Source organism: Crateriforma spongiae, from assembly GCF_012290005.1.
In the GTDB taxonomy this organism is placed as follows: domain Bacteria; phylum Planctomycetota; class Planctomycetia; order Pirellulales; family Pirellulaceae; genus Crateriforma; species Crateriforma spongiae.
In genome coordinates this window covers 692059-807401 of record NZ_JAAXMS010000003.1, presented here as the reverse complement: position 1 = coordinate 807401, position 115343 = coordinate 692059, and the positions used below count along the sequence as shown (strand labels likewise).

Below are 115343 nucleotides of genomic sequence, written 5' to 3'. Positions count from 1 at the left end.
GGCAGTGGGTTTGAAAAGTTTCAAAGGCTCCCGAGCAGCCGCTTTCGTCTTAACCGACACCAGGCAAAACTGAAATGATGGGTGAACTCGATCAATAAGCTGGTCGGAATTATTGAGCGTCACAATCCTCGTCGGCAGATGCTTTTCAAAAAACGCTTCGCGAAATCTTCGACCCGATTCGCTGGTAACCATTCCGGCGGGAACGCAAAGCGTCAGTCTGCCATTGGCGGGCATGACCGCTGCCACCTCTTGAGCGACGATTTTGGCGAAGTCGAATTGAGGGTGTTGCTGGCGGAGTTCCTCGGACAACTCCCGACGAGACTGCCACGGAGGAAACACGATACATGTTGATGGTCCGCAGTTTTGGATTGCCGATAGCAACGCTTCGAGGAACATCTCTCCAGGCGGAAGCATCACGCAGTCGACAATTTGGGAAAGCTCATTGGCAAGTTCAACCCAAATCGAGTCATCATCCGAAGTAGCAGGCAGAAACGCCTTTGCTGCATCATCGCTTGCCAATGCCGTCTTGATAAAATGCTGAAAAGCAATCTTGGCGTGGTTTGTATTCATAGCGTATCAGCAGACCTTGTCCATTTACGGGCTATCGCTTGCGTCTCTTCGTTGTCTTGGGTTCACCCGTTAGTTGGAATGGCTCGTCGGGTTCTGGTTGGTGACTGGGCGATGGTGATGATTGGTATGCGGCTGGTTCTTCACCAACCACCAACCCTGAATCACCAGACACCAATCTTTCGTAGGCGGCTTCACCTAGGAGGTTGCGGGCGTGGAGGTGGCATTCGGCCCAGGATTCTTCGGGAGTTTGGGTGAGCTGCCAATCGTAGAAGCGGGGACCGAAGCACTCGCGAACCGGTTGATGCTCCTTCGCTCGGTCGTCATGCCCCAGGCCGTAATCGGCTAAACGTAGGGTTTCGGGGAGTTGCCAGCCTTCGCCATCGTTTTGATTGATGAACTCGTTTATGCCGAGTATTTCATCATTGGCATCGACGATGCACTGCATCAAATCACGGAAAGCGATTTGAGAAAGTATCGAGAAACGCAATTCGGGTGTTTTTGTTTTGTCGATACGCCAAAAACCCTTTGGGTCAAGCAATCGTGAATTGCGACTCAAATATGCAATGGGATGGTCACAATCCCTCATAAGCCAGCCAAAAGCGTTTTCATCGACTCCATATGACCAAGCAACAAGCGCCTCAATGATGCACCGCACGCGAGTCCGCTCGTGAGCTGTAAACGCAAATCGAACTGTTCGCCCATTCCGAAACTGCCATCCGCACACGTGTCTCGACGCCAATGGTTGCGCCCCCACCAAAGACATCGCGAGATCGGCGATTGCTTTAGGAGGCTTTGATGGTTTGACAAACGCCGTTTCTGCAAGTGCGGCCCAAACCAACGATTGTCCACCTAACCGATTACGGATTAGGTGATCGAAGGAAAAGGAGCTGCACATTGCGGACAAAACCAATACATCAAACGTCTTGTCTCCGGTTGCATTGGGTGCGAGCGTTGGAACTTTGTGTATGGTCGGAACTCGGCCAAGCACCGTGTTGATCATGGTCCTTGAGTTTGTAGCGGAAGTGACGTCCATCATTCCGACTTTAAATAGATGGTCAGCAGTTTGCCGCTTGGCGAGTTCATACACGCGGCCGCCTAGTAAAAATTGTGGTTCGATCACACGCTCGACTGGCTCAATGTCACGCCAAACGGCCCCGCGTCCTTTGCCCGAAATCCAGCCCTTCTTACTGAACTCGTAGTGCCCTATCATTCTGCCTTCATAAATCGGTAACGCGATTGCTGGGCCGATTGGCTGAACGTCCTCTTTCTCACCTTCATCATCTTCAAACTTGAAGATAATCGGTTTGCCGTTGGCTTGGACGAACTCTTCGATATCGATGTCGTCCTCGTGGAGGAATTGTTCTCCGTCGCGGGAGAGGATGATGCCCGGGGGGATGTCGGTGCGTTTGCAATCCGGTGGGGCCGGGCAGGATGCGGTGCGCGGTTGCCAGTTGCCTTTGACCCAGCGACTGTATTCGTCCGGAATGTAACCACGCTCCTCCCACCACGTCCGCGGCGGAAACAACTTGCTGTCGCTGGTCATGTTGAAATCACCCTGGGCATACTTGATGCCCCAACCATCGGGGCCATCGTCACCCAGCAGCACGCTGCCCGAATAAATTTTTTCGAGTACCTGTAAGTCGCGTTGCGACTGAATCTCCAAGATTGCTTTGCTGCGTGGCGAAAACTGCAGCACACGGTCTCGCGGGTAGTTTGTTACATAGGAATCTGCATTTTCCCAGTCCTCGATCTTGCGACGCATGAAAGCGGTCTGAATCGAAGTTGTGCGACCGCCCTTCTGAATCACGATAGGATTGAACTTGAACGATCGGTGAATATCAAAAATCCCTTCTCTGTTTTCAAATCCGAACAGCCATTCCCAATCACAATGCTCGATGAAGAGTTCCCGCAACTCTCTGGTGCCGTGGTCAGAATAGAGTCCGGAAGGTACGACAAGCCCGAGTCTTCCGCCTTCGCGCAAGAGCGCATGCGATGTCTCCAAGAACATCTTGTGCGTGTACGGTTTGCCACCGCCCTGATACTGAAAGGCATGTTCAGTATCTGCGTATCCGGATGTTTCTTCGCGTTTCTGAGCCCACTTAATGTGGCGGGCTTCGGAGCTTTCGTAGCTCCCACGGCCGCGATCGCCGATGGGGAATTGATGTTCTTGCTTATCGCCCGAGCCGGTTTTCAGTTTGTTTCCGAATGGGCTTCCTGAGTACTTCATCCAATTTGCGATCTCTTTGTAGAAACCGCAGAACTGCAACCAATCTCGCTCTACATCTTTATCTTGAAAATACTCTTTGTGGTGCGACTTCGCCTCTTGGTTGCCGTAGCTGCGATAGAGTGGGTCAATCGCAGAGAAGTGTTCTTTGCTATTAGGTTGAAGTGTCTCCCAGGGAGGATTGCCGAGGACTGCGTCGAAACCAAGGTTTGCCTGATTAAAGACGTCCGGGAACTCGACTTCCCAATGAAAGAATCGATGTCGTTCGGCTAGCTTAGCGACGGTATCGCGAACAGTCGCGTCAAAATCACCCGCGTAAAAATCCAATGGAAGCGGGCAGGTGTCGATTTGATCCGGCGGCCAGAACCAAAGCGAACAATAAAGATCGAACGCAAATTGCATTTCCTTGAAAGATTCACTTTCTCGGAGTTCGACGTATTTCTGTGCTCGTTGTTCTGTTTCGTGGATCCCTAACAAGTGAATGTCTTCTAAGGCCTTTTCCGCTTCTGCGTGAATCGTCTCAATCGTGCTGAGATCCACCTTGTAAATCAACTTGGCTCCGTCGATGTAATCGATTAAGTCCTTCTTGACATCCTTGACTTTCTTGCTGATAGCTTTGGTCCAAGCCTCTTTCTTGAAGTGAACTCCGGTGGTGTGGTTCTTATCACCTCCCTCGCGCAGCCACGCCATCGCGGGATAGTGCATGAATTGATCGAACCAAGTGCCGACCAACGAGTTGCCGCACTTGATTTTGTGATCCAAAAACGTGAACGGCAGCCGACGGTCGAGTGTTTCGATCCACAGGCTCAATCGACAAAGCTCGACGGCCAGCGGGTCAAGGTCGACGCCGTAGATGCAGCGTTCGACAATGTATCGTCGCAGAACAGCCTTGGTCCGCGGTTCGAATTCGGCGTCGTCGGGACGACAGGGTAACGTTTCGTCGGCTAGCGTGGTTTCGTTGTCGGTGTCACGAATCAGGTCGATGACGGTGCGATCGTCGTAGCCCTTGAAACGGTCGTGATGGACCAATGAGTGATACAGCGCATCGGTGAGGAATCGCAATGCGGCCAATGGGAACGATCCGCTGCCACAGGCGGGGTCGCAGACCTTGAGGGCTAGGATTTCTTCGGGGCGCCGAGGTGTATCCGGCGTTTGCGTGGATGTGTCTTGATCGAGGGAGTCGTTTGCATTGCTCTCGCCTTGCTCCGTCGGCTCATACGCCAGCGGACGCAACGTTCGGTGAACGGTCGGGATCGCAAGTTGCGGCCGCGTGTAGAACGTTCCGCTTCCCTTCCGCGTGCCGCCCCAACGGACCAGATAACGTTCACCGGGCAGGACGACTTTCGTAATGATCTGCCGGGCTTTTCGATCCACGGCCGCGTCAAAGGCAAGCTGCTTTTCGGGCGTCATCTTTCCGCGGGGCTTCGGGACGAGTTTGCCAACCGCAATCGCACGCCGAGCCCAGGTCTCCGCTGCAGTTCTCGCGGTATGGCGAATGTCGTCGTCGGTTTCGTCGTCGGTCTCGCCGCTGAAACCTTCGTCATCGTCGTCTTCGTCTTCGTCTTCGTCTTGGCTTTCGCCTTCTGTGTTGTCCGCTTCCTCATCCAATGGTTCTTCGTCGCTTTCTGCCTCGTCATCTTCACCGGATGACGTGTCTTTCATTTTCTCCAGCAGGTTCTTGAACGCCTTGTCATCCATCGCTTCGAGAGTCGACAACGGCAACGCCGGTTGGTTGCCGACGGCAAGGAAGATGACGGGACCATCGTCGCCGGCAACGTGCAATTCAAAGTCCAGCAAACCTTCGTAGAGGATCCCGATGTATTCGCTGTCGAGCGACGAGAAATCGACGGGCGACAGCGGACGTATAAAGCCACGTCCCTGGCGGATCTTCACTTTGGTCCGCGAGAGCAGATTTAAAACCTCAAATATCTTTTCGTCGCTGATGAGATCACGTTCGTAGCCCCCCTGCTCAAACACGTGCAAAGCCCGGCTGACGCCATCGGAGCTTTCCGCGTCGCCGGGGGCGAACAGGCTGCCGCCGTAACTGGGCACTGAGAGGGCTTCGTGAGAGCTGCCGTCATGAATCAGTCGGAACAGAGAAACCACTCGCGGATAAGCGGAGTAGCTGCTCGCCCGGCGAGCCGGCGAAATTCGCTCTAGCTGATCCCTTAGCCCGGAGAGGGAATAGCACTGGTGGAAGATCGGGTTGTCTTTGGGCAGCAGACCTTCACGTGATTCGGCAAACAGGCCGACGACGAGTCGCATCACCAGACGCACGCCAGCCCGATAGATCTCGGCGTTGGTCGGCGGAGTGTTGGATTCTTGTTGAAGAGTATCGAGCAGCGGCCCGTGGGCTTGGATCAATACTTCGACCGCTTGCCGGACGCGCTCGCCCAAAACCGCCGAAAGATCGGCTTGCCCTTTGCGGCTGTCGGCGATCGCTTCGACTAGCGGGCTCTTCTCGTCGTCCGATGGTGGCGTCCAGATCGATGGATGCAATAGCGCCCGCAGGCCAAACAGTTCATCGGAAGGCTGACCACTTTCGAGCCAACGGTCGATGTCCCATTCACAGAAGGCTTCGTAGTCCAGGCCGGCCATGACCAGACGCCACTGGCGACCATTGGTGACGATGGCGAGTTTTTCATCGCCACCGCGTAGCCACTGAATGGCGGCGGTGACGGCCCGTTTGCCGCGTCCCACACCAACCCGCTTTTCAGTGTCGATGAATACGGGAAGGATGCCGCCAAAGGGGCCACGCCACAGATGGTTGGGCTTGACGTCGTCACCGGCGATGGTTTGACGGATCCAGCGGGCGGGATCGACTGAGGTGCCACGATCCCAGGTGCCCGCTTTTGCAAATCCGCAAAGGGCATCCAACACATAGCTGACAAATTGGCCGCGGCCCGCGTTCTCATCCTGCTCGAAAGAAACAATGCGCCGTCGCAGTCGGTCGGTTTCAAATGAACTGAGCGGTGGCGGCGGATCGGCGATCAGCTTGGTGAGCCGCGTCGGGTCGACAAGCATGCCGCCGTGGCGAAGTGCGTTCCACCAGTCAAGCGGGTTGGAATATTGGGAGCCTGGGTTCATGGGATGCTTGGTTTCGATATCAATTTTTCTGGGCGGGCTGGACGTTTGGTGAGGGCCGTTTGCTTATCCAGGCAAACGGATCTCGACGGCCAACGGGAACACCGATGCCTCGCCGTCAATGCTGTAGCGTTTGGGTAACAAGCGGTTGATGACACGTTCTCGCTCGCGGGCTAACTGGTTGCGAACCTCTTTGTAGTGGCGTGTGCGACGTTCGATCTCCTCTTTTTTCTTGGCAATGTCGCGGTCGATTTCGTCGAGGGTGTCTTCGTTATCGAACAGGCGTCCTTCCTGCCGCTGACGCTTCAACGCGTTGATCTCTTTCTCAATTTTCTCAAGTGTATTGTCGGCAATCAGCGTCGACACTTCGCCCTGTCGACTTGCAAAGTTTTTGTTCTCTTGTTCGATCGCGTTTTTGCCATCGATGGCGAGTTGCTCGGTCAACTCGTTGGTCAAATTGGCACGCATTGCGGAGATCGTGTCAGATAAATCGAGTTCAATGTCGGCAAAGATATCGGCAGCACGATCCTTCATAGCTTCATCGGTGGTTGGTGAGGCATTGCGGAGTTGACGCGCGGGAACATGAGGCAATGCCGGCGAGAGTTCGCCGTCATTGACCGTAAATGTCACGGTTCGGATCCAGTGATGAAACGTCTCACGCAGGCCGTTGACGGCAAGTTCTTCTAAATGAAGCAAAACGAATGCGTCGGCCCCGGAGGGGACTTCGCCGACGCGAACCGTCCAACGGCTGACGGCGGACGGACCGGGGTAGCGGCGTCGGCTAAGTGCCCCGATCGCCTTGGAAACTAGCGGATGGCCTAGGTGCATCATCTGCAGGTTCCCTGGAGGCCGGAAGACAAGTCGGTTGCCAACTTTTTGCAAACACGGCTCGGCAGTGAACGCAAGGTACGGCAGTGCACCAACAACGTTTCCGGTACTGCCACGCCGAATCGATTGGTCGATCGTGTCGCTCCACAACGGTAGCGATGGGTTCAAAATACGGCAGCGTCCTTTGACATCGGGGGTGCCAAGTTGCGGGCGAGATGCCCCCATGCCCATTGCGACATCGAGGAGTTCGTACTGAGCATCGCCATCGAAATCCAGTTCCGCGGCAAGTGCCTCAAGACGCTCAACGCTGGAGTTGTGCTCCGCGAGTTCCTTGGTTGAAGCACTCGCATCACCTTCGAACTCAGCCTGTCCCTTCGCGTTCTCTAATCGTAGATCGAGCTGCTTTTGGTCAACGGTTTCGCCTTTTATCATCTGGCGGTGCATGGCTTCATCCAAGATCTCGCCAACCGCACCGAGGTCTTCTCGCATCTGATCGACTTTGTGGATCAACCTGGACATGAACCGCAAGTCAGCATTCTCTTGCGAGATAAAGTGGTAAGTGAATACATCGCGAGCTTGTCCGTGACGGTCCAACCGGCCATTACGTTGTTCAATTCGAGCGGGATTCCAAGGGCAATCGAAGTGCAGCAAATGACGTGCGGTGTCTTGGAGGTTTAACCCCTCCGACGCCGCGTCGGTGGCGATTAATACACGAACACCTGAATCGGGATCATTGAATTTCTCTTTGATCTGTTCGCGTTGCTGATCGTCCATTCCTCCATACAGCGCGAGAAAGCCCTCCTTTTGATTCGAAAACTTTTCACGGACACGACGTAAGAGATAGTCGAGCGTGGTCTTGTATTCGGTGAAGACAACCAAACGCTCATCGTCTAGCCAGCCGTTTTCGTCATGCAGTTGTGTTTCAATTAGTTCGATCAGTACATCGAATCGGGCGTCGGCTTTCGGATCGACGGCCGATCGTGTTGACGTCAAGTCGAGGTCATCCGCCTTGGCGGGCAAGGGAAACCCGAGTTCCTGAACTGCGTCGTCAATCGCTTCGATCTCGCTGGCAAGTTCGTCTGCAAAATGGTTCAGCCAAGCACCGATGACTGTTGTGGCAGATGCTTCACGCTGTTGCGACTCGTTGTCATCAGCAGTGTCCTCTGCAACGCTTCGACTCGCCGCAGCCATTTCCCGATCGTCCGCCTCTTCCTCTTCTAGCAGGCCGAGCTTGCACCGGTACCAACTCTCTGCGAAGGTTGCCGGTCCGCTGAGCAGTCGTTTGCCGAGAATCTCGATCGCAAAGATGCCGGAGATTCTGCGGCGACCGCGGGCCTCACCAACGATTCGTCGCACTTCATCGCGAAAGGTATCCACTGCTGCGATGAGCCGACGTTCTTTCGCGTCGAACCTTAACGGTATGGCTTGCGGCTCTTTCCGCTCGGAGAATTTGGGAGGATCCGTTCGTGCGTTGATGTCCCGTTTCAATCGACGTACGACAACCTGCTCGATCCGCCTGCGTTCGGCCGGCTTCAGCTGGTCGGTTTGACTGAATCGCACTGGATCCAGCATTTCCAGCAATCCCGAAAACGAACGTGTTCGCCCATTGTGGGGTGTGGCGGTAAGGAACAGCCGATGTTCAAAGTAGGGCGCGACCAGCCGCAACATTCTGCAAAGGTCGCTGTCTTCCCCCATCGCTGACGGCATCAGGTTGTGGACTTCATCGACGATCAAAAGGTCCCACGGCAAATGCGGCGAGTCTTCGCTGACTTGGCATGCGCTGAGGAATTGCTCCAGTACATCGGGTTGCTTGAGGTAGTGATACGAGGTGATCGCCCGGGCGCTCGATCGCCATGGGTTGGCATCGATGCCAATCGTTCGTTTTAGTTTTTGTGTTGCATCGCGATCGATAACGTCCATCGGCAGCGAGAACTTGTCCCACATTTCATCTCGCCATTGGACTCGCAGTGAGGCAGGCGTCAGAACCAGCACCCGCCGAATTCGCCGACGGATCAGTAGTTCCCGGAGGACCAGCCCGGCTTCGATTGTTTTCCCCAAGCCGACGTCGTCGGCGATCATCATATTGATGCGTGGCATCCGCAATGCTTTGAGCAGCGGAACCATTTGGTAGTCTTCGACCTGAACGGCTCCATGAAACGGCGAGCACACCGGCATCCGATCTAACGGACCATCGCCATCGGGATCCAGGTACGGCGACAAAGCGGACCATCGACTGGCTCTGACAACAGCATCGAAGTCGTCTGGTGGCATCGGCGGATCGGAGGGCAACGGTACAGCCGCGGGGCTCAGCAACTCCCGGTACGGTTCACACTCCCAAATCAATTGCTCAGTCTCGGGCGACTCATTGTCCTTGTATTCGAGCCGGACCAAATGAACGATGCCATCATCCCCATCAAAAGGTCGCACCTCACTGATGACGGCGCGACGCTTCCGTACGATCGCCATCATGCCAACGCGAGGATTCTTAGGCTTGTTTTGAGTGAGTATCGCCATCAGAGACCCAAGTGTTAAAAAATGTACAATGTTTGTGAGACAACATGGGGAATTGCCTCAGTTCTTGATAATTTATCGCTTGCACTTCGAGCTAACGAGGTGGCGTGAACTTTTGCCTTCCAACAAGTCATCTCGAATCTGCTCCGTGAACACAAGCTGGGAAAAAACAATACAGCACACCGGCTTCGATCATTTTTCCAAGTCCAACCTCGTCAGCGAGCAAGTACCGCTGAAACGGGGCCATCAGCACGCGTCGGACAACCGATGCCAGATGAGCGACAATTTCGATGGAAGAGGACAGCAACGCGGATAGACAGCCGCTCTTGCAATGCTGTTCCAATAGATGCTTCATAAAGCCGGATCGAGCTTCGTACCAAAACGCAGTCTCGTTGACCTGACTGGCCAAGTGATCGGTCGGTTCTGAGATGGGCAATCGGCAACGAACTTCAAATTCATCGCTCGACAGCATTCGCGGTTGGTCGTTCGGAAACCGCACGAGGTATAGTTCGTCACCCTCCTGATAGTGCAGGACGCGACCGACCTCAGTGCTGCCAGTCTCCGGGGTTCGATAGTACGCTCGCGTCTCTTGGTGCTGGCGTTTGCGAGATAGGCTGTGCGTTGCCACCTGCCTTCGCACTGGTTCTTTATCAACCGGCGAGCGATAGTATTCGTCGATTGCCGTCTCGCCGTCGATCGATATGACTTTCCCGATGCCGTATCCGTTTTCGGATGACTCAACAAAGGGATGATTCGTTCGCCCCTTCTGCAACACTCCCGCCCCTCGATTATTAAGCCGGCTCGCAGTCTTGAGTGAATCCAGAACAGCAGCATGCGGAAAATTCACTCCCTCTGCGGAAGTGTACCAAAGACATTAGGGGTCTTGCTAGCACCCATCAACGAGGTTCCGACGAACGAGCATGTGGTGAATTTCCAAATTGACTAGCACGGCGTCGACGAGCCAGACTCCGTTGGCGGAGAGATAGAACTGGTGGCCGTCACGATGCATGGTATTGGCTGCGACTCTCAAGATGATGGGCTTGCCTCAACGCGAGCCGACTTTGGTTGCGGTTTCTTGATCCGGTGAGAGATGGACGTGGTGACGTGATTGCTTTTGCAGACCGGTAGCTCGAATGCTGTCAAGGAAAGCCGCGACCGTTCCGTGATAGAGAATCTCGGGAGGCGTCTTCTGTTCGAGGTTGAGTTCGACGCCTGAGACCGAATGGCCCTGGCTAGCGCGGATTCGCATGCCGTCTTCACTCAAGGCGAAACGCTTCTTGTCATCTGTAGCGACCACTTCGTGCAATAGCCCCAGCGAGAGAACCTTTCCATGAGCGTTTGCTTGGGCAATCAATTCGTCGATGCAAAGCCAACCTTCAGGGTCTAGCTTCGCACCAATCACTTCGGGCCGGTGGCGAAGGACCAAGCCGAGGAACTTGCTGGTGGAGACGAGTTTATCTTTAGATTTCATGACTGAGATTGTACCGCAAACGACAAAACGCCCGCGACTGAAGTTTCCGTCGCGGGCGTTTCGATATTTAGCCCTTCGTCCTACAGCTCAACGGCTTCGACCTCGCGGACAAAACGGTTGGTGTCGGACTCTAGGAAGTTACTAACGACGTTGAAGACTGCGTCGCTGAAGCCTCCGATGTTCAGGATGTCCTGTCGATCGGGTGCTTGCGTGTTGCCGTATGGGGCGATGTCGATGCAGACCAACTTCGGATCGGCGATGCCGTGTCCGCGCTGAGTCTTCTTGAACTTCTCCCATTCGGTCATGACGCCAGTCGAACCGCCTCGGCCGTATCCGTAGACACGTCCCGAGTTGATCCAGCTTTCGTTGTCGCTGACCAGGACGATTCCAGCAAACGTACGCTTTGCGTATCGCTTGTTGGCCCCGCCTTCGCCATTTGCAACACGCAACGGCAACGACACATCCGTTCCGCCACCACCGTACTTCGACAGTCGTGCCGACAGGCTAAGAATCGAATCGCTTGGATCGATCTTCGCCGTGTAGGCTTGCGTATCGAACGGAACGACGACGCTGTCCGGGTTGCGACGCAGGATCGCTGCGGCGAACAACGCGGCGACGTCAACGCAACGCATCTTCGACGCGCGGCCTCGGCCTTGCCATCCCGTCACCGAGCATCCCATCGATCCGGACGTGTCCAGACCGATGATGACCGGCGCCGGTAGCTGCGGGATGTTGCCACATGCGATCTCCGCCGCGTCATGCAACGCCGACTTGATCTTGTGTGGAACCTCATCCGCAGCGTTCAGGTACGCCGCCAAGAACTGGTACGGGAACTGACGTGAACGACGAATCGCCTCCGGATCCGCGATGCGGCCGGCAACGTAATCGATCATTGCATCGTCAGGCTTGCCAGCACCACTAGCAGGCTCAGTGTTCTTGAAAACGTCGTGACGCAACAGCGTGTTCAGGTTCATTCGCAGAGCCTGCGGTCCCATCTGGCGGGCGATTGCCTTCCAGACGATCGGACCCTTGGCCGCGTCGGCCAGCAAGTCCCATCGAACTTGCAGGTCGCCCGCGATCAACGCCTGAGCCTCTTCGGTCTCCGCAGAACGGAACGCCTTCAGTGACTGAACCTCGGCCGGCAAGTCCGCTTCCGTCGCCGGAGCCCACTTGTCGACTTCCTTGTCAGTCAGCCAACCGAACAACGCTCGGCGAGCGTCATCCTTCGGCGTCGGGCGTGCCATTCGCAGGACGTCGCGCAGGCTCGGATCGTTACCAATCGAGCTTGACAGCAACTTACCCGTCGAAGCGTCGTTCAGCCAACGCTGGAACGCACGCTGAAGCGAAGACGACAGTCCCTTACGACCAAACTGGCCTGAACGAACCATCTGGAACACCGTGCGCAGAACGCGGCCATTATCAGCGACTCGGTCAAAGACCTTGTGCATTAGCGCCGTGTCGCGAGTCGACAGCGTGACCAGCAGCGCCGCCGGCATGTCCTTCATGTAAGCACGCTCACGTGAGTAGACCGCCAGCTTTGCCAGGTACTCGTTGTCGTCGACTTCATCGATCAGGTTTCGCAGTTGGTCAAGCTGGTTTTGCGCCGACGTGTAGAACACGTTACCGAAGGTGCCGGTAGCCGCCAGCTGCGCGAGCGCATGCTTCGCTGGGAACTTGTACGCTGGACCACCAGCTTCATTGACTGTGGTCGCTCGTGGTAGAACGCTAGTGATACTTGAGAACAAAGACTTGTTTGCCATTACAGCCTCCTACATGTCGCAGGTTACGCACCTGCTTGAACAGTCGTGAACAGAACTTCCGTGCACGACGAAGTAAAAATCTCGACGAAGTTTGGTTCAGAGGTGGCTCCCAAAGAGCCGCGGCGCCTTGTTGTCTTCAGCCTTTTGAGGCTACTGAAAGAGGCACCGGAGGGAATCGAACTCTCATGTACTCCGTTCCGACAGTCGAGATGACCGTTGTGGGATAAGGGGCAGCTGTCCACTGTGGAAAACGGAACGCCTGTCCCACGATTTGATTCAAACACTCGACGAAGTGTTGGGGCAGAGTTCTTCCCTGCGACAGACGCACGCGAATGTCACAGGGTCCAGCCCCGTATCAAGTTCATTGAGAAGGGGGCCGGCCGGGAGTCGAACCTGGGTAGCCATGTACTCCACTCCGGCAGTCGAATGTGTTCGTTTGTTGGTTGTGATGCAGTTTGGGAATAGAACGCGATCGACGAAGTGGTGACCAGAGGATTTACGGTGCTCTACCACTGAGCTACGGCCCTGCTTGGAAAACAGTTGGGCCGGTGGGACTCGAACCCACGACACCCGGCTCCTGAAGCATGTACTCCGAATCGGCAGTCGATCGTGTGCGATTGCTATTTCCGTTTCTTCTTCAAAGTCTTACGCAACCGTTTCCACACCGCGTGACCACTGTCGGGATCAAGCCGGACGAGTTGATTCTGGCGAGTGTCAAAGGTTTGGGTGCCGCCCTTCGGTCGCTTGGTGTAAACGAACGGCAGGCAAACGGCGACGACTTTGAAAGGTTGACCAGCGTCGCTGGGCATGTAACGGATCCGAACCGGCTCGTCCGCTGGAAGTGTGCTGCCAGAGCAGCTCCACAGGAACGATGGCAATTCGACGATCTCGTTCAAGACCGTGACGTAGTCTCCTTGTTTGATGTCTTCCCCAGCGACGCGTGCTGCCACGGTCGTCTGGTAGTTGGTTTCAGTTGTGGTTTCCATGGTTTCATATCGCTTGGTGAAAGTAGTTTTGAATGTGCAGATCGTCTTCGCTCGACGCCCGATTACTCGGCGCCGGACTTCGTAATGGCGAAGAACTGAAATTGCACACGCATGGTTACTCTCACGAGCGATGTGAAAAACGGCTGACGAAGTGGTGTGTCAGAGATAAGCTCTCCCAATTGAGCTACGGCTCGGCTAGGCCAAACCGACGGGACTCGAACCCGCATCCTTCGATTAACAGTCGATGTACTCCAACTCGGCAGTCAGTCGTGTATTGTTGGCGACGAGGTTGTCGTTCAGAAGCATCAGATAGACGACCAGCGATGCTGGACGGGACTCGAACCCGTTTCTCGTGCAGGCACGTGTCTTAATCCATGTATTCCAAACTGGCAGTCGCCATGTTCGTGTTTTGAAGCAACCGACGAGGTGTTGATCAGAGTTTTTTTTCCGCGTGTCTTCCAATTGCACCACTGCGATCGTGGATCGCAGACGGGATTCGAACCCGCAAGGTCTTTCGACCACAGAACCCTATGTACTCCGAATCGGCAGTCAGTTGTCTATGGGTGGCGACGAGGCGATCGGAAGTTTGAAGAGTGAAGCTCGAAGTTTGAAACGAGCATTCAGTCCCGTGTTTCACACTTCACTCTTCTCAATTCAAACTTCCAAACATGGATTCCGAACCGGCAGTCGCCGTGTTTTACGCCTGAACGAAGTGGTTGTTGAGTCGTTTAGGAGCGTCCGTTTTCGGCTTTCGCCGATCGTTGACTGGCACCTTTGTCTGCGAGAGACTCCGGTGACGTTCACTAGCCGGTCGCCCGACATCGCTACCTTAGGCTCCTCATATGTAGACCCAAACGGCAGTTCAAGCATTGTTGGCTTGCGACGGATCGACGAGGTAACAGCTCAGATGGTTCACATTAGCAATATGTAATCCAAGCCTGCAGTCGATTCGTCAGAAACGCTGGTGGGAGTCGAACCCACTTCGACCGGGTTGCAGCCGGTTGCCTGTCCATCTGGCTCCAGCGTTTTGTTGTCCGCCGATGCGACGGACATGTTTCAGTCCTTGTCCCTAAAAGTAGTCGTCTCGATTGGAGCCATCAAAAGTGGCCCGACTTGAGGCAACATCGTTTGAATCGCAGGCCGCTGCCGCATGGGCAGGGATCATTGCGTCCAAGCTTTTCTTCGAGTTGATTATCGCCATGGACGATTCGCAGTCCACACTTGACGTGAGTCTCCGAGGGGAAGCCGCGTCGGCGTTTACTCATGGGCTCGAAAGCAATGGTCTTCGTTGTGCTCGTTTTCGTATCGCATCGGTCCACTCCAAAATCTGCGGTTGGCTTCGGATGTAAACAAGTTGACGATTAAGACTCATGAGGAGCGATTGGGTTCGCTAATTTCCACTACGGCTCAACTGATCGACTCGCTTCAATATTGTTGGAATTCGATGTGGGCCATGCATGGCACCTATATTCAACACTGCTTGAGCGATTGGGATGCCCACGGCCGTAACGTAGAGCGGCCGATCGCTTGTGCCTCTGCGGAGCTCGGTGGCGTGGTCCGTTTCTTTGAACGGATTCTTCGCCACGCCGATGATTGGAATCTTGCGATCAAGCGTCTCGTAGAGGTGAGCACCCAATCCCGGACGGTCATTTCCATCCCGCCAAACGTAGCCGTCGACTACGATGCAAGTCGGTGGTTGGTCCAGTTTCGCCAGCACCGCTTGAATGCACGGCAACTCTCGACGATAGAATTCGCCGGGTTGATATTCCTTTACCTCATGGATCATCGCCACATGCTCGGCGACTGCGCTCGAAGCGTGCCAGTCGTCAATGACAACGCACGCAGCTCGCGCGGCACTATCCGTGTAGCCTACATCGATACATGCAATCGTTTGGGTTTGCGTCGTGTTCTCCATTTGCATTGGCGTCAATTATAAGTGTTAAGCGCCCTCGCCAGGAATCGAACCTGAGCTACGACCTTCGCGTCATCGCGGAGCGATCCTCAGGATCGACGTCGCGTGCTGTCCGGCACACTCCAAGGACGAAAAAACGCGGGACCGATGATCGTGTCACCGATCCCACTTGAATTGAATCGGGATGCCGATTCGCCTCCGTCACGAATCGTGCTTTCCTGAATCAGTTCCATTTAGACTGACTCGGTCGAGACCGAGATACAGTCGGGCGTTACCGTTATGCGCGAGTTCACGTAGCGTTTCGAGTTCGGCCAGTCGCAGCAGCGCCGGGTGGCTTTCCAGTGCCTCGGCTGCCTTGACGCGTTCCGCGTAAGCTTGCGTCTCGGCTTCCGCCTTCGATCGCGTCGCTTCTGCTTCGGCGTGTTCACGCAGTCGTCGTGCTTCAGCATCAGCCTCGGCGTCGCGGCGCGTGATTTCAGCTCGAGACTCCGCCTCGATCTGCTCGACTTCCGCTCGCGTTCGCGCCTCGACCAGTTGAGCCTCGCTGTGCCGCTCGGCTGCCAGAACGCGGTTCATGATCTCCTGCAGGTTACCCGGGAAGATCAAGTCCTTCACGTCGGCTCGTCGAATCGTCACACCGTAGCTGCTGGCCGATTCCGTCACGTCCGAAAGGATATCCTCACTCAGCCGGTTTCGGTTGGTGAGAATTTCCTCGAGGTTCATCGACGCCAGTGAACGTCGCGCTGCCAACTGAACATCGCTGTAAAGTCGGTCCTCGAAGTTGTCGACCGTGTGGATCGCTGCCTTCGGATCCGTCACACGGAACTGTACGAGAATGCTGACTCGGATCGCGACCTTGTCGGCCGTCAAGATTTCCTGCCCCTTGATCGTCAGCTCTCGCTCACGAACATCGACCAGCATGCACTCGACGGTCGGCAGCTTCTTGAACCATCGCTTTCGCGGCGGAATCTTGTAGCGACCTGCCTCCAGGATCTTCGACAGTTTACCGTCTTCGTAGTACAAACCGCGGTGGGTGTCCTTGATGATGAACTCTCGCTGAGCACCTGTAATCATCATGATGCACCTCCTGTCGGTTTGCGTGGTTGATGATTGAAAACTAAAAATGGATGGAGCCTCGGAGCGGAGCCGATATGAAGTACGAGTTCATCAGATGTGGAAAATCTGAGCGGTCATTTCGAATGGTGAACGCAGGATCCATTTGCTTACTCGCTCCTAACACCGCCGAGGCAAGTAACTCGCCCAGGAATCGAACCTGGTCCGACAGTTTCGAAGACTGTCATGCTATCCAGCACACCCGCGAGTCATATTTAAAAAGCGTCCTCGCCAGGAATCGAACCTGGTCTACGACCTCCGCAAAGTCGCGTGCGAATCCGGCACACTCCAAGGACGAAAAAGGAATCAGAGCCGACGACTGGATTTGCACCAGCATTAACCGCTTTACAAGAGCGGTGCCTTTCTCAGTCGAGCCACGTCGGCGGGAAGAGTCGCGAGACTTGAGTCTTGAGCTATGAGTGAATACTCAGGACTCATCGCTCACGACTCGCGACTTTAAAAACGGCTCGCCACCGTGGTGGAGAGCCGCGGGTCAATCGATGAATGCGACGTGTCGCATTGCAAGCGATTCGTTTTCTGTGTTCATCAAGACTTGGTGCCATCCGTCCAAGATGATCGTCTTGTGATCCGGATGACGCACTCGTCCGCGAACGAACACACTTGGGTTTCGTCGTTGAGCCACCCAATGCAGATGACGAAGTTCAGGTCGACGGCTAATCATTTGTCGACGCTGCATTTCTGTCACACCATTCGGGTGCTGGTTGCTGACGTAAACCAGTTGTCCTCCCTGCCGAACGACCTCTTCGCACATATGCGGCTTTCCACCGCCACGGGCAATTGGTTCGTTTCGGAGCACCAGTCGCTCATCGACAAAGCTCGGGTTGTCGACGGGAACGAAGAACCATTCACCTTGACGGATGAACGCTTCGTTTCGTCGTCGGTTGCGCTTCCGCGGCTTCACACCGAGACGGTTTTCGAGTGCTCGCACCGCGTTTGGCTTGAGCGCGTCGAACGCTGTCTTCACCGATGAAACCGAAGCTCGCTCCGGAACGGCCGCAACGAACCAGTGACGTTCATCGTGTCCGCAAAGGAACTTGTGCTTTCCGTTGTCTTGACGCGACATCAATAGCAGGTGACGCATTGAAGGCTGCACGTCGATCACTTGCGTTTCAGCAACCAACTTGGGCTGAATGGCTAGATCGAAGAACTCGCCCGCGGCGTCGTTGCCGATGTCGATCGATACTTCGGGAGGCATTCCCCAGCGTCGAACGATCGGAGGGTGGACCTTTGCTCGAGCTCCAATCCGCCTGAATTGACGCTCGATACTCTGCATGCTCATGACAATGCCTTTCAAAAGTGTCAAACAAGCGAATGGATGCCGGCAGCCAACGTGACCGCGATATTAGGCAGTAGCCCGACCAGGAATCGAACCCGGAACTTCTGGTTAGAAGCCAGAGATGATGTCCGTTTCACCATCGAGCCGTTACAAACAAGCGGAAGGAGAGGGAGTCGAACCCTCAAGGCACCATCAAGATGCTCGCCCGGCTAGCAACCGGATACCGTCGCCGATCGGATTGCCCTTCCGTTAATGAGTGGACCGGAAGGGAATCGAACCCTCCCACCGATCTTGCAAGGATCAGTCGCCCGCTGAGTTTCTTTCTCGGCGAACATGCCAGCCCATATCAGAGGTCCGTCCGGGAATTGAACCCGGTCTTCGTCCATACCACAGACGCGTGCTGCCGCAACACTTACAGACCTTGAGAATCAGTGATCGCGGATGGAATCGAACCATCGATCTTCTGCATGTCACGCAGACGTCTTCGCCGCTGGACCACGCGATCGTGGAGGAAGCGACTAGCTGTTAGCCGCTAGCTCTAAGCCTTCCTTCCTGAGCTAACAGCTAATCGCTAGTCGCTGAAAGCTTTTTAAGTAGCGGATCCGGGGGTCGCACCCGGCGGTCCTGGCTTATGAGGCCTGGCTGAGCACTGGCCCATCCGCGTCGTTGTTCACACTGAAGTTGCAGGTCTCGGTATCGAGCCGAGCACACCGACCTTATGACGGTCAGTTGGACACCTGTCGCACCTGCATTGTTGTTACTGAAAAGTAGCCAAGGCGAGAGTCGAACTCGCACGCCGCCGTGGGCACGATCGTCTGAGAATCGCGTGTCTACCGGTTCCACCACTTGGCTGTTTTGAAAGTAGCGCGGGAGGGAATCGAACCCACAGACATTTCACGGAGGTTTGAGCTCCGCCGCCTTACCGGTTTGCGTACCGCGCCGTTTGGATTGAAAAAGCGTCCCCGATCGGATTTGAACCGACGACCTCTTGCGTGACAGGCAAGCGAGCACTCCGCTGCTCCACGAGGACGATTGAATTGGAAAGTACGGGCACTCGGATTCGAACCGAGACTAATTGGTTGGAAGCCAATCGTGCTGGCCGTTGGACACTACACCCGTATGATGTTTGCAGTAGCTCGAGTGGGATTCGAACCCACAGCATCTCTGGTTCTAAGCCAAAGTGGTCTTCCGGTTGCCTACCGAGCCGTTTGAATCAACCAAGTGGAGCACCGGGGAATCGAACCCCGATTTTCTGCTTGCAAAACAGACGTCTTCCCGTTGGACGAGCGCCCCATGTGTTTCGTGTTTGAAGAGAACGATGCTTGATTAGTGGTTCGCCTCTTTCATAAGTTTTCAGTACCCAGAGCAGGGATCGAACCTGCAAACACTCGGGTTTAAGCCGAGTCGCTCTGCCGATTGGCGTACCTGGGCGTGCAAGTAGTCCTGGATGGAATCGAACCATCGTTTCCTGTGTGTAAAACAGGCGTCGTAGCCGTTGGACCACAGGACTTTCTTAAACTGTCGATCCAGAGAGCACGTCCCCAAGGATTTGAACCCTGACTTACTGGTTTGGAATCAGCAGTGCTACCGTTACACCAAGGACGTGAATCAAGTGGGAACGCAAGGAATCGCACCTCTCGCCGACTACCACACAATTAAAGGCAGAAGGGTTACAACCTCCCGTGTGGAAACGCTCCCAAGTTGTCAGTCGAAACTGACGTTGAGGCGGAAGCCGTGGGACTCGAACCCACAACGGTTTGACCCGCAGCTGTTTTCAAGACAGTGTCCTCATCCGGCCGGGTGACTTCCGAGTGTTGCGATTGCTCGCAGCGACGTGAGCGGGAATCGAACCCGCGAACTCCTGGCTGAGAACCAAGCGATTCTGCCATCAGAATCTACCACGCCATGAATTTGCTTCGTTGGAAGCGAGTACCGCATGGGAGTTTCGATCTCCCTCCTGCTGTTGGAAAGACAGCCGACCTAGCCAGTAGTCGAATGCGGCATTTGACAAATGCATGGGCGATGATCATCAGCTCGTTCATCCCGAGTCACATGCCAAAGAACGGAGGTCGCTGGGATGCTTAATGAAAAACGCTGCGAAAATTCACAATCGCTCCAGCGTTGGTTTCAGTTGCGGTCCTGCCGAACCGATTTCCAACTGGTTTCACTATCGGCCTGGCATGGCACGGCGTTTTTGGAGACCGATCAAGTAACGCAGCGAAAACGCCATTTCCTTGGTATCATCGAGCCAGTCGAATCTCGTTCGATCCGTAAGCGCAAGATTGAGAAATCTCGTCTTGCCTTGGGCAGGGAATTGCCACAATCACCATCTTTTACCGAACAATGAAGAGGAAGCATGCGAAACGCCATCTCTACGGTTCTGTTTCTGACCGTCATGTGCCTACCGGGTGAGTCCAGTGCTCAACCTGTGAACGACAAGCCACCGACGACGAACAAACATTTCGCAAAGGCAGTTTTCGAGGCTGAAGACGGGACGAAGATCAGTTATTGGTTGATGTCTCCTGCCACAATTCTGAAGGACAAGAAGTATCCTCTCGTGTTGACGCTACACGGTCGTGGCGGACACACGGCGGCCGCGACTAAATTGAGCTCCGATGCAGCAAGAGAACGCTTTCCATGTTTTGTCATGGCGCCCGCTTCCACCGACCAAGGACACTGGGCTTTTCCTGAGGGCCTGGAAAGCGAAGCAGGGAAACTAAAAGAGACCAAGGCGATGCTTCCCGCCACAATTGCTGCAATGGATGCCCTAGTCAAACATCATCCCATCGACCTTTCACGCATATACGTGACTGGGCAGTCGATGGGAGGTGTTGGGACCTTCGGTGCCGTTTCAGCTCGGCCTGATACTTTCGCGGCAGCAATTCCCGTAGCTGGTGGATGGTTTCCCAAAGACGCAGACAAAATGATTGGGACTCCGTTCTGGGTGTTCCACGGAGACGAAGACAAAACAGTACCACCAGACTACAGCCGCTCGATGGTGGAAGCGATAAAGGCGGCCGGCGGATCGTTGAAGTACACTGAATACAAAGGCGTGGGACATAATAGTTGGGTTCCAGCCTACCGATCCGATGAGACGTGGGTCTGGATGTTTAATCAACGAAGAACTGATTAACTAAACGGAACGCCGGCACCATCAATAAAATTCCAACCCAATAAAAACATGCTGCGTTCAACCGCAGTGAATCGTTCCCGCAGCATCAGCAAGTAGTCGAATGCTGCATTTACAAAAGGTGACCAACCGGAATTGAACCGGCGACAAACTCATTCACAGTGAGTCTCTGGAAACCAGCACCAGATCTGGCCACAGCGCCGCGGACAGGAATCGAACCTGTGTTTGCCTGGTTCAGAGCCAGGTGCAACGACCAACAGTTGCCGCCTCGGTGTAAAACGATCTTCAGCACTCCGTCCGGGAATCGCACCCGACCTGCGGGCTTCAAAGGCCCGCGTCGCGTCTACGCGCCGGAGAGAATTTGCAATCACTGCAAGCTCCGGTGGATGGGCTCGAACCATCACTCGTCTCCTTAACAGGGAGCCGCCCTACCGATTGGGCCACACCGGATTCTTATCTCAACAGTCAGGATGGCTGGATTTGAACCAGCGGTCTCGTGCACCCGAAGCACGCGGATTGCCAAACTTTCCCACACCCTGATAACAAGAGCGCCCAGCGAGAATTGAACTCGCGTCTTCTGCATGGCAAGCAGATGGGTTACCACTACACCATGGGCGCAAAATGCATCACAACCAAATTGTCAAAGATCACGGATGCACGAAGCATCCAAGAGCACCGAGTCGGAATCGAACCGACGTCCCCTCGTTACGACGGAGGTATCTTCCCGCTAGACGATCAGTGCTGAGTGAGCGGTTAGCAGTTAGCGTCTAGCGATTAGCAAATCCGTTTCTTGCTAAAAGCTAATCGCTAAAGGCTGTTTGCTACTTAAGTGGGACCGGTGAGAATCGAACTCACATGAGTCGGTTTAAGAGACCGATGCATTACCTTGTCTGCCACAATCCCAAATTGTTCGTTGTCGATCGGCGCGGAAGGAATCGAACCTTCAACCCTCGTCTTATAAGGACGCCGCTCTTACCACTGAGCCACGCGCCGTAAGTGGGGCCGGAGAGATTCGAACTCTCGCCTACACGACGACCAACGCGTCCTGCGTCGGTGCCCGAAGTCCGTCATGCTGCCAGTTACACCACAACCCCAAGATCGATCTGGGGTATGCGTTTCAATCGCTGAAGCATGTTTCGTTCTCCTTCGTGTTGTTGACGTAAGTGGTAGCCCTGGGAATTGAACTCAGCGCGACTCGGTTATCAGCCGAGTTTGGGCAACCAGCCCTCGACTACCATGTGGTTCCCATTCAAGTCGGACACCTCGGAGTCGAACCGAGACCCTCCTGCTCCCAAAGCAGGCGTGCTTCCATCTGCACCTGTATCCGATGTGTGTTGCCGATTCCGTTGGCGCATATCTTCCTTGTCAGTGGGCCGGGAGGCGCTCGAATCCTCGTCTGCGGTTCTTCAGACCGCCGCTAGACCGTCTCAGCTACCAGCCCATGTTGGCTTGTTGGGTTTGTCCCGATTTGGACACGAAAAAAGGCTCGATGCCTGCGTGACACCGAGCCTTCATGTAGAAAGCAATTCGCTTGAAGCGAGTGTCACGTGAGCAATCGATACGGGCAATTTCCGGGCAGAAACGTACTGGCTAAGTGTTCGTTCACACCGCGCCAATCGCTACCGCCGAAGGCAATCCCTTCGTTTATCCGTTCGAGTTGATTTGATTGCTGTTTGGTAAACATCAGAAAGCTCTTACTCGCTTGTCTGGGTGTGACGCTGATGGACCGACGTTGGCCAGTTCAGGGGTAATAGACGCGGTTGATAACCGATGGTTCGCGAAAAATTTTGCTTTTGCAAAACGAGATGCGTTTGCCGGCGAGATCATTTCGTTCGCCTAGAGAAAACTCTGCCACGTTTCGCACAGAAGTCAAACGAACCTGTCGCCGCATTTGTACTCGCACGATTTCAGAAAGTCCAAGATCGTACAATGCGATGTCGAAGACCCAAGCGAAGATGAAATCCATAGACCAAACCGATGAACATGAATCCAAATGAAATGGCCTTTCGTTTGGCCACGCCGGAAGACCGCGACCAGATTCTCTCTGTCCACCGTGATGCTTTCGGTGAAGAAGGCGAGATCATTTCTTCGCTCGTAGCCGAGATGCTCGACGATCCAACGGCAGAACCAATCCATTCATTCGTTGCCATGCAAGGCGATGCGATTGTTGCACACGTGCTCTTCACAGCAGTTTGGATCGAAACACGTGACGTGTCTGCACAGATACTCGCTCCACTTGCGGTCGCGTCCGGACATCAAAAGACCGGACTTGGCACGAAGCTAGTCAACGAAGCAATCACCCAACTCGAATCCCAGGGCGTCGCCTTAGTCTTTGTCCTTGGCTACCCCGACTACTACTCGCGATTCGGCTTTGCACCGGCTGGCGCACAGGGCTTCGACGCTCCATATCCCATCTTGCCCAAGAATGCCGATGCATGGATGGTCAAGGAACTGCAACCGGGAGCGATCGAAAGCAACGAAGGAACTGTTCGCTGCTGCACCGCTCTCGATCAGCCTCAATATTGGCAAGAGTGACAGCAATCAGGGCTGGCTCTCGTCGCCAATTGACCCCGTGCCTTCCTCGACTGGTTAGATGACCGGATCGGGCGGCATGCCTGGATAGTACTCGCCGGGGTGGCCTGGCGGCAGATTGTCTGGCGCGGAGTGACCCGGCGGAACGTGGTAGGGGTGATCGGGCGGCAGTCGCGGCCAGACGTGGATCGGTGGCGGCGCTAGGATCTCTACAGGCTCGTCGGGTTCAGGCGGCCACGGCCAATCGTCGGGCCACCAGTCGGGGCGAGATCCGAGGTCGTCACTGGAACCGTCGTCGTCAGTTGAGCTGCCTTCGGGGATGTACGGTGGTTCGGATCCCGGCGGATCGAACGGGGGAACGAATGGAGGCGGTGGCATCTCGGGTTCAAATGGCGATGTCATTGCAGGGCACTCCGTTGCATTGGATTGGGGTGGACGAACTTGGTTCGGCGCGATGGACAAAGACTGCACTGTGGGATCGCTTTGGTTTGTAAGAACTCGCGAACTTCGTCGTCGTTAGCTTCTGGCGAACAGGCTTGGTAATCGCGAAAGAGTTGCCACTGCGGAAGGTCGTGTAGCTTCAGTTTGGATTCCAGTTGACTGAAGTAGGCGAGGGCGGGGCACTTGAACAACATCGATCGGAAGAGTTGCGTGCACGTCCTTTGCATGCAGACGCGGTAGGCTGCGGCTGGTTTCGATCGGAAAGGAATGGGCTTGCCGTTCTCGATGTTGTATTGCCGCATCCAACCGCGATGCGATTTTCGGATCTTGATATTGATGCCGGGGTACTCTTCGCGCCATCGCCAAACGAGCCGTTTCACTTCGCGAAAGCGTTTGACGTATTCGTCGTGCGTTCCGTGCTGGCTGACCTCGAGTCGGCAATCAGATTCAAGTAGGACTATCGGTAGTTCGGGAAACCGATGTAGGAAGAAGCCATTGGTGACGAGCATCAAGCTACTTTCACCCCAGTGCTGCCTCGCAAGCTGGATGTGTTGCACCACGTTTGGATTCAACAGCGGCTCACCACCGAGCAGCGCGAACCGCCGTGGCTTCAAGCGATGCGACCACCTTGCATAGTCGGCTTCCGCGTCTTCGATCGCGGGCAGTTTGCCGGCGACATGAAAGTTCGAGTAGTGACTGCACTGCTGGCACGATACGTTACAACCATGCGCAACGTGGTACTCCAACGCGGGCAGTTCGATCATCGCCAAATCACTCGCTCCAATCCGTGTTTGCGCAGTGCAGTTCGTTGAAACTCGGGGCGACGACGCTGATAGCCCTGCGGATCGACGTGTTCGTGCTTGAACGAATGGGCGATGTCGCAGGCCACATTAACGCCGGCGAGCTTGCATCGCCAAAAGAAGTCCCAGTGTTCTTCGACCTTGAGCGACTCGTCCCAGCGGATCGCTTGAACAATGTCGCGGTAAGCGATAAAGCAGTTGCCGACGTAGTGACACCAGCGAATCGAACCGCGTTTCTTGTAATGGCCTTGCGGAATACGCATCGTCTTGCGTTGGACACGCATCATCTTGGGGCGTTCCTGATGATTTGAAAGCCCGGCAAGCAAGTCGAGATCGTGATGCTGATCGAGTTTGCGGACCAAATCAGGAAGGCGTGTTTGCTGCGTGACCAAGTGATCGTCGTCGGCGAACACGACGACGGGAGAATCGCCAGAATCCAGCAACCGATTGCGACCGGCGGATAGACCAATGTCGTACTCGGTTTCGATCAACCGATCGACCATTGCCGCTTCAGCGGGGCAGTTCACCGAGAAACGCAGTTCAGGCTTGCCATCGTCGAGGACGTGAATGCTGGGCCGATCTTTGCCATAGTGCTGGTGGATGCTCCGCACCAATGCCGCACAACACTGCGGCCGATGGATCGTCTTGATGCAAAAGGTGAGATGATCACGCACGGACAACTTGGCCTCCGGGGAGTCGCATGGAATGGAAACCGTGTTTGCGGAGTCCCAGCGAGCGGAACTTGGCTCGCTTGCGAAGGACTCGATAGTCGGCGGATTCGACGTGGGCGTGCTTGATGAAGCAATCGCCGGCGACCGCGACTTTCAGTCCGGCGAGTTTGGCCCGGTAAAAGAACTCCCAGTGCTCGAACGTCTTGATGGCTTCGTCCCATCGCAGCGCACGGATGGTTTCGGTGCGGGCGAGAAAGGCGTTGGATGACATGTCGCACCACGCGACGTAGCCGTTACGGCGGGTTTCGCCACGGTGCATCCAAATCCGATTGCCGTTCATCAGTTTCGATAGCATCGTCGGCCGGCCACCGGAACCTTGGCGGACTCCCAGGATGTCGATATCGAGTTCGACGAAGCGTTTCTGGACTCGATCGAAGTTCAAGTTCTCGGTGACGACATGATCGTCGTCGAGCAAAAACATGTACTCGGTGCTGACGGCGTCGACGGCTAGGTTGCGACCAACTCCAACCCCAATGTCGGGAGTCTCGGTGTGAATGCTTTTGCAGTGGGCGGCGGTGTCTGGGTATCGGGCAATGAATCGTCTCTCGGGTTCGCCGTCATCAACCACAATGATGTTGGGGTCGCTGAAGTGGTTGCGCAGTGACTCGACCAAGCGATGACAGGACCAGGGCCGGTGGATGGTCTTGATGCAGAACGTGATTTCCGAAAGTGAGATGCTCACGCCAGCGAAGCTCCCGTGGGTTGGGCGATTCCGGTCTCCCACCATCGCTTGAGCAATTCTTCAGGCACAGATCCGTCAGACTGGACCAGTCTCAACACATGGCGATGGTGGGTGATGCGGATTGCGGAATGGTGACGCACTTGGTCGCGGGCACGGCAGTTCCATTCGGCCGGCAACACGTAGCTGGTAACGCGATGAAGAAGTAGTGACTTCGTAAGCAGGATCTCGTCGTTGCCACCGCGGTAGATGCGTCGCCAGTGTGCCAGGGCTGTGAGGACTCGCGGGCATTTCCGCAGCATGACAACGCCCGAGTTCATCGACGGCACACCGCAGATGCGGACCTTGTCACAACGACGAGAAACACCGTGGACATAAGCGGCTTCGTAGCCAAATTGATTGGTCAACAAGCCGGCTGGCGCGATGGCGGACGGTTTCAGGATTACGGTGTCGACGTCGAGATAGATCGTTCGATCAAAGGGCAGCCAAGGGATGAATCGCGGTTTGACGTGATAACCACCAGTGGCCGATACTTCGAAGCGATACTCGACTTCGGGGCAGGCGTCTGCGGGCTGGTTCGTGAAGAGCGCGACTGGCACGCCGGGACAGTGATGCCGCAACGATGCCAGCGAACGACGAAGTTGCCAGAGCGATCGTCCACCGATCGCGATGTACATCACGCCGAGATTACAACTGTGGGCCAAACCAGTTTGATACCGATCAATTCGGTTCGGCACTATTCTTCCAATCTGAGGAGTTGTCGACGAAACTGATGACATGGACGAGAGTATTCCTTTAAAACTCGAACGCATTTTTGAGCAATCATCGCGACAGATCCTTGCGACTTTGGCTGGATCACTTCGTGACTTGGACCTCGCCGAAGAAGCGATGCAAGAGGCGTTCGCGATTGCCACACATCGTTGGCCGGTTGAAGGGCTTCCCGACAATCCGGTCTCTTGGCTCATCTCGACGGGACGCTTTAAGGCAATCGATCACATCCGAAGACGTGATCGCTTTCGTGAATCTACGTCCGACGTGGTGGCGAGACTCGAAGCGATCGAACAAGCCAACGCGCGGCGCGAAGGCCAGCCAATCGAAGACGATCAATTGCGGATGATCTTCACCTGCTGTCATCCTGCGATCGACGAAACCGTCCAAGTGCCGCTGACCTTGCGTGAAGTTTGCGGCATGTCGACCGAAAGGATCGCTGCCGCGTTCTTGACGTCAACTCAAACGATGGCACAGCGTATCGTTCGAGGCAAAACGAAAATTCGCGATGCCGGGGTGCCGTTTGTTGTGCCTGAATCGCACGAACTTCCCGAGCGACTCGAATCGGTTCTCTCAGTGATTTATCTGATCTTTAACGAAGGCTACCGGTCCACTTCGGGCAGCAGCGAAGACCTGAATGAATTGGCCTTTGAGGCGATTCGACTTTGTCGGCTGCTTCTTGATTTACTACCAGATTCCGAAGTCACGGGGCTGCTCGCGTTGATGTTACTGCATGAATCACGTCGCGGAGCGAGATTCGACGAGGCCGGCGAGATTGTGTTGTTGCAAGATCAGGATCGTCGCCGGTGGAACCGAGGAATGATCGATGAAGGCCAACACCTGGTCGAGCAATCATTGCGTTCTGGTCGCTTCGGTTTCTATACGTTGCAAGCGGCAATTTCTGCGGTGCATGCCACCGCCGGATCATCCGATCAAACCGACTGGCCGCAAATCATCGCACTCTATGACCTCTTGCTCCGAGTCCGTCCATCGCCCGTCATCGAACTCAACCGTGCGGTCGCAATCGCGATGCTTCGCGGCCCGGATGCTGGGCTCGTCCTGATTGATCGTCTCGTCGACGGTGGTGAACTAGACCGGTACGCGTTGGCTCACTCGGCTCGTGGCGAGTTGCTGTTTCGCTCAGGTAAATATGCACCTGCAATTGAAGCCTTCGCGCGAGCTGAAACGCTGACCAGAAAACCCGCCGAACAACGGTTTTTGCGGCGAAAATTGGCCGATTGTCGCTCGATGCTTTAATCGGCAAAGAGTTTTCAAAAACTTTTTGACGCTCTTGTCGATTTGGTCGGGTCTCATTCGACCATCTCGTGCGTCCGCCAACGATGGCACGCTTTTTCACTTCGAACGCTCCTTGACCAGGGACTAAGACATGCGGGTCATGATCATCATAAAAGCCACTCCGAGTAGCGAAGCGGGCGAAATGCCGAGTGCAGAGCTGCTCAGCGCGATGGGCCAGTACAACGAACAGCTCGTCGAAGCGGGAATTATGAAAGCCGGCGAAGGCCTTAAGCCAACCTCCGTTGGTAAGCGTGTCCGATTCGAGGGCGAGTCGCGAACCGTGATCGATGGGCCTTTTGCTGAAACGACGGAGTTGATCGCCGGATTCTGGCTGTGGCAGGTTGATTCGATGGAGCATGCGGTCGAGTGGGTCAAGAAGTGCCCCAATCCCATGAAAGAGGCTTCTGAAATTGAAATTCGTCCGCTCTTCGAAGCCGAAGACTTTGCGGATAGCGATCCGGACGGTTCAGTGCTTGAGCGCGAGTCGGAAATGCGGCTCCAGTTGCAGAAATGCAATCCCGTGCCGTGGTTCGAAATCTATGTGGATGACCTGGGGCGTGCGACACGGTTTTACGAATCGGTCCTGGAAACCAAACTCGAGAAGCTCGAAGCCCCGACAAGCGAGTTGCAGATGATGGCTTTTCCGATGTCGATGACCTCACCAGGAGCGTCCGGTGCGCTTTGCAAAATGGAGGGCGTCAAGGCTGGTGGCGGCAGCACGATGGTTTACTTCAGTTGCGAAGACTGTGGCGTCGAGGCTTCGCGGATTGAAGCGGCCGGCGGAAAGCTGGAGCGTCCGAAGACGTCCATCGGTCCGTACGGTTTCATGGCGATCGGCATCGATAGCGAGGGCAACATGTTCGGGCTGCATACCCCGTAGCACTCGAAAGAAGAACGACTAGTCCGCACCTCCTAGATGCCCCGGAGAAATATCCATGAGCAAATCCATCTTCGTCAATCTCCCCGTTGCCGACTTGAAAGCGTCGATGGCTTTCTACGAAGCGATCGGCTTCACCAACAATCCTGACTTCACCGACGACACGGCTGCCTGCATGGTCTGGAGCGAAGTGATCTATGTGATGCTGCTGACTCACGATAAGTGGAAAACGTTTACTGACCGCTCTATTCCCTCGACAACTTCAAGCGAAGTAATGCTGTGTTTCAACCTGGACAGCCGAGCGGAGGTCGATGCAATCAATCGACTTGCCGGCGAACATGGAGGAACCGCCGACATCAATCCGTCTCTCGATCATGGTTTCATGTTCAGTCGCTTCTTTTCAGATCTCGATGGACATGTTTGGGAACCTCTCTGGATGGACCCCGCTGCGATTCCGCCGAGTTCTCAGGATGAAACTGGCCAAGGAGCCTCAACATGAAATACATGCTATTAATCTACGGCAGCGAAGACGAATGGACGCAAGAGCAGCGTGAAGCCTGCATGATCGAATCGTCGAGAATCAGCGAGGAGCTGAAGCAACAGGGCAAGTTGGTCGAATCGGCTCCGCTACGAAGCGTCACCACAGCGACCAGCGTACGAGTGCGTGACGGGAAAAAACAAATCACCGACGGCCCGTTCGCCGAAACCGCCGAGCAACTTGGCGGCTACTACATACTCGATGTCGACAACCTCGATGAAGCTATCGCGATCGCCGCGAAGCTACCTCCGGCAAGCAAAGGCACTGTCGAAATCCGTCCGATCGAACCACTTCCCGCTCAAGCTCAATCACCGACTCATTGAACGAAATTGCATCCATGAGAATTGAAACAAAAGTGACGCCGTGGCTTACCTTCTCGACGCAAGCGAAAGAGGCTGCCGAGTTCTACACCTCAGTCATACCGGACTCGCAAATCTTGAGTATCCAAAACAATCCCGCGACCAGCGGAGTGATCGTCGTCAACTTCGTGCTCGGCGGCTTGCCCGTGTGTGCTCTCAACGCCGGACAAGACTTCGGCTTCAGCAATGCGTTTTCATTTTCTGTCGCTTGTGACAACCAGGACGAGATCGATACGTTGTGGTCGAAGTTGACCGACGGCGGCAAGGAGATCCAGTGCGGGTGGCTGAACGATCGCTACGGTGTCGCCTGGCAGATTGTCCCGGCAAAGGTGATGGACTACTGGGACGCTGACGATCCTGCGGCGACCAAGCGGATGTTCGATGCGATGATGGGCATGGTGAAACTGAACATCGCGGAATTGGACGCCGCTTTCAACGGTACCTGACATCACCCATGCTTCCGCAGGTCCGGGTTCACGTGATCGATCGCCGAGGCGATCTCTTCTTCGCTGGGGTCGATACCAAGGAACCCGATCAGGTCGCGGATGGCTTCTTTGGGGTAAGTGACCAGTTCGGCGAACTCGATGCGGAAGAGCGGCACGTCGGGATGTTCGGCGATGAAGCGCTCGCGGTGCTCCAGCAGACTGCGCTGCAGTTGTTCGCATTGATCGTCGGTTGCGGCGAACCATTGGCCTCGATGTATTTCAGATCGTGACTTGAGGCTGTTGATCGACGCTTCAATGTCCCGTTCGACTGAGATGATTCGCAGCGAGTCGCCGAGAGCAGCGTGCAGATGTTCGGCAAAGCGACACAGATGCGGGTACTTACCGCCGGCGACCGTTTTGTCGCGATTGGCTTCGGCTTTGCGTTGGACGATCCAGGACTTGAGTTTCTGGGTCAGTTGATGATCGGGCCAAACGGGATCGATCGCCGGGAAACGCATCGCATTTTCACACAGTTGAGCCAGCCCGATCGCTTCGCCTCCGCCCGTGGCTTCGTAGCCCGACAATTGGTTACCCATGTGAACTCCGAGGTGATGCATGACCATGGCAACGCAGGAGGTTCCCGATCGATGCGGGCCGAGCACGGCAAAGAATGGCGAGTCACTGTGGTCGGCGTTGCGGGCGTCGTTGAAGAAACGGGTTTGTTCCCACTTTCGTCCGCAGATGTTCGACTTGGTCGGAAGCTGGCCCACCATCCAGCGATCGGGCGTGTAGACGGCGATCGATTCCTTCTCGATGTTCTTGCCTTGAACGAGGGCTTGGTACCGACGCTGAGTCAAACGGCCGAGGTGATGGTCGATGTGGTGCCGCTGTTGCCAATCGTTCCAGTGAAGATGTCGGTACAGGGCCTTCATGTTCTCGCGACCGCGGACCATGAAGGCATGCGTGCGATTGACGTTGTAGGGTCGATAGACGTGTTCGCTGATTCGTTGCGGCGGATGCTTGCCGGCAAACAGGTGTTGCCCGCCGAGGTAAGCGAGTCCCCAGTCGGCCGGCAACTCCTCGGCGTATTGTTGGAATCGCTCTGCAAAGTCTTCGACGAACCCCGCGTCGTCTTCAAAGACCACGTACGAATCGATGCCCTCGATCAGACACTTCTCGAGAATCAAACAGTGCGATCGGTAGCAGCCCCACGCACCGTTGCCGGCTCGCCACTGGGGAGGCGTGGCACACCGGCGACCGTCGATCGCGGCAAAACGTTCGGGTTCGGGCAGTGGCCACGGATCGGGGAGTTGTTGGAGCCATTCTTTGAGTCGGTCTTCGCGTCGATCGAGGTTGATGAGGAAACATCTTTCGACAATTGAGCCTTTGACGCAGAACTCTTGTGGGTCGATGAGATCCATTTCGTATGGATTCACAGGCATTTCTTTTGGTATCCTCGGACGAGCATCGACGGTTCAAATAGGGATTCGCATGTCAAACGAAGCGAAATTACTGTCAAACGTCAGCGTGCCGGCCTTGAAGGCGCTTGCCAGTGGCTTGCTAGCACCCAAGGCACAATCACATTTGGACGATTTGCTAGCTCGAAACTCAGACGGAAAGCTGAGCGAGGGAGAGACCAAAGAGCTTGACGACTTGATCGAACAAATTGACGAACTCAATTTGCTCAAAGCCCGCGCTGCATTTACGCTCAGCCAGCACGACAAAAATCCGTGAGCCGGTATGTCTCCGCCGATCTTCGACGGCGGGTTCGCGAGAGATTCTTTGCCTGCTGTGCCTACTGCCAAACAGCCGAGTCGCTGACCGTTTCGACTTTTGAAATTGAACACATTGTCCCGCGATCCGAAGGCGGAGCGACAGAGTTCCAAAATCTTTGTCTCGCCTGTCCGGCGTGCAATCGGTTCAAGTCGAACCGTATTCGCGGCACAACGGATGACGGTCGTGAATTTGCTTTGTTCCATCCCCAACAAGAAACCTGGCTCGATCATTTTGATTGGTCCGTGGACGGGGCGGTAATCGTTGGACTGACCGAGATTGGCGAAGTAACCATTCGAACGCTTCGCATGAATCGGCCACAGGCCGTTGAAGTGCGGACGCTATGGGTCGAAGCTGGACGTCATCCGCCTCCCTGACGATCATCGCCGTCGTCTGGCTCGGGCGCGCCGTCGGGGAACTTCTTCTGGAACCGTCGAATGGCTGTGTGGACGAGTGATTTGGCGATCTTTCGTGTGAACCGTCCATGCGGTAGGCCTCGTGCTTCGGCTTCTTCAAGTAACCAATCCGTGATCGTTTCGATGTTTCGCAAACACCCGTCGACACCCCAATCGTTCATCGTGTCGGCGCGGGTGTCGCAGTTACAGGTTTCACTCGGTCGAGCGAACCAAGCGAGCATCTTCTTGAGTTCGTTGCCGGGGCCAGGTCGGTAGTCGGCGATCTTGAGCGTTGCGGGTTCTTCGCTGCGTTCGGGTAGATAGCTGCGAAGCATCGCGTGCAGTTCGCGGGTGTCTTGCTTGCGACGCTTCTTGTTAACGAGCGCCATGCCGATCGTGATGACATTGATAGCTCGCGGGTTGGATTCGTTCTGACAGGCGTTGCAAGCGGCTGGTGTGACTTTGGCTCGGGAGCCCGCCATGCCGGAGGCGACTTTACAGACGTTGTCGGTGGTCAGATGCGGGCAATGGATCATGCAGTCATCCCCGCAACTTCTCCGTCGTAGGCTCCGCTGCTTGAGGGCGGTTCGCCGGGATCTTCACAATCACTGTCAACGAGTTCCCAACCGCAGGACCAAACCCAAGTGCTGTTACATGGTTCGCTGAAACCTTCGCTGCTGGCACCAGACGGCGGGTCACCTGAATCATCTTCGGACGGCGAGTCATCGGAATCGTCTTCGGATCGGCTGTCGCCTGACGGGAAGTCGATTGATGGATCATCGCTGTCCTCACGACTTCCGCTGGGTTCGTGTGAGTCGCTTGGCGTGTCGGACTCACTGTCGTCTCGCGAATCGCTACTGGCATCGATGTTGGACCCATCGTCGGATGGGGCATCGCTTGCGTCGGATCGGGAGTCGACGGAGGTTGAATCGCCAGACGGTTGGCTATCGCTGTGATCTGAGGATGATCCGTCGAGTGTGCTGGTGCTCGGCGGGGTGCTTTGTGATCCATCACTGGTGGAATCGTTGGATCCTGATTCTTGCGAACCGGATGCGCCGGAGTCGGATTGATCCGATTCAGAATCAGAACCATCGCTTGCTGAATCGGATTCGCTATCGCTGTCACTTCCCGTTGATGATGCGGATGCGTGGCTGGTTGAGGTTGACCAAGGCGTCGAGCCCGAGTCACTTTCGTGCGGAGGTGACCCGCTAGGTTGGCTTTCATCCGAGCCGGAGCTTTCCGGGGGCGATGTGCTTTCCGACTCGCTGTTGTAGTCAGAGGCTGATTCCGAAAGCGAGTCAGAACCTGAACCGCTGCTTTGGGTTGATCCGCTGGGTTCCCAAGATCCCGATGGCCCGGATTCTGATTGGCTGTCAGATGCACTGTCGGACTCGCTGGCAGAGTCACTTGCGGAATCGCTGCTGTCCGAATTACTTCCCGAGTCGCTTGACGTGGAATTGGATGTGGGTGTGGGGCTGGTGCTATCGGACGTGCTGACGGATGAATTACTTCCCGAAGATCCACTTTTTGAAGAGTCGCTTCCAGAGGAATCGCTGCTCGAAGACTGAACGCTCGACCCCTCGCTAAGCGAAGCGTTCGAGGAACCGGATTCGGAAGCTGATGACGCTGATTCAGACGTCGACGAACTACTTGGCGAAGTTGATTCGCTCGAAGAACTATCCGAGTGACTGCTGCTTGAGTCCGAAACCGAGCTCGTGGAAAATTTGCTGCTGTCGCTCGACGACGATTTACTCGAAACCGATGAACCACTCGAAGACGAGGTTTGGCTCGATGAGCTTGGACTGCTGGATTGGCTAGACGGCGATTTGGAAGATGAATGACTCGAGGAAGACGATGCGGAACTGCTCGACTTTGACGAGATGCTGCTTGAACTTGAGCTGCTTAGCGAGCTACTGCTGGGTGACGAGCTACTGGAAGATGAACTACTCGATGAGCTGCTCGAAGAACTACTGCTGACGGACGAACTGCTACTACTCGATGGGCTACTCGACGAGGAGGGTGAACTGGATGAGGACGCGACGCTGGATGACGAGCTACTGGATGAGGAAGACGAACTCGAGGAGCTACTACCGTCACAACAACGGCAACCGATCGTCACATAGCTACCGGTGTCCTCGTGGAAGTGGCAGATGATCTGTTGCGACGCGAGTAGCGAGTAGTCACAGACGTTGTAGACCGAAACCCTGACGCCGATCGGTCTCCACCGCGACCCGTCAAACCGCAATTCGCGGGCGGTGCCCCATGATTTGGCTTTCAGGCGTTTCGTCGGTTTACAAAGCAACGTTTGCTTTGGCGGGTCGATGACCCACGAACGTCTACCGTCAAATGTGACGACGAGGTATTGGTCTTCGCCGCTGCCGTTGATCGGTCCGCGGATTCGCTGGGCCGAGTGATTGCGAGCGGTGATGCGGACTTGCTGGCCAGCCGGGTCGGTGACGGCTTCGAGCTCGCCATCGTTGTTCAGCTGATACAGGTCACAGTCGGCCGCACCAGTTCGCACTCCACGTCGGGCTGCGATGCCACCGGCGGGCACTTTGATCATGTACACAGGATCGGCAGGTCGACCGATACGGACCACGGCCCACTGACGTCCAGTCGCACCAGAGTCTTTTCGCCACAGGATCTGGGCCGAGCCGTCGGGCTTTGATTGCAGCGTATCGCCGCCGGACTCGGCTACGTCGGCGAAGCGGTGCCAGGTTTCACTGATGTCGACTTGGGCGGCAACCACGCCATCGAACACCACTCGGCCGACCTCGCCATCGCGGATCGGCTCAATCGCGACACCGACTCGGCCGGTGTGTTCATCTTCGGTTGGGCGAACCGTTTTGATCGTTGCGTCGCGGACGAAGCGAGCCAGTTCCACCGGGCCGGCTTGCGGATCCGTGATCGGCGAATCGAAACCCACGATGCCGCCGATCGGGACCACCACACCGGACGTGTTGTGCACACGAACAGATGCGGCGTTTCGCAGGTGAGTGCGAGCACCACCGCCACCGGGCAGCCGATTGCGGTGCATCGCCTCGGCTGCCGCTAACAGTCGGTTGTATTCGACCGCGGTGATTTCGAGGTTGTCGCCGGGTCGAACACGTCTGGCCAACTACGAAATTCCCAATGCGTAAAAGTTGCCTTCGGGATAAACCTGTTCGACGTAGGCCGCCGCTGGCGTTTGCAGCACCCGGTCGCCAACGACTTCCTCGTCGTGCTTTACCCACAGGTAGTCCCAGCCCCGTTTGTCGATGACTCCGATATTTCCGATCGAAAGCGTGGGTTGATTGGGCCGCGCCGCGAAGTGATAGGTGATATCCACCCAGTTCTGTTCGTCCTCGCCGCCCTCCGCGCCAAGAAATAGAGCTTCGCCGGGACTGAAGATCGACCACGGTCCGCCGTTCGTGCGCCCCGTCATCGCAACGCAAGCCAGCAAGTAACTGGTCGAGACGAACTCAAACTTCTTTCGCACCGAGAACTCGAAGGCCGGCACCGTTACGTCAACGCCGGACACGCCGGAATCACTGACGCCAATCGCACCGCGATAGTTAGGCGCGGTCTTCCCGGGCGCGGCGTAGATGCCGCGAGTGGACAGCGATTGGTTGACGTGCGTGGTCGCTCCCGTGGTATTAAACGAGACAGGATCGAGCTTGGTGCGATTGATGCTGGCGGTGGCGAGGACATACTTCTGGTTGATGTGCTCGGCATCGACACGAAGATAGGGTTCGATGTTCGGGTCGCCTGTGACCAGATGACTGTGCAACGCCTCGGCGGCTGCCGCCGGACTGACTGCTCCGCCACCGGTGTCGGCAACGTAGGATGTGACGTCAGAACTCTGGGTGCCGCGTGTTGCCTTTGGCGATAGTGCGGCGACCGCAAAGTTGTAGGCTCCCGCTGAAAACCCCATCAGCTAAACACCAATCCGCGACCGTTGGATTGCTCGGCCAGTTTGCGAGTGTTGTTGGCGGTTTCAACGATCGCTCGCTCGACGTCTTCGCTCAGTCCGAGGCCAAGTCGATCGCTGGTCTCGTTGACGTTCCCCTGGTTACCGGCCAGGAGTTCGTTGGACTTCATCAAGTATTCGCCAATCGCGATTAAGCGGTCGTTGATTTGCTGCAAGCCGGGTGCGAAGTCGTTCGCCGGCTCTTCTCCTGTGGCTGGTTCGTTGTCTTTATCCGGTTCCTCAACAAGCAGCTTGGGAGCAACGATGACTTCGGGTTCGATTTTCTCGGCGATTGGTTCGAGCTTCTCCGCTGGCGGTTTTAACGCCATGGGCTCTAATCGTCTCGCACCGCTGCCGATATTCAGTCCGCGTGAATCGAACTTGCCGGTGACGGATTCGTTCGATGCTCCACCAATGTCCGTGCCGGCGAAGTTGTCAATCGAGGCTTGGGCCTCGCGATCGAGTTCCAATGCGACCGTGTCTTTGTCGAGTTCGGCCGGTGGAAGTGTGAGTTTGCCTTGCTTTCCCGCACGCTCGTTGATCGCTGCGGCTTTCGCTTCCATTGCCGCGATGCCGGCTTGCAGTTTTTGGATGCGCTCATCGCCTGATGCATCCTCGCCAGTCAGCACGGCTTCCGCTTGCGCGGTTTCCAGTGATGCCTTTGCTTCAGCAATTGCTGCGGCGAGGTCGTCATAAATCTGTGGTGACGTGGAGTCGCTTTCGGATACTTCCTCGTTCTCCGCCGGCCTCAAAGCGTTCGCTTTGTCGACGGCCGCCTGGAAGTCGGCTTCCGCTGCGGCCACCTTCGATTGCCGATCGGCTTCGGCGAGAGAACGCTCGGCGCGTTTGGCTGCAGCGTCGGCCCTCGCCTGGCGTCGCATTTCGTCGAGTGTTTCACGGACGCCCGCGGTAAATTCTTCGGTGTCGGCGATGCGTTGTTGGTTCGCCTGCGCGTTGGCCTCAAACTGGCGGTCACGTTCGACGTCAACTGCTGCGTTCTGTTGTTCGGTTTCCGCGTCGATTGCGGCGAAGTCGACGTCGAGATCGCGGCCTTCGCGTGACTTCTTTCGCTCGTCAAGTTGACGTTGCAGATCGTCCTGCATCGCCTTGCGGTTCGCTTCGATCTCCGCCTTACGCTTGCGGCGTCGTTCGGCGCGACCGGCGATCGCGGTTTGGCGTTTGCGTTCTTCGGCCGCGTTGTTGGCGTTGGTTTCGTTGTCGATCTTGCGCACTTCGGCTTCAACATTGATGTCGTCGTCAAAGAGTGACTTGAGCTTCACCCACGCCTTGCGAAGGAACCCGACCGTGCTGTTCCACATCTTGCGGACTTCGCCGACAAACACCGCCCAAGAATCAGCGAGGTAGTCGATCGTTTCGACCCAGGCTCCTTCGACACCAGCCAACGCGTTGACCAGGACACCGCCGATCTGGATGGCCACATCGCCGGCGATATCGACCAGCTCGTGGAGTTTGAGGAAACTTTTCTTCAGAAGGCCGACCGTGTTGTTCCAACCTTTCTGGACAGCGGACGTGAGGATCGTCCAACCGTCAGCGAGATAGGCAACCGTGCTGTTCCAGACCGCTCGTAGTCCGCCAAAACCTTGGATCAGTTGATCGGCCAGTTTGTAAATTGCGTCGCCCCAAGCGTCCGAAAGGTACGCGGTGAAGCGTGACCACATGCCGGATAGCCACGTCGTACCCTTGGTCCACTGCAGTTTGATGTAGGACCATAGCACGTCGACTGCGGCATTGATGTCGCCTGCTCTCAGCGCGTTGGCGATCGCTCCGAAGGCGGCCATCGTATCGGCTTTGAGTTTCTGGAACGCTCCTTTGAGGAAGTCGATCGAGCTGCCAATGGCTCCCGATGTGTAGAGGAAGTAGGCACCCAGCGCGGCGACACCAGCGACGACCAGACCAAGCGGCGAGAACAGCAACGCCATCGCACCGGCTGCGGCGCTGATCGCTCCGGTCAATAATCCAAACGCGGCGGACAATCCCCCAGTGACTGCGGCGTAGACACCCGCCAACGCAATGTTGATTTTCTTGACTGCAGCTATTCCGATGAAGACGGCCTTGATGCCAGCACCAACGCCTTTCATAACTGCCCACGTTGCGGCGAGAGTTTTGGATGCCACGGACAGGCCGAGCGTGATGCCTTTAAGTGCGATCATTGCGGCACCCACGCCGGTGGCAGCGACTTTCATGGCGGCGAAGCCGGCCACGGCAGTCAGGATCGCTGTTCGGTTTTCGCTCGCCCAAGCTAGGGTGCTGCGGAGCAAACTGCCAACTGCGGACAGCAATCCACCGGCGAAATCATCGAGGCTCGATGAGAGTTGTTCCCATGCGTTGGAGAGAGCCGCGACGCCTTGTTTCCAAAGGCCTCGCAAGTATGCCCACATGACTTTGGCGGCACCGGTGATGTCGCCCGATGCCAACGATGCGGCGATCGATTTGAAGGCGGCTTGCGAGTCGACGGCGATCTGAGCGAATGCGGTTTTGAAGAACTCGGAGACTCGTGAAAGCAGTCCGGACGTCTTCGCAAGGTACAGGCCCAGACCAGCGACCCCTGCGATCACCAATCCGATCGGCGATAGCAATGCGGCGACTGCTGCACCTGCCATTCCAACGACGCTGCCGATCGCGGAGAAGATGCCCAGCAATCCTCCGACTGCCATCGACGCTGCCGCGGCTGCCGAGCCGATCGTTAGCAACGCGGCACCGGCCGCACCGACTCCGGCCGCGACTAATGCGGCGACTTGGATGACTCTTTTGTTCTCTCCGATCCATCGTGTCATCGCGGACGCGGCGGTCGAGATATTTTCGGTGAGACGTTGGATCGGTTTTTCGAGGGCTTCACCGATGGCGATGCGGACCGCCTCAAAGGAACTGGACAGAACGCGGAACGCACCGCCGAGTCCCGACTCCATCTTGGCAGCGGTCTTTTTCGCGATGCCACCGGCACCTTCCAGTTCTCCGAGCAACTCACGCGTGTCGGTGACCGTTTTGCCAATGGCGGACGCGGCCGTGATGCCGAGCATTCCGAAGACTTCATTGAACTTGGCGGCGCGATCGGAGGATCCGAGAGTTTTTGTGGCCTGTGCGACTTCGCCCAAGACATCGACAAGCGGTCGTGCGTTGCCAGCCGCATCCTTGGTCGCGACCCCGAACACCTTTTGAAACTTCTCGGATTCAGCGGCCGATAGAGTCAACAAACGCTTCAGTGCGTTGCCGGCCGACGAACCTTGAATGCCAACGTTACCTAGCGTCCCCAGGATCGCCAGCGTTTCTTCGAGGCTCATGTTCGCATCGGCCGCAACCGGGCCGGCGTATTTCAGTGCTTCGCCGAGCGACTCGACGCTGTTGAAACTCTTGTTGGCGGCGGCCGTCAGTCCGTCGGCGACCCGTGAGGCATCTCCAGCTTGCATGTTGAATTGGCGAATGGCGGCGGCGAAGATGCCGGACGCGAGCGTTGCGTCAGTACCGGTCGCGCGAGCGAGATTCATGACGCTCCCGGTCATGTCTTCAATTTGCCGTGAGTCAAAACCTGCTCGGCCGAGTTCGGTCATAAGGTTTGCAACCTCGACAGCGGAGAAGCTGGTGGTCGTTCCGAGTTGTTTGGCTTTCGCGTTCAGACGATCGAAGGCCGTGCCGGTGGCTCCCGTGATCGCGCCGACTTGACGGATCGCGTCATCGTATTCGGCGAACTTGCGAATGCCGTCACCCAGCGGTGCGGCCATCGCGACGCCGAGGCCGGTTAGCTTTGCGCCCATCATCGACGTGGATGCTGCGAAGGACGACAACTGTTTCTGTGCCGAACGCAGTCCCTTCACCAACGCGGAATTCTTCAGCGTCAGTTCGACGAAAGCAGCTCCGGCACGAACTTGGGACATGGGGAGTGGCTAGTTGTTAGGAACTAATTGCTAGACGGATGAAACTTGGCACCGAGAAGCGATGCGACTTGTTTGACACTCGCTTTTGCCAGCGCGGGCCGCGTGGTAACGCATGGATTGAAGTCGTCGGGCTTGAATGGTTTGCGACGTCTTTTGCGGTCGCGGTTGACTTCGGCGGTGATCCACACCAGCGTGCTGGCCAGTTGCCAATCGTGTTGTCGACGGGCGTTGACCATCCACACCATTTGACGAAGCGTTAGCGGTCCGGGGTCGACGCCGAGGACGCCGGCGAGGTGACAGATTTCACGTTCAAGCCGGGCACCTCCAGATTCGCTTCGAGTTCCGCGACCATCCGGTCCGCCATCGTCGGATCGTCGAGCTTCCGATGCAGCATCTCCATCCCGCGTGCCGTCACCTCGCGTTGATGCGTCACCGCTTTGCTGAGCAGACGGCGTTGGTCCTCCGGGAGGAAGTCCAACAACGCCTCGACGAGCGAGTTGCGGGCTTCGGTGAGGCAATCGCCCGACAGGCCAGACTCGAAGACCTCTTGGTCGACGTTGTCCTTGTCGGCTTGTGGCTTACAGACCGCGAACAAGACTTCACCCAGCAACAGGAAGTCCTGCGTCATCTGCGGGATCAAATCGCCATCGACCGCATCGAGCAACCGAACGCCGGTGAGTGTTTTCACGCGGCGAAGCGTTGTGTTGTCGATGTCAACGATCCAAACGCGACCGTGCCGGTCAACGAACTTTTGCATGGTAACGAACTCGGGTTGCTATACTCTGGTCTGGTAGAGGTGGTAATTCGACTCTTCAAAGTGCGAACGTTATGGCACGCTGTCTTCCATTTATCTGCTTGATGCTATTCTTCTGCATTCCAGCACTCTCCGATGAAATCGAGCAAGGATTGGTCGAACTGCATGCAATTGATGGAGACACCGGACGAGGGATTCCCGGACTGGTATTTGCGAAAGAAAATTCACTCGCTGAGATTTGGGGAGTCCCGATTGGGAAGACCGACGAAAACGGAGTGCTCCGTTTTGTTTCGTCTCCAGAGCCAGGCTTCCACTACTACATCGCCAATTCGCACGACGCTCACAAGATCGTAAGTATCGACGAGGTTCCAAGTCGTATCGTGCCAGGCGAGATAAACAACCACCGATTTGTCTTGCGTAGTAGAACGATGCCGGATGGGTTACCACCGATCGTCACATCATCCAATCTCGGCGAAGACGCCATCCCGAAGCCAATCCATAAGGGCGGTAGCGTTAGGTTCGAGTGCACCGTTACGGACATGCCAGGTTTTGAGGGCGCCCCAGTTCGATTCAGCTTTTACCCTGATACAGCAGACCAAATCTCGGAAACCCAGTTCGATCTTGCGAGACGCATCTACGCGAACGGCCACAGGGTGCGTTTTGCTGTCACCGACGAATTGAAGTGGCTGCATCAAAGCGAAGGATATGTCGACGCCATCGATAATCATCCGCGAGAAATTCAGATTAGCATCGAGCGATCATCAAAGGCCAACGAAGGAATGCAACTGTGGAGCTTCCATTGCAGAGTGCCATCCGGAATGAAACTGAAACAGGATGGATACCGCGTCTATTTTTGGGGACTTGATCGCTGGGATCTGCAAATCGCAGATTTCCTCCAATATGCTTCGACGGCCAGAGCATCAATCAGCGTTGAGCCATGGGTAGTAGTCACCCCGCATGCTGCGAGTGTTCGAGGTGGTAATGCTGTTTCAATCGCAGATGATGGATCAATCAAGATCAACCCATCAAAGGAGACACGTTCGCAACAGTTGGAACTGAAATTTAAATTCGACAAGCCAGCAACGCTCCGGCGTATGAAGCTTGAGATCCTTCCGAACGATCGGCGGGACAACAGAAGACTGGGCACCGATCCGGCGAAGAAATTGCTGCTGTTCGAACTACCAGCATATTTTCAGTCTGAGGTTTCAGGCAACCGCAAACTCGAATGGGCGCACTGTTGGTCTCCCCAAGATCCAAAGAGTGAATTGATTGGCGACTGCATTGATTCTCTAACTGATACCGGCTACGAAATTCCCCCGCTAACGAACGACCAAGATTCAAAAGAGCTATTCTTCACCTTCAAAGAGCCAATAGAGGTGGCTGGTCCATCGGAGCTCATTATCGTTGTAGATAGTGGTGGATCGCGAGAGCTTGATGTTTTCAATCGACTGCGGGTCGCCTTCTGTCACTGAGTGCCACTGGATGTCGCCCATCAGCATGCGCTACGTAGTCCGTCGTTGGCTAGCCACTACTGCCAACATTCATCCCACCACCTGACGACGACTGCGTCGGTTTGAGCGTCACGTCGGCCGAGACGACTTCCTCAAGATTTTGGTTGACGTCGAAGTTCATGACTTCGCAGGTCAGCGATAGCGATCCGCCGGCGTCGCTGATGCCGACGTCGGTCGGTGTTCCGCTGGCCCAAAGTCCTTGCAACATGCCGAAAGCGGTGTCGCCGGATTTGTTGAGGACTGTGAACTCGATCGAAGCGTCTTTGAGCGTGCCGACGGTCGCTCGCCAACCGTTGTTGTCGCGGGTCGATGCGTCGGCTTCCGCTTTCTCGAGCGTGACGGTCAAGTCTTTGACGTTTTTGATCTCGGCGCCATCGATGGTGAGGACGGCGTCGAGTCCGAGGACGACTTCAGCAGACATAGAGTTGGGGTTCCATTCAGGACAAATTTGTTCTGGGGGTTATCTGACGGAATCCCGCCAAAACTTGGGAAGCTGGGCTCGGTGGGTGTCGAGCGCCGGCTTCATGAACGGTCGCTTGGGGTAGCGGCGAGGTTTTTCGGCACCGCGACGCTGGTTCTCTTCGTCGATCAATCGGCGAGCACGGTTGGCTTGCGCGGCGGTTCGCAGTTCGATGCGAACAAATCTGCCATTGCCAAGCGAGCGAACCGGCCCGTGTTGGCCAACGCGAAAACGATGCCGTTTGAGCCGCCGGCGTTTGCGAGCGATTCCACCGAATTCGTGTAGGTTCCATAGCCGGCCAGAGATTTCGTTGACCGGACCGATGACGACGCCGGGTGTTTGTCGCTCCACTTCGTAGCGAAAGGATCGACGCAGTCGGCCAGTGGGGGAACTCGGCGGGCTGCCGGGCCGCGAGGTTTTTTTGCGTTTGCGGATGCTGCGATACGCAGTCTTCCGAATTGTTCCGCCTGCGTGACCGAGCGAATTGAATGACGCTTGGTCGACTTTGCGTCTAATACGATCCGCATCAAGATGAGCCTTTATGTTGATTCGAATCATTGATCGGTGATAGGCTTCGGGCTCACCAGTTTTCAAAGTCGGAGCCGCGACGAAGTGAAACGATCGATCATCATCGTCCTGCTTGTATGGCAGTTCTTGCTAACAACGTTTCTTACTCTGGGCGGAATCGACAATGCGAAACTTGGCGTCATGGCCAAAATGTTGTGGGGAGTGAACCTTCTTTGGATCGTTCTCTTCGGTTTGATCTCGCTTCGTTCACGCGATTATGTGAGCAAAGTCGGCGAAAGCACTCAGAAACCCCTCCCGCTCTTGTTCTTTTTGGGTGCCACGCTGATGGCTCTCCTTGGTGAAGCCGTCACGACAGCGATGACCAATTGTGCTCCCATCTTCGGAGCGGAAATTGGTGAGGTGTATATCACAGCCTCGGCTAACTATCTCGATGTGGTCATGTTCCACAGCGTCGTTGTTTTCTTACCACAATATGCCATTCTCGGATGGTTGCTCAGCCGCTATGCGATATCGCCATTCGCTGTCTTCATTTGCTACGGCATCACTGGCTTCATTGGAGAAGTCATGTTCTCTGGTCCAAACCCACTGATGCTTGCCCAGTGGATCTTGATCTATGGACTGTTCGTGTACTTGCCGGCCCATCTTTTCGTTGCTTCAAAGGATCGTAAGCAAATGAGATGGTGGATGTATCCGTTTTTAGTCGTCCTTCCGGTGATCGCGTCGATCCCGATGGTCGCACTGCTCCTGTTGGTGATCGCTCCCGGCCACCCAAGTATCCATTTCCCACCGATGTGATCCGAATGTCACTTCGCGAGTTCAAACGTCAGCGTCAACAAGCTCGTGAATTGATTGAACTGCGTCCAGTGCTCGGTGGAGTAGGGCACTGCGTTTTCGACTTTGATACAGCGTGCGGCAACGAACGAATTGAGTCGCTTGAGCCGGAAATAATCGGCGATCTCTTCGACGTATACCACCAGTGGGTCGATTTCCTTGGCATCGCCTTTGGAAAACTTCTTTTGCACGGCGACGTCGATGGTCGCGTGGTACTTGTTGGTCGCGCGGTCGAGCGGCAGGTATCCGACTTCGCGAGGCACCACGGTGACTCGCAGTTCCTTCATGTCTTCGAGGTCAAAGTCGGGAACGTACAGTCGCTGGGCGGTCGGATTCTTCGACAAGTCGGCGGCGTTGAGTTCAGCGACGACGCTGTCGGCGATCTGAATAACGGTGGCCGGAGTCAGCTTTGCGGAGGCGGCAGTCATGAGATGGTGTCGACCAGTTTGGTGTGGATGCGAAGTTTGATGCGAAACGGATCGCTGTATCGCCATGGCGGTTCATTGCCGATTGACATCAACTCGTAGACGAACGTGGTGTCACCGTCGGTCTCGAGGATACGATCACCGCGGCGGGGCCAGGTGGCGATCTCGGATGACAGCAGGTCTTTGGTGTTGATAAGGAAGTCGCGAACTTGGGCACGCGTGATGACACCTTCGCCGTCGTCCTGCTCGTATTCGGACTTACCGATGGTGGCGGGCAACTCGACCGAGACCTCTTCACGCTGATAAACGACCGGCCGAGAGGCGTGCTTGGTCAGCTTGGCCGATAGCCATGACTGACCTCGCTGCAGCATGTCGGTCACGACTTGCGTGACTTCGCTGCGGTGGTTGGCTTGGCCTGAAAGAGAGCCGCGGCCTTTTCACCGAGTTCATCACGCCAAGCTTCGTCAGCGCGACGTTGGTATTCATCCGCGATCGCTTCGGCTTCTTCGTTAAGCTGTTGCTGACGGAAGTTGGCTTGACGCGTGAATGGTTGCACAAAGCCGGGCGGCGATCCGTCACGGTCTCGTTTCTTTGAGGGCAGAATCGCGATGGCAACGAGGACCAAGACGACAACGATGGCAATTCCAAGAATCATGAGTTTTCAAAGACCTCGTTTGATGAGAATGAACCCGAGCAACAGAACGGCGACGAAGATCAAAGCGAGCGTGGCGAGTTCGCCGGCCCCCGCCCAAATCAGGGCGTTGCGTCCGCCAGAGTCGCGGTCAAAGAGTCGATCGCGGTCGCCGTCTCGGTCGCGATCAAACGGCCGCCAAGTATTGTCGACCGGTTCGATGGGGCAGTAGCCGTCCGGGCAATCCTCGGGCGAGAGTTGCATCGTGGGATTGATCGCGGCATCCCAGGAATAGCCGCGAGTCTTCAATGCCCCGGTTCGCTGGGCTTGCCGAGTTTGCTGATACAGTTCGTAACCGTGACGCAGATCGTCGTAGAGTTCGCGAGGCGTCGACGGCAGCATGGTGTGACCAGCCGCGTGGACATGACCGCCGGTTGAATCCTGGAATAAGACAACCGGGAATTGGTTGACCGGGACGATGTCGGCATAGCGAGTGCGATACAGTGCGTTGGTTTCGGTGTAGACCTGGAACGCACACTTGGATTTCAAGCGAACCAGATTCGGATCGCTTTCAAACCACTGCAACAGTTGCTGGCTCTTGGCATCGTTACCTACAAACAATGCGATTTGATATCGCTTCTTGGCTTGCTCGGGAGGCGTTGCGGGTCGCGTGCTGGTCGCAGTCGGAGTGACAATGATCGGTGCCGGAGCGGTAGGTGTGCTGGGCACAACCCGATAAGGTTGCACCGTCGGCGTCATGTTGGGCGGACAGGCCGGCGGGCAATAACCTGACTGCTGCTTCAGTTCGCTTTGGGCTTCTAAGTTGACGCGCGACGGTTGTGGTAATTGCTGAATCTGCTGACCGACCTCGCTGACCGGTTGGGCTGGTGGCAGTCGCCGGGTGCTTTCCGGCGATGGATTGGGTTTGCGATGCAGGGCGGTGAACACGGCACCGAGCAACACGGCATGCAAGACGGCGACGACGATCAGGCCGACGCTGAGCCGGATCCGAATTTCATCCTTCATTGACGACCTCATAACTTCGATAGGGCAGAGAGCTGGCTGGGTCTTCCATCACGGTCAGGGCGAAACCGCCATAGCCCGCCCAGAGACGAACGAATTGTTCGCGCGGTGTGAGTTCAAATCGGCCGGGATAGTTGTTGTCCAGAATCGCGGCGTACTGCTGACCATTTCGCTCGACCCATCCGACGAACGTGCAACAATGGGCGGGCTTCCACCAAAGAATCGCGCCGCGCCGGTTGGCGTTCGCCCAATCGAGGAATCGCGGATCGGCTTTGACGGTGTAGCTGTAGTCGATGCCGGCCGCATCGAGGCGATTTCGTAATCGCGTGTCCCATTCACCATCGCTATAGGTTGCTCGCCAGCGTTCGCCGAGTTCGTATTCGTTCAACCAACGCAAGTGATTGACCAACGAGGCGTGAACACAGCTGCCTTGATTGAGCCGTCCTGTCCAGTTGCGTTGATGGAGTTGCGTGGGAAGGTTCGCGACCGGTTGCTCCGGCGGCGGGGCCGGCAGCGGGCGAACTTGCACGTCGCCTTCGGGTACGCATCCGGTGCATGCGATCAGCAAGCATGCGGCAACCAAGTGCCGCCATTTCGCTTCCATGCGATGACCTCGTGATAAGACTATTGAACGAGTTTGACTTTGACGCTCGGCGTACTTGGCGGAGCGTCCTCGACCGAGATACCAATCATCGAGTGTTGGTATTGGTTCTTGATGACATGGTGACTGATCTTGGACCAGTAGAGAATCGTGCCGGCGGGGATGTTCGTGGTCGGGTCTTTGACGACATCAAAGACACCCGACAACGTGATGCTGCCGCGTGCACCGGCACAGATGCCGAACTTGGCGACGCCGACGAGCTTTTCGAGGACAACGACATCGCCGGCAGCGATCTCAACGTCGGTAACGATCGGGATGGTCACGCCCTCGTGGACGTAGATCGCCCCGACGGGTGCGATAATTGCGTTGCTCACTGTTCATCACTGGCTCAGACGAACGCGAACGAAGTTGTCGGTCGCCTCGGCATCGGAGACGACTTTGCCGAAATAGAAGGTGCCATCAGCGACCTCAGTAACAATGCCATCGGTGGTGGCGTAGATCTTTTGGCCGGCGGAATAGGTCTCCACGTCGGCAGGATCCTTGGGAATGTCAAAGACACCTTCGACGGCGATCGAGCCAAGAGTGTCGGCCGGAAGATCGCGGCGGGTGATGCCGACCAGGTCACCTTGAATGACGATGCTACCAACGGGGACGTCAACGTCGGGGGTGAAGTCGACTTGGCGACCGTCGTGAACGAATTGTGCTTGCATGGGAGAACAGAGGTGAAAGGTAACAGGTGACAGGGAACAGGCCGTGCAGCACTGCGGCGGCTACTCGCCGGCGACTTTGACGGCGGCGCGGTGGTCTTGGCTGTTGACGCCGAAGTCGATGTAGCTGCGGAAGCCCATGCCGAGTGTGTTCGGCGGCATCTCGACTCGCTCGATGATCGGTGTGCGGCGACCATTGAGAAACACGATCTCGAACGCGGGCAGCACTCGCGGGTTCGCGAAGAGATACCAAGCCGATGCACTGGCTCCGGGGTAGTAGCTGTCCGACAGGTGCGGCGTTGAGATGATGCGGTACTTGTTTCGGTGCGGGTTATCGACCGGGATCTTGGTCGGTGACCCTTGAGCGTCGATCATCAACTGCGAACTGCCCATTAACAGTTCGGCTTCGGTTTCAAGCTCGACCGGCACGACCAAGTATTCCGGCCGAATGTTGATCGGCTTTTGGTCTTTGGCTTTGCCGCCAGGACCAGCTTTCTGTTTGCGGAACGTCGTCTTGGCGACGGTCAACGCGTCGGGACCGAACTTGGTGTCCGCGCCTTGCAGGAAGTTGGCGTTGGCCGAGGAGAAGAAGCCGGCGTTCTTCAGCAGCAACGTGAAAAACAAGTCGTCGATGGATTCGGCTCCGGACCGTCCCATTTGCCGCGGGATGTCCATGAACGCGGATAAATCATCGTTGATGATGTCGTGACGAGTCAGCGTCAAGATTTGGCCGTACGTGTCTGCCTTGTTTGAGTACTTCTGTTCCGACAGTTTTCCGTGTTTCAACTCGCCATCCGGAGCGACTTGCTCAAAGCCGCCGGTGCCAAGCAAACGATAGCGGGCGACCTCCTTGAAGTCGGTCACGGTGCCGACGCTGCAGAGATCGAACGCGGCGATCGGCGTATTTTCGTAGGCTGCCAGCAACGTCTTGTTCATGACGTTTTCCATGATGCTGGGAAGACTCATGGAACTGAAACCGGCTCGGATCGTCGCGGTGCCATCGCCGAACACGCGGGGCACTTCGATGCCTTCCATGCGGGCACACTCGGCAACGAGTTCACGCAGACCGATGTGACGCAGCGGGTGGGCGGCGTCGAGTGTGCGTTCGCCGTAGCCGGCCAGCAGTTGTTTTTCGTCAATGCCGACTGACAGACACGCGGCGGCTTCGAGCACTTCGCGCGTGTATCGCGGCGTATTTTGGTTCGGCTCCGGTGTTTTCGGTCGTTCGCTTCGCAGCACGGCGAGTTCCGTTTTCGTGGTGGACCAACCATGCTCAATCGCATCGGCTTCGATGGTCGGGTGGTTGCCGTCACAAATCTTTCGGATGCCGGCGATGCGGCGAGACTCGGCGGCGGCTTCGGCTCGCATTTGGTCAACGGCGGACTTGGGTTCGGTTTTGATTTGCGGCTTCGTTCCCATGTTCAGACTCGCATTGACCGGTTCGAGACCGTCGGTGGTTTCGGATTGGTCTTCGGTTTCGATGCTCTCGTCATCACCATCGACTTGACCGGCAGCGACGCGAGCCTCGGTGTTGTCGTCAGCACCGAGGGCGACAAAAGACACTTCGCCGAGAGTTGATTTGCGAGCGATGTAAACGGGGCCTTTATGTTCGCGAGCGTTCGCCTTGGCCGTCTTGCCTTCGGGAATGAAGACAACCTTGTCGGCCGAGGCACCGAGCGATGCCTGCCACGGGAATCCGTTTTCACTGGTCGCGATGACTTCCTGTGCGGTTGCACCGACACCGGAGATCACGCCGGCGACTTGCAGTGACTTATCACTGATCGTGATGTCGTCGGTGTGACCAACGATGCTGCCGCGGTCGTGGTCTTTCAGGATCGGCCGTGACTTGCGGGTGACTCGCATGCCGGCCAGATCAACGACAACCGGGTAAGGCCATCCGCCAAGCCGCATCGCGCCGCCGGTGTACGCGTTCATCGAGAACTTGCGTAGCGATGGCGTTTCGGCTTCGCCCGATTCGTTCGCCTCGAGCTTGATCGTCGCCGCGTCATCGCAAACGATGCGAAGCGAACTGGGCACCGATTCGGCTTCGGCTTCAAGCGGTTGGTTGCTGGCTTTCAGGGTCTTCGGCATGGTCTTCCGTGACATCGGGGTCGGAGGTGGTTTCGTCTTCGGGGTCGAGTGACAACCCGAGCTCACGCATCAATGCGATTTCTTTGGCACGTTGTTTAAGTTCCGTCTCCCAGTCACGCCCCTGCCGCGCAAATTCGATGGCCAGAGTTGTCGTATGACTGGCGAGACGGATCTTTTGGGCGTTGGCTTCTTTGGCCGGGTCGACGTGTTCTTGTCCGTCCCAGAACCATTGATGCTCGAAGGTCGAGTCGAGCGTGCGAAGCGATGAAGGCAGATAGCCCTCGATGAGAATGGCTTCGCGGAGCCAAGCGTTCAGAATGCGATCGAGGACAACTCGGGCGAGTTGTGACTGCTCGACGCGAATGGATTTGAAATACGTTTGATGATCCAGCCGGCCGGATGCGTAGTTGTACCCCGACGAATTCCCCGCGGCGACATTGAAGGGCATGTTCAAGCAACGAGCGATCTCGTTGAGAATTTCTTTCTTGAACTCGGCGTAGGTCGTCGACGGTTGTTCGGACCGCATCTGCGACATCTTCCAACCACCGGGCATGGTCAGAAGCATCCGCTTTTCAAGTTCGATGGACTCGAACGGTTCGGCCGAGTCGGCTTCGCCGTTGGCCGGTGCATCGGTGTAAAGGATGCCGGCGAACTCGGCGGCTGTTTCGGCAGCCGATAGCACCGCGAGCGTGAACCGGCGTAGTTGTGCGAAGAGTGGCAACGCCGGCGTGATGTCGGGAATGCCTCGGATTTGGCCCGGTCGATCGCTGCGGTAGTAGTGCAGGACGGAATCCGCCGGCACAGTGTCGTAGGATTCGTTCGCGAGGAAGAAGTCGCCGCCGGGGCGGTCCTTCAGGACGTCATAGCTGATCGGGTTTCCATCGGCATCGAAACGGATACCGTCGATATAGCGACGGGTATCGTTCAGCAATGTTGGCGAGGCAACTTGGTCGGCTTCGATCAATCGCAGGTCGAGTTTGACTCGCGATTCAATTGCCTCATTGTCCGTCAGCAACGCGAAAGATTCACCGTCGGCGACTCTCGCCAGACGCATCGTTCGCAGCTTTTCAGCAAGTCCGACCGCTTCACACCATGCGAAAAATTCCGCTTCAACGAATCTGTTCGCCGCGTCGTCCGCGGTCAGCATTTGCAACCGCGGGCCGGTTCCAACGACGTCGTTCGCCAGCGTCAGTGTGATGCCGCGGGCGTAGCTGTTGTTGGCGACCTCGTATCGCGAACGGTTCCGCAGAGTCTTTCGAACTTCGGACGAATTTGCCGATGTCGCCGATAGACCGTCCGCTCGCGACCAATGCTTGTAGTTATCAAGCGTCGTGTTGGCTGCGTCGTACTTTCCGCGAAGCCATGGCCACCGGGGCTGCCGGGGCGAGCGTCCTTCGGCGTTTTGGCAATCCACACGATCGCCACGCCAATGCTCGATCATCCCTGTCAGTCGTTTCAGCATCCTGCCGAATCCATCTGCCGTCCCCGGCAGCCCCTATGACACTCAACCCGCCGAGGGCGGGATGAATTTGTTGAATCGCAAACCACGGTGCGGCTTCTTCACCGCTTCCTTGCCTGCGAGATGCTTGTCGGCGGCAATCTGGTCTTTCAGCTTGTGCTGTTCGACACTGCCGGCATCGCCCAATGCCTTGGCCGGCCCCTTAGCGTTCTCGCGGATTTCATCGTCGAGGTTGTCCGGCATTAGCTTTCGGTGTTGTAAGAAACGATTGCCCTCCCTTTCTTAGCTATGCGATTTGTTGCAGCGGCCACCCAACATTCTTTTCAGATTTCAGATTCGCCGGCGTCTCTGCATCTCTTTGAAGCTCACTCGCTTTCGCTTTGGTGCCGCCGGAACATCGATTCCAAAAAGAAGCGATCCCTGCATCGAAGCACCGACCGCACAACCGACCAAACTGTCCAACCAGTGATTGTCAGGTTGCTCCGGGCGGGCTTTCCATTCGTCCACCGTCCGGCCGCGCCCCTCAGTGCGCACGAAGTACTCCGCAGTGACTTGTTCAGCAAACATGCGGTGCTGATCTGGCCGATCGCCAAAGATGGAAAGGCATCCGCGGTCGCCCATCGCGACAGCAAGTCGAGCGTGAGTAAAAGACTTCCACCAGTTGGTGTCGTAGATGACATGGCGGATCGAACGTTTGCCATTGATGGACGGGACACGCCAATTGAGGCCGACGCGATCGCCCGGTCTTCGTTTGTATTCGCTGAAAGGATTCGAAGACGCACCAACAAACCGTCCGTGCGACGGCAGCAGAACTGATGCGTGTTGGCTTTGCCGACAGAATTGGTAGACGACGTTAGTCGAATGACCCCAGTTCGCGTCGATCAAACAGCGGTCGATCTTCATCGCCGCGTCATCGTCGCGTTGCCATTCGCGGCCGAGCAGGTTTTCGGTCAGCGATTCAAGGCCGGCGTAGATGCTGCCTTCGAGTCCGGTGCCTTCGGCCGCGCCGGCCAACGTTTGACGGGCATCCCGGAGCGTGAAGTAGTTTCGCTTTTGGTCGGGATAGGTTCCGTAGTCGATAACGTATCCGGTGAAGTCGTCTTCCCACGCAGCGACAACGTAGAACAGCAATTTGCCTTGAACATCAATGAACGCGGTAAGGTGGTTGCCGGCGATCGGCACTCGCTGCCTTGGCAGGTTGTTGATTTTCGCGGCGACTTGGTCGGCGGTCAGTTGATCGGCACCGACCGTTTCCTCCGGCAGCGGTTCGTTTTGGTATTCGGCGAAGAACGCGGCTTCGTCTTGAAGCTTAAGATTCATCGCGTGCTGGATGGCGGACAACTCGTCGTGGTTAAAACGCTCTTTCCACGAAACGTCCGCGCCGGCATCCATCGCTTCGCGGTTCTGCTGATAGAACTCGGTGCCGGCCGCACCTCCATCGCCGGCCCGTAAACCCTCGGCCCGGATCTCGGCATAGCGAAGCCACAACTCCTCGTTGGTCGGAAACGAATTGACCATCCGCGTCCTTTCGCCATTCCACTCCGGATGAAGGTCGCGGCTGAGAATGTTGTCAGCCATGTCGCCGGGGCGAATCACCGTGCAAGGCATGATTCCGGAGATCTTTTTGCCCGGACCGGCGAGACCCAGCACCGCGCCGGCGAGGATGGCTTCGCGGTTGGCACACTGCGAAAGCGAGCGAGCCGATTCGTCGGTTTGCGGGTCATCGAGAACGACCAAGCTCGGGCGGACCGTCTTACCGTCCGGCCGTTTGAATTTCATCCCTCGGATGCGTCCGGTCAGGCCGGCGACTTTGATGATCGCACCACTGGCGGGACTGCCGGCAATCGTCGGCAGCACGATTTCCTTCGCGGTCCAACCAATCTGAGTCCGTTTGCCTTGATAGAGTTGCCCATTGGCTCGGTTCGCAATTCCGTCGAGGGCTTGGATCGGAAAGCAGACCTCCGGGTAGTCGGCAGCGAGCGTGTCGTTGCAGTCGAGTTCGGTCTTGATCGAATCGAGCATGTCGCAGGCGTGACCTTCATCGCTACCGATTAAACAAACGAAGTCCCGGTAGCCGTTGAGGACCGCCCAGATGCAGGCAACTTCGGCAAGCGAGCTTTTGCCACTGCCACGTGCCATCGCCAGCGAAAACAGGCCGCCTCGAACGACCGCCTGCTCGATCTTTTCGATCACTTTCAAGTGGTCCGGCGACCACGAAAGGTGGAACGTCAAACCGAAGTATGCTTCGCAAAAGAATCGAAACGAAGTGGCGGCTTTCGCTTTACGCTGAGGATCCTCGATCGCCGGCAGATCCCCGATGTCTCGGCCGGCTTGCGCGATCGCCGCGTTTCGAGCGCGGGCTCGTTCTTTCAGGTCGGCGTAGGGATCGGCCGGCGGATCCGGCTTCGGTGCATGCCGTTTTTCGTGAAGCCAATCGGCGTATCGAAGCAGGTCGACGTGTCGGCCGTCTCCGATGCGATTGCCGGCTTCGACACGGTGCCGGTGCAGTTGGCGTTCGTTGAGCACCGTTCCGAGCGGCGTCGAGTTCAGTAGCCGGCAGCATTCGCTCGGACGTAGTTTGGTCAGATCAGTTGCCACGGCCGGCCTCCTTCAAGATCCATGCGGTGAAGGTTAGTAGGTTCAACCGCCCTGCGTCGTCGACCGGGGCACCAGCCTCGATATCAGCTTCGATCTGTGCAACTTCGACCTTCCTCCGGCGAAGTTTTGAGAAGACCGCGGCGGTTTGTTCCGACGTCATCGAGTTTGGATTGACTGGTTCGTTCGGGCCGTCCATGGCAATCGTTTGCTCCGGTGCTTTGGGATGTTCAGCACGTCGCCACACGTCGGCGACTGTCGCGACTAATGCATGTTTGCGGTGAGCGGCCGCATGTTTGGGCCGGCCACAGCGGGCCAAATGTGGCCGCGTGTCGGCATCAAAAGAAAGCTGCGAATTCCTCGAACATTACTTCCGGACTTCGCTTGAGGTGTCTCGAAAACGCTGGCTCATGTGTGTCATCGCAACACGCATTACACGCTTCCGGAGACACCAAACATGCACGCCAACGACATCGCTTTCGGCATCGAACTCGAAACCACCATGCCCGCTACCGACACGACGCCAATCGGCGGCTACCACAACGGATTGCCGGTCGCTTGGCTGCCGGCCGGGTGGAAGGCCGAACGCGATAGCAGCATTCGAACGCTTGCACCGGGCCGGAAAGGTTGCGAGTTTGTCTCGCCGATCCTTCGCGGCTACGAAGGACTGCAAAACGTGATGACCGCGGTCGACGCGATCGCGGCACGCGGCGGGCGGGTCAACCACTCAACCGGCATTCACATCACGGTCACCTTCAACGGCGACGCCGCCGCGCTCTCTCGACTCATTTCGCTGATCGGCAACCACGAACGGGCTATCTACGCTTCAACCGGAACACGCCGCCGCGAACAAGACCGCTGGGCCAAACGCATCAAGGACTATGGCGACAAAGACGCGGCTAAACGACGCTGCGAATCGGACCGCTACCACCTTTTGAACCTGACGCACCTCGCCCGCGGGCGGAACCGAATCGAGATCCGGGCTTTTGCCGGCAGCCTCAACAAAGAGAAGATCGCCGGCTACATCCAGATGGTTCTCGGCTTGGTAGAGCTGGCCATGACCAGCAAACGCTGCTCGGGTTGGGACTACGCCAAGAAGCCCGGAACGAAATCTTGCTGGGACCGGCCGGGTGCCGGCGAAGGCGAAACGGAACTCAACCGGCTTTTCTACCGACTCGGTTGGACGAAGGGTTGGTACAAGGGCGACCTTCGAAACAAACGCTTCGGCGAACTGACCGCCGCCGACCAAATCTGCGATTGGAAGCCGGTCAAAACAAAACTTCTCGCCATGGCCCGCAAGTACGACCGGGCATCCTGACTGCCGGCGGACCGCCGCCCTCGCCACGCCGCGGACCGCCGCGGCGTGTTTGCGTTTGCGGCCGCCAATTTGGGCAAACGCGGCGACAAATGGCATAGGTAATAAGTAGACGCGGTGTGTTTTTGAACGCGACACGAGGCGTTTGTCGGCCACGCTGGCCGACGTTGAAAAACCTGCAAAAAGCCTTCGAATTCCTTCCGGACTTCGCTTGAGCTTCATCGAAACGCATGGCTCATGTGTGTCATCGCAAGACGGTTTTTCATTCACCCAAACGGAGACACAAACATGACCATCAGCGACCTGATCACGCTTCTGGAAGACTACCGCGAAGAACATGGCGACGACTGCGAAGTGCGGTTGATGACCCAACAAAATTGGCCCTTCGAAAACAACATCGCCGGCGTCACCAGCGGCGCGGAAATGAACGAGGCGGAACACGAAGAACCGCACGAGTTCGCAGACAACCAAGACGTCGCCGACGACGTGATGGTCTACATCGTCGAAGGCGGCCAGATCTGCTACGGCAGCGGGCGGGCATGGGAAACCTGCCGCAAACACTGATTGGCAACCCAACCGGCCGGCGGCACGAACGCCGCCGGTCCTCATTTTTCTTCTTTCAAACCAAACCATGACCAATCAAACAAAGATCGAAGAGGCTTACGTCGCCGCCCACGCCCGAGCATTGCAAGCCGCCGAAGCGGTTCGGCGGATGATCGAAGACCAACCGGCACCCAACGGCGATAACCGCATCGGTTGGGATCACGTTGGAACGCTTCGCCACTACGCGGAACAACTCGAAGATCTACTCGGCACCCACGAATCAGAAGACGCCGGCAACTAACCGCCGGCCCATTCCCTTGCCCGACACGCCGCGACGTTCGCCCGGCGCCGCGGCGTTTTCTTGTTCGCGGATCGTTTGCCCAACACTCGCTGGCGACGCACACGCGGAGACGTCGGCGGCCGAAAGGAAAGCTGCAAATTCCATCCGAACTTCGCTTGAGCTTCTTTGAAACGCATGGCTCCTGTGTGTCACCGAAACGAATTTCTTTCCCTTTCGACGGAGACGCAACCATGCCAACCGTAACCGCTCGCCCCACCACGGCCGACCTCCTGTACGCCCACGACCATGCGGTCGAACAGATCGAACGCCTTAGCGAAAAGGTCGCCAACATGCCGCTTCTCGACGCGGCCGACGACCAAACCATCCAGCGACTTTTCGGTGAACTGGACGACCTCGCCGACGCGGTCGACGGACTGACCGTGGAATTCAAGAAAAACATTCGCGGCTGAATTCGCGCGTGTGCCGGAGCTTTTCGCAGCTTTCAAACAAAGCTGCGAAAAGGCTGCGGATTCTTTCCCGACTTCGCTTGAGCTGTTTCAAAACGCATGGCTCATGTGTGTGTAACGCAAACGGGGCGAGACAAAAACAAACCTTCACACCGGAGACCAAACGATGGCCAACACGAACGCCAGCCAAGACCGCACCGCCGCCCTTCGCACCGAGATGCAAAAGCTGGACGCGGACACCTACCAAGACATCCGCCAAAGCTACTACGCGGTCGCCGACAACCTTAAACCGCTCGCCGACCTTCTCGAAAAGGCCGACGCCGACCTCGGCCCGGACGGACCGCTTTTGGAAGAACACTACCTCTTCCTGCAAATGTATGACCTGCTCCGCAAAAGCCACCTCGGCGGGACGGTTTGACCCGAAGCCGAAACGCCGGCCCCGACCAAGGGAGGCACGGGCCGGCGTCGTCGCGGGGCGGTTCCCGCGGCCTGACGATGGCAGCCAACTATCGAGCCAAAGAATCGGAGAAACGAGATGAAAAAGGCAGACGTGAAAATTGGTGGCGAGTACTTCGCAAAGGTCACGAACAAAAAGGTGACCGTCCGTATCGACGCGGAAAACCCGCACGGCGGATGGGACGCGACGAATCTTTCCACGAACAAGAAGGTGCGAATCAAAACGGCCGGCCGGTTGCAGGGACCGTCACGCTCGGAAACGCCGGCGTCCGAAACGAAACGGGTGTTGAAGAAGAAGCCGAAGACCGCCGAGACCAACGCGGCCGGCAGCGAGAAGAAACTTTCCTGCGTCAAAGCGGCTTTGCGGGTTTTGGAATCGGCCGACCAACCGATGAACGCCAAGGAAATGATCGAAGCCATGGTTGAACAAAACCTCTGGGAAAGCCCCGGCGGAAAGACGCCGCACGCCACGCTCTATTCGGCGATCCTTCGCGATTTGAAGAACGGCGATGAAAGCCGCTTCGTCAAAACCGAACGCGGCCGATTCACGGTCCGGGCTTGAAGGGGAGTCGCCGCTATGAAAACGATTGGTGACATACGCGATATCGAAGACTTGGTTGACGGCGAAACCGCCGTGCCGGAAGCCGACATGGGTTACGAACTTCGGTCGATCGGCGGGCGGTTTGAAAACGGAACGGTGGTCGCGATCATCCGGCGTGGGAATCGCATTCTCGCGAAGACCACCACGGGCTGCGAGTTCGCCGTGACCGGACCGAACGCGCACGTGCTGGTCCCGCTTTCCTTCTAGCCGGCGAACACTCCGCCACACACGCCCGACGTTGGCCACGGTCGGGCGTTTTCTCGTTGGCCGGCGAACTGTGCGAAGCACCGGAGCCGGCCGGCACGCGGGCAGTGTCGCGGTTGTTCGACGACGCTGGAAAACATTCAGAATTCTTTTCGATGATCGCCGAACTTCGCTTGATGCGTCTGAAAACGCATGGCTCATGTGTGTCACGCCAACGGGGCATTCGAACAACCTTTCTTTCAACGGTGACACGACATGGACAACGAATTTTACATCAGCGACATCGGCTGCTTTTCGCACCTCAAAGAGGGCGAAAAGGTCTACCCGGAACCGGGATGCCGCTACGAATGCTGGCGACCGGGAACCGCCGACCGCGAACCGGGCGACGTTCGTTGGGTCACGCGTCGCGACCACGAACTTTATGCAGAAATGACCACGGGCAATCAATTCCGAATCACTGGCGAAAACCATCATTCGGTCATTCCCTTCTAGGTAGCGGACGCTCGTTTGCCACCCACGCCCGACGCCCGCCACTCGCGGGCGTTTTCTCATCGGACGGCGAACCATTCGAAGCACCGGAGCCGACGGGCGCGCGGCGTTTGTCGCGTTCAATGTTGCCGACGAAAAAACATCGAACATTCCTGCGGATGTTCGTCGGACTTCGCTTGCTGCGATCGAAAAGTCATGGCTCATGTGTCACACGCGAAACGCGAAACGCTTCTTTCACAAACGGGGAACCCCATGTCGAAACGACAAACGCTCGACGCCCGCCCGATCGCTCCGGCACCAGCCTACGAGAACGGGCACCAAATTGCTCGCGACCTTTTGCAGCACATTGAACTGCAGATGGACCGCATGATTCGGCCGGACGACAAACACCTTCGCTGGCACCATGTGCGGGCGATGAATTTGATCAACGCCCAGCTATCGGAGGTCGCGACCTTGCTCGACGAGACCAACGGGTGCCGGAACTGATGGCCGGCCAGACCTTCAAACGCGGGGACCGGGTTCGTCTGGTTTTGATGACCGACGACCCCGACCCGATTCCCGCCGGCACCATCGGAACGGTCGCCGGCGTGTATCCACAACGCGGTTGGCTGCAACTCGATGTCGATTGGGACAGCGGCCGATCGCTGATGCTTTCCATCCCGCCCGATGTTGTCGAGCGGATTGAACCGAACACGAACCAAACTCACGAACAAAGAGACTGAACCATGTCCACCCGCGCCGTAATTGCAACGCGAACCTATGAAGGAACCATACTCGCAACTTACCTGCACTTCGATGGCTACCCCGAACGCATCTTGCCGATCCTGACCGAGGGTTACCTCGATCCGGACGAAGCGATCGAGTTGATCCAAGGCGGCGAGTTGCGGTCGCTCGATCCGCGTCCGGCCGAACCGGAGTACTTCGCGACGAGTCGGCAGACCGAGGAATTGAAGACCGAAGAAGAACTCCTACCGCTAGCGAACTATCTGAACGCCCAGCACATCTATCTCTACGACGACTATTGGCATCACCGAAACGTTTGACGTCGCTCATCGCATGTTCTCCTCGCGGGCACCAACGGGGATCGGCGATTCGCCGGTCCGCTCGAGGACCGCGGGCTTGCCAGTGAAGCGTTGGTAACGATCGACGATGACGTCGCAGTACGGCGGATCGAGTTCCATCAAGAATGCTCGCCGGCCGGTTTGTTCGGCACCGATCAGCGTCGAGCCGCTGCCGCCGAACAGGTCCAAAACGTTGTCGCCCTTCTTGGACGAATACTGCATCGCCATCACCGCGAGTTCGGCCGGCTTGCCAGTGAGGTGTTCCAACTGCTGCGGCGGAATCTTTTTGACGTGCCAAAGATCGGTTGCGTTGTTCGGCCCGTAGAACTTGTGGCCGGCCCCTTCCTTCCATCCGTAGAACGCCCATTCGTGGGCACCCATGAAGTCTTTCCGAGTCATCACGGGATGCATTTTGTCCCAGATGATGGCCTGCGAGAAATACAGCCCGCTGGATTCGAGTACGGGTGGATAGTTGGCGATGTTGGAAAAGCCTCCCCATATGTAGAAGCTGCGTCCGGCTTCCAACACGCGAGCGATGTTGCCGAACCACGCCCTCAACAAGCGGTCGAATTCCTCATCGGAAACGAAGTCGTTCGCCAGCGGCCGGTCTTTGGCTCGCATCTTCTTCGGGCCATCTTTCGACTTCCCTTTGCCGGCCTCGAACGAACTGTTGCCGGCGGCGATCGCGTTCTTGCTTCGTGGTTCAACTTTGACGTTGTACGGTGGATCGGTATTAACCAATTGGATCTTCGCACCGGCGAGCAACGCATCAAGGTCTTCCACACTGGTGGAGTCGCCGCACATCAGCCGGTGGTCGCCGAGGATCCAGATGTCGCCGCGTTGCGTAATTGCTTCGTCGGGCGGCTCGGGGACGTCATCCGGATCGGTCAGTCCCTCGGTCACACCGGGGTCGAGTAGCTTCGCGAGTTCATCGCTGTCGAAACCCAACAACTCGCAATCGAAACCGACGTGCTGCAGTTCGCCAAGTTCGATCGGCAGCAAGTCATAATCCCATTCCGCGTTTTCGCCGGTTCGGTTGTCGGCGATGCGATACGCCTTGACCGCTTCGGGTTCGAGATCGCGGGCGATGTGCACTGGGACTTCGGCAAGGTTCAATTTGTGAGCGGCCTTGAACCGCGTATGTCCGACGATGATGACACCGTCGGGATCGACGACAATCGGCTGGCGGAATCCAAATTCGTTGATGCTCGCAACGACTGGAGCGACCGCGTCGTCGTTGATTCGAGGGTTGTTGGCGTACGGTTTGATCCGATCAAGCGACCACATTTCGACCTGCATGGGCAGCGTCCTTTTCCAAGGAGAGAGAAGCGGAAAAGGGTCGGTTGGTGGTTGGTTAGTTGGCTGGAAGGGGGAAAGGCATGGAAATTCGGACAGACGCTACTCTTTCGCGAAGTCATCAATTCCCGGGATCGATTCCGGTAACTCTTGAGTGTCGTGGTAGCCGAATACTTCGACTTCCGTCGAATGTTCCCGCTTGAAAGAGATGAGTCGTTCGAGCGAATTCAGTCGAGCGGCATTATCCTCTGCACGGATCGTCGCCAGTTCCTCGATCGGGTGTTCGCGATCTTCCAATTCACCGCGAAGGTAGTAGGCGTCACCGACGTAGAGCACTTTTCTATCGGAGGTCTCGATCGCCACACCGCAGTGTCCGAGCGTATGTCCGGGAAGCCAAATAAGTCTGACGTCGGCGTCAACATCCAGATCGATTTTCCGCGAGGGTAATTCAAACCATTCGCAATCATTCGCCCCGTACTTGATCCAGTTCACACCATGGGAAAATTGTTCGGCGCTGTATCGCGGATTGCCTGCTTTGATTTCAGCCAACTCCTCCGCTGACACATGTACGCGTGCATCCGGAAAATCGGCCAACCCGCCGACGTGGTCGTGATCACCGTGTGTCAAGACGATGTCTGTAACGTTCTCGGATGGCAGTCCAAGATTGGTAATTTGTGCTATTGCCGTACAGTCGCGGATGAACTGGAACCCAGCCGCACCGATCGCCTCTTGCCCAATCCTTTCTAGCGGGTTTTCGATGTCATGCATTCCGATTCCTGTGTCGACCAAAACAACCCGATCTGCCTGTCTAAGAATCAATCCGTGACACGAGGCCGGGGGCAGCGGGGGCGCGTGAAGCCAGCCAAAGTTCGCGTGAATGATTTCAAGCATCGGTTGCTCCAGTGGTTTGTTATCATCGATGAAATTGACCGACAAAGGCTGGACGCATTCTCGCCTGTCAGGACAGTTTGGGTCAGGCCTCGGTAAGCCGGCCGCCGTCGTTCCAATTGCCGAACATTTTGCCGGCTGTGGTTTGTTTGACGAAATTGCCGAGACGCTTCTCAAACTCGCCTGGTTGTTTCCGCATCTCTTCGATGTAGCCGACTCGGACTCGTTTGTAGAGGTCGGGAAACGCTTCGAACGTTTCCCATGCCCCGTCTTCGGCTTTGATCGCGGACTCGATGTCACCGGCGAGTTCGAAGTTAATCGTAAGGTCCGGCAGAGTGGCCTCGCCGGCTGGCGTCATGAGTCCGAGTCGGATCAAACGACGCGCACGCTCCTTGTTCAGCTCGGTCCAATTGCTGCGTTTGCGACGCGGCGTGAATCGTTGAGCCTTCACCTCGTCGGAGTAGCGTTTTCCGATGCCGTCAATCCAGCCGAAGCAGATCGCTTCTTCAACGGCGTCGAGATAGGTCAGCTCGCCCGCGGCAGGCTGTTTGTCGAGCAGCAACCAAATTTCGGTTTGCTCTTGGTGGTTGTCCGTCAACCACTGTCGCCAGTCTTGCCACGTGGTCGTGCCGAAGGTTTCAGTGATTTCCATGCAGCAATTTTAGCCTGTACAACAATCATTGGTTTGCGGCGTCACTTGCGATTCTCTGCCGCAGACTGTCCTGCCAGCGATACGCCTTGCGGACGTTCATCGCTGCAATCGCGACGAAGACACTGCTTGCCAACCCAAGCGAGACAGCCGCGGTTGGTTCACCCCGCATAACGCAGACGATGGTCGAAGCGACCGCGAACGCGATGCCGCCAGCCAGACCGGCCCAAGCGGTTGCGATTCGGTCCCACGATGTTGGGCAATTCTTCCGAAGCAGGATGTTTCCGAGAATGATGATCCAAGCTACGCCAAGAGCCGACATCGCGGCGAAGGACACGTGGAGACGTACGGGCAATGGACGATGCTCGGTGATCCATAAAGCCACGACGATTCCTGTCATGACAATGGCCCCCAGCAAAGCCAATCGGTGAACGGTTCGTCGCTGAGTCGAAAGTTCGCGTTGGACGATCGCGAAAATTTGATCGTTGGTTTGGGCGATGGGTGTTTGACTTGTCATTGATTTAATACTTTTCGAGTTCATGGTGAAGTTGCCGGCGAGCACGTTGCAAGCGAGACTTGATCGTGCCGGCCGGTGTTTGACAAACGTCGGCGACCTCAGCCACCGTCAGATGTTCGAAGTAATGCAAGTTGATGACGAGCCGATCGTTCGGGTCGAGCGATCGCATGGCGGCGACCAATTCGTCGGAATTGATCCATCGATCGAGAGCATCGTTTGACACGGAAGGTTCCGGATCGTTGACGTTCGGCTCCAATGGCGGCGAACGATATTTCCGTCGGAATTGATCGTTGAGCGTGTTGCGAGCGATACGATAAGCCCAAGGTGCGAATCGGTCGGGCTGTTCGAGCCGGGTGATGGTTCGAACAAGACGCAGCCACGTGGCTTGGAGGAGGTCCTCGGTCTTGTGCGCGTCATCCGACATTCGCCCGAAGAACCCAATCAATCTCGGATTCCAACGCTGCACCAATTCGTGCCAAGCGTCCTGATCGCCAAGCTGGCATCGAATCACCAATTCGGAATCGTTCGGTCGCTTTGTGGGTGAGTTGCTCATGGTTCTCCGTTGCGTTCACGAGTACAGTCGCTCGATGGGTCGCAACGGATGACGGAACTTCGAAAACCGTGCAAATTCCTGGGGTTTGCTGGGAAAACTCATTCGGACAAGCAAAACAAACTGTGCCCAATAGGGCGGCTGTTCCCGCGGCCCCTGCGGAAGAACGAACGGCCGGGAAGTACCTAATCCTTCCCCGAGAATCTTCCCCGCCACCCTCGCGTGTGCACGAAACGTGATCGCGAGGGGGCAAGGGCGAAGTGGGGAAGTATTCACACAGAGAGAGAGTTTTCCTCTTTATTTGTTGTATTTTGGCCGGATGAAATCTTTCCCGAATCCTTCTCCCACGGTGGGGAAGGATTGAGAAGGATTTGGTCAAAGAACCGAATTTTGGCAACCTATCTGGGCGAAAGCTTCCCAACGCAGGGAAGAATTGGGAAGTATTGGGGAAGGATTCATGAGAGCAAGCGGTAGCCCTGCGCCGACCGAGTTTTGGACGGAATGGTGACGAACTCAATCGCATCCTGTTGAACGAGGGTATCGATGATTTGATTGAACTCGATTGCTTTGCATTTCATGAACTTCAGCAAGTGCTGCCGCTGCATTTGCTGCTCAGGATGTTCGGACAACCGTTTGGTCAGCTTCAAGCACTCTTTGTGAAACGGATTCTCCGCAACATGCACCGATGCGAGGTAAAGCTGGCGTCGCGTTTGGTGCAGCGAGAATTCGCTCGCCCAGCGAACCGCGTCAAGCGTGATCCGTGGCTGCATGTGGCTTTCGCTGACCGAGTAGATCAATGCCAGCTTCTTGGCGTGTTCGCACGTTCGGCTCCACGCGGCGCGGGCGACCTCGTCGCCAGCGACGTCGGCTTTGTCGTATTCGGTCTCGGTTTGTTTGCGAAGTTCGGTGATTGCGGATTCGGCTTCGGTCGTGAACGCGACACGAAGCGGCCGTGGATGCTCACGCATGAAGTTGCCACCGCCGGGATAGAAGTCGGCCCACCATTTGGCCGTCTCCAGAATCTCCTCGGGTAGGTCGCGAGCCGATCCCGGGGTTTGACCTTTGCCTCGCCGGCCGACGTCAATGATGTTGAGCCGCGCGAAGAACCCGTTGCAAAGCATCTGTGGTGACAACGACTCGTAGAAGAACTTTGGCGTCGCGGTGCCGAACAGCGTCAGGTGCGGTTGGTCGACGTGGCCGGTTTCCTTCTGATTGGCTTTGACTCGAAGCGGGTAGATGTCGCCGGCGGATGTGTAGAGCGTCAGTAAAATATTGGGGATGGATTCACGACCGCCGTCTCGGTCGAGATTGATCTGTCGCAGCACGCCGTCCATCTCGTCGTTTTGAAACAGCATTTTGCTGCTGCGAGCCAGACAATCTTGAATGCCTTCGCCGGACGCGAATTTGTCACCGATTGATTGCGATTCGCCTATCTGAAACAACACCTGTGAATTGACTTTGCGGGGAAACTCCTTGCCGGTCCCGCTGCCGGCAAGAGCGAGCAAATAGATGTTCGTCCGAAGATCACCGCTGGTCGCGACTTTCCGTCCGGCAAGATAACTCTGAAGTGCCAACGCCCCGCAGAAAGCAAGCGGCACATTCGGATATGGAGCATTGGCGAGTGTGAAGTCCATGACGCGACGCACAAAGCCCGGAACCTCGAACATGCGTTCGGGCAAGCGTCCGGGATCGACCTGATTGCCAAACTTACTCTCACTTTTCGACGAGCTAACCGCTGGCTTTGAAATAATGCCGCTCAGATCGACCGGTTCACCGGTTGGCTCCCGCATCTGTTCATCGCGGAGCCAACCGAACGGTCGGTCGTGTGGTTTGGTGGCGGCTTGGTTGACCTTGTGCTGCAGTTCGCGATCGGACCACGGTGGGGAACATCGCGGGTTGTAGTCTGATTGTAGGATCGCGAGGGCTCGGTCGGGTTCAATGCCGAAACCATGGACGAGTGCCGTTGCCGCGGCGAAGGTTTGCGAGTGACCGCTGCTGCCGGAGATTGCTGGCGGCATGGCGTTGAGGTAGGCGATGGCTCGTTGTTCAATGTCGCCAGTTGGTTGGTCGGGATGAACGGGTATCGGTTTTGAGACCGGCGCACCACGTTTGACGATGACGGCATCGGCGAGAGCTTTCACGCACGCGGCCAACATGGGGGCGGGAACAATTGCGGGTTCGGCTTCGAGGACGTCATACGGTTCGCCATCGGGATGGATACTTGGACCGACGACCGTTTGACCGCCGGTCGATCGCAACTCGACGATCATTGAACCGTCGGATGGATCGGCGTGTTTGTCGGTGGTCGCGCCAGTGGCGATGTACCAGCGGTGAGACTTCGGCGAAGACGGCCGACCAGTAATCGCTGGCGTTGGCGGAAGGTATTGATCGGCCAGTTCAATCGCTTCGGGGCAATCGAGATCAACGTCAACGAGCCAACCGGACGGTTCGCCAAGGATTAAGCCGATGTTGCAGCCTTCGGGAAAGACTTCGGGGTCAAGCCTCAGCGACGTCCAATCACGTCGCGACGGTGACTTCGATCCGGGCTTAAGGGGTACGCAGTACCAGCCACGCTTGCGGTACGTCGCGACTTGCGCCCGAACGTCGATCTGGCTGATAGGTGTGGTCAAAAGTGATAGGCTCTCGAACTCTGATTGCAGACAAACGCGAGGACGAAATGGAAGTCAGCTACTACGTTGCCGTGACGTTGGATGGTTTCATCGCTGAGGCCGACGGCAGCGTCGGCTTCCTTGAGCAACTCGGTGAGCCAGATCCGAATGGCTACGAAGCATTTTTCAATTCGATTGATGGGTTGTTGATGGGTCGGGCGACCTACGATCAGATCCTGACGTTCGGCGATTGGCCCTACGGCGATAAACCATGCTGGGTCGCGACTGGCCGTGAGTTGGAAAGCGGCACGCGGGGCAAAGCACTTTCAGGAACGCCACAAGAACTGGTTGATTCAATACAGCCAAATGGAATTCAGCGTCTCTGGTTGGTGGGCGGGAGTCGATTGGCCGGGCAGTTTGCGAATGCTCAATTGATCGACAAGCTGATTGCATCGGTGGTTCCCGTTTGCATTGGAAGTGGAAATCCACTCTTCCAGTCGCTGCAGACCAGCCACTGGTTCGGTCTGGAGCAAACGTTTCAACGCAATCACGGGGTGATGGAACTTCATTTCAAAGCGAAACATAAGTAATCAAAACGGTGCTTCTTCGAGGCCGGCGGTCGCGGGGACTTCGCCAAGTTCGTGACCGATGATCTGGTCATAACGTTGGCCGGCGATGGAGCGGACAGTCAGCGTTGTTGTGGACGCGAGCAAACCAGCGTTCGCGATCTCGGCCGCTTCGTCGGCATCGGTCGGGCACGGATCAAGGCAACGTTTTTGCCACCACTGTTCGGCTTTGCGGCGGGCGAAACCGGAGTGCTCGATGCAGATGAACTCGCTCTGCCAATGATCGAGGCAGATCATGTAGTCGACTCGCAAACATCGCGGAGCATCATCGTCCGCGTCGCGTTTGCGATGGATTCGGTAGACGATGTCTTGGACCTCGTATTCCGTGTCGGTCACTTCACCGGACAGCACACCGGCTTCGCTAGCTTTTGCGTCGTGGGCTTCGCGGTCTGGCGGTGGGAACGGATGGCCGCACTCGGGACAGTTCGCGTAGCCGCACGCGACCAAGGCGTGACACTTTTCGCATTCCTTGGCCGGCGGAGTCTGGTCAGTGCGAGTTGCCTTTTCTTTCGGTTTGATTTGGTCGATCGGACCGTGCCGTTCGATGTTGCCGCCGAAGTCGAGGACCAGACAGTTCTGTTTGTCGGGGTGTAAGCGGAAGCCGCGACCGACGCACTGGTAAAGCAGTCCGGGCGACATGGTGGGACGCAGCATTACGACGCAATCGACTCGCGGTGCGTCGAAGCCGGTGGTCAGCACGTTGACGTTGCAGAGAAAACGCAGCGGTTCGTCGTCGAGAAGCGAGGTCGGTGCGTCGCCGCGAAACCGTGCCAACAACTCGTCACGTTCTTCGGCCAGCGTCGCTCCAGAGACGAAACCACACTCGATATTGTGGTTGTCTCGCAACGTTTCGACGACTTGCCGCCCGTGGGCGACGGACGTGGCGAAGATCAACACCGCCCGGCGATCAGCCGTCAGTTCCACCAACTCGGCACACGCGGCCGATACGAGGGCGTCGTCGCCGGCCAGTTGCTCAACTTCGTCCGAAACAAATTCACCAGCCCGAACGTGGACGCTGGAAAAGTCAGCTCGGTTGACGCCGGCTTTGGAAACCAAGGGGCACAGGTACCCGTCGCGGATCAGTTCTTTGACACCGATCTCGTAGCAGATGCTGTTGAGAAAATGGTCCGGCGAACAGATCATGCCGCTGTCGAGACGAAACGGCGTCGCGGTCAGTCCGATGACTCGCACGTTGGGATTGATGACTTTGCAGTCGGCCAAAAACTGCCGATACATGCCGTCGCCCTTCTTCGAAATCAGGTGGGCTTCGTCGACGATGATCAGATCAAACGGATCGAGGTCGCACGCTCGCTTGTAGATACTTTGGATGCCAGCGACCAAGATCGGCGTGTCGGTGTCACGCTTCTTCAGTCCGGCCGAATACAGGCCGACCTCGATGTTTGGGCACAGCCGCCGAACTTTGTCGGCATTCTGTTCGAGCAATTCCTTGACGTGAGCCAAGATCAACACGCGGCCGTTCCATTGTCCGACGGCATCGCTCGCGATCTTCGCCAACACGAGCGACTTGCCGGCACCGGTTGGCAACACGGCAACCGGATTGTCATTGCGACGACGGAGGTGAGCGTAAACCGCATCAACGGCGGCTTGTTGGTAACCGCGAAGCTTCAAACCTGGTCCTCCTCGCGTTCGATGATGACGTTACCGTTGTGCCGCTTCTTGCCACGTATGTCTTCGACTCGGCAACTGAACATCGCGTTGATCTGACGGCACGGCAGACAGATGCGGTTGCCCGGGCCATCGCTTTCGAACGCTTCGTCGCAACGTAGGCATGTGCGGAAGCCGGCTTTGCCGATGGGTGCCGGCACACGCTGAACCACTACTTCGGCACGCTCTTGTTTCGGTTCCGGTGCGAACTTCTCCACGGTCAGACGCACGATTTGGCTGTCGTCCTCGTACGCTCCGCCGTACTGCATCGCGTCGAGTAACGCTTTGAGCGAATTGTCGACATCGCGGCGACGACGGTCCGGCGGGATTAAACGAATGTCGACGATCAGATCGCCGTCGAGCGTTTTGACGTTTTTGCGTTTCAGCAGCGAACTGACCGCGGCTTGGTATTGCCGGCCTTTCTTTGAGACCAGCACGCGGTTGCCAACGTGTCGCCAGTATGTGTTGACCGACGGCGGAAAAGGCAGACTGAGTTTGTACATGGTACGGCGTGTCGTGGATGAAAAAGAAAACGCCCGGCCGGCATTCCGTTGCCAGCCGGGCGTTGGGCCTTGGTGCGAATCAAGAAGAGGTCGCGACTATCGCTGCCAAGGTGGGGTATCCGTGCCGGCAGCGGCCGGCGAAGAATCGGCGTCGGTGGACGACATCTCGGAAGCCGCGATCGGTGCGGCCGAGGCGTCACGCCGGGAATACCCCTTCACTTCGTTTTGCAACTCGCCGGTGTCGCTGCGTTTCTTCACCTTCACGTGGATCACGCACGGCAAGTTGTGCAGATCGGCCGAATCGGATGGAGTCAGCACGCCGACCGCTCGGCAGATCGACGACAACTCGCGACGAGCGATCTCGACGGCGGTCGCGTTCGGGTTGTCGAGGTTCAATCGCACCCACAGGAGCCTGTTGGCGTGAGGGCCTTCGATTACCTGAAACGTGAGCTGGAGATAATTCCCAGCACCCGACTTGGTCGGCTTCATTTCGCTGTCGGTGATGACGGCGACGTATCTGCCGACGGGCAGCGGTTCGAGGTCGTTGGCGGGTTCGACGGTGTTGGCATCAAAGCCGTTCAGGTTGGCCATGGTTGGTTCCTTGGGTCAAAGGTTGAATACAAAAACGGGTTGGAATGAATCAGTTGTTCGACGTGATCGCCGACACGAACGCGGACCACGACAGCGGCAATTCTTCGCTGATGCCGTAGCGGTTCTTGGCGACACAGGATGGCGAGCCGTAAGCACGGATGACGCGTTCGCCGCCGTCTTTGCCGACCGCGTGAGCGATGGTGCGTTTGCGGTTGAAGCCTCCGTCTTCCGTCTGAGTCCTCAGCTTCCGGGTGGCGAACAAAACCGCGTCGGTCCATTCCTTGACGAGCGCCGCGGCGTGTTTGTGAAGCCGCGGTGAGTATCGGTCGTAGGGCGACGACTCCGGATCCTCGAAGCGTTCGACCTTCGAATGAGCGATCAACACCACGACCATGCCGCGTGATCGCAGCACGTTCAGAATGTCGAGCACCTCACGCCACAACGACAAAGCGTGCGTGTAGCCGCGGGCGTATCCGCCGTCGACTTTCTCGATCGACTCGACGCCGTACTGCTGGCACAACTTGTCCCAGATCAGCCGTTCCATCCAATCGAGCGAATCGATGACCACGCTTTGGTAGTCGTGCTTTTCATCCCGCAGCGTTATCAGTGCCGCCATCACATCGTTAAGTGCGCCGGCCAGCGGAAAACGATCGCAGTCGATCTCGTCGAGCCCGTCTTCGGTTTGAATGAACACCGGCTTTGGGGCTTGGCTGCCGAACGTCGACTTGCCGATGCCCTCGATGCCGTAAAGCAACACGCGAGGCGGCTTGGATTGCCGGCCGGACTGAATGGTTTGCAGTAAGTTGGTCATTGGTTGGATGACTCCTTGGTGATGGGTGGTTGGGTTAAATGGAAGGAACGTGTTCGATGTCGAAGTTGCCGTCGCGATCGCTGGTCACGAGGTAGTACTTGAAGTCGATTTGGACAACGAAGCGTTGGTCCGGTCCGAGTTGTTTGCGAAGCGAACGGCACGCTCCAGTGAAATCGCGGGATGCATCGTTGAAGCGTTCGGCCGAACGCAGATAGCGTCCAACGGCCAATGAGATTCCGACTCGTCGATCAAGACCCAAGACCGTCACGTTGACTCCCGCGGCTAAGTGTTTCGGGCGGCATGCAAACCGATGCCCGCCCCTTTCTTAGCTATGCGATTCGTCGCGTTGGCATCCCGAGAAAATTAGTTCTCGAGCCAATCGGCTTTCCCGAAGTGTTCGCGGATCACCTTCACCGCTTCGGTCACTCGGCGATTCGAAATCCCCAGATCCCGAGCGACTTCGGCTTGGCTGGACGTCTTCAATTTGCGTGCAATCGCCCTGTAACCACGCGGCAACGTGCGGATGAGATGCTCGACGCTTTCACTCATGTCGTGAAGCTCGAAAACATCACTGGTCTCACCCAACGTTCGTCGATCCTTGTCTTCGATGCCGAGCATGCGGAATAGCTCTTCGTGAGTCCCGTCGCCGGTTTCGACCACGTCGCCCGTCGATTCGACAACGGTTCCCGCGGGCGGTTTGCACTTCTTGCGATTTGCCTGACGCACCAGTTTGGCCGTGCAGTTGCGAATCAACAGGTTGACGAACACCTCGTGGCTTCCGCGACGTTCGTCGAATTGATCGAGATGCTCGAGGATGTGCAGCATGAACTCTTGCTCCAGATCCTCCTTCGTTATCTTGCCGTTGAATTCGGGCCGAAACTCGATCAGCGACGCGACGCGGCGGCCCATTTGAACCGCGTGGTCGAACAGTTCGGGGTGCGTGTCTTGAATGGTCAAGCGAATATCCTCCGGCCGGAGGCAAGGCATGACCGTTGTCACAATCGCCGTCGCAGACAGAACTGTGTCGCGATTCCGAATCGCAAAAACGCACAGGCGACGGCGAGACACGCAGTTCACGTCCTCTCAGCCGAGAACGTGGCGAGACAACTTTTGTCCGAACACGACAAAGCGTGTCCGCAGCAAGAATTGCTTCAGAATTTCCAGTCGATCGGCTGCGACGGGCGATAACGCAGCGTCACCCCCGTCTCCAAATGCTGGCGAAGATGACCGGCAAGTTCCGGACACTTCTTGTCGATCAACTTGATGGCCCGACGGATCGCTCGCGAAACGCTGTCGCCTGAACGGGCCGCATCCGAATCGTCACGAATCTTGCCGGCCAACCCGGTCGCCTTACGAACGTAGGTCAAGATCTCGTCCCGTTCGGTTTGCAATTCGGTCACGGACGCCATTTCGCCGTTCGCGTTTGCACTCTCCAACTCAGCCGCGATGGCGTGCAAGCGATCGTTTGCCTCTTTCAGAGTGCGCCGGTCGGTTTGTTCGCCTCGCGAGCCCGCTTTTGCGACCTCATCGATTCCCGACGCCAAAGCTTCCAAAGTCGTGGCCGCGATGGACTCGTTTGGCCGAGCCAGCAGATGTGCGATGTGCGGCATCCCGCTGTTGTCACGTACGGGACGTGGCTGAGTGCCAAAAGCCACCATCCAGATGTCGTCGTCGTTTTGGAACGAGTATTCGGGCACGGGTCCGCCAACGTGAATGCCCATCGTGGTGGATAGCACCTGACGCCAATCATTTTTCGCGACAATACGATGCGAGCGATGCAACTGAACAAGATCACTTAGCGTCACAACCGGATTGCCGAAACGATCCATGAGCCGGCGAACCCGGGGCGTCAATCGCCGTCCCGTTGGATGCAGTACCACGATCCGACCACCATCATGCGTGGCGATGTCACTTAGCCCGTCCATGATTTCGTGTTCGGTTTTGCGGATGCAAAGCCAGACCGCTCGCGACTCGAATTCTGACGGCAAGTTGCCGATGCGAGACAGATGCTGGCTCGGCCCGATCTGCTCGTAGCCCTCAACCAATTTCAACGCTTCGGCGATCTCGAGAGCAAGCCGCCTCACGTCGAAGCGGTGCAACGCGACATCGGAGCGCGTCAGCGACCGGTGCTCGTAGGTTTCATCGTTTAAAGCCACGTACTCGCCGGCATCTTCGATCACTCGCCACGGATCGGCGGTCGCAGATATTCGATAGCTCGAACTGATCTTGTCCGTGACGCACAAGAAACGACGAAGCGATTCGAACTCCGTTCCGAACCGCCGTCGCCACCCCCCTAAGACATCCGACAAACCACCGTCATCCTCAAGCGATTGCCAGAGACATGTCATCTTTCTGCACCTGCGACACCGGCGTTCGTCCCAGCATGATTCCCCGCAACCGCAACCATCGCTCGATCAATTCGGCATACCCGTCGCGTGTGTAGCAGGCGGCGTTGCCGGCATACAACTTGATCGCTCGTCGCATGCGAACGTTGCGGAATTTGAATCGCAGATTCATGCTCTGGATTCGTTCGTCCCAAGGCAATTCGTAATGATGTTGCTCCATGTCGGCGACCAGATCGTCAGCACCGAATACCTTGTACGGGTGCTGGTCTCGATCAAAGTCGAATCGAACTTCGGTCAATTGAATCGACTCGATTTCGTCAATGTCTGCCGGTGACAGGACGTCTCTTTGAAGTTCAACAAACGGATCGAAAGTGAATCTCGGAAACTCCACGAAATGGTCGGGTGATCCGAACAGCATCGAACCCATGCAGCGTCGATACACTTCGCGAGCGTTCTTCAATTGCGAATTGACCAGCAGGACATTTTCGGCTCGGTCCAAGATCGCGACGTCTTTGGCCGCCGGACGCAAATGCACTCGGCGAATGCCACGCTTGTCGATTGTTTCAAATCTCTTGTAAGGATCGCCGCGACGAATCGTTGTCACGACCTGATCCGCGTCCTCGCGAAGCAACACTTTTGCATTGTCACTGCGATTGTTTTGGTTCATCCAGTCGGCCACGTTCCGGCGACACGATTCGATCCGCTCCGACGTCAATTTCAACAGCGGCGTGTCGTCGCCAGCGGGTGCATAGCACTCCATGCGACGCGGCATCTTGAATGTGTGCCAAGCGTGACGGGCTTCGAGCAATGCCGGTGCGGCCAACCAGACTTGCACGGCCACGTCGGCCGGCGAATCTTCATCGCTTAAATCAAGCCGCACGTCAGCCGAACGAGCGGACGACAACAGGGCATCCATTCCCTGTTCCGTGGCCATGTCGTTGATCATGCCCAATGCGTTGAGCATTTCTTGCGGCGTATCCATCGAAGGTGTTTCGAGAATGGCGATTAGTTTGTCATGATCCAGAGTCGCCGCCTTGGACGGAGCGGGCAGCTTCAACCCTCGGCCGGCGAGGTACGTTTGGTGTGGTGAGAGCAGATCCAGCAGTCGGGTCGGGCCAATGGTGCGAACAATTTCGGGGTTTGTTAGGTGGTTGAGAAAACGAGACATTTCGGGCGTAAATTTCCGCTCACTTGGTTCCAGCGTCCGTGAAAGAGTGATTGAGCCAGCGATCCAGCGTTTGCTAGCAAACACGACTTCGTGCGGAGGGCATTGAACGGGAGGCGCGTGACACGTTTGGTCCAAGCCCGCGCAGGAATTTCAGAAAAACAGCCGAAAACCACGGTAAAACCGCTGCGAAATAATTTTGGACCAGAACCCGAAAAACCGGTTGACGGAGGTCGCCGGCGATAGGATTTCCGGTCAGTAAGCGTCCGCGAATCTATCCCGCGGCGACAGATCGTCGGTTCTCGAAGTCCTCTTTCTGTCGCAGCAGTTCCTGCCAAGCCCGCCGCTGCTCTTCCCAATCCAAGATGGCAGTGATCGGCCGGATGCGTTTCTCGTGCAAAAACGGTTTGCCCGGACCTTGCGGCGGCAAGTCGAGCAATGCCCGTTGAATGTCGGGAGCCAGCAAGTTCAGGCCCATGATCTGGCTCATCCGCGGCTGACTGACGTTTCCCATCCGAGCCAGATCGGTCAAATCGCGAGCCTCTTCGCGACGCAGCTTCTCCTGAAACTGGATCGCTAACGCCATCAGTTTCGTCACGCGATGTAGCTTCGGACGCACCGGGCGGTCGTCTTCCATGTCGACCTCGGTTACTGACGAGATGACTTTTCGACCGCGAGCCTTGATGTCGACGTTCAGTTTCGTTTTGACTTTGATCAAGCGACGGTCTCCGGTTCATCGTTGAGTGATTCCAATGCCGCGATACCGCTGGCGTGATACGAAATTTCGATCGTGCAATCGCTCTGATCGAATTCGACTTTTGCGATCAACAGTTGCAGCACCTCGGCTTGTTCACGAATCGAAAGGTTTTGCCAAAGACCGTCGAAGTCGGCGAAGGCGTTGTCGACATCACTTTCGCACAACACGCCCGAGTCAATCTCCTGAAGACGCTTGCCCACGTTGCGGAGTTTTCGTTCGGACCTTTCGATGCGTTCATGCAACTCGGCCAAACGGATCGTCGTGATGGAACTGATGGTTTCGTTCGTCGACAATCGTCGCACCTCGGCATGGTCTCGCGAAAGTTGCCGTTTGAGTTGCTGGCGTTGCATATCAAACTCAGCGCGTTGCAGCTTTACCGCTTCCTGCGATTGCCGTACGACCTCGCTACGCAAATCTGCGTCGCCGGCAATGCAAGCGACTTGTTCAATCACCGCGTTCTCAATCTCCGCGGCCGGCAGTGACGGATGCTGACAAGATTTCCGACCACGTTTGATGGCTCCGACGCACGTGTAGTAGCGGTAGCTTCTGGACTTCCGCCGAGAGACGTTGTGGACCATCGCCAGATTGCATTGCGGACACCGAATGATGCCCTTCAATAAACCGCCGTTCTTGGACGGCAGGCGACTGGACCGATTGCTTTGATTCGCCCGCAGTTGCGATTGAACTTGCTCGAAGATCGCTTCGTCGACGATCGCTTCATGCTGCCCAGCGTACGTTTCGGACTTGTGTTTGATGCGTCCGATGTAGATCGGGTTCGTAAGCATCGTGTGAACGCTGCCTGTGTTGAATTCACGGCCGCCTTTTTCGTCGCCTTTCTTGGTTCGCCAGACTTTGTTGCACCAGCGCAGCCTGTTGAGTTCCTCCGCCACGGCGAGCAACGATTTCAATTCCAAGTACATCGCAAAGATTCGGCGAACGCGAACCGCTTCCTCTGCGTTGATGACCAATCGTGGTGGCCGCTGAGTTCGGTCGACGTCGTAGCCAAGCACCGGATACCCGCCCGTCCACTGCCCACGCCGGCAGTTCGCGGCCAGTTTGTCGCGGATGCGTTCGCCGATAATTTCTCGTTCGAACTGTGCGAATGACAGCAGAATGTTTAGCGTCAGTCGCCCCATCGAATGCGTCGTATTGAATTGCTGTGTGACCGATACGAACGACACTCCGTACTTGTCGAACGTTTCCATCACCCGCGAAAAGTCCATCAAAGACCGACTCAGCCGGTCGACCTTGTAGACCACCACGCAGTCGACCTTTCCGTCTTCGATGTCTTCAAGCAATCGCTGGAAAGCGGGCCGGTCTATGTTTCCGCCGGAGAAGCCGCCGTCATCGTAGCGGTCCTCGATCGCCACCCAACCCTCTTCGGCTTGGCTGCGAATGAATGATTCGGCCGCGGCCCGTTGAGCATCAAGCGAATTGAATTCCTGATCCAATCCCTCGTCGGTCGACTTGCGGGTGTAGATGGCACAACGAATCGTTGGCGTCGATGTCGTCTTGCTCGCGATCACGATTCACGCCTCCCCAGTCGAAAGAACAAAAAGCCGTTGGTGTGTGTGCCGGTGACCTTCTTCGCCACCGCGGTCAACGAGCGATACCGCTCGCCTTCGTATTCAAAGCCTTCTTGCAACACGGCGACTTTGATCATGCGGCCTTTGTACTGCCGCTCGAGCCATTGACCGGGCGGAGGCAATCGAGGATCCCAGTCCACGAATGCACTGGCCTGTCGTGGTGTGACTTGAACGTTGCGGTTTTCCCGCGGTGCAGTTACACGGGTCTGGGCGTCGGCCGCCAAGCCTTCCGCTTTCGAGAGCATCTCGGCCGTCACTCCGCCTTCTTCGTTCGCTTGCAGTTTCCACGCGATGCGTCGGATCAGATATTGCTTGTTGCGACTACGACATTCTTCGCGATACACCTGCTCGTATCGCTTCACCAATTCGTTGACTGTCATGTCCGGCAACCGATGGACTTCCGCGGCAATTTTCGGTGTCATCGTTCACCTCCGATCTTTTCCGTCATCTCGGATGTCTCTGCTCGACGGTCATCACCCGACTGCTCACTTTCGTTCTTCGGGTAAACGGCCTCGCCCACCCACGGCTTACGTCGTCGCAGCGATTTGGCCAGTAAAGCAGCGATCATTTGGTATCGCATCTCGTTTTTCAATTTGTCTCTCCGTGTCTCGGTTCAATCGAACTTTGGTCCCCACCAGCGCGGTCGGAGACTTCGTGAGACACAGAGAGCGGTGGTTCGCCGGCGATCTCAAGCCGCTCGGGTAGAGAGTCGCCCGAATTTTCAGAAACAGGCGTTCCATCCGGCGACACATCCGCCGCACGCCGAACACGCCCGACGGCACGGGCCAAGATTGCCGCGACCGAACGAAACCGGGCTAGCTCGGCCTTCGTTCTGCTCGCACCCAAATCAACCGAATCAGAAATAACGACACCCCAATCAATCGCAGTCAGAACTGGGGCCACCCCGCCGGCGGCCTCCCTTTCTTAGCTATGCGATTGGGCCGAACGTGCGCGCATCACCCGAAAGCAAAAAATTCCGAATTGGCTCTGACCGACCGAGCCGGAACAGGTGCCGAAAAGAGATCCCGAGTGGGCCGAAGAGCGAATAACCTCAGCCTCAAAACCCGGTCTCCGCCATCACCCAGAGAGCTCTGAGAGTCTCGGCCCGATCTGGCCAAAAAATCACCGCCAGCCCCAAGATCCAGCCGACCCAAACTCTCTCACCAGAGAGTCCGAGAAAACAGCAGAACGCCGCGAAACCACGAAAAAAGCCGGCGTTTCGCGAATAGCAAAACGCCGGCTTTCGGAGTTTACCCCTGACGGTCAGTTTCCCAACCGAACAGAGAAGTTGTGGGCGACCGGCGGTTTTCAAACTCTTGTGGGATTCTAACCGTTGGTCAGAACACTTGGCAGATTATGTAGTGATTTTCTCTTAGGAATTGCTCGATCTCGGGGATCGGTTTGTTCGTTACCGTTCCTTGGTGGGGTGAATATTTTTTTGATTGGCTTGAATTCTACTTTGGCGCGCAGGCGAACGGTAGGACGGCATAGGTAACCGGGGAGGGAGCGTTTGGTTGCTCCCGGTTGCTTGTCGTTCTTTCAAAGGGTTGCGTGTGGGTAAGTCGGATTTTGATGTGGCTGAGTTGTCGCCAGATGCGCGACGACGGGCTGTGGCTGAGTTGCTTGGTCGCGGTGTGGGGCGATGGAAACGGTTTTGCCTGGAAGCTGTTTCGGGAACTCTTGAAGACTCTTTGGGAAAACGGCTTGAGGCGGGTCGGTTTCCAGGGCTCTCTGTGACGGACGCGGTTTCTGAGCGGCAGATGACCGCGGCCGAATCCATTCCTTCTTTCACAGAGGTACCCATTCATGAGTGATGCAAGACGCAGCAATATCGCTGCCATTCTTTCGCGTGCATTGACTCGATGCCGGACCAAGGCAGAACAATCTTCGACGCAATGTGCGATCTACACTCGCCAGTCGAATCAAGTTGACGTCGAACAAGATTCCGATTCGCTCGACAAAAATGATATGTCGATCGTCTCCGAAACGGAGCAAGCTAACACGGAGGTGAGCCGATGACGGATGAAACTCGACTGGCGGTTGCCGCGCTTGAGGACAAGACAGTCAATGAACTGCGATCGCTCTACGAAGAAGTGTTTGATGAAGTTTGTCGCAGTCGCCACAAGAAGTATTTGGTGCGACGAATCGCTTGGCGGCTGCAAGCGTTGGACGAAGGCGGGCTGAGCAACGAAGCGAAGCAGAAGGCTCGAGAGTTGGCGGCAACATCGGATCTTCGTATGACGGCTCCACGCGAAGAAGTTCTGGACAACGTTCGTCGGGCCACGCCGGAGGAAGATGGGTACGTCGACTGGGATCCTCGCTTGCCACCGCCGGGCAGCTTTCTGGAGCGGCGATACAAGGGCCAGATGGTTCGGGTGCTCGTATTGACGGACGGATTTGAGTACGAGGGCAAACGGTTTCGTTCGTTGTCGAAAGTCGCTGGCGAGATCACCGGGGTCAGCTACAACGGATTCCTCTTCTTTCGGCTCGGAAGGAGACAGAAATGAAAAAGAAAACGGAATCTGAACGGCGGATCATTCGGTGCGCGATTTACACTCGTAAGTCGACTGAGGAAGGACTCGATCAAGAATTCAATTCGTTGGACGCCCAGCGTGAAGCCGGCGAGAACTTCATCGCCAGTCAATCGCAAGAGGGCTGGAAGGTCATTTCGACGAGGTACGACGATGGCGGCTACTCGGGCGGCAACGTTGACCGGCCCGCGATGAAACGATTGCTGGAGGATATCGCGGCGGGCAAGATTGATTGCGTGGTCGTGTATAAGGTCGACCGATTGAGTCGTAGCTTGCTGGACTTCTCGAAGATCATGGAAACGTTCGACAACCATGGCGTGTCGTTCGTTTCGGTGACGCAGCAGTTCAATACGACGCACTCGATGGGTCGGTTGACGTTGAATATTCTTCTTTCGTTCGCACAATTCGAGCGAGAGATCATCGGCGAGCGGATTCGCGACAAGATCGCGGCTCAGCGACGGCGTGGTAAATGGGCAGGCGGTATCCCGGTGCTGGGCTACGACGTCGACCGATCCGGGCCAAGCCCGAAGTTGGTGGTCAACGCGGACGAGGCGGCGAAGGTGCGGCGTATTTTTGGCTTGTACCTCGAGATGGAGTCGATGACGCCGGTGGTCGAAGAACTTGACCGTCGTGGATGGTGCTTGAAGTCTTGGAAAACGAAATCGGGAAAGACGAGAGGCGGCAAGCCGTTTGATAAATCGTCGCTGCACACAATGTTGACCAACCAAACCTACATTGGTCGGATCAAGCATAAGACGCAGACGTTCAAGGGTGAGCACACGCCGATCATTGACCAGAAGTTGTTCGACGATGTCGCGGCGATGATGCGTAGTCACGCTCGCGGCGGCGGCAATCACTTGGTCAACAAGTATCAGGCGTTGTTGAAAGGTTTGATCTATTGCCCGGCGTGCAACTACTCAATGGTTCACAACGTCGCTCGCCGCCGGTCGAAAGTGTACCGCTACTACACGTGTGTGACGGCAATCAAACGCGGGCGGAAGTATTGTCCGTCACCCTCGTTGCCAGCGGCTGATATCGAGGCCGCTGTGGTCGACCAGATTCGCTGCATCGCGGATGATCCAGGTTTGCGCCGCGATGTGCTGGAACAGTCGAGCAAACGTTGTGAAGCGGAGTTGGCGGAGTTGACTACCCAACGAACGCAGCTCACCCAACGGTTGAATCACCAGCACGAGCAGATGAAACATGTGAGCAATTCGACGGATGCCGGGTCTGGCGATTCAGAGCGATTGGCCGCATTGCACCAGGAGGTCGCCGGCATTATCGAGTCGCTTGAAATCGTTAACGGCGAGATCGAACGTTTGACTGCGGAACAGATCGACGAGCGTGATGTGAACGCCGCCTTTGCAGATTTTGGCAACGTCTGGAATGAGCTGAACACTCGCGAGAAGTCGGCGGTGCTGACGTTGCTGATCAGTCGGATTGAATTCGACGCAGACGAAAGCTCGCTTTCGATTTCGATGCACCCGGCGGGCATCAAAGCCTTTTCCGCCGAAGCGACCGAACAACAACAGGAGACGAATTCATGATTACGGTCAAATGTAAGGTCAACGTGAACCTGAAGAAACCCGCCAAGAAGAAGGCGGAATCGGCCGACGAACCGCCGGTGAAAAGGCGCGGAAAGGTTCCCAGGATTTCTCGCTTGATGGCGCTCGCGATTCGTATGGACGAGATGCTGCGGCGTGGCGAGGCACAGGACACGATCGAACTTGCCGAGTTGGGCAAAGTCTCGCAGCCCCGTCTCACTCAAATTCTGAGCCTATCACTGCTCGCCCCCGAGATCCAAGAAGCGTTGCTCTACCTGCCCCGCGAAATGACGGGGCGTTCCAAAATTCACGAAAGGAACTTGCGTCCGATCACGAAGCAACTGTGTTGGGTCAAGCAGCGTGAAATGTGGAGCGATCTGATTCGCTCAGTCGGTCCGGCGGCGAAAGATGTTTGACGCCATATTTAGAACGCCGGTGGCGTGATTCCCTTGGCTTTGAGGGCGGCTAGGTATTTGTCTGGTTCGGCGACCAACTTTTTGGCACAGCCGGGGCAGCAGATGTAGACAGCTTTTCCATTGACATTGACCTTGCCTGGGACGCCCATGCCGCCCAGCGGTTCGTCCATCACGGGACAGGTTTTCTGTGCGGCGATTGCGGCAGCATCGGCAAGCGTCGATTTGAAAACGCCCTCGCGGACTTGTTCGCCTTTGGCGGTGTAGTACTTGGTGAGGTACTGGTCGGGTGAGGCTTCGACTTTCTTCGTGCAGCCCGCACAGCAGACGAAGAGTGACTTGTCACCGATTGTGATCTTGGGTGGCTTGCCCATGCTGCCGAGCGGTTGGCCGCTGACGGGGCACGTGGCTTGAAGGCTGATGAGGAGTTCGTCAGAGAGCTTACCGCTGGCGAGTTTGCCCATCGCATGGAAGACCAGAGGCTGGCTTCCGATGTTGGTGATCTCGACGTTGATGTGCAACGGTCGATCGACGACTTTAGACAGGTCGATGCCGACGCCGATTGCTAGGTTTTTGAGCGTTTTGAGTTCGTAGGCGTATTCCTTTTCGCTGTCGCCGACTCGCAGTTTCAGTGTGCCGGTCGCGTCGGGCGGGGCGATCGGTTGGTCGTTCTTGCCAAGGATCATGAACATGATGCCTTTGTCGGCGATCACGGTTTCAACGCGGCGGTCGCCAACGGTTTGCACAGTGCCACCGTGCGGGCCAGTTGCCGCAGTGGCGTGACTGTGCCCAGCGTGGTCGTGTCCGGAGTGGACGTCCTGCGCGGTCGCGAGTTGGGGCGACGCGAACAGTGTGGCCGCGACAATTGCAGTGAGAATGCGAAGTTTCATTGAAATAGTTCTTTGAAAATAGTGATGGTACAGGGTGATGAACGTGGGGCTACTGATTCAACTTGGCGAGGTACTTGTCTGGGTCGGCGAGCAGCTTGTCTTTGCAGCCGTCGCAGCAAATCCACACTGACTTGCCGTTCACATCGACCTTTTCAGGGGCTCCCATCGTTCCAAGCATCTCGCCGCTGACGGGGCACATGTGTTGGGCCATGGCGGACTTGTGATCTTCCGGCGATAGCTCTTTCAAGCCCGCCATCATCTTGGCCATTGGCGAATCGGAATCTGCGGTGGCGTGGTCGCCGTGATCGTGATCGGCGTGGTCGCCATGGTCATGGTCTGCGTGGTCCTCGGCCGTGTCGCTGGCGGGAGTCGCGGGTGGCGTCACAGGATCGGATTCGGGCGAGTTGCAGCCGAAAATGCCGAGAATGAGCAACCCGCCGAGTAGAAACGGGATGAATTTCGTGAGTCGCATGGGGTTTTGCCTTCGCGGATGAGGAGGGCGAATTTTTCGATTGACGTGCATTTGGATACTTGGGCGGTCGCTTTCTTCACGCCGTGCGGAAAGAATTCTGCAAATTCACTGAAATGCGTGAATAAACACGTACTTCGGGCATCAAAAACACATCAGCAGAAGCGTCTCCCAGAGAATGAGTGGGTTATGTCAACCAACGATTGCAAAACTGTGCAGCCAGACCTGTCGGCTTATCACGACGGCGAGCTTGCGGCTGGACGAGCGGCAACGGTGGCGAAACACGTTGAGTCATGCGAATCGTGTGCGGCAGAGCTGAGTTCGTTCAGGTCAATCGGGTCGAATTTCGCTCAAACGCCCATCCCAGCAAAGCCGTCTAGTCTGTGGCAGCGAATTGAGCGTGAATTGCCGACGGCCGTTGAGCCGGTGACACTGTCGCGACGGTTTAGCGTTTGGATTCGCGAGTCGCCGTATGGCGCGGGGCTGGTGTCGATGGCCGCGTCCGTTTTGGTTCTATTGGGTGCAGGTCTGTGGTACGGCGGCGGCAACAATCACAACATGGCCAGCAGTGGTGCGATGGCGACGCACGGCACCGATGGACATTCGCCTGATGGTGAGATGTCAGCCGAACACATGGTCGAGTTCGCTGGCGTGATGGACGAATACTTGCAGAAGCTGCCCAGCGATCCAGACGCAGCGGAACGAATGCTGCTTACCAAGTACGACGGTGAGAAAGTCGACGCGGACGGAGCAGTTAAGTTGGTCGGCTATCGACCGATCGTCTCGGGCGGATTGCCCGAGGGATATTCGTTGGCATCAACCAGCGTCTTGAAAATGCCTTGTTGCACGTGCGTAAAGGCGGTTTGCAAACGCAACGACGGTTCGACGTTGGTTCTATTTGAACACGACGACGAAGAGACGGCTTGGTTTGGCGATCGCCGCCAAAGCATGGCAACGTGCGGCGACAAAGATTGCTGCCTCGTCGATCTCGATTCCAGCATCGCGGCAACTTGGAAGCAAGGCACTCGAAGCGTCACCGCCGTCGGTGTTCGCGACCAAGATGAAGTGGCGAAGCTGGTGACCTGGTTAGACAAATCCTAAAGCGAACTCATGAACGAATTCTTCAAACAACACCGCGGGAAACTCTGGATTGCACAAGCGGTGGCGTTTGTGCTGCTCGGTGTCTTCGTCGCTTCTTGGTTTGGCGGCGGCTCGGATGAGCCGAATGTGTCCTCGAATTCCGGTACGTCGAATTCGGAGGCCATGCAAGGGAAACCGTCGATTTGGACTTGTTCGATGCATCCGCAAATCCGTCGCGATGGTCCGGGCAGTTGTCCGATCTGCGGGATGGACTTGGTTCCGGTCAGAGAATCGGCCGACGGTGTTCGCACCGTTTCGATCAGCTCTGAGATCAAGAGCCTAATGAACGTTCAGGTCAGCCCCGTGCGTCGGCAATACGTGACGGCCGATGTTCGGATGGTGGGCAAGATCGAGTACGACGAAACACGACTTGCCCACATCACGGCTTGGGTTCCCGGCAGGCTCGAACGCATGTTCGTTGACTATACGGGCGTCGAAGTCAACAAGGGCGACCACATGGTGCAAATCTACAGCGAGGCACTCTACACCGCACAGGAAGAGTTGCTTGCCGCCACTCGGCGGGACCGGCCGCAAAGCTCATCGCGTTTCATCGAACCACTCGATCTTGCCGAATCCGCTCGCGAGAAATTGCGGTTGCTGGGACTGACGCCAGAACAGATTCAGACAATCGAGCAACGTGGTAAGTCATCCGAAACCGTAACGATCTATTCGCCGGTCGGCGGCGTGGTCGTCGGCAAGTTGAAACAAGAAGGTGATCGCGTACAGACCGGCGACCGCATCTACACTGTCGCTGATTTGAACCACTTGTGGGTTCAAATGGATGCTTACGAATCGGACCTAGCTTGGTTGCGATACGGGCAAGACGTCGAGTTCACGACCGAAGCTTATCCGGGCGAGGTTTTTCACGGACGCATCGCGTTCATCGACCCGGTGTTGAACGAAGATACGCGAACAGTGAAGGTTCGCGTGAACGTCAGCAACGATGACGGCCGACTGAAGCCGGAGATGTTCGTGCGGGCGATCGTGAAGAGCAACGTCGCGGCGGGCGGCCGAGTGCTTGATGCGTCGTTAGCTGGAAAGTGGATCAGCCCGATGCATCCCGAGATCGTGAAAGATCAACCGGGCGACTGCGACATTTGCGGGATGCCATTGGTACGGGCCGAATCATTGGGCTATGTCACTGCGGAACCGACCGATGCTGCGAAGCCGTTGATCGTACCGACGTCAGCGGTGTTGCTAACCGGCACACGAGCGATCGTCTACGTTCAGATTCCCGACGCAGACAAGCCGACTTATGAAGGTCGGGAGATTGTGATCGGTCCGCGAGCAGGTGAATTCTATCTGGTGAAGTCCGGTCTCAACGAAGGCGACCTCGTTGTGACCAACGGAAACTTCAAGCTCGACAGTGCGCTGCAGATTTCTGCGAAGCCCTCGATGATGACACCTCAAGGTGGCGGCGGCGGTGGACACAACCACGGCGGTATGGAAATGCCAAAGGCAGACGAAGGTGTCACGATGAACGCGAGTCCGATGGAGTTGGTGCCAGCGGTACGTGATGCGATGCAAGGCATTGTTGAGCAATACAAAACGATTCAAGAAAAGGTCGAAGCAGCGAACCTCGCAGAGATTCGTGCCGGCTACGACGAACTGGGTAAAGCGGTCGAGGCGTTGCCAGCAGACTTGATCGGCCCCGACATGCGACCGCAATGGTTCGAGATTGCGATGTTATTGCGGAACGACGTCACCGAAGGCCGTGAGACCAATTCCATGCGTGAAGCCGATCGGGTGTTCGCGTTGACTCGCCAGCACGTCGATCAAATGAAGACGCAATTCCCGTTGCCGATGTCTCACGATGAAATGCAGATGCCAGCGATGGCGAACATGGATGCTCCGCCAGAAGTGACCCAGCAATTAGACGGCTTTGTCGGTCCTTATTTGGGACTTGGTAAGGCGCTCGCGGCCGACGATCTGGAGGGTGCGAAGCAAGCCGTCGAGCCGTTGCATCAGCGATTGGCTTCATTGCTGCCGATCGTCTCTGAGTCCAAAGCGGTCGAAATGTGGAACAAAGAGAAACGCGACTTGTCCGAGATCGTCGCAAGAATGCAGAAAGCAAGCGACCTCGCCGCCTTGCGGAGCGGATTCGCGTTGCTGTCTGAGCAGATGCTGAGCCTGGAGCGGATGTTCGGCCTTCCCACCGACGCGGCTCTTTACGAACTGCATTGCCCGATGGCGTTTGAGGGACGTGGTGCATCTTGGATTCAGTCCGACGATGCAGTTCGCAATCCGTACTACGGCCCGTCGATGCTGAAGTGTGCCGACAAAGTCGAAAAGTTGTAGGCCAAGTAATTCAACATGACTGACAACGATGAAACCATTGAATACGCAAAACGCTCGATCCTCGGCCGGCTGATCTGGTTCTGCTTGACCAACAAGCTCGTTGTCCTGTTGCTGGTCATTGCGACGCTGGGCTGGGGCGTCATGGTCGCGCCGTTCGATTGGGAAACCGGCGCGTTGCCTCGCGATCCCGTTCCCGTCGACGCGATTCCCGACATTGGCGAGAACCAACAAATCGTGTTCACGCAGTGGATGGGTCGCAGCCCACAGGACGTCGAGGACCAGATCGGTTATCCGTTGACGGTTGCGCTGTTGGGCATTCCCGAAGTCAAGACGATCCGCAGCTATTCGATGTTCGGCTTCTCGTCGATTTACATCATCTTCGGCGAAGACGCAGACTTCTATTGGTCGCGAACGCGAGTGCTGGAAAAGCTGAACAGCTTGCCCGCCGGTACCTTGCCCGATGGCGTGCAACCGACTCTCGGACCGGACGCGACAGCATTGGGGCAGATTTATCTTTACACGCTCGAGGGCCGCGATCCTGATGGCAACCCGACCGGCGGTTGGGACTTGCGAGAGCTGCGAACGATTCAAGACTACTACGTTCGCTATTCGTTGACTTCAGCGGAAGGGATCAGCGAAGTCGCGTCGATCGGCGGCTTCGTTCAGGAGTACCAAATCGACGTTGATCCCGATGCGATGCGGGCCGCTGGAGTGACGCTTGCGAAGGTGTTTGAGTCGATTCGCATGACGAACGTTGATGTGGGTGCTCGGACGATCGAACTGAACAAGGCGGAATACGTCATCCGCGGTCTCGGCTTCATCGAGGATATCGAAGACATCGAGAAGACGGTCGTAAAAGTGACGGACAACGTGCCGATCACGGTGGCCGACGTAGCCAACGTGTCACTCGGGCCGGCTCTCCGGCGTGGTGCGCTCGACAAGGCCGGTGCGGAAGCCGTCGGCGGAGTCGCGGTCGTGCGTTACGGATACAACCCGCTGGCAGCGATCAAGAACATCAAACAGCGTATCAAGGAAGTTTCGCCGGGCCTGCCGACGAAGGTGCTTGTCGATTACACAAAGACGTCGGCCGATGAAGTTGATCTCTACGCCGACCGGCATGACCTGGAACCGATCACGGGAGCGACGGCCAGTAGCGATGCCTGGGTCAAGCATCTTCGTGGCATGCCCCAAGAACAGTGGCCGACATGGATTACGACCAGTCAAGTCGCGGTCGTGCCCTTCTACGATCGCACGGGGTTGATCTACGAGACGCTGGGCACGTTGAACACAGCGCTGTTTGAAGAAATCCTCGTGACAATCATCGTGATCCTGGTGATGGTCGTCCACCTACGCAGCTCATTTCTTATTAGTGCGCTACTACCGCTGGCCGTTTTGATGTGCTTCATCGCCATGAAGACGTTTGGCGTGGACGCAAACATCGTGGCGTTGTCTGGCATCGCGATTGCGATCGGGACGATGGTCGATATGGGGATTATTCTCACCGAGAACATTCTCAAATACCTGGATGAAGCTGCGCCCGAAGACGACAAGTTGACGGTGATCTTCAAAGCGGCTCACGAAGTCGCCGGTGCGGTGCTGACCGCCGTGACAACGACCGTGGTCAGTTTTCTGCCAGTATTCACGATGATCGGTGCGGAAGGAAAGCTGTTTCGTCCGCTCGCATTCACCAAGACGTTTGCACTCACGGCATCCGTCATTGTGGCGCTGACAATCATTCCGCCAGCCGCCCACGTGTTGATGGGCGGGCGCATTGAGTCAAAGAGTTTGCGTCGTGGGGCTTGGTTCGCGTTACTGATTCTCGGTATTGCGGCGTCGATGATGTTGACGTGGTGGGTCGGTGCAATCTTGATCGTGCTGTCCGCATACAAACTGTACGAAGAACGGATTCCTGAGCGTTACCACCGTTTCGGACCGTACGCGGCCAGTGCACTCGCGGCGATAGTCGTCGGTGTTCTGCTGACGCAGGAGTGGTTGCCGCTGGGACCGCAGAAAGGTTTGCTACTGAATTTGCTGTTCGTCGGCGGATTGATTGGCGGCATCCTCGGCTTCTTTACTGTCTTTCAACGATTCCTGTACGAACCGATCCTGCGTTGGTGCCTGAATCACAAGCTCGCGTTTCTCTGCTTGCCAACTGCGATCCTGTTGTTCGGTGGATCGGCTTGGTTGGGTTTCGACAAGGTCTTTGGTTTCGTTCCCAAGGCGTTCTCGATGGTTGGCATTTCAGATTCGACTGTTCGGGAGTCCGGTCCTTGGAGAACAGCAACCAACGTGCTACCGGGACTCGGCAAAGAATTCATGCCGCCGCTCGACGAAGGCTCGTTCCTCTACATGCCCACCACGATGCCGCACGCTTCGATCGGTGAAGCGATGGACGTGTTGCAGTTGCAGAACCAACTGCTCGTCTCGATCCCCGAAGTCGAATCGGTCGTCGGTAAGATTGGTCGCGCCGACACTCCGCTTGATCCGGCACCCGTGTCGATGATCGAAACCTACATCACCTACAAGTCGGAATACAAAACCGACGAAGACGGTCACCGGCTGAACTTCCGCTATGACACGGAAGCAAACGAGTATATCCGCGACGACGACGGTGAGCTGATCCTTGATCCCACCGGTCGTCCGTTCCGGCAATGGCGAGACGAAATACGCACGCCTGACGACATTTGGCAAGCCATCACGACGGCGGCCCAGATTCCAGGCACGACGTCCGCTCCTAAACTGCAACCGATCGCGGCTCGGATCGTGATGCTGCAGAGCGGCATGCGTGCGCCGATGGGGATGAAGGTGAAAGGCCCGGACCTGGAAACGATCGAGCGGGTTGCCTTGGAATTGGAATCGCTGTTGAAGCAAATTCCAACGGTCCAATCGTCAGCCGTCATCGCTGACCGCATCGTCGGCAAGCCGTACTTGGAGATCGACATCGACCGCGATGCGATCAAACGATACGGACTGCACATTCGCAGCGTGCAGGACGTGATCGAAGTCGCGATTGGCGGCCGGCAGATCACAACGACCGTCGAAGGTCGTGAGCGTTTCCCGGTGCGAGTGCGTTACGCCCGCGAACTGCGGGACGATCTCGAATCGCTCGAACGGATTCTAGTTCCAACGCCGACCGGATCGCAAATCCCGCTCGGACAACTCGCCGACATTCGCTACACGCGAGGTCCGCAAGTCATCAAGAGCGAAGACACGTTCTTGCTTGGGTACGTTTTGTTCGACAAGAAGCCGGGCGAAGCGGAAGTCAACGTCGTTGAGGATGCTCAGGCATTTTTGCAATCGAAGATTGACTCGGGCGAGTTCACGCTGCCCGCTGGAGTCACCTACACGTTCGCAGGCAACTACGAAAACCAAATCCGATCGCAAAAAACGCTGGCAATCGTGTTACCACTCGCACTCGGGATCATCTTCTTGATTCTGTACCTGCAATTCAAATCAGCCATCACAACATCGCTAGTCTTCAGTGGCATCCTGATCGCGTGGGCGGGCGGTTTCATCATGCTATGGTTGTACGGGACCGAATGGTTCCTCGATTTCAGCTTACTCGGCACCAACATGCGTGAGCTGTTCCAAGTCAAAACGATCAACCTAAGTGTTGCCGTTTGGGTCGGCTTCTTGGCCCTGTTCGGCATCGCCAGCGACGATGGCGTCGTGATCGCATCGTACCTTGACGAAAGCTTCCGCAAGGATCGCATCGAGAACGCCCAGCACGCTCGCGAAGCCACTGTGGCTGCCGGCATGAGACGCGTTCGACCGTGTTTAATGACCACGGCGACGACAATCCTGGCATTGATTCCAATCCTGACATCGACCGGCCGTGGCAGCGACATTATGGTGCCGATGGCGATCCCCAGTTTCGGCGGCATGGTCATCGCAATCATCACGATGTTTATCGTGCCGGTTTTGTATTGCAGTGCGATGGAGTGGAAGTTGCGGCTGGGTATCCGAGACGAACGCTTTGCGAAGGACGCTTGAGGGAAGATGGGCAGTGAAGCTGGGTTAATCAGACTCCCAAGTGGGCGTGTTGGTATGCGAATTGCTTGATTTGCGGCTGGCCATGCAAGAATGACAGAACAACGCGGCAAGCATTTGCCGATAAACTGGACTGGTCGCAAGGCTAGTTGTAGCCTACAATCTTTTTAATGGCCTACCTATTAAGAAGAACCAACTGACACGATGTTTCGGCTGCTTTTACTATCGTTTATCGCATTGCGAGTTGTCGCGTGCCCGGTGTTTTGCCTGGGTGGGTCTGATGATCGTTTTGTGAGCGATGTGGCAGTTGTGCATCATTCTTGTGGTTGTTCTGGTGAACAGAACGCGCCTTGTGATGACGATAGCGTTCCACCGGTGGAATCGCCTTGCCCTTGCGAAACGGGATGTGAGTGCCAGGTCACGCCTGAGCTGAACCACCGAACGATTGCTGATTTTCAGCTCGCCTTGGATCTCGCTCCGCTGAAATTGGAGTCGCTTGATCTCTCTGAGGTCTTGGTTTCTCGATTCGAGCATCAACCACGTCCATTCAATCTCTTGACGGGTCGCTCGGTGCGCGTTGCGCACTCTTCTTGGCTGCTCTGAGCCGCGACTAGGTCACTTCGTCTGCTGACCGGCGAACTCGGTTTGTAATTCCGGCTACGGATTTTCGCGCTTGGGTTCTCCCTTCTGGTTGGCTGCGATTTTAGTCGTTGTATGCGCTCGCGGTTGTTGCGTGCGCTGCTTGCACCGTCTCTAGCCAGCAAGGTTTTCCAATGAGTCATCCGATTCCCCATGCGCCGAGAAAAAATCCTCGGCAAGAACCCGTGAAGCCGTCCGTCAACGGACACAAGGTTCCAGACGCCAAAACTGAAATTACTCAGGACGGGAAATCAAAACCTCGCGGTCCCGTTCGCCGCGGTATCTCGTTCGTGCTCGGTAGTATCGGACCGACGCTGGTTCTGGCCGGTTTCGCTGCCGTGTTTTGGTATGGGCATCACAACGATTGGCGGATTCCCAAATTCGCCGCGTTAACCGGCGAAGTCGAACCGGTTGTCGATGATTGGTGTGAGGAACACGCGGTGCCGGAGTCCATTTGCGTCGAGTGCGATCCGACGTTGATGCCCAAAGGACCGGACTACGGTTGGTGTTCGGATCATGGCGTTCACAACTGCGTGCTGGATCATCCCGATGTCGCGCAACTCAAGCAGCCGCCATCGCGGGGCGAGCTTGCGGCGGACTTGCAGCGTGCGGCCCGTGCGTTGGCGATTGCCCCGCGCAAGGAAAACAACAGCGGCTGCAAGATCTACCAAACGCGGATTCAGTTCGCGTCGATTGAAGCTGTGATGCAGGCGGGCGTTGATGTCGAACTGGTTGAGCGGCATCCGATTGTGGAGTCGATTTCTGGCAATGGTGAAATTGTCTACGACCCGACGCGGCAAGCCAAACTGGCGTCTCGCGTGCCGGGCAGCGTTTGGAGAGTTTTCAAGAATGTGGGGGACAAAGTCTCCAAGGGCGAAGTGTTGGTGGTCGTCGACGCGGTCGAAGTCGGGGAATTAAAAACCTCGCTGCTGCGTTCGCTCGCCGAAGAGAAGTTGCAACAACAGAACGTATCGCGTTTGACCAAGGCACGAAGCGCGATTGCGGGGGCGAGAGTTCTGGATGCAGAGGCGGCGCTGGCTAAAGCACGTGCGGATGTCTTGAGTGCGGAGCAATCGTTGCGGAATCTGGGGTTGCCGGTTGACGTCAAACGGCTTCGGGGAATGGACGAACAACAGGTGCTCGATGAATTGCGTTTCATCGGTATTCCTTCGTCAATCCGCTCGCAACTCGACGCACAAAGCGACACTGCCAATCTGCTACCGCTTGCGTCGCCGATGGATGGGATCGTCATCGAGCGAACCGTGACGCCGGGCGAGGTGGTCAATCCGTCGCGGATGCTATTTCAAATCGGTAACACTCGCCAGATGTGGCTGCAACTGAGCGTGCCGCTGGAAAACATGGACCAATTGGCGATCGGGCAACGCATCCGGTTCGCACCCGATGGCAGTCGTCAGGTCGTCGAAGGCGTGCTGGACTGGATCGACACATCGGCCGATCAAGACACTCGCATGTTGGAAGTGCGGGCGGTTCTGGCCAATGACGGCGGGCGGCTTCGAAACGAGACATTCGGCATGGGAGAGATCGTCCTGCGTGAGGAAGCCGATGCGATTGTCATTCCGACCGGAGCGTCACATTGGGAAGGCTGTTGCCAAGTCGTCTTTGTTCGCGACAAGGATTATTTCTCCGGCCCCGACAGCTACAAGCTGTTCCACGTCCGCTCGGTTCGATTGGGTGCCCAAAACGGCGACATCACGGAAATCATCTCCGGTGTCTTGCCCGGCGAGGTCATCGCGACCGCTGGTAGCGACGTGCTGAAGGCGCAGTTACTGAAAAACAATCTTGGTGCAGGCTGCGACTGCGTCGCTGAATAGGGAGAGCACGGATGCTTAATTGGCTCATTGATTTTTCGCTCAAGCACCGCGGAATGGTGATTGTGACGGCGTTGTTGTTTGCGGTTGTCGGCGGTTTCTCGCTGCAACAACTCGACATTGACGCATTTCCCGATACGACTCCGGTACAGATTCAAATCAACACGGTTGCGCCGTCACTGGCCTCCGAAGAGATTGAACGCCAAATCACCTTTCCCGTCGAGCAAGCCATTAGCGGTTTGCCGGGACTGCACGAACTGCGCTCGATTTCCAAGTTCGGGTTGTCGCAAGTCGTGGTCATCTTTGACGATGACATCGACATCTACTTCGCTCGGCAATTGATCAACGAAAGGCTTTCCACAGTCGAATTACCCGACGGAATTGGGCGGCCCCAAATGGGGCCTGTATCGACTGGGCTGGGTGAGGTCTTTCACTACGTCGTGGTCAATGACGGTGTTGATCTTTCGCAGGTGTCGCGAGAGCAACGCGTCAAGCAATTGACCGAACTCCGCACGATTCATGACTGGGTCATCAAGCCTCAGCTTCGTTCGGTGCGTGGCGTGGCGGAAGTCAACAGTTGGGGCGGATATGAAAAACAGTATCAGGTGCGGATCGACCCGGACCTACTGCTCAAATACGGACTGACGTTCGAGCAAGTCAGCGAGGCAATTCAGGAGAACAACGAAAACGTCGGCGGCGGTACGGTGACCGATGGCAGTGAGATGCTGTTGGTCCACGGTGTTGGTCGGACGGTGAACATTGCACAAATCGAAGAAGTCATCGTCACGGCCAAAGACGGTGTGCCGGTTCGTGTTCGCGACGTGGCCGAGGTACAGATCGGTCACGAGATTCGTCGTGGTGCGGTCACGGCCAACGGTCGAGGCGAAGCCGTGCTGGGTCTCGGTTTCATGCTGATGGGCGAGAACAGTGACGAGGTCACATGGGCACTGAAGGAAAAGCTCGAACAGATTAAGGAAACCCTGCCTGCCGGTGTAACGATTCAAACGGTCTACGATCGGACGGAACTGATCGACCACGTCATCCATACCGTGCAGAAAAACTTGTTTGAGGGCGGCCTGCTGGTCATCGCCATCCTGTTCATTTTTCTTGGCAATTTGCGAGCCGGGTTGATCGTGGCTTTGGCGATTCCGTTGTCGATGCTGTTCGCGTTCTCGGGAATGTTGAAGTTTGGCATCGCCGCGAGTTTGCTCAGTCTCGGTGCGATCGACTTTGGATTGGTTGTCGATAGCAGTGTCGTGATGATCGAGAACTGCGTGCGGCATTTAGCACACAACCGGGACGGTAAGAGCCGCTTGGAGATTATTCGCGATGCAGCCATTGAAGTTCGCAAGCCGACGATGTTTGGCGAACTGATCATCATGATCGTCTATTTGCCGATCCTGACCCTGGAAGGCATCGAAGGAAAACTGTTTAGGCCGATGGCGTTGACCGTCATCATGGCACTCGCCGGTTCGATGATTCTTTCGCTGACGTTGATGCCCGTTTTGGCGAGCATCTTTTTGCCCAAAAACATCAAGGAAACGGAACCTTGGTTGATCCGCGTTCTGAAATGGCTGTACGCCCCGGTGCTGCGGTTCACCATGCATCACAAGGCGTTCGTGATTGGTTCGGCCGTGCTGTTGTTGGTCAGCGTTTTCACCCTCGTCGCACCTAACCTCGGCAGCGAGTTCGTGCCTCGACTTTCCGAAGGAGCCATTACGCTCAATGTTGTGCGTTTGGCGGGCACGCCGCTTGAAGAATCCATGCGTTACAACACGCGGATGGAGCAGGTGCTACTGGAAAAGTTCCCTGACGAAGTCAACCAAGTTTGGAGCCGCATCGGGACCGCCGAAGTCGCCACCGATCCGATGGGGACTGAACTTACCGACCTGTTCATCACGCTGCATCCCCGCGAGCAATGGACGCGGGCGGAAACGCAAGAGGAACTGACGACTCTGGTGCAACGGGAGCTTCGCGATTTGCCGGGGCCGCGTTTGGCGTTGTCGCAACCGATTGAGATGCGAATGAACGAGATGATCTCGGGCGTTCGCTCGGACGTCGCGGCAATCCTGTACGGCGATGATCTCGATCTGATGAACGAGAAAGCAATCGAGATTGAACGGGCATTGAATTCGATTGCCGGGGCTTCGGACGTGAAGATCGAGCAGATATCAGGTCAGCCGGTTTTGCAAATTCAAGTCAAACAGGATCAGATCGCTCGCTACGGTATCCCCGCCAGCACGGTGATGAACATCGTCCGCTCCTTGGGAAGCAATCATGTCGGCGAAGTCTACGAAGGGCAACTGCGATTTCCGTTGGTGATTCGATTGCCAGAAGAAGCAAGGTCTGACCCGGAAGCCATCGGTGAAATTTTGGTCGCGACGCCGTCGGGCCAACGCATTCCGCTTTCGCGTCTGGCCTCGATCGAGCGTGTGGAAGGTTTCAACACGATCAAACGCGACTGGTATCAACGTCGCATCACGATCGAGGCGAATGTGCGTGGCCGCGACCTTGGCAGTTTCGTCGCCGAGGCACAGCAAGTCGTCGATGCCAAGGTTCAATTGCCCGCCGGTCGCTATCGCATCGAGTGGGGTGGGCAGTTTGAAAACCTCGAGCGAGCACAGACGCGGTTGATGATCGTCGTGCCGATCGCGCTGCTGTTGATCTTGGCATTGCTCTACACAACGTACCGCAACTGGATCGACTCGTTTCGTGTGTTCACGGGCGTTCCCTTCGCATGGATCGGCGGCGTGCTGGCGTTGTGGATTCGCGACATGCCGTTTTCGATTTCGGCCGCTGTTGGCTTCATCGCCTTGTCCGGCGTTGCGGTGCTCGATGACATGCTGCTGGTTTCAACGATCCGACAACTGCGACGGCGTGGGCGTTCGCTGGATGAAGCCGTCGAGGAAGCGGCAATGACAAGATTGCGTCCGATCCTGATGACCACGTTGGTGGCCAGCCTCGGCTTTGTGCCGATGGCCTTCAGCACGGGCATGGGAGCGGAAGTGCAACGACCGCTGGCGACGGTCGTGATCGGTGGCGTTTGCAGCGCCATGATCATGAGCCTGCTTGTACTTCGTGTGCTTTACGTGGTCTTCAACATGCCCACCGAGAGCCACGATGACGATGGAGGAGACGATGACGGTCATTGTCTTGAGCCGGAAGAACCGACCGACCCGGAGGCCGGACTGGAGTTTGATGCTTCGCAAGAGCGAGAGTCACAACGTTGGTCCGAACCGACGACGGTCACCCCCTAGAAATTCGGCCCTGAGCCGAAGGAGAACAAGATGAATTGGATGATGAATGGACGCGGCCTGATGTTTGGTTTGCTGGTAACAGCGGCGATCGGACTGGCAGGATGCAATAGCGACGACGTTGCTACCGAACCGGGCGTGGCGGAACCCGTCGCGGCCACAAACGTGGACCACAGCCACGGTGGTTGGTGGTGCGTCGAACACGGCGTGCCCGAGGAGGAATGTCCCCGATGCGACAAAACGCTGGTGTCCGAGTTCAAGGAAGCGGGCGATTGGTGCGACGAGCACGAGCGTCCCGAGTCGCAGTGTTTCATTTGCAGCCCCAAACGCGCCGAAAAGTTTGTCGCACGTTACGAAGCGAAGACCGGTCACCAACCGCCCGAACCGACCGAGTAATTTGCTCGAGCCAAGTGGCTGGGGGTGTGGTGGCTTCGACCAGCCCGTTGAAAACGCTCGCTCCCAGTCACTCTTTCGTCCCAACTCCCAACTCAAAAGGAGATCGCCATGTGACACTCAGCCCCCATCCGAAAGGACTGACCATTTTGAAAACCACAATCTGTTACCTGGAAGGAATCTGAAAATGTACCGCACCTCCCTCTGCCTTGCCCTGACGTTCGCCTTTGCCGTTTGCATGACCGCCCAAAGCCGAGTGGCCAATGCCGCTGGTGCTTCGACGACCAAAACCACCATCACCTTGAAGGTTCTCACCTGCGAGAACTGCGCCAAGAAGGTGGCGGCCAAGTTGAACGAAGTTCCCGGCGTCGAAAGCGTCAAGACGGACGTCAAATCCAAGACCGCGACCGTCGTTCCCAAAAGCAACGCGACCCCGTCGCCGTTGAAACTTTGGAAAGCGATCGAGAAGGCCGGTAAGGAACCAGTGAAGCTCGTCGGGCCGAGCGGAACGTTCACGTCCAAACCGAAGCAATAGTCTCACACCGACTCTCAATTGATACGCCGCCGATGTGGAGACTTCTTCCGCATCGGCGGCAGTCGGCCAACGAATGTCGGAAGCCAACAACCACCTATGCCATTTCACCAAACTCACCACATCGCCGCCGCGTTGATCGCTCTCGTTTTGCTAACCGTCGGATGCGATCGCGACTCATCGCCAACGAATGTAGTTCCGTCACCGACCAGCGCGGGACCGATTCAGTTGACGGATGATTCGTTTCAAGCTGAAGTCCTTGAAAGCGAACTCCCGGTGTTGGTCGATATGTGGGCACCGTGGTGCCAGCCCTGCATCGCGATGAAGCCGACGATACAGCGACTTGCATCGGAGTTGTCCGGAGATGTGAAAGTGGCCGAATTGAACATTGAAGAGAACCCGTTCATTCAACAAAAGTATGACATTGACAAGTATCCGATGCTATTGATTTTCGTCGATGGCATCGAGGTGCAAAGACTTGTGGGAAGCGAAACCCACGAGCAACTACTCGACGCGCTATCAAATCATGTAGCCGTGGAGAAACAACGATGAGCAAGCTGCCTGTAGAAACAAGACTCGATAGCACACTTGCGCTCGCACGCAATCCGTACCGTTTTGTTTCGTCACGATGCGAGAAGTTCAACACCGACGCATTTGAAACTCGGCTGTTGCTGCAAAAGGTCATTTGCATACGAGGCGAGGAAGCCGCCAAGGCGTTTTACGACACCTCGCGTTTCACCCGCGTCGGTGTCGCTCCGCCGCGAATCGCCAAGACTTTGTTCGGACGCGGCGGGGTACAGGGCATGGACGGCAAGGCCCATCGTCATCGCAAGATGATGTTCATGTCGTTGCTGACCGAAGACAAAATTGGCGGACTGACGAGGCTTGCTCGTGACATTTGGAACCGTCGAATTCTGCAATGGTCACGCATGGATCAGGTCGTGCTTTACCGACAGGCTCAGGAAGTTCTCACCGAAGCGGTTTGTCAGTGGGCAGGCGTGCCGCTCGATCCCGCCGATGTGGATCGCAGGACCAGCGAGCTGGCGGCGCTTTTTGACTATGCAGGCAGTATTGGTCCAAACCATTGGTGGGCAAGGATCGCACGCAAACGCAACGAGGCTTGGCTGCGTGGAATCATCGAACAAATTCGTGCTGGAACCTATCAACCCCTCGAAGACACCGCCGCATTCATCGTCGCCAACCATCGCGATCTCGATGGAAACTTGCTCGACGCTCAAATCGCTGCGGTCGAGCTAAACAACATTTTGCGTCCAACGGTCGCCGTGTCGGCTTACATCGTTCAGTGTGCGCACGCCTTGAACGAGCATCCTGTGATTCGCGAACAACTTCGCGATGGCTCCCCGGATGATTTGCATTGCTTTGTGCAGGAGGTCCGGCGTTACTATCCATTCTTTCCGTTTGCCGGAGCAAAGGTGAAAGAATCATTCGAGTGGCACGGTTACCACTTTCCGAGCGGTCGGAAGGTGCTGCTGGACCTATACGGCACCAACCATGATCCACGTCCTTGGAACCAGCCAGAATCGTTCAGACCATCCCGTTTTCGCGAATGGGACGGGAATCCATTCACCTTGATACCTCAAGGCGGCGGCGATCACTACCAGAACCACCGCTGCCCCGGCGAATGGATCGCGATCGAGCAAATGAAAGCGGCCACCGACGTGCTCGTCAACCGATGCAGCTACGAGATCCCGGAACAGGATTTGCAAATTGCGATTGATCGACTTCCCGCCATTCCCGCTGACCACTTTGCCATGACGAACATTCAACTGCTAAGAGAAGTGCGATGAGCGAGGAACGAGCAAAATTGATACGCCGGGGTCGCAATGTCGAAATTGCCAGCCTGATCTACAACATCACCGAAGTGACCATTTCGCTAACGGCCGGATTCATGACGGGCAGTTCGGCGCTGATCAGTTGGGGCGTCGATAGCATCGTCGAAGCGAACTCCGCCGCGTTCATGATCTGGCAATTGAACGGCGAAGCCAAAGGTATCAACGAGCGAGACAAGCGGAAGAGAAAGAAGATCGCGTTAGGGGTTCTCTCGGGTGCCTTTACGATTGCTGTCTTATTCATCTGTTACGAGGCGATCAGCAAGTTCATCAGCCAAGAAACTGCGTCGATGTCGTGGTGGGGCATTGGCATCTTGCTGGTGTCGTTGGTCGTCAACCCGATGCTGGCATGGGGCAAGTATCGCTACGGCAAGAAGACCGATTCGGCGACTCTGAAATACGACGCCATTGACACGATGATCTGCGAGTACCAAACCATTGTCGTGCTGATCGGCGTCGGTCTGGTGCAGTGGCAAGGTTGGTGGTGGGCCGATCCGGTGGCTGCACTGTTGATCGTTCCCTATGTGGCTTGGGAAGCCTACGAGTCTGGACGCGACGCATGGCAAGTTCAAATCGACGAGGAAGACAACGATGAGTGATACAAACAACATGCAACTTAAAATTCACGGCATGGATTGTGCCGAAGAAGTATCGTTGATCAAACGCGAACTGGTGCCGCTGCTCGGTGGCGATGAGCGTTTGGGTTTCGACTTGCTAAGTGGTCGACTAACCGTCGACCTCGATGGCGTTGACGTTACTTCCGGTGACGTGTTGGCGGCGATCGAGCGAACCGGGTTGAAAGCTGAAACGTGGGAGAACGCACAACAGTCCTCCGACGACCAATCGTTCTGGGTCAAGCATCAGCGGGCGATCATGACCGCGATTAGCGGTGTGTTCGGCGGGATCGGGCTGGTGATTCATTTGCTCTCAGGCGGATTCGACGGGGCCGTCGCAACGCCCGCGATCGTTTGCTACCTGATCGGAATTTTGGCCGGGCTGTATTTGGTGCTACCGAAAGCTTGGCGAGCACTGGTCACCTTGCGGCCTGACATGAATTTGCTGATGTCGGTCGCGGTGATCGGGGCGATCGCGATCGGCGAATGGTTTGAGGGAGCGGCGGTCGCATTCCTGTTTTCGCTGTCGTTGTTGCTGGAATCATGGAGCATCGGTCGGGCTAGACGGGCGATCGCTTCGCTCATGGACCTGACGCCGCCGGTCGCTCACCTGCGACACGAATCTGGAGAAGTCCGCGACGTTGTTCCTGCCGAGGTGCCGGTTGGTTCGACCCTGATCATTCGACCGGGCGAGAAAATACCGCTCGATGGGGAAGTCACCGTGGGCATTAGCGACGTCAATCAGGCACCGATCACCGGCGAAAGCGTGCCAGTCGAAAAGCAGGTCGGTAGTGAGGTGTTCGCTGGAACGATTAACGGCGACGGCTTGCTGGAAATGCGAAGCACCAAAGCCGCTGAAGACACGACGTTGGCCCGCATTATTCAGATGGTCGGCGACGCCGGATCGAAGCGTGCTCCGTCAGAAAAGTGGGTAGAGAAGTTTGCCGCGGTCTACACACCGGTGGTGATGGCGGTCGCGTTGTTGATGCTTTTAATTCCGACTTTGCTGCTCGGACAACCATGGTCGGTTTGGATCTATCGGTCGCTGGTGTTGCTGGTCATCGCCTGCCCATGTGCATTGGTCATTTCTACACCGGTGTCGGTCGTCGCATCGCTGGCCGCCGCTGCACGCAATGGCGTGTTGGTTAAAGGCGGCGTGTTCATCGAGCTACCTGGTAAGCTGGTCGCGATCGCGATGGATAAGACCGGGACGCTAACCAAGGGTGCCCCCGAAGTCATCGACGTCGTTCCGATGAACGACCACGACGAAGAAGAATTGCTAACGCGCGGCGGAGCCTTGGAACTCAATAGCAACCATCCGCTCGCACGAGCCATCGTTGATGAAACCAAGAAACGTGGCATGACGATGCCGCCAGCCGAATCGTTCGAAACGATTCAAGGCAAGGGGGCGACCGGAGTCATTAATGGTAAAAGCTACTGGCTCGGTTCGCATCGCTATTTGGAACAACGCGGTCAGGAAACCCCGGAGGTTCACCAGCAACTCGAAGCGATGCAGGAGGCCGGGCGAACCGTCGTCGTGATCGGCAATGACCAGCACGTTTGCGGCTTCATTACGCTGGCCGATGCCATCCGTGACGAGACTCGAGAGGCAATCAAGACTTTGCACCAAGTCGGCATCAAGCAAATCGTGATGCTGACCGGCGACAACGAAGGCACCGCCAAAGCGATCGGCAAGGAGTCCGGTATCGACGAAGTCCACGCGGAGTTGTTGCCTGAAGACAAAGTCGCGGCGGTCGAACAACTCGTTTCACGTTACGAGCATGTCGCGATGATAGGCGATGGCGTGAATGACGCACCCGCCCTAGCCCGGGCTTCATTGGGACTTGCGATGGGAGCGGCGGGAAGCGACGCCGCGATTGAAACAGCAGACATCGCCCTCATGTCCGACGACCTGTCGAAACTACCTTGGCTGATCGAGCACTCGCGACGAACGTTGTCCATCATTCGCCAGAACATTTGGTTTTCACTGGCAATCAAAGCATTGTTCGTCGTGCTGACCTTGGCGGGAGTGGCATCACTGTGGGCCGCCATCGCGGCCGATATGGGCGCTTCCCTACTGGTGATCGCCAATGGTCTGAGGCTGCTCCGCTGCTGAGACGTTAAAATCGTTACAACCCGATCGCGGATTCTTCCGAATGTTCGCACTTGCGGAATCGCAACTAACAATCCGATCGTACCCATCCGATGGAAAGCATGGGCTGGTCTGTATTTTCACGGAGGAAGACGCGGTGATCGCGAACGATAGGACCAGTACGCGCCGGCGGCGAGCAAGACGCTTGTTGCTTTTGGCGGCTTTGGGTTTCACGAGTGGTTGCCAGTCGGTTGGGCAGCATGTCGCTCAATCGACTTCGAGCGAACACGTCTCGGCGACGAACCAAACGCGGGTTGTTGAACCGCCTATCACCGTGCGGACGGTTGCGTTCACGGACGATGACGACTTGCAGGTCAGAGATCTTGATGAATTGGACGAACTCGACGTCGAGCTTGATGATTTGGATTCGGATGGTGGTGCCTCTGCCAACGATCCCGCGTCTCTACGCGACGCGATGGCTTTGGACGCGGCGAACGAGACGGTTGAAACCGCTCCGTTCATTCAGGACCAGTATTCCTACGGTTTTGAGCAACCCGCCGGACTGACGCTTCAGTCAATTGAGTCGATGGCATTGGGTTCGCATCCGGCCATCGCGGAAGCTCGTGCTCGTGTCGAATCAACTCGCGGGCAATACGTTCAAGCGGGCTTGCCGTTCAATCCGGTGCTGCAATATCAGTCGGATGAGATCGGCAACGAAGATGCCACCGGTCTGCATTCGGTGCAGATGTCTCAGCAGTTCGTTACCGCCAACAAGCTGGGGATTGCTCAACAGGTGCAGGCCCGCGAGATCCAAAAACAGCAAGCTGCGCTGCGAATTGCGGAGCTTCGCGTTTTGACTCGCGTTCGTGCTGCGTTTGCGACAGCCATCGTATCGCAGCGAAGGGCCAACATTGCTGACCAGATTGTCGAGTTGGCTGAGAAGTCGATCGAATCAGTGAATGCCCTGTTGGAAGCCGAAGAGGTTTCCAAAATTGCTTTGTTGCAGGCTCGCGTTGAAGCTGAGCAAGCGCGGATTACGGCGGAGAACGCTCGAACGCAGTTGCAAGCCAACCTGCGGACGCTTGCCGCTGCTGCCGGGATGCAAACACTGCCGCCCGGACCGCTTAGCGGCAACGTGGGTGACGATCTGACCGGCGCGCCGTGGGAAGCATTGCTCGCCGAAATCTCGACCAACAGTCCCGAACTATCGCGGGCCGGATCGGAGCTTGAGCGAGCTAAATGGTCGTTGCAACTTGCCTGTGCCCAAGTGACGCCGAACGTGACGGGAACCGTCGGTGTTGGTGTCGATGCCGCTACGGATGATACGTTCGCGGTCATTGGCGTCAGCGTTCCGCTTCCCATTCGCAACCGCAATCAGGGCAACATACGCAGTGCCCGAGCCGACATCGCCGCAGCGTCGGCAGCGATCCAGAGCACGCAACTCAGCCTAGAAGCCCGGCTCGCCGAAGCCGTCGGCCGCTACCAAGTCGCGTTGGAACGCTACACCCGCTTGCAGGAATCGGTCGTGCCGACCTCGGAGGAAACCTACAAGCTCTCGTTGGAGGCATTTGATGCGGGCGAAACCGATTTCCTACAACTGTTAACAGCACAGCGAACACTCTTCACGACTCAATTGAACGTCCTGGATGCCGCCGGACAAGCCAAGCAGGCTGCTGCGGAAATCGAAGGCCTGTTGGTGACTCTGAGCCTGTGATTTCCCGCGATACCGCCACCAGAAGATGCGTAATCTGACGAAAGTTTGACATTACTATTGGACTGGTATGGTCGTTTCCACCGTATCGACCGATAATACCGTTGTACCGTACCCGAAGGATGTTTTTGTGTCTGTCGTTTGTCGTCTCACTACCGTCGCCGCATTACTGCTGCACCTGATTTTCGGGTGTTCGCTGCATCATGCTGACGCGTGTGGGCACCACGACCATGACGGATGCCAGCACACCTGTTCAGCGGCTGATTCACCAAGTGTCCACGACGATCACGCGTGTGGCCACGATCACGAGCATGATTGCTCGGGTGAAGAAGAGACGGTGGATTCGATCCACAATGCGATCGAGTTAGCGGCTCCGTGTTGTGCCTGCGAGTCGCAACCCTGTGATGGAAACCATCCGGGGTGCCATGGCGTCGTCGAATGCAGTTTTGTGCCTTCAAGTGATGTCGTGTTCATCATTGATGCTCCGTTGGTCGCGTTCGTGACTTATGAGCACGATCCGATGCTGAGCTTCATTAGTTCGCTATCGGCCCGTCATTTGAATCAGCGGTCGCCGCAGGTTGCGACGGACTCTCTCTCCCATTGTGCTTCTCTCTGCACGTGGATCATTTGAATTGAAGATTGTTGATTGAAGATTGACGATTTGGAAAGGCGTTTGCGCGTCGCCAGATTGTTGAATCCTTCAGTCCTCTTTTGAAATCTACATTCTTCAATCTCAAATCATCAATGTGTTTGCATGTACACGCTAAGAGCTTGGCTGGTGCGCCTGCGCGGCCCCGTTTTGACCGTCCTGGCGATGGCAATCGCGATCGTCGTCGGCGCGTTCGCCTTTACCGACTATCCACAACAATTTGGCCTCGTTGCCACTGCAATCGTTGAGTCTGATCCGCACGCGGGTCACGATCACGGTCCAGGTGAACACGATGACCACGGCGACGACGACCATGCCGGACATGATCACGATGGTCACGAAGCGGGTCAGTCGATCGAATTGAGCCAGCAGGCTCGTGCGAACTTGCGGTTGAAGACTGAGGCCGTCACCGTTGGACCGTACACGAGCTACATCGAGGTCCCCGGCATGGTGACGCGCTGGCCCGGTGAAACGCATGTGTCGATCACGTCGCCACTGACGGGCGTCATTAACAAGATCAATATCTCTCGTGGCGAGATGATTAAGAGCGGCGAGCCGTTGTTCACGCTTCGGCTGACGCACCAAGACCTCGTCAATACGCAAGAAGACTTCCTCTCGCAGCTCGGGCAACTGGATGTCGAGGAGCGGGAGATTCAGCGGCTGACTTCGGCGTCCCGTTCGGGCGCGATCGCTGGGAAAACGCGAATAACCCGCGAGTACGAACGCGACAAATTGCAGGCGAAAATCCGTGCGGCGAAGCAGTCAATGTTGCTGCACGGTTTGAGTGAAGACCAAATCGCAAGCATCGAACGCACTCGCACGTTGGTCCGCGAAGTCGTCGTGACGGCCCCCTTGGTCGAAGAAGACAATTCACTGCATCACGAATCGCTGGGCGAAGCGAACAACCGAGTCTCGGGCAACCCGAGTGCAAGATTAGCGGCAATACAACCACCGCCGATGTCGCTGCCTTCGCACAATCACATTGACGCTGAGTTCTTGGTCACAGAACTGAGTGTTCGACGCGGCGAATCTGTTAGCGCCGGTCAGCAGATCGCGCAGCTGTCGAATTACAGCCGCTTGCTAATCGAAGGCCAAGCCTACCAGCGTGACGCAGGTCTGTTGCGAAAGGCTGCCGATTCGGGTGCTGAATTGCAAGCCACGATGACCGGTGCGGGCGACGAAGTCGAAACGATCACGGGATTGAACGTGGTCTACATCGGAAACGAAGTCGGTACTGAATCACGGTCGCTGCCGTTCTATGTCGGACTGACCAATGAGATCGAACGCAGCGAACAGCGTGGCGACAAACGCTACGTCAGTTGGCGATACAAGCCCGGCCAACGGCTAACCGTTCGGCTTCCACAGTCGCAAGTCGCCGACGCGATTGTTGTTCCCAAGGACGCGGTTGCCGAAGAAGGCCCCGAGCGATTCTTGTTCGTCGAGAACGGAGATCACTTTGATCGTGTTCCGGTGGAAGTCATTGCGTCGGACAGCGTCAACGTCGCGATCAAGAACGACGGCCAAGTTTGGCCCGGTCAGACGATCGCCGTTAGCGGTGCTCATCAATTGCAGATGGCGATGAAGAACCAGGCGGGCGGAGCCATTGATCCCCACGCAGGGCACAACCACTGAGTTGTTCGCTTTGCCAAACCAAATCTTTGAGGGATCAAGATGCTAGATAAAATCATTCACTTCTCGCTGAACAATCGACTGATCGTGCTCGCGGTTGCCGCGATCATGCTGGGCGTTGGTGCGTGGCAATCCTTGCAATTGCCGATCGACGTGTTTCCAAACTTGAACCGGCCGCGTGTAGTGGTCATCACAGAAGCGCCGGGGATGGCACCAGAGGAAGTCGAGACACTGATCACGTTTCCGTTGGAGACCACGTTCAATGGTGCCAGCGGCGTTGAGGCAGTCCGCAGCAGCAGCGGCATCGGTCTGTCGGTGATCTATGTCGAGTTCGAGTGGGACACGGACATCTACAACGACCGACAAGTCGTCAATGAACGTTTGCAACTTGCCGCTGAGCAATTGCCCGACGGCGTGAAACCAACACTCGCACCCATCTCGTCAATCATGGGACAGATTCTCATGTACGGCATGTGGAGTGAAGGCGGCAAAACCGAGCCGATGGAGGTTCGCACGCTGGCCGATTGGGTCGTCCGTCAACGATTGCTGACGATCCCCGGCGTGTCACAAGTCTTTTCAATGGGCGGCGGCCGGATGCAGTACCAAGTGCTGGTGAATCCGGACTTGCTGCGTGAATTCGGACTGACGATGGACGATGTCCACACCGCTGTCAGTGAGTCCAATCTGAACGCGACCGGTGGTTATCTGGATCAGCGTGGTGCGAACGAGTTGCTGGTTCGAGGACTCGGGCGAATCACGAGCCTCGCCGACCTGAAAGAGATTGCGATCACACTTCGGGACGGTCGCCCGATCACTTTGGGCGACGTGGCCAAAGTCGTCGAAGGCCCGCAAGTCATGCGTGGCGATTCGTCCGCGTATCTACGCACTGATGATGGGACGGTCGAAGGCGGCCCCGCAGTTGTTCTCACCATCAACAAGCAACCCGGCAGCGACACTCGCGCCGTCGATCAAGCGATTGCCGAAGCGCTCGAAGAGTTGAAGGTGTCCCTGCCGGATGACATCCGAATCGCCAACGTCTATTCGCAGCGTTCATTCATCGACCGAGCCATCGACAACGTCGTCGAAGCTCTCGCAGACGGCGGCGTGCTGGTCTTGGTGATCCTGTTCCTCTTCTTGCTGAATTTTCGCACGACGTTCATCACGCTCACCGCAATTCCTCTGTCGATCATCGCAACCGCGTGCGTTTTCGCCGCTTTCGGTCTGTCGATCAACACCATGACGCTCGGCGGGTTAGCGGTTGCCATCGGGGAACTGGTCGACGATGCGATTGTAGACGTGGAAAACATCTTCCGCCGGTTGAAAGAGAACCGCCACTGCGATTCCCCCCGACCGACACTCGCCGTGGTTTACGACGCCAGCATCGAGGTGCGCAGCAGCGTGGTCTACGGGACGGCGATTGTCGTTCTGGTGTTCATCCCGCTGTTTGCTCTCGAAGGTATGGAAGGCAAGCTCTTTGTGCCGTTGGCGATGGGATATGTCGTCTCGCTGATCGCGTCACTGGGCGTCTCGCTAACCGTCACGCCGGTACTGGCATCGTTACTGTTGGTCGGCCGGCGCGTCTGGCAAATCGTGGTACCGATTCTTGCTTTTGGGATCGCCGCGTTAACGATGTACTGGGTCGTCCCGCGTGCGATTCACATTCTCCATTTGCCGTTTGAACTGCCAGGCAATCCGCTGTGGTGGTCGCTCGTCCTGACGCCAGTGGTTTGGGTTCTGATTCAAGTGACCGAACGACTGCTCGGCGGTCCCGAAGCCGAGGAAGGCCGGTTGCTGGAGGGACTGAAGGGCGTTGCCGGTTTGGCGATTAACTTCAGCACCAAATTCGCCGGTCCCGTGCTGGGAGTCGCGGCCGTCATGGTGACGTTCGCGTTGTTCGCGGTTTCGCAATTAGAACGTGACTTCTTGCCGCCTTTTAACGAGGGAGCCGTTCAGGTCAACGCGTTGCTTGCACCGGGCACATCGCTGGCGACGAGCAACCAGATCGGGCAGAGCGTGCAAGAGGAGTTGATGAACATCGAATCGGTCAAGTCCGTCGCACGTCGAACGGGCCGAGCGGAGCTTGACGAACATGCCGAAGGCGTCAACGTAACCGAGTTGTTCTTGGAGATCGCTGACGACGCGGATCGCGAAGGCACGATCCAGCAGATTCGCGAAACGATGGAGGACATTCCGGGCGTGGTGTCCAGCACCGAGCAACCGCTGGCGCACCTGATCAGTCACATGATCTCGGGCGTCAAAGCGCAAATCGGCATCAAACTGTTCGGCGACGATCTGGACGTGCTGCGGACCAAGGCGGAAGAGATGAAACGACGCATCGCGGACGTGCCGGGCTTGGCCGACGTGATGATCGAACAGCAGACCAACATTCCACAGCTTCGCATCGAGCTGAATCGCAAAGCGCTAACGCAGAACGGGCTGCGACCGGCCAACGTCATGGAGTTGGTCGAGACGGCGATGAACGGGCAAGTAATTAGCCAAGTTCTGCTCGGCCAACGCACGTTTGATCTGATGCTACGAATGGATGAACCGTACCGCGAGGACGTCACCAAACTCAAGCGTCTTGCCGTCCCACTTCCCGATGGAGGCACGTTGCCGCTTGAGGCGGTGGCGAACATCTACGAAAGCGGCGGGCCGAACATGATCAAGCGAGAACAGGTACGGCGTCGAATCGTGTTGCAAGCCAACGTCTCCGAGCGAGGCGTCGTGGACGTTGTCAGCGACATCAAAACGCGACTGGCTGATTTGGAATTGGAGCCGGGTTACTTCATCGAATACGGCGGCCAATTTGAAAGCCAGCAATCGGCAACGCGTCGATTGATGATTCTTTCGGGCGTCGCGTTGCTAGGCATGTTCTTGGTGCTTTACACGTTGTTTGGCAACGTCAACTTCTCGATGCAGGTGTTGGTTGCGTTGCCGACGGCGTTCATCGGAGCGGTCGCGGCACTCGTCATCACGGATCAAAACCTAACGGTCGCAGCGATGGTCGGTTTCATCTCGTTGTGCGGCATTGCCAGTCGCAACGGCATCCTGCTGCTGAACCACTACATCCACTTGGTCGAACACGAAGGCGAATCGTGGACGGGTGAGATGGTGCGTCGCGCGGGCCAAGAACGGATGGCTCCAGTGCTGATGACGGCACTGACGTCCGGCATCGGTTTGCTTCCGCTCGCACTCGCCGCGGGCGAACCCGGCAAAGAGATTTTGTATCCCATCGCCACCGTGATCGTTGGCGGATTGTTGACCAGCACGTTGGCGGAGTTCTTCGTTCGACCGGCGTTGTTTTGGACGATCGGTGTCGGCGCGGGCCAGCAGATTGTTCGCGATCACGCGGGAGACATAGGAGATGAGAAATCGGGCATGGGGAGTGAACACCTCAGTCCTGAACCTGAATTGGTCACAAGCTAGTTGTTTGTTCCGGTGCGTTGCCGGAGTGATGTTTTCTGTTTGAGAAGGTTTCCACGGAGGATTTGAAATGTTGAATTTACGGATGTTTGCAGTCGCGGCTTTGGTCGCATCGATTTCGTTGGGTGGCATGTTGGCGAAGGCCGCTGAGCCGAACACGGCTGCCAAAGAACTGGTGTCGTATCGCTTGGAGAAGTGGAAGACCACACACAGCGAAGGCGAGAAGGCGGACAAGTTGGTCGGCACACTGAAGAAACTTCGCTGCGAAGTCAAAGTCGGCTCGCACGGCGGACACATGGACGTCAACTACCGCTGTCCAAAGTGGCAGCAGATGGCGTTGAAAAGCCACGAAGAAGCTCACCAGTGGGAAGCATGGTTAAAGAAGCTCGGCTTCGAGACCAAACACGCTCACTAAGAATCGCGGAATTGGGAATGGGGGATAGGGAACTTCGTTCTATCCCCCATTCCATTCCCTGACTTTCATCCGCTCATCCCCATCCTCTCATCGGTATCCAAAATGAAAATTCATCTATTCGCTCTGACCCTCGCTTGCTTCACTCTTCTCGGATGTTCAAAGAAGGACGTGCAGGTCTCCGAAGCTCCGGAAGCATCTGGCCCTGTCGAGATAGACGAAATGCCACCGATGATTGAGATGGATGGGCATCCCGAGCACGGACCCCACGGCGGCGAGTTGGTCGAACTAGGCAAAGAAGCGTTCCACATCGAAATGATGCACGGCACCGGAGCGGTCGCCATGTATGTCCTTGATGGTTCGGCAACGCAGCCGGTCGCGATCGAAGCCGAAAAGCTAACGGTCAGCCTAAAGCATGATGGCAAAGTGAAGTCGTTCGAGCTTCCCGCCGACCCGCAAGGCGAAGACGCAGCTGGCAAGTCGTCACGATTCGCTTCGACCAATGCCGAAATGGACCAGTGGCTCGAAGCCGAGGCCGAAGGTGCGGTCATCGTGCAAATCGAAGGCAAATCCTACACAGGCAAGATTTCGCATGATCACGATCATGACCACTAAGAACGTGAAATCCACAACTGATAATTGACCAATTGAGCATTAAACAATTTGCTCCAGTCGTGTGCGGTGTCTCACCGTAGACGGCAAGGCTCCCGACCCATCATACGACTAGCCCTCGTTGGGTCGGGAGCCGCTTTTCGTAATAGACAAAAGACGACGAAATCATGATAGACAACAAGAGCCGCTCTCAAGTCAATGCAATCCTGCCCGGCGACCAGCCGCATTGGTACCCCCGGTGGGTATTGGTATAACTTCTTCAATGGGCCAGCCCGATGAACGCAAATCGACCGAAACGATCGCCTCCGAGACAATCGCCGCTGCGATATCTGGAGATCGTTCTGCGTTGCGCTCGATCTACCAGGCGACGTCGGATCGTGTGTTTCGCTTGATGGTTCGGATGGTCGGTCAGCAGGACGCCGATGACTTAACGCAGCAAACTTTCGTCCGAGCGTTTACGAAGCTCGATCAATTCAGTGGCGAGTCGAAGTTTGAAACGTGGCTGTATCGACTGGCCACCAACGAGGCATTGCAACATCTGCGCCGCGAGAAACATCGGCGGACCGAAGAACTGGTGGTCGAGCCGACCGCTGACCAAACCGACCACATTGAGCAAGACGAACGAGTCGCAATGGTACGCCAGGCACTCGATCAACTCGATCCGGAACTACGGGCGATCTTCACGCTCAAAGAAGAGAGCGGTCTGTCATACCAAGAGATCGCCCAGACGCTAGACATCCCCGAAGGTACTGTTGGATCGAGGTTGAACCGGGCACGGCGTGAATTGCGGAGGTTGATAGATGGGAGTCGGGAGTGAGGGAGGAGCGAGTTGTGTTCTCCCTTCTCCTTCACCCCCAACACCCCTACTTCTTATTGAGGGCAACCTACAGTGCGATCCAACTGGGCGATCGTGCCGGCTAGCGTAGCGTCGATGCGGGCGAGTTGGGTCTCGAACATTAAGAGCTCGCGGTAGGTTTCTATCAGCGTGAAGAAATCCGTGCGTTTGCCACGGTAGTCGGCGATCGAAAGTTCAAGTGTGCCTTCGGTGCGGGGAATGATGCGGTTTTCATAGATATCGCGTTGTTCCGCCAATGCGTCGGCTTGAACGATCAGGCGACGGATCTTTCCGTAGAGTTCGTCGCGTTCGGCTTCGAGGCGACGGGTGGTGCTGCTGCGTCGGTGAGCGGCTTCGCGGATGCCGGCGTTAATCTTTTCCCGCCAGATCGGCAGCGTCGTCCCAAAGCTGATGCTCAGGTTGTCGTTCCCGTTGGCGACAGGACTGATCACATCGTGACCGTCGCTGATCAATCCCCAGCTGAGGCCGACATTGAAGTCAGGATACTGCTGCAAACACGCCAAGCGTTCCTTGTCGCGGTCGCGTTGAATTTCCCACGCAAGACCCCGCAGTTTTGGATTGCATTGTTCGGCCAACGCGATCAATTCTTCAATTTGCTGGGGCGTGTCAGTGATACCGAGTTCATCCGTTGCTTCGGGAAGCAAGTCAACAGGTTGTTGCAGCAGCGTTGCGAGGTCGGCTTGGGCGACTTGCTTTTGTCTGCGAAGCGTGATGAGTTGTTCGTCGAGGCGATCGGTTTCAAGCTGAGCGCGCAGCACGTCTTGTTGCGAACCACCGCTGCGGTAGCGGGCTTCGGCAACGTCAGTCAAGTCAGCGACGAGGTCTTTGGTTTCCTCGATGATCGCGATCGCACGTGTGGCAAACCAGACTTCGTAGTATGCCAGTCGTACGGACTCAGTGATCTCGCGAGCGATTCCGTCGACTTCGGTTTGAGCGATCTGGACTTCGCGACTCGCAATGATGGCTTTCGTTTTTAGCTTGTCGGGAAACGGGACTTTCTGGTTAACCGACATCTGATTTCCGACACGACCGCCTGCGGTTTGCAACGCGTTGTCATGGAACGGCCAGAACGTGTTGTTGAACGTTGGGTCGGGAAGTGCTTTGGCTTGCGGGATGACGTTTGATGCGGCGGCGACTCGCTGTCGTGCGGCAAGGATTTTCGGGTGCCGCGATAGTGCTTCGTTGACGAAGAACTCGACTGGGGCGGTGGGGGAGCTGGGAGTGGGGGAGTCTGGGAGAGGGGGAGTCTGGGAGTCGGTGTTTCGAACTTCATCTTCATCGCTCTCCCCATCTCCCTGACTCCCCCTCTCCCCATCTTCTTCAGGTGGATCCAATTGCAGGAAGTCGCTGAAGCTGCGGCTCGATACATCTGCCTCTTCGCTGTCCAATCCCAGCTCACCGTCGTTGTCTTGTGGCAGCGTGAACGCGGCGGGCGAGGCGACGACCATGCCATCGTTGAAGCCAGCCAATTGCACTGGCGTTTCGACAGATCGATAGGCAATTGCCTCCGGCCGCGTGTTCGTTGAGACTGTTTCAGCGGCGACGAATGAGGTCGCTTTTTGGGTGTCCGAGGCAATTTGGACGCCTCTTTGGGTCGCACAACCGGACATGGAGGCGGCGATCAGTGCACCAAGCAATATTCGCTTGGTTTGTTTCGTAGCAGGTGTCCAATATTGCCGATCCATGGCATTTCCGTCCTGTTCCGTTACACTGAAGAAGTCAAAGTTTGCCTAACCGGGTAATTCCTATTGAACTCTTCGGCAAAATTTCCGATACAGTTCATATACCGGGCATGGGTATCCTTTTCGGAAGGTCACAGTGAGTAACTCCCCCCTAATTCGCACCGCCGTTAATCTTTGTCTGATCGCTGCAATGGTGATTCAGCCGATGACGTTGGTGGCTGCGCAGGGAACATGTGCTCAAGGTCAGTGCTGCGAGGCCGAGACGGTCTGCCACGCTTGCAAATGCTGTGAAGTGAAAACGGACGGCGAACTGTGCGGTTGCTGTAGCGGCAATGAAGAAGACGCCAGCAGTTGCTGCACGAAGAAAGGCGAACAATCAAAGCACGACGACCTGTTCGGTGAAATTTCTGATGTCGTGCCCGAGCCACCGAAATCCGACGACGAGAAATTGGTTCAAGACCAATTTGCGTTGTCATCGTGCATGTGTGGCATTCGATCAGAACCGCTAGCACCGGCACCACATCGCGTACCTGTTCCTCAGGTTCGTGATTTGGTCGTGATTGCGTACTTGGATCACGTTGCATCCGAGGCTGGACTTTCAATTCGTCCAGATCAACTGATGTCACGATTGCCGATCGGCGATCACTCACCGCATTTCTCTCAGCGGTTTCTTTGCATCTGGCGCATCTAGCGTCGTCTCGATAGGAGAGCTGCGCGCTCGTAGCTCTTCGTTTTCAAGTTGGCTTTCACGCGAATGATGCTGCGCGCTCGTTCCGAATGAAGTCTATCCAGATGCAATCCCTACGCGATTTGATCGCGTCACCAAAACAATGAACCGGTCACAGCCTGGAGGCGATGACTGGTCGATGATGCGATCCCCTCCGTCGCGTCGTCGGCCAGTCACCTCTTGAGCTGACGTTCGTGGATGGAACCACAAACGCGTGCCGGAAAACGCCGCGAGAACTGTCATGAATCAGGACGAACCAATCGAACCCAACAAAGCCGACGTTGACGATAAAGTCAGCAGCGTGGATACGGATGCGCCGACCGATAGCGAGCCAGTGGAAGCGGTGGCCGAAGAAACGACCACGCCTATTGAAGCCAAGCCGACCCCACCGCAAAGTGATGGCGGGATGAAGTGGCTGGTGCGCACGGGTGTGCAAGCCGCAACGGTCGTCGTCGTCGCCGGTCTTGTGTTTTTCTTACTCGGAGTCGCCCAGCGAACGAAGTGGTTGACTGCCGATGGTTTCTCGGGCGGCCAAGGCGAATCTGTCACCGAAGCCGGTGGCGGCGAAGACAAGCGATACATCTGCCCGATGATGTGTACGCCACCGTCGACCGAACCAGGTCGCTGCCCCGTCTGTGCGATGGAACTAGTCGAAGCGACCGGCGGGGGCGGTGGCGATGGTATCTCGGTCACCATCGAACCATCCGCCCGGCGATTGGTCGGTATTCAAACCGCGATGTCGAAGATGGGCGAAGTCAATCGAACGATCCGCACCATCGGCTCGATCGACTTCGACGAAAGCCAACTCTCGACCATCAGTGCATACATCGACGGCCGCTTGGAAAAGATGTACGCGAACTACGCCGGCGTGAAAGTCAATGAAGGCGACGACCTGGCGTTGATCTACAGCCCACAGCTCTACACCGCACAAACCGAGTTCATCACCAGCATGAACAGCGATGGCAAGATCGGTCGCTTTCAAATCTCTGGCGGCGATCTGAACAAGATGGCACGGGAGAATTTGACGGAACTGGGCATGACGGAAAGTCAGATCGAGCAGTTGGGGAAGTCGGGTAAACCAATGTCGCGCATTCGCATCAAGTCACCGCAGAGAGGAACCGTGATCGAAAAGTCAGCGGTTGAGGGCGACTACGTGAAAACGGGAGACAAGCTTTACCGTGTAGCCGACCTAAGCAGTGTTTGGTTGATGCTTGATCTGTTTCCCGATGACGCTTCGGCTGTTCGATTTGGTCAACAAGTCGAAGCGGAAATTCAGTCGATGCCGGGCGAAGTATTCACGGGCCGCGTCGCTTTCATTGATCCGACCGTGAACCCGAAGACTCGAACGGTACGCGTGCGAGTCGAGATCATGAACTTTGACGGCAAACTGCGACCGGGCGACTACGCGACCGCTCGGGTAACCGTGCCGGCGATCCCAATGGACCAAGTTTACGATCCGGCACTGGCGAACAAATACATCAGCCCAATGCACCCGCAAGTCATCCGCGACGAACCGGGAACGTGCCCGCTTTGTGATATGGATTTGGTGCCGACGTCGCAGCTTGGGTTCGCATCAGAACCCTTGCCGATGCAACAAGTCGTGACCGTGCCGCGCGATGCCGTGCTTCTGGCTGGTGAAAACAGCGTGATCTACGTCGAAACCGAACCGGGACGTTTTGAGATTCGCCGAGTTGCGGTCGGTCCCATGAATCGCAAAGAAGCGGTGATTGTGGAAGGACTGTCGGCTGGTGAGACGGTTGCGACAGGCGGCAATTTCCTGATCGACTCACAAATGCAGCTCGCCGGCAACCCATCGTTGATGGACCCGACGAAAGCACCGAGCTATTCGCCGGGACCGCTTGAGCTTCCTAATACAACTCCCGTCATGCTGGCCAGCGACGCGGGCATGGCTCTCGATCGAACCTACGACGCCTACTTTGAGATCCAATGCGCGATGGCGGCGGACCAAACGCCGCCGCCCGTCGCGTTGAACACGCTGATCCAAGGACTCCGCGAACTGGAAATGTTGGCCAATGTTCCCGATGAAGCTCAACGCCGATTCGCAACCGCTCGCCGCGCGGCGTCACGCATGGACGGTTCGTTAGAAACGGCTCGCGAGGCCTATCGCGGCGTCAGTCACGCAATGTTGCGAGCGGCCACGGTGGCTCGCGGGCCGAAGACGGCTGTGAAGTTGACGCACTATTACTGCCCGATGGTTCCCGGCGGCGGTGGCGACTGGATGCAGCCCGGCGGCGACTTGCAGAACCCGTATTGGGGCAGCGAGATGCTGACGTGCGGCGAAGTCGTTCGTGATATGGCAATGCCCGCGGGCATGGTTCCCTCAATCGCGCGCACGGTGCAATAAGGAGACGAACCATGCTTAATCTAATCATTCGCTTCTGCGTTAAAGAACCTTGGCTGGTGGTATTGCTGACCATTGGTCTAAGCGTCGCTGGCTGGATCAGTTTTAAGTCGATTCCGATCGACGCGATTCCCAACATTGGCGAGAACCAAGTCATCGTTTTGACGCCTTGGCCGGGTCGCTCGCCAAAGGACATCGAAGACCAGGTCACCTATCCGCTGAGCGTTTCGTTGCTCGCTGTTCCCGGTGCGGAGTCGGTGCGTGGCAAGAGCATGTTCGGCTACAGCTTCGTGCAGGTCACGTTCAAGGACGAGATCGACTTTTATTGGGCACGCAGTCGAGTTTCTGAGCAACTCGGCAGTGCGGCGTCACAGTTGCCCGATGGGGTTGTACCACAACTTGGCCCGGACGCGACCGGATTGGGACAGGTTTACTACTACACGCTTCAGCCACCCGAGGAAGGCATGGGGCTGGCGGAACTTCGCAGCATGCAAGACTTCGTTGTGAAGTACGAATTGCAGGCGGTCGAAGGGGTCAGCGAGGTCGCGTCGATCGGCGGTTACGTTCGCCAGTATCAAATCGAAGTCGATCCCGACAAGCTTCGCTTTCACAACGTATCGCTCGACAAGTTGGCGATGGCGATCAAGGGATCGAATTTGGACGTCGGTGCTAAGACAGTCGAAACGACCGGCATGGAGTTCATCGTCCGCAGCAAGGGGTTCCTCGGCTCTGGCGGTGACAAAGACAAAGCGGTTGAGGACATCGAGGACACCGTCATCATGCAGCGTGACGGAGTTCCCGTTCGCGTCCGCGACATTGCCAATGTGCAGATTGGCCCTGATTTTCGTCGCGGTGCATTGGATTACAACGGAG

At 56.6% G+C, this 115343-nt stretch carries 106 protein-coding genes, 25 tRNA genes, 1 other RNA gene and 3 pseudogenes (2 of these 135 only partly in view); 55 read left to right on the top strand and 80 right to left on the bottom strand.

Annotated elements, in window-relative coordinates; translation table 11 throughout:
- From HFP54_RS11490 to HFP54_RS11355, 28 genes and pseudogenes are all read right to left on the bottom strand, one after another.
- Positions 1-570 carry the 5' end (the start) of a hypothetical protein gene (locus HFP54_RS11490; RefSeq protein ID WP_168565187.1) on the bottom strand. Its footprint begins 1704 nt before the window's first position, so 570 of the gene's 2274 nt are visible here — the first part of the coding sequence; the start codon lies at positions 568-570; its stop codon lies beyond the left edge, outside the window.
- Positions 571-601: 31 nt separating this feature from the next.
- Positions 602-5494 carry an Eco57I restriction-modification methylase domain-containing protein gene (locus HFP54_RS11485; protein ID WP_168565186.1) on the bottom strand — a complete coding sequence of 1631 codons (4893 nt, stop codon included), beginning with the start codon at positions 5492-5494 and terminating at the stop codon, positions 602-604.
- Between the two features lie 450 nt (positions 5495-5944).
- The gene (gene drmD, locus HFP54_RS11480; protein ID WP_168565185.1) at positions 5945-9220 is read right to left on the bottom strand and encodes a DISARM system SNF2-like helicase DrmD; all 3276 of its coding nucleotides are present in this window, start codon (positions 9218-9220) and stop codon (positions 5945-5947) included.
- Positions 9221-9347: 127 nt separating this feature from the next.
- Positions 9348-9992 carry a hypothetical protein gene (locus HFP54_RS11475; protein WP_168565184.1) on the bottom strand — a complete coding sequence of 215 codons (645 nt, stop codon included), beginning with the start codon at positions 9990-9992 and terminating at the stop codon, positions 9348-9350.
- A 111-nt stretch (positions 9993-10103) separates the two neighbouring features.
- Positions 10104-10688: pseudogene (locus tag HFP54_RS11470) on the bottom strand (RNA 2'-phosphotransferase).
- 80 nt (positions 10689-10768) lie between these two features.
- The gene (locus HFP54_RS11465; protein WP_168565183.1) at positions 10769-12448 is read right to left on the bottom strand and encodes a TROVE domain-containing protein; all 1680 of its coding nucleotides are present in this window, start codon (positions 12446-12448) and stop codon (positions 10769-10771) included.
- A gap of 620 nt (positions 12449-13068) precedes the next feature.
- Positions 13069-13434 (bottom strand): hypothetical protein, encoded by a 366-nt coding sequence (locus tag HFP54_RS11460; protein ID WP_168565182.1) that lies wholly within the window; start codon positions 13432-13434, stop codon positions 13069-13071.
- 956 nt (positions 13435-14390) lie between these two features.
- Positions 14391-14461: transfer RNA gene (locus tag HFP54_RS11455), tRNA-Cys, on the bottom strand.
- 70 nt (positions 14462-14531) lie between these two features.
- Positions 14532-14699 carry an SEC-C metal-binding domain-containing protein gene (locus tag HFP54_RS11450; RefSeq protein WP_168565181.1) on the bottom strand — a complete coding sequence of 56 codons (168 nt, stop codon included), beginning with the start codon at positions 14697-14699 and terminating at the stop codon, positions 14532-14534.
- Positions 14700-14824: 125 nt separating this feature from the next.
- Positions 14825-15355 carry an endonuclease V gene (locus HFP54_RS11445; RefSeq protein ID WP_235951580.1) on the bottom strand — a complete coding sequence of 177 codons (531 nt, stop codon included), beginning with the start codon at positions 15353-15355 and terminating at the stop codon, positions 14825-14827.
- Between the two features lie 192 nt (positions 15356-15547).
- Positions 15548-16423, bottom strand: a complete 876-nt coding sequence (locus HFP54_RS11440; protein WP_206036142.1) for a slipin family protein — start codon at positions 16421-16423, stop codon at positions 15548-15550.
- A gap of 175 nt (positions 16424-16598) precedes the next feature.
- Positions 16599-16670, bottom strand: a tRNA-Arg gene (locus HFP54_RS11435).
- Positions 16671-16769: 99 nt separating this feature from the next.
- Positions 16770-16843 (bottom strand) — tRNA-Thr (locus HFP54_RS11430).
- A gap of 109 nt (positions 16844-16952) precedes the next feature.
- Entirely contained in the window at positions 16953-17675 is a 723-nt protein-coding gene (locus HFP54_RS11425) for a hypothetical protein (RefSeq protein WP_235951578.1), read from the bottom strand.
- A 155-nt stretch (positions 17676-17830) separates the two neighbouring features.
- A tRNA-Arg gene (locus HFP54_RS11420) sits at positions 17831-17902 on the bottom strand.
- A 12-nt stretch (positions 17903-17914) separates the two neighbouring features.
- Positions 17915-18004 (bottom strand) — tRNA-Ser (locus HFP54_RS11415).
- A 184-nt stretch (positions 18005-18188) separates the two neighbouring features.
- Positions 18189-18261, bottom strand: a tRNA-Val gene (locus tag HFP54_RS11410).
- Between the two features lie 263 nt (positions 18262-18524).
- Positions 18525-18608 (bottom strand) — tRNA-Leu (locus tag HFP54_RS11405).
- Positions 18609-18618: 10 nt separating this feature from the next.
- A tRNA-Leu gene (locus HFP54_RS11400) sits at positions 18619-18697 on the bottom strand.
- A 16-nt stretch (positions 18698-18713) separates the two neighbouring features.
- Positions 18714-18786 (bottom strand) — tRNA-Asp (locus HFP54_RS11395).
- A gap of 15 nt (positions 18787-18801) precedes the next feature.
- A tRNA-Gly gene (locus HFP54_RS11390) sits at positions 18802-18875 on the bottom strand.
- 13 nt (positions 18876-18888) lie between these two features.
- Positions 18889-18962 (bottom strand) — tRNA-Leu (locus HFP54_RS11385).
- Positions 18963-18978: 16 nt separating this feature from the next.
- Positions 18979-19049 (bottom strand) — tRNA-Ala (locus tag HFP54_RS11380).
- 64 nt (positions 19050-19113) lie between these two features.
- A tRNA-Leu gene (locus HFP54_RS11375) sits at positions 19114-19187 on the bottom strand.
- Between the two features lie 7 nt (positions 19188-19194).
- Positions 19195-19266 (bottom strand) — tRNA-Val (locus HFP54_RS11370).
- A gap of 24 nt (positions 19267-19290) precedes the next feature.
- Positions 19291-19361 (bottom strand) — tRNA-Trp (locus HFP54_RS11365).
- Between the two features lie 121 nt (positions 19362-19482).
- Positions 19483-19565, bottom strand: a tRNA-Ser gene (locus tag HFP54_RS11360).
- Between the two features lie 21 nt (positions 19566-19586).
- Positions 19587-19661: transfer RNA gene (locus HFP54_RS11355), tRNA-Glu, on the bottom strand.
- 172 nt (positions 19662-19833) lie between these two features.
- Between HFP54_RS11355 and HFP54_RS11350 the strand changes: the two genes are divergently transcribed.
- Both HFP54_RS11350 and HFP54_RS11345 read left to right on the top strand, forming a co-directional pair.
- Complete coding sequence (locus HFP54_RS11350; protein WP_168565179.1) at positions 19834-20103, top strand: hypothetical protein; 270 nt, start codon at positions 19834-19836, stop codon at positions 20101-20103.
- A 9-nt stretch (positions 20104-20112) separates the two neighbouring features.
- Positions 20113-20889, top strand: a complete 777-nt coding sequence (locus HFP54_RS11345; RefSeq protein WP_168565178.1) for a carboxylesterase family protein — start codon at positions 20113-20115, stop codon at positions 20887-20889.
- A 374-nt stretch (positions 20890-21263) separates the two neighbouring features.
- Here the strand turns inward: HFP54_RS11345 and HFP54_RS11340 are convergent.
- The 8 genes from HFP54_RS11340 to HFP54_RS11305 form a co-directional block, all read right to left on the bottom strand.
- Positions 21264-21336, bottom strand: a tRNA-Asn gene (locus HFP54_RS11340).
- Between the two features lie 15 nt (positions 21337-21351).
- A tRNA-Pro gene (locus HFP54_RS11335) sits at positions 21352-21425 on the bottom strand.
- 8 nt (positions 21426-21433) lie between these two features.
- Positions 21434-21504: transfer RNA gene (locus HFP54_RS11330), tRNA-Gly, on the bottom strand.
- Between the two features lie 53 nt (positions 21505-21557).
- Positions 21558-21628: transfer RNA gene (locus HFP54_RS11325), tRNA-Thr, on the bottom strand.
- An 88-nt stretch (positions 21629-21716) separates the two neighbouring features.
- Positions 21717-21789, bottom strand: a tRNA-Lys gene (locus HFP54_RS11320).
- Between the two features lie 17 nt (positions 21790-21806).
- A tRNA-Ile gene (locus HFP54_RS11315) sits at positions 21807-21879 on the bottom strand.
- 261 nt (positions 21880-22140) lie between these two features.
- Positions 22141-22213: transfer RNA gene (locus tag HFP54_RS11310), tRNA-Pro, on the bottom strand.
- A 42-nt stretch (positions 22214-22255) separates the two neighbouring features.
- Positions 22256-22327 (bottom strand) — tRNA-Phe (locus HFP54_RS11305).
- A 536-nt stretch (positions 22328-22863) separates the two neighbouring features.
- Between HFP54_RS11305 and HFP54_RS11300 the strand changes: the two genes are divergently transcribed.
- Positions 22864-23421, top strand: coding sequence for a GNAT family N-acetyltransferase (locus HFP54_RS11300; RefSeq protein ID WP_235951576.1), 558 nt, complete (start codon positions 22864-22866; stop codon positions 23419-23421).
- A 54-nt stretch (positions 23422-23475) separates the two neighbouring features.
- Here the strand turns inward: HFP54_RS11300 and HFP54_RS11295 are convergent, their stop codons facing one another.
- Genes HFP54_RS11295 through HFP54_RS11275 form a run of 5 tightly spaced genes read right to left on the bottom strand, consistent with a single transcriptional unit; the run spans position 23476 to position 26806 of the window.
- Positions 23476-23820 carry a hypothetical protein gene (locus tag HFP54_RS11295; RefSeq protein ID WP_168565176.1) on the bottom strand — a complete coding sequence of 115 codons (345 nt, stop codon included), beginning with the start codon at positions 23818-23820 and terminating at the stop codon, positions 23476-23478.
- The gene (locus HFP54_RS11290; RefSeq protein WP_168565175.1) at positions 23817-24623 is read right to left on the bottom strand and encodes a radical SAM family protein; all 807 of its coding nucleotides are present in this window, start codon (positions 24621-24623) and stop codon (positions 23817-23819) included. Before HFP54_RS11290 ends, HFP54_RS11295 begins: the two co-directional genes overlap by 4 nt.
- Positions 24620-25333, bottom strand: coding sequence for a glycosyltransferase family 2 protein (locus HFP54_RS11285; protein ID WP_168565174.1), 714 nt, complete (start codon positions 25331-25333; stop codon positions 24620-24622). The genes HFP54_RS11290 and HFP54_RS11285 overlap by 4 nt, the downstream gene beginning before the upstream one ends.
- Complete coding sequence (locus tag HFP54_RS11280; protein WP_315853877.1) at positions 25326-26072, bottom strand: glycosyltransferase family 2 protein; 747 nt, start codon at positions 26070-26072, stop codon at positions 25326-25328. Before HFP54_RS11280 ends, HFP54_RS11285 begins: the two co-directional genes overlap by 8 nt.
- Positions 26069-26806, bottom strand: a complete 738-nt coding sequence (locus tag HFP54_RS11275) for a hypothetical protein (RefSeq protein WP_168565172.1) — start codon at positions 26804-26806, stop codon at positions 26069-26071. The genes HFP54_RS11280 and HFP54_RS11275 overlap by 4 nt, the downstream gene beginning before the upstream one ends.
- 40 nt (positions 26807-26846) lie before the next feature.
- Here HFP54_RS11275 and HFP54_RS11270 point away from each other — a divergent pair, with 40 nt between their 5' ends.
- The 6 genes and pseudogenes from HFP54_RS11270 to HFP54_RS11250 all read left to right on the top strand — a co-directional run bounded on the left by HFP54_RS11270 (position 26847) and on the right by HFP54_RS11250 (position 30353).
- Complete coding sequence (locus HFP54_RS11270) at positions 26847-28094, top strand: RNA polymerase sigma factor (RefSeq protein WP_168565171.1); 1248 nt, start codon at positions 26847-26849, stop codon at positions 28092-28094.
- 130 nt (positions 28095-28224) lie between these two features.
- Positions 28225-28641, top strand: a pseudogene (locus HFP54_RS26410) (YciI family protein); the annotation flags it as partial.
- A complete protein-coding gene (locus HFP54_RS26405; protein ID WP_206036163.1) occupies positions 28624-29013 on the top strand; it encodes a VOC family protein in 390 nt (129 codons plus the stop codon). The pseudogene HFP54_RS26410 and the gene HFP54_RS26405, both read left to right, overlap by 18 nt.
- Positions 29014-29068: 55 nt before the next feature.
- Positions 29069-29509: a VOC family protein gene (locus tag HFP54_RS11260; RefSeq protein WP_168565169.1), complete on the top strand. Its 441-nt coding sequence runs from the start codon at positions 29069-29071 to the stop codon at positions 29507-29509.
- Positions 29506-29871, top strand: a complete 366-nt coding sequence (locus HFP54_RS11255; protein ID WP_168565168.1) for a YciI family protein — start codon at positions 29506-29508, stop codon at positions 29869-29871. The genes HFP54_RS11260 and HFP54_RS11255 overlap by 4 nt, the downstream gene beginning before the upstream one ends.
- Entirely contained in the window at positions 29868-30353 is a 486-nt protein-coding gene (locus HFP54_RS11250) for a VOC family protein (RefSeq protein ID WP_206036140.1), read from the top strand. Before HFP54_RS11255 ends, HFP54_RS11250 begins: the two co-directional genes overlap by 4 nt.
- A gap of 2 nt (positions 30354-30355) precedes the next feature.
- Here the strand turns inward: HFP54_RS11250 and HFP54_RS11245 are convergent, their stop codons facing one another.
- Positions 30356-31753, bottom strand: a complete 1398-nt coding sequence (locus HFP54_RS11245) for a glycosyltransferase family 25 protein (RefSeq protein WP_206036162.1) — start codon at positions 31751-31753, stop codon at positions 30356-30358.
- 70 nt (positions 31754-31823) lie between these two features.
- On the opposite strand from HFP54_RS11245, the gene HFP54_RS11240 reads away from it, so the two are divergent.
- A complete protein-coding gene (locus tag HFP54_RS11240) occupies positions 31824-32066 on the top strand; it encodes a hypothetical protein (protein ID WP_168565167.1) in 243 nt (80 codons plus the stop codon).
- Positions 32063-32482 (top strand): HNH endonuclease, encoded by a 420-nt coding sequence (locus tag HFP54_RS26400; protein WP_168565166.1) that lies wholly within the window; start codon positions 32063-32065, stop codon positions 32480-32482. The genes HFP54_RS11240 and HFP54_RS26400 overlap by 4 nt, the downstream gene beginning before the upstream one ends.
- Here HFP54_RS26400 and HFP54_RS11230 read toward each other — a convergent pair.
- Positions 32467-33036: a hypothetical protein gene (locus tag HFP54_RS11230; RefSeq protein WP_168565165.1), complete on the bottom strand. Its 570-nt coding sequence runs from the start codon at positions 33034-33036 to the stop codon at positions 32467-32469. The genes HFP54_RS26400 and HFP54_RS11230 overlap by 16 nt on opposite strands.
- A gap of 1179 nt (positions 33037-34215) precedes the next feature.
- Between HFP54_RS11230 and HFP54_RS25960 the strand changes: the two genes are divergently transcribed.
- The 3 genes from HFP54_RS25960 to HFP54_RS11220 all read left to right on the top strand — a co-directional run bounded on the left by HFP54_RS25960 (position 34216) and on the right by HFP54_RS11220 (position 35555).
- Positions 34216-34341, top strand: coding sequence for a hypothetical protein (locus tag HFP54_RS25960; protein WP_261346838.1), 126 nt, complete (start codon positions 34216-34218; stop codon positions 34339-34341).
- Positions 34342-34380: 39 nt separating this feature from the next.
- A complete protein-coding gene (locus HFP54_RS25225; protein WP_206036139.1) occupies positions 34381-34623 on the top strand; it encodes a hypothetical protein in 243 nt (80 codons plus the stop codon).
- A gap of 545 nt (positions 34624-35168) precedes the next feature.
- The gene (locus HFP54_RS11220) at positions 35169-35555 is read left to right on the top strand and encodes a hypothetical protein (RefSeq protein ID WP_168565164.1); all 387 of its coding nucleotides are present in this window, start codon (positions 35169-35171) and stop codon (positions 35553-35555) included.
- Between the two features lie 63 nt (positions 35556-35618).
- On the opposite strand, the gene HFP54_RS11215 is transcribed toward HFP54_RS11220, so the two are convergent.
- From HFP54_RS11215 to HFP54_RS11200, 4 genes are all read right to left on the bottom strand, one after another.
- Positions 35619-36269, bottom strand: a complete 651-nt coding sequence (locus HFP54_RS11215; RefSeq protein ID WP_168565163.1) for a hypothetical protein — start codon at positions 36267-36269, stop codon at positions 35619-35621.
- A gap of 143 nt (positions 36270-36412) precedes the next feature.
- Positions 36413-40186, bottom strand: coding sequence for a phage tail tape measure protein (locus tag HFP54_RS25595; protein WP_527249672.1), 3774 nt, complete (start codon positions 40184-40186; stop codon positions 36413-36415).
- A gap of 176 nt (positions 40187-40362) precedes the next feature.
- On the bottom strand, positions 40363-40575 hold the full coding sequence (locus HFP54_RS11205; RefSeq protein WP_168565161.1) for a hypothetical protein: 213 nt from the start codon (positions 40573-40575) through the stop codon (positions 40363-40365).
- A 20-nt stretch (positions 40576-40595) separates the two neighbouring features.
- Positions 40596-41027 carry a hypothetical protein gene (locus HFP54_RS11200; RefSeq protein WP_168565160.1) on the bottom strand — a complete coding sequence of 144 codons (432 nt, stop codon included), beginning with the start codon at positions 41025-41027 and terminating at the stop codon, positions 40596-40598.
- A gap of 170 nt (positions 41028-41197) precedes the next feature.
- On the opposite strand from HFP54_RS11200, the gene HFP54_RS11195 reads away from it, so the two are divergent.
- Positions 41198-42565 (top strand): hypothetical protein, encoded by a 1368-nt coding sequence (locus HFP54_RS11195; protein WP_168565159.1) that lies wholly within the window; start codon positions 41198-41200, stop codon positions 42563-42565.
- Positions 42566-42614: 49 nt separating this feature from the next.
- On the opposite strand, the gene HFP54_RS11190 is transcribed toward HFP54_RS11195, so the two are convergent.
- Positions 42615-42812 (bottom strand): hypothetical protein, encoded by a 198-nt coding sequence (locus HFP54_RS11190; protein WP_168565158.1) that lies wholly within the window; start codon positions 42810-42812, stop codon positions 42615-42617.
- On the opposite strand from HFP54_RS11190, the gene HFP54_RS11185 reads away from it, so the two are divergent.
- Together HFP54_RS11185 and HFP54_RS11180 are read left to right on the top strand one after the other, a co-directional pair.
- Positions 42804-43349, top strand: a complete 546-nt coding sequence (locus HFP54_RS11185) for a hypothetical protein (protein ID WP_168565157.1) — start codon at positions 42804-42806, stop codon at positions 43347-43349. The genes HFP54_RS11190 and HFP54_RS11185 overlap by 9 nt on opposite strands.
- Positions 43350-43676: 327 nt before the next feature.
- Positions 43677-44387: a hypothetical protein gene (locus tag HFP54_RS11180; protein WP_168565156.1), complete on the top strand. Its 711-nt coding sequence runs from the start codon at positions 43677-43679 to the stop codon at positions 44385-44387.
- A gap of 8 nt (positions 44388-44395) precedes the next feature.
- Here HFP54_RS11180 and HFP54_RS11175 read toward each other — a convergent pair whose 3' ends face one another.
- The 12 genes from HFP54_RS11175 to HFP54_RS11120 all read right to left on the bottom strand — a co-directional run bounded on the left by HFP54_RS11175 (position 44396) and on the right by HFP54_RS11120 (position 54118).
- Positions 44396-44851 carry a hypothetical protein gene (locus HFP54_RS11175; RefSeq protein ID WP_168565155.1) on the bottom strand — a complete coding sequence of 152 codons (456 nt, stop codon included), beginning with the start codon at positions 44849-44851 and terminating at the stop codon, positions 44396-44398.
- Positions 44848-45219: a hypothetical protein gene (locus tag HFP54_RS11170; RefSeq protein ID WP_168565154.1), complete on the bottom strand. Its 372-nt coding sequence runs from the start codon at positions 45217-45219 to the stop codon at positions 44848-44850. The genes HFP54_RS11175 and HFP54_RS11170 overlap by 4 nt, the downstream gene beginning before the upstream one ends.
- A gap of 5 nt (positions 45220-45224) precedes the next feature.
- A complete protein-coding gene (locus tag HFP54_RS11165; protein ID WP_168565153.1) occupies positions 45225-45503 on the bottom strand; it encodes a hypothetical protein in 279 nt (92 codons plus the stop codon).
- A 6-nt stretch (positions 45504-45509) separates the two neighbouring features.
- On the bottom strand, positions 45510-46505 hold the full coding sequence (locus tag HFP54_RS11160) for a hypothetical protein (protein WP_168565152.1): 996 nt from the start codon (positions 46503-46505) through the stop codon (positions 45510-45512).
- Entirely contained in the window at positions 46495-47106 is a 612-nt protein-coding gene (locus tag HFP54_RS11155; RefSeq protein WP_168565151.1) for a hypothetical protein, read from the bottom strand. The genes HFP54_RS11160 and HFP54_RS11155 overlap by 11 nt, the downstream gene beginning before the upstream one ends.
- 20 nt (positions 47107-47126) lie before the next feature.
- On the bottom strand, positions 47127-47477 hold the full coding sequence (locus tag HFP54_RS11150) for a DUF2190 family protein (RefSeq protein WP_168565150.1): 351 nt from the start codon (positions 47475-47477) through the stop codon (positions 47127-47129).
- A gap of 6 nt (positions 47478-47483) precedes the next feature.
- Complete coding sequence (locus HFP54_RS11145) at positions 47484-47813, bottom strand: DUF2190 family protein (protein ID WP_168565149.1); 330 nt, start codon at positions 47811-47813, stop codon at positions 47484-47486.
- 60 nt (positions 47814-47873) lie between these two features.
- Positions 47874-49901, bottom strand: coding sequence for a phage major capsid protein (locus HFP54_RS11140; RefSeq protein ID WP_168565148.1), 2028 nt, complete (start codon positions 49899-49901; stop codon positions 47874-47876).
- Positions 49864-51363 carry a phage portal protein gene (locus HFP54_RS11135; protein ID WP_168565147.1) on the bottom strand — a complete coding sequence of 500 codons (1500 nt, stop codon included), beginning with the start codon at positions 51361-51363 and terminating at the stop codon, positions 49864-49866. Before HFP54_RS11135 ends, HFP54_RS11140 begins: the two co-directional genes overlap by 38 nt.
- A gap of 42 nt (positions 51364-51405) precedes the next feature.
- Positions 51406-51603: a hypothetical protein gene (locus tag HFP54_RS11130; protein WP_168565146.1), complete on the bottom strand. Its 198-nt coding sequence runs from the start codon at positions 51601-51603 to the stop codon at positions 51406-51408.
- An 87-nt stretch (positions 51604-51690) separates the two neighbouring features.
- A complete protein-coding gene (locus tag HFP54_RS26180) occupies positions 51691-53958 on the bottom strand; it encodes a terminase gpA endonuclease subunit (RefSeq protein WP_168565145.1) in 2268 nt (755 codons plus the stop codon).
- Positions 53948-54118, bottom strand: coding sequence for a hypothetical protein (locus HFP54_RS11120; RefSeq protein ID WP_168565144.1), 171 nt, complete (start codon positions 54116-54118; stop codon positions 53948-53950). Before HFP54_RS11120 ends, HFP54_RS26180 begins: the two co-directional genes overlap by 11 nt.
- Before the next feature lie 294 nt (positions 54119-54412).
- Here HFP54_RS11120 and HFP54_RS11115 point away from each other — a divergent pair, with 294 nt between their 5' ends.
- The 12 genes from HFP54_RS11115 (at position 54413) to HFP54_RS11060 (ending at position 59353) form a co-directional block, all read left to right on the top strand.
- Positions 54413-55273: an amidoligase family protein gene (locus tag HFP54_RS11115; protein ID WP_168565143.1), complete on the top strand. Its 861-nt coding sequence runs from the start codon at positions 54413-54415 to the stop codon at positions 55271-55273.
- Positions 55274-55558: 285 nt separating this feature from the next.
- Complete coding sequence (locus tag HFP54_RS11110) at positions 55559-55834, top strand: hypothetical protein (protein ID WP_168565142.1); 276 nt, start codon at positions 55559-55561, stop codon at positions 55832-55834.
- A gap of 67 nt (positions 55835-55901) precedes the next feature.
- Positions 55902-56114 (top strand): hypothetical protein, encoded by a 213-nt coding sequence (locus HFP54_RS11105; protein WP_168565141.1) that lies wholly within the window; start codon positions 55902-55904, stop codon positions 56112-56114.
- 230 nt (positions 56115-56344) lie between these two features.
- Positions 56345-56563 (top strand): hypothetical protein, encoded by a 219-nt coding sequence (locus HFP54_RS11100; protein ID WP_168565140.1) that lies wholly within the window; start codon positions 56345-56347, stop codon positions 56561-56563.
- Positions 56564-56726: 163 nt separating this feature from the next.
- Positions 56727-56978, top strand: a complete 252-nt coding sequence (locus HFP54_RS11095) for a hypothetical protein (protein WP_168565139.1) — start codon at positions 56727-56729, stop codon at positions 56976-56978.
- Between the two features lie 5 nt (positions 56979-56983).
- Positions 56984-57068, top strand: an RNA gene (locus HFP54_RS11090) — hammerhead ribozyme type II.
- Between the two features lie 27 nt (positions 57069-57095).
- Complete coding sequence (locus HFP54_RS11085) at positions 57096-57578, top strand: winged helix-turn-helix domain-containing protein (RefSeq protein WP_168565138.1); 483 nt, start codon at positions 57096-57098, stop codon at positions 57576-57578.
- A 15-nt stretch (positions 57579-57593) separates the two neighbouring features.
- On the top strand, positions 57594-57824 hold the full coding sequence (locus tag HFP54_RS11080; protein WP_168565137.1) for a hypothetical protein: 231 nt from the start codon (positions 57594-57596) through the stop codon (positions 57822-57824).
- A gap of 252 nt (positions 57825-58076) precedes the next feature.
- Positions 58077-58313: a hypothetical protein gene (locus HFP54_RS11075; protein WP_168565136.1), complete on the top strand. Its 237-nt coding sequence runs from the start codon at positions 58077-58079 to the stop codon at positions 58311-58313.
- Positions 58314-58562: 249 nt separating this feature from the next.
- The gene (locus HFP54_RS11070) at positions 58563-58796 is read left to right on the top strand and encodes a hypothetical protein (RefSeq protein ID WP_168565135.1); all 234 of its coding nucleotides are present in this window, start codon (positions 58563-58565) and stop codon (positions 58794-58796) included.
- On the top strand, positions 58784-59032 hold the full coding sequence (locus tag HFP54_RS11065) for a DUF4314 domain-containing protein (RefSeq protein ID WP_206036137.1): 249 nt from the start codon (positions 58784-58786) through the stop codon (positions 59030-59032). Before HFP54_RS11070 ends, HFP54_RS11065 begins: the two co-directional genes overlap by 13 nt.
- A gap of 3 nt (positions 59033-59035) precedes the next feature.
- Positions 59036-59353: a hypothetical protein gene (locus HFP54_RS11060; RefSeq protein WP_168565134.1), complete on the top strand. Its 318-nt coding sequence runs from the start codon at positions 59036-59038 to the stop codon at positions 59351-59353.
- A gap of 6 nt (positions 59354-59359) precedes the next feature.
- Here the strand turns inward: HFP54_RS11060 and HFP54_RS11055 are convergent, their stop codons facing one another.
- The 6 genes from HFP54_RS11055 to HFP54_RS11030 form a co-directional block, all read right to left on the bottom strand.
- Positions 59360-60670 carry a DNA modification methylase gene (locus HFP54_RS11055; RefSeq protein ID WP_168565133.1) on the bottom strand — a complete coding sequence of 437 codons (1311 nt, stop codon included), beginning with the start codon at positions 60668-60670 and terminating at the stop codon, positions 59360-59362.
- 99 nt (positions 60671-60769) lie between these two features.
- Complete coding sequence (locus tag HFP54_RS11050; protein WP_206036136.1) at positions 60770-61603, bottom strand: MBL fold metallo-hydrolase; 834 nt, start codon at positions 61601-61603, stop codon at positions 60770-60772.
- Between the two features lie 37 nt (positions 61604-61640).
- Positions 61641-62207, bottom strand: a complete 567-nt coding sequence (locus HFP54_RS11045) for a YdeI/OmpD-associated family protein (protein WP_168565132.1) — start codon at positions 62205-62207, stop codon at positions 61641-61643.
- Positions 62208-62232: 25 nt separating this feature from the next.
- A complete protein-coding gene (locus HFP54_RS11040) occupies positions 62233-62721 on the bottom strand; it encodes a DUF2723 domain-containing protein (protein ID WP_168565131.1) in 489 nt (162 codons plus the stop codon).
- Between the two features lie 4 nt (positions 62722-62725).
- The gene (locus HFP54_RS11035; RefSeq protein ID WP_168565130.1) at positions 62726-63274 is read right to left on the bottom strand and encodes an RNA polymerase sigma factor; all 549 of its coding nucleotides are present in this window, start codon (positions 63272-63274) and stop codon (positions 62726-62728) included.
- 452 nt (positions 63275-63726) lie between these two features.
- Complete coding sequence (locus HFP54_RS11030) at positions 63727-65901, bottom strand: bifunctional DNA primase/polymerase (RefSeq protein WP_168565129.1); 2175 nt, start codon at positions 65899-65901, stop codon at positions 63727-63729.
- 2 nt (positions 65902-65903) lie between these two features.
- Here HFP54_RS11030 and HFP54_RS11025 point away from each other — a divergent pair, with 2 nt between their 5' ends.
- Entirely contained in the window at positions 65904-66470 is a 567-nt protein-coding gene (locus tag HFP54_RS11025; RefSeq protein ID WP_168565128.1) for a dihydrofolate reductase family protein, read from the top strand.
- On the opposite strand, the gene HFP54_RS11020 is transcribed toward HFP54_RS11025, so the two are convergent.
- The 11 genes from HFP54_RS11020 to HFP54_RS10970 all read right to left on the bottom strand — a co-directional run bounded on the left by HFP54_RS11020 (position 66471) and on the right by HFP54_RS10970 (position 76351).
- On the bottom strand, positions 66471-68135 hold the full coding sequence (locus HFP54_RS11020) for a DEAD/DEAH box helicase (protein WP_168565127.1): 1665 nt from the start codon (positions 68133-68135) through the stop codon (positions 66471-66473). It abuts the gene before it with no gap.
- Positions 68132-68674: a RusA family crossover junction endodeoxyribonuclease gene (locus HFP54_RS11015; protein WP_168565126.1), complete on the bottom strand. Its 543-nt coding sequence runs from the start codon at positions 68672-68674 to the stop codon at positions 68132-68134. The genes HFP54_RS11020 and HFP54_RS11015 overlap by 4 nt, the downstream gene beginning before the upstream one ends.
- Before the next feature lie 96 nt (positions 68675-68770).
- Complete coding sequence (locus HFP54_RS11010; protein ID WP_168565125.1) at positions 68771-69265, bottom strand: DUF669 domain-containing protein; 495 nt, start codon at positions 69263-69265, stop codon at positions 68771-68773.
- A 49-nt stretch (positions 69266-69314) separates the two neighbouring features.
- The gene (locus HFP54_RS11005; protein WP_168565124.1) at positions 69315-70076 is read right to left on the bottom strand and encodes an ATP-binding protein; all 762 of its coding nucleotides are present in this window, start codon (positions 70074-70076) and stop codon (positions 69315-69317) included.
- Positions 70077-70110: 34 nt separating this feature from the next.
- Positions 70111-70344 carry a hypothetical protein gene (locus HFP54_RS11000; RefSeq protein WP_168565123.1) on the bottom strand — a complete coding sequence of 78 codons (234 nt, stop codon included), beginning with the start codon at positions 70342-70344 and terminating at the stop codon, positions 70111-70113.
- A 95-nt stretch (positions 70345-70439) separates the two neighbouring features.
- Positions 70440-71033, bottom strand: coding sequence for an ECF-type sigma factor (locus HFP54_RS10995; protein ID WP_168565122.1), 594 nt, complete (start codon positions 71031-71033; stop codon positions 70440-70442).
- 194 nt (positions 71034-71227) lie between these two features.
- Entirely contained in the window at positions 71228-72424 is a 1197-nt protein-coding gene (locus HFP54_RS10990) for a hypothetical protein (RefSeq protein WP_168565121.1), read from the bottom strand.
- Positions 72399-73589: a hypothetical protein gene (locus HFP54_RS10985; protein ID WP_168565120.1), complete on the bottom strand. Its 1191-nt coding sequence runs from the start codon at positions 73587-73589 to the stop codon at positions 72399-72401. Before HFP54_RS10985 ends, HFP54_RS10990 begins: the two co-directional genes overlap by 26 nt.
- A 271-nt stretch (positions 73590-73860) precedes the next feature.
- Positions 73861-74304, bottom strand: a complete 444-nt coding sequence (locus HFP54_RS10980) for a hypothetical protein (RefSeq protein WP_235951570.1) — start codon at positions 74302-74304, stop codon at positions 73861-73863.
- Positions 74301-75869, bottom strand: a complete 1569-nt coding sequence (locus tag HFP54_RS26175; RefSeq protein WP_168565119.1) for a recombinase family protein — start codon at positions 75867-75869, stop codon at positions 74301-74303. Before HFP54_RS26175 ends, HFP54_RS10980 begins: the two co-directional genes overlap by 4 nt.
- A complete protein-coding gene (locus HFP54_RS10970; protein ID WP_168565118.1) occupies positions 75866-76351 on the bottom strand; it encodes a DUF2924 domain-containing protein in 486 nt (161 codons plus the stop codon). The genes HFP54_RS26175 and HFP54_RS10970 overlap by 4 nt, the downstream gene beginning before the upstream one ends.
- A 1384-nt stretch (positions 76352-77735) precedes the next feature.
- Between HFP54_RS10970 and HFP54_RS10965 the strand changes: the two genes are divergently transcribed.
- The 4 genes from HFP54_RS10965 to HFP54_RS10950 are packed head-to-tail and all read left to right on the top strand — an operon-like array spanning position 77736 to position 80420.
- Positions 77736-77948 (top strand): hypothetical protein, encoded by a 213-nt coding sequence (locus HFP54_RS10965; protein WP_168565117.1) that lies wholly within the window; start codon positions 77736-77738, stop codon positions 77946-77948.
- Positions 77945-78436 carry a DUF2924 domain-containing protein gene (locus tag HFP54_RS10960; RefSeq protein ID WP_145295178.1) on the top strand — a complete coding sequence of 164 codons (492 nt, stop codon included), beginning with the start codon at positions 77945-77947 and terminating at the stop codon, positions 78434-78436. The genes HFP54_RS10965 and HFP54_RS10960 overlap by 4 nt, the downstream gene beginning before the upstream one ends.
- Positions 78433-80007, top strand: a complete 1575-nt coding sequence (locus HFP54_RS10955; RefSeq protein ID WP_145295175.1) for a recombinase family protein — start codon at positions 78433-78435, stop codon at positions 80005-80007. The genes HFP54_RS10960 and HFP54_RS10955 overlap by 4 nt, the downstream gene beginning before the upstream one ends.
- The gene (locus HFP54_RS10950) at positions 80004-80420 is read left to right on the top strand and encodes a hypothetical protein (RefSeq protein WP_196784637.1); all 417 of its coding nucleotides are present in this window, start codon (positions 80004-80006) and stop codon (positions 80418-80420) included. The genes HFP54_RS10955 and HFP54_RS10950 overlap by 4 nt, the downstream gene beginning before the upstream one ends.
- Positions 80421-80428: 8 nt before the next feature.
- Here HFP54_RS10950 and HFP54_RS10945 read toward each other — a convergent pair whose 3' ends face one another.
- Both HFP54_RS10945 and HFP54_RS10940 read right to left on the bottom strand, forming a co-directional pair.
- On the bottom strand, positions 80429-81307 hold the full coding sequence (locus HFP54_RS10945) for a hypothetical protein (RefSeq protein ID WP_145295173.1): 879 nt from the start codon (positions 81305-81307) through the stop codon (positions 80429-80431).
- Positions 81308-81356: 49 nt separating this feature from the next.
- Positions 81357-81779: a hypothetical protein gene (locus HFP54_RS10940; RefSeq protein ID WP_145304739.1), complete on the bottom strand. Its 423-nt coding sequence runs from the start codon at positions 81777-81779 to the stop codon at positions 81357-81359.
- A gap of 18 nt (positions 81780-81797) precedes the next feature.
- Between HFP54_RS10940 and HFP54_RS26390 the strand changes: the two are divergent.
- The 18 genes and pseudogenes from HFP54_RS26390 to HFP54_RS10850 form a co-directional block, all read left to right on the top strand.
- A pseudogene (locus HFP54_RS26390) lies at positions 81798-82073 on the top strand (anti-sigma factor family protein); the annotation flags it as partial.
- A gap of 108 nt (positions 82074-82181) precedes the next feature.
- The gene (locus HFP54_RS10935) at positions 82182-82877 is read left to right on the top strand and encodes a hypothetical protein (RefSeq protein WP_235951568.1); all 696 of its coding nucleotides are present in this window, start codon (positions 82182-82184) and stop codon (positions 82875-82877) included.
- Between the two features lie 9 nt (positions 82878-82886).
- Positions 82887-85214 (top strand): heavy metal-binding domain-containing protein, encoded by a 2328-nt coding sequence (locus HFP54_RS10930; RefSeq protein ID WP_145295168.1) that lies wholly within the window; start codon positions 82887-82889, stop codon positions 85212-85214.
- 15 nt (positions 85215-85229) lie between these two features.
- Complete coding sequence (locus HFP54_RS10925; protein WP_168565116.1) at positions 85230-89207, top strand: efflux RND transporter permease subunit; 3978 nt, start codon at positions 85230-85232, stop codon at positions 89205-89207.
- A gap of 770 nt (positions 89208-89977) precedes the next feature.
- Complete coding sequence (locus HFP54_RS10915; RefSeq protein ID WP_206036134.1) at positions 89978-91675, top strand: efflux RND transporter periplasmic adaptor subunit; 1698 nt, start codon at positions 89978-89980, stop codon at positions 91673-91675.
- Between the two features lie 11 nt (positions 91676-91686).
- Positions 91687-94929: an efflux RND transporter permease subunit gene (locus tag HFP54_RS10910; RefSeq protein WP_168565114.1), complete on the top strand. Its 3243-nt coding sequence runs from the start codon at positions 91687-91689 to the stop codon at positions 94927-94929.
- A 30-nt stretch (positions 94930-94959) separates the two neighbouring features.
- Positions 94960-95322, top strand: a complete 363-nt coding sequence (locus HFP54_RS10905) for an RND transporter (RefSeq protein WP_145295156.1) — start codon at positions 94960-94962, stop codon at positions 95320-95322.
- Positions 95323-95506: 184 nt separating this feature from the next.
- Complete coding sequence (locus tag HFP54_RS10900; RefSeq protein WP_235951567.1) at positions 95507-95854, top strand: heavy-metal-associated domain-containing protein; 348 nt, start codon at positions 95507-95509, stop codon at positions 95852-95854.
- A gap of 225 nt (positions 95855-96079) precedes the next feature.
- Positions 96080-96403, top strand: a complete 324-nt coding sequence (locus HFP54_RS10895; protein ID WP_196784631.1) for a thioredoxin family protein — start codon at positions 96080-96082, stop codon at positions 96401-96403.
- Complete coding sequence (locus HFP54_RS10890; protein ID WP_146414939.1) at positions 96400-97659, top strand: cytochrome P450; 1260 nt, start codon at positions 96400-96402, stop codon at positions 97657-97659. The genes HFP54_RS10895 and HFP54_RS10890 overlap by 4 nt, the downstream gene beginning before the upstream one ends.
- Positions 97656-98300, top strand: coding sequence for a cation diffusion facilitator family transporter (locus HFP54_RS10885; protein ID WP_174820141.1), 645 nt, complete (start codon positions 97656-97658; stop codon positions 98298-98300). Before HFP54_RS10890 ends, HFP54_RS10885 begins: the two co-directional genes overlap by 4 nt.
- Complete coding sequence (locus HFP54_RS10880; protein ID WP_165701112.1) at positions 98293-100431, top strand: heavy metal translocating P-type ATPase; 2139 nt, start codon at positions 98293-98295, stop codon at positions 100429-100431. Before HFP54_RS10885 ends, HFP54_RS10880 begins: the two co-directional genes overlap by 8 nt.
- 343 nt (positions 100432-100774) lie before the next feature.
- Positions 100775-102121, top strand: coding sequence for a TolC family protein (locus HFP54_RS10875; protein WP_196784630.1), 1347 nt, complete (start codon positions 100775-100777; stop codon positions 102119-102121).
- Between the two features lie 751 nt (positions 102122-102872).
- On the top strand, positions 102873-104399 hold the full coding sequence (locus HFP54_RS10870) for an efflux RND transporter periplasmic adaptor subunit (RefSeq protein WP_168565113.1): 1527 nt from the start codon (positions 102873-102875) through the stop codon (positions 104397-104399).
- A 39-nt stretch (positions 104400-104438) separates the two neighbouring features.
- Positions 104439-107822, top strand: coding sequence for an efflux RND transporter permease subunit (locus HFP54_RS10865; protein ID WP_146414940.1), 3384 nt, complete (start codon positions 104439-104441; stop codon positions 107820-107822).
- A 67-nt stretch (positions 107823-107889) separates the two neighbouring features.
- Positions 107890-108234, top strand: a complete 345-nt coding sequence (locus HFP54_RS10860; RefSeq protein WP_196784629.1) for a hypothetical protein — start codon at positions 107890-107892, stop codon at positions 108232-108234.
- Positions 108235-108462: 228 nt separating this feature from the next.
- The gene (locus tag HFP54_RS10855) at positions 108463-108846 is read left to right on the top strand and encodes a hypothetical protein (protein WP_196784628.1); all 384 of its coding nucleotides are present in this window, start codon (positions 108463-108465) and stop codon (positions 108844-108846) included.
- A gap of 223 nt (positions 108847-109069) precedes the next feature.
- Positions 109070-109660 carry an RNA polymerase sigma factor gene (locus tag HFP54_RS10850; RefSeq protein WP_196784627.1) on the top strand — a complete coding sequence of 197 codons (591 nt, stop codon included), beginning with the start codon at positions 109070-109072 and terminating at the stop codon, positions 109658-109660.
- A 53-nt stretch (positions 109661-109713) separates the two neighbouring features.
- Here HFP54_RS10850 and HFP54_RS10845 read toward each other — a convergent pair whose 3' ends face one another.
- Positions 109714-111384 carry a TolC family protein gene (locus HFP54_RS10845; protein ID WP_007326683.1) on the bottom strand — a complete coding sequence of 557 codons (1671 nt, stop codon included), beginning with the start codon at positions 111382-111384 and terminating at the stop codon, positions 109714-109716.
- Positions 111385-111517: 133 nt separating this feature from the next.
- Here HFP54_RS10845 and HFP54_RS25575 point away from each other — a divergent pair, with 133 nt between their 5' ends.
- From HFP54_RS25575 to HFP54_RS10830, 3 genes are all read left to right on the top strand, one after another.
- Complete coding sequence (locus HFP54_RS25575; RefSeq protein WP_235951561.1) at positions 111518-112072, top strand: hypothetical protein; 555 nt, start codon at positions 111518-111520, stop codon at positions 112070-112072.
- A 277-nt stretch (positions 112073-112349) separates the two neighbouring features.
- Positions 112350-114473 carry a heavy metal-binding domain-containing protein gene (locus HFP54_RS10835; RefSeq protein WP_168565112.1) on the top strand — a complete coding sequence of 708 codons (2124 nt, stop codon included), beginning with the start codon at positions 112350-112352 and terminating at the stop codon, positions 114471-114473.
- A gap of 11 nt (positions 114474-114484) precedes the next feature.
- On the top strand, positions 114485-115343 hold the 5' portion of the coding sequence (locus HFP54_RS10830; RefSeq protein ID WP_168565111.1) for an efflux RND transporter permease subunit. 2657 nt of this gene lie beyond the right edge of the window; only the first 859 of its 3516 coding nucleotides appear in the window; the start codon lies at positions 114485-114487; its stop codon lies beyond the right edge, outside the window.

Coding starts and splice junctions, on each gene's coding strand:
- drmD (WP_168565185.1), bottom strand. CDS start 9,220: ATGGCGATACTCACTCAAAACAAGCCTAAGAATCCTCGCGTTGGCATG.
- HFP54_RS11465 (WP_168565183.1), bottom strand. CDS start 12,448: ATGGCAAACAAGTCTTTGTTCTCAAGTATCACTAGCGTTCTACCACGA.
- HFP54_RS11460 (WP_168565182.1), bottom strand. CDS start 13,434: ATGGAAACCACAACTGAAACCAACTACCAGACGACCGTGGCAGCACGC.
- HFP54_RS11450 (WP_168565181.1), bottom strand. CDS start 14,699: ATGAGTAAACGCCGACGCGGCTTCCCCTCGGAGACTCACGTCAAGTGT.
- HFP54_RS11445 (WP_235951580.1), bottom strand. CDS start 15,355: ATGCAAATGGAGAACACGACGCAAACCCAAACGATTGCATGTATCGAT.
- HFP54_RS11440 (WP_206036142.1), bottom strand. CDS start 16,423: ATGATGATTACAGGTGCTCAGCGAGAGTTCATCATCAAGGACACCCAC.
- HFP54_RS11425 (WP_235951578.1), bottom strand. CDS start 17,675: ATGCCTCCCGAAGTATCGATCGACATCGGCAACGACGCCGCGGGCGAG.
- HFP54_RS11350 (WP_168565179.1), top strand. CDS start 19,834: ATGCTTAATGAAAAACGCTGCGAAAATTCACAATCGCTCCAGCGTTGG.
- HFP54_RS11345 (WP_168565178.1), top strand. CDS start 20,113: ATGCGAAACGCCATCTCTACGGTTCTGTTTCTGACCGTCATGTGCCTA.
- HFP54_RS11300 (WP_235951576.1), top strand. CDS start 22,864: ATGAACATGAATCCAAATGAAATGGCCTTTCGTTTGGCCACGCCGGAA.
- HFP54_RS11295 (WP_168565176.1), bottom strand. CDS start 23,820: ATGACATCGCCATTTGAACCCGAGATGCCACCGCCTCCATTCGTTCCC.
- HFP54_RS11290 (WP_168565175.1), bottom strand. CDS start 24,623: ATGATCGAACTGCCCGCGTTGGAGTACCACGTTGCGCATGGTTGTAAC.
- HFP54_RS11270 (WP_168565171.1), top strand. CDS start 26,847: ATGGACGAGAGTATTCCTTTAAAACTCGAACGCATTTTTGAGCAATCA.
- HFP54_RS26405 (WP_206036163.1), top strand. CDS start 28,624: ATGCGGCTCCAGTTGCAGAAATGCAATCCCGTGCCGTGGTTCGAAATC.
- HFP54_RS11260 (WP_168565169.1), top strand. CDS start 29,069: ATGAGCAAATCCATCTTCGTCAATCTCCCCGTTGCCGACTTGAAAGCG.
- HFP54_RS11255 (WP_168565168.1), top strand. CDS start 29,506: ATGAAATACATGCTATTAATCTACGGCAGCGAAGACGAATGGACGCAA.
- HFP54_RS11245 (WP_206036162.1), bottom strand. CDS start 31,753: ATGGATCTCATCGACCCACAAGAGTTCTGCGTCAAAGGCTCAATTGTC.
- HFP54_RS11240 (WP_168565167.1), top strand. CDS start 31,824: ATGTCAAACGAAGCGAAATTACTGTCAAACGTCAGCGTGCCGGCCTTG.
- HFP54_RS11230 (WP_168565165.1), bottom strand. CDS start 33,036: ATGATCCATTGCCCGCATCTGACCACCGACAACGTCTGTAAAGTCGCC.
- HFP54_RS25225 (WP_206036139.1), top strand. CDS start 34,381: ATGCTGCTTGAACTTGAGCTGCTTAGCGAGCTACTGCTGGGTGACGAG.
- HFP54_RS25595 (WP_527249672.1), bottom strand. CDS start 40,186: ATGGCCGCACCGCTGGGTGACGGCATTCGCAAGTTCGCCGAATACGAT.
- HFP54_RS11205 (WP_168565161.1), bottom strand. CDS start 40,575: ATGGTCAACGCCCGTCGACAACACGATTGGCAACTGGCCAGCACGCTG.
- HFP54_RS11195 (WP_168565159.1), top strand. CDS start 41,198: ATGCTATTCTTCTGCATTCCAGCACTCTCCGATGAAATCGAGCAAGGA.
- HFP54_RS11190 (WP_168565158.1), bottom strand. CDS start 42,812: ATGTTGCAAGGACTTTGGGCCAGCGGAACACCGACCGACGTCGGCATC.
- HFP54_RS11175 (WP_168565155.1), bottom strand. CDS start 44,851: ATGACTGCCGCCTCCGCAAAGCTGACTCCGGCCACCGTTATTCAGATC.
- HFP54_RS11170 (WP_168565154.1), bottom strand. CDS start 45,219: ATGCTGCAGCGAGGTCAGTCATGGCTATCGGCCAAGCTGACCAAGCAC.
- HFP54_RS11165 (WP_168565153.1), bottom strand. CDS start 45,503: ATGATTCTTGGAATTGCCATCGTTGTCGTCTTGGTCCTCGTTGCCATC.
- HFP54_RS11160 (WP_168565152.1), bottom strand. CDS start 46,505: ATGAAGGATGAAATTCGGATCCGGCTCAGCGTCGGCCTGATCGTCGTC.
- HFP54_RS11155 (WP_168565151.1), bottom strand. CDS start 47,106: ATGGAAGCGAAATGGCGGCACTTGGTTGCCGCATGCTTGCTGATCGCA.
- HFP54_RS11145 (WP_168565149.1), bottom strand. CDS start 47,813: ATGCAAGCACAATTCGTTCACGACGGTCGCCAAGTCGACTTCACCCCC.
- HFP54_RS11140 (WP_168565148.1), bottom strand. CDS start 49,901: ATGCCGAAGACCCTGAAAGCCAGCAACCAACCGCTTGAAGCCGAAGCC.
- HFP54_RS11135 (WP_168565147.1), bottom strand. CDS start 51,363: ATGCTGAAACGACTGACAGGGATGATCGAGCATTGGCGTGGCGATCGT.
- HFP54_RS11130 (WP_168565146.1), bottom strand. CDS start 51,603: ATGCCGGACAACCTCGACGATGAAATCCGCGAGAACGCTAAGGGGCCG.
- HFP54_RS11120 (WP_168565144.1), bottom strand. CDS start 54,118: ATGACGTCGGAACAAACCGCCGCGGTCTTCTCAAAACTTCGCCGGAGG.
- HFP54_RS11115 (WP_168565143.1), top strand. CDS start 54,413: ATGCACGCCAACGACATCGCTTTCGGCATCGAACTCGAAACCACCATG.
- HFP54_RS11110 (WP_168565142.1), top strand. CDS start 55,559: ATGACCATCAGCGACCTGATCACGCTTCTGGAAGACTACCGCGAAGAA.
- HFP54_RS11105 (WP_168565141.1), top strand. CDS start 55,902: ATGACCAATCAAACAAAGATCGAAGAGGCTTACGTCGCCGCCCACGCC.
- HFP54_RS11100 (WP_168565140.1), top strand. CDS start 56,345: ATGCCAACCGTAACCGCTCGCCCCACCACGGCCGACCTCCTGTACGCC.
- HFP54_RS11095 (WP_168565139.1), top strand. CDS start 56,727: ATGGCCAACACGAACGCCAGCCAAGACCGCACCGCCGCCCTTCGCACC.
- HFP54_RS11085 (WP_168565138.1), top strand. CDS start 57,096: ATGAAAAAGGCAGACGTGAAAATTGGTGGCGAGTACTTCGCAAAGGTC.
- HFP54_RS11080 (WP_168565137.1), top strand. CDS start 57,594: ATGAAAACGATTGGTGACATACGCGATATCGAAGACTTGGTTGACGGC.
- HFP54_RS11075 (WP_168565136.1), top strand. CDS start 58,077: ATGGACAACGAATTTTACATCAGCGACATCGGCTGCTTTTCGCACCTC.
- HFP54_RS11070 (WP_168565135.1), top strand. CDS start 58,563: ATGTCGAAACGACAAACGCTCGACGCCCGCCCGATCGCTCCGGCACCA.
- HFP54_RS11060 (WP_168565134.1), top strand. CDS start 59,036: ATGTCCACCCGCGCCGTAATTGCAACGCGAACCTATGAAGGAACCATA.
- HFP54_RS11055 (WP_168565133.1), bottom strand. CDS start 60,670: ATGCAGGTCGAAATGTGGTCGCTTGATCGGATCAAACCGTACGCCAAC.
- HFP54_RS11045 (WP_168565132.1), bottom strand. CDS start 62,207: ATGGAAATCACTGAAACCTTCGGCACGACCACGTGGCAAGACTGGCGA.
- HFP54_RS11040 (WP_168565131.1), bottom strand. CDS start 62,721: ATGACAAGTCAAACACCCATCGCCCAAACCAACGATCAAATTTTCGCG.
- HFP54_RS11035 (WP_168565130.1), bottom strand. CDS start 63,274: ATGAGCAACTCACCCACAAAGCGACCGAACGATTCCGAATTGGTGATT.
- HFP54_RS11015 (WP_168565126.1), bottom strand. CDS start 68,674: ATGTACAAACTCAGTCTGCCTTTTCCGCCGTCGGTCAACACATACTGG.
- HFP54_RS11010 (WP_168565125.1), bottom strand. CDS start 69,265: ATGGCCAACCTGAACGGCTTTGATGCCAACACCGTCGAACCCGCCAAC.
- HFP54_RS11005 (WP_168565124.1), bottom strand. CDS start 70,076: ATGACCAACTTACTGCAAACCATTCAGTCCGGCCGGCAATCCAAGCCG.
- HFP54_RS10990 (WP_168565121.1), bottom strand. CDS start 72,424: ATGACATGTCTCTGGCAATCGCTTGAGGATGACGGTGGTTTGTCGGAT.
- HFP54_RS10985 (WP_168565120.1), bottom strand. CDS start 73,589: ATGTCTCGTTTTCTCAACCACCTAACAAACCCCGAAATTGTTCGCACC.
- HFP54_RS10970 (WP_168565118.1), bottom strand. CDS start 76,351: ATGACACCGAAAATTGCCGCGGAAGTCCATCGGTTGCCGGACATGACA.
- HFP54_RS10965 (WP_168565117.1), top strand. CDS start 77,736: ATGAGTGATGCAAGACGCAGCAATATCGCTGCCATTCTTTCGCGTGCA.
- HFP54_RS10960 (WP_145295178.1), top strand. CDS start 77,945: ATGACGGATGAAACTCGACTGGCGGTTGCCGCGCTTGAGGACAAGACA.
- HFP54_RS10955 (WP_145295175.1), top strand. CDS start 78,433: ATGAAAAAGAAAACGGAATCTGAACGGCGGATCATTCGGTGCGCGATT.
- HFP54_RS10950 (WP_196784637.1), top strand. CDS start 80,004: ATGATTACGGTCAAATGTAAGGTCAACGTGAACCTGAAGAAACCCGCC.
- HFP54_RS10945 (WP_145295173.1), bottom strand. CDS start 81,307: ATGAAACTTCGCATTCTCACTGCAATTGTCGCGGCCACACTGTTCGCG.
- HFP54_RS10940 (WP_145304739.1), bottom strand. CDS start 81,779: ATGCGACTCACGAAATTCATCCCGTTTCTACTCGGCGGGTTGCTCATT.
- HFP54_RS10930 (WP_145295168.1), top strand. CDS start 82,887: ATGAACGAATTCTTCAAACAACACCGCGGGAAACTCTGGATTGCACAA.
- HFP54_RS10925 (WP_168565116.1), top strand. CDS start 85,230: ATGACTGACAACGATGAAACCATTGAATACGCAAAACGCTCGATCCTC.
- HFP54_RS10915 (WP_206036134.1), top strand. CDS start 89,978: ATGAGTCATCCGATTCCCCATGCGCCGAGAAAAAATCCTCGGCAAGAA.
- HFP54_RS10910 (WP_168565114.1), top strand. CDS start 91,687: ATGCTTAATTGGCTCATTGATTTTTCGCTCAAGCACCGCGGAATGGTG.
- HFP54_RS10905 (WP_145295156.1), top strand. CDS start 94,960: ATGAATTGGATGATGAATGGACGCGGCCTGATGTTTGGTTTGCTGGTA.
- HFP54_RS10900 (WP_235951567.1), top strand. CDS start 95,507: ATGTACCGCACCTCCCTCTGCCTTGCCCTGACGTTCGCCTTTGCCGTT.
- HFP54_RS10890 (WP_146414939.1), top strand. CDS start 96,400: ATGAGCAAGCTGCCTGTAGAAACAAGACTCGATAGCACACTTGCGCTC.
- HFP54_RS10885 (WP_174820141.1), top strand. CDS start 97,656: ATGAGCGAGGAACGAGCAAAATTGATACGCCGGGGTCGCAATGTCGAA.
- HFP54_RS10880 (WP_165701112.1), top strand. CDS start 98,293: ATGAGTGATACAAACAACATGCAACTTAAAATTCACGGCATGGATTGT.
- HFP54_RS10870 (WP_168565113.1), top strand. CDS start 102,873: ATGTACACGCTAAGAGCTTGGCTGGTGCGCCTGCGCGGCCCCGTTTTG.
- HFP54_RS10865 (WP_146414940.1), top strand. CDS start 104,439: ATGCTAGATAAAATCATTCACTTCTCGCTGAACAATCGACTGATCGTG.
- HFP54_RS10860 (WP_196784629.1), top strand. CDS start 107,890: ATGTTGAATTTACGGATGTTTGCAGTCGCGGCTTTGGTCGCATCGATT.
- HFP54_RS10855 (WP_196784628.1), top strand. CDS start 108,463: ATGATTGAGATGGATGGGCATCCCGAGCACGGACCCCACGGCGGCGAG.
- HFP54_RS10845 (WP_007326683.1), bottom strand. CDS start 111,384: ATGGATCGGCAATATTGGACACCTGCTACGAAACAAACCAAGCGAATA.
- HFP54_RS10835 (WP_168565112.1), top strand. CDS start 112,350: ATGAATCAGGACGAACCAATCGAACCCAACAAAGCCGACGTTGACGAT.